Raw genomic sequence first — 80,861 nt, 5'->3', positions numbered from 1 at the left:
ATAGAATACGCACAATGCCTTCTCAATTAAACGACAAACATAATACGATTTGCATGATATTTATGAGCAGCACGACATAAATATTAATGCATTTCCAACTTCCTATATGTCTCATCAATTTTAAATGATTGTACCGTACCGGAATACCATTTCTCAAAATTGACACATTTGGCAGAGAAATGTCATGCACATAACTTAAACGAAAAATAACAATTAGCTATGGACATGTTTTAAACCTATGGGGGAAGTAAAGTGTTCGGGAGTTATCTAAAATCAATAAGAACCACATTAGGGTTAACTCAGGAGCAAGCATCAATAAGACTAAATCTATTAGGTGGTGATTTAGCAAATATAGACTGTGTTACTTTTAGCCGATGGGAAAGAGGAATCACTCAACCGAGTCTAAGCCGACGAGTCAGAGTGCTTCGTGCATTTGAAAACAACCTGCTGCCATACCTTTGTAATTTAGGGTTAGATACGCCCTTAAAAGACGAGGTTGAACAGTTTGAATTGTCTTTGAAACAAAGATACCAAGACGCAATGTCTATCATCTCAGGGATTGACTACAAAAATGCTTACCCTGTTGTGTATGATCATATTGAAGAGGAAGAACTGAGCCAAAATAATGAGCAAGAATTCATTAATAGTCTGAACAACTTTCATAATCAGCTTAAGTCTTTAAATATTAAACATAGTCTTGCGACTATTGATTTGGTTGAATATCAGAAAGACAATCGAGCAATTGCTTATAAATACCTTTCCAAAGGTGAGCTAGTCGGTCATAACATTGGTATGTTTTTTACTGTGCCCACATTGGAAAATGAGCTAGATAGAACTAAAAAGCAACGCTTACCTATCGACACGATTGACCTTAGATTAACCAAGCCATTGAGAGAGAAAGGAGTATATTCTTACTACGCCATCAGTCAGCACTCCAAAAATGAACGCGTATTTCGTAAACAGCTGCATACAGAGTTCACTTTCTTGGCTCAAAACGCGCATATTCATCATTATTACGCAAGTGTCACTTTAAAGAGCTCGGTCGATGTGATGTTTAAAATGGGCTTTAGTGTTGCGGCTTACGAAGGAGAAAGCCCGGTAGGTGCAATCAAAGTTGGCGCTAAACGCTATACTCGCGCAATCATGTATATTGAAACCAGTGAGCTGTTTATTCAGCCAGAATTTCTCTATTTATTGACGTGTTGTGGTGTTTGTACTCATCGCCAATGTGACAGTTGTACAGAACACCCTAATTGCATTTGTTAAACAAATACCGGCTTTTACGCTTTGCTGTCGATTGTTAGTTTAGATTCACTGTGCCTTCAATCGCTATCTTTGACTTCTGATAACGGTTCACAGCTCTATAGCGGCATTCAAATGATTGCCGCTATATTACTTAGCAATCGAGATGCTCATCAATTCTCAAATGCTATCCTGCTCAACATCTAAGTCGTTAAGATCTATACCCAAGTGCTTTAATTTATTAGCAGGTGAAACGCATGAAAAAGATTCGCTATCCATTTGATTTGCACGGGACACTCTCAATTCAATATCGGGATAAAGTTAATCCAATATTTCTAGACACTAATGAAGAAAACCAATCCATCATTGATATTGATGACTTTGCAGTAAGAGCATTCAGCTATGAAGCGGAAGATCGTCTATTAAAAATCTCACTACAAAAAGCGGTAAATTTATCTGAAATAGCTGACTGTGATTCAGTATTGACGGGCATCGAACTTAAACAAAATAATATCAAACTTGATATCGTCTATTGCCTATATAATGCAGGCATTGTCAGCTCTAGTATCTCCTATCCTCTCGATGATGACTCGCCGATTGAATCCATTGCTATCGCGAAACCTCTGACTCTGCACCTTAACTAACCTAACGTTTAAAACCGGATACGAAAAAGCCCTTAATTCGGCAAGAACAAGGGCTTTTCTGTCTGCGATTACTCGTTATTACTTCTGATAGAAGGCGCGTTTTTTCTCATACATAGCTTCATCCGCGATCGAAAACAGATTTTCAATCGACACAGATTCACTTGAAGCCCCTCCAACAGAAAACTGAACTGGGTAGCGGTTATGCTCAGATAGCTCAACCCACTTATTCTGTTGAGATACCTCAAGACGTGTAATCAACTCGTTTAGAGCGTCAATACTCAAGTCTTTTGCAATGACGGCAAATTCATCACCACCAATTCTGTACAACAAGGATTTTCCGTTGAGAACCGACTTGATGAGTTGCGTTGACTTAGCAATCAAAACATCACCACGGTCGTGCCCATAATTGTCATTGAGGTTTTTTAAGCCGTTTATATCAATCACAATAATAGCCATAGATTGCCAATGTCCTTGAATGACTGATTGGCAAGCAAACTCATAGTCTTCGTCAAACGCCTTACGATTAAAGCACTTTGAGAGTTTGTCTCGACGTGCGAAATCTTCTAACTCCAGCCACGAGTATAACTGCTTCTTAAATAGCTCCAATAAAATGCGATCTTCTCCTGTCATGACATAATTGCCATAACAGAAGTAACCAATTTCAGCTCCCGTAGAAGATCGCATGGTTTTCGCATTTTCGCTGCGCGGTTTTTCAAAACTAAAGCGCATGTCTGAGTCAGGAAACAAGCGGGAGAGCCCTGAATTAATCACTTCCGGAATCGCATGGAACCCTACCCCTGCATGGCTAGTGGTAAAGTTAATCAGCGTCATGAGTTTTGCTTGGTGCGCTTCTTCGCGTGTTAAGTTTGCCCGCAACTCCGCCGTTTGCTCTTCAACTCGATGCTCTAGCTTTTGGTTGAAGTTCGCAAGTTGCGCGTTAGTATCTTGAACTTGTTGGTTGGCGTTTCGCAGCGCTTTGTTTCGTACTTCCAACTCATCCATCTGACTGGTCAATTGCGCCCAAAGCGAATCCAATAGGCTCATCAACTGTCTAAACTCTTTAAATTGAAAACGCTTAGGCGATAAATCTGGTCGTTTATTCGTTTTAAATCGACGCACGACCACTTCCATCTGACGAATAGGTTCTGTAAGCCATCGGCTTGCCACAATCGCAATGCATAGAGTCACAACCAAGGTCGCAATGATGATATTTAATAGCTGTTGCTTCGATTGCGTCAGTTCTTGGTTTCGTGCTGCGTCTGACACAGTGTGAATCATAGTCACTTCTAATGGCTTCACAAAACTGTTGTTCTGGACGGTAATTTTACTCAAATGATGCGTGGTATCCCCCTTGGTATTACTCACCGCACCATAGTGGAAGTTAACGCTTTCTTGAGCATATAAGAATGGTTGCGAAATTCGGATTAAATCCTGATATGACACTAAAACAACCAAATAACCTTGCGGCTCATACTCTGAACCTGGCAGCAGCGTGTAGGGCAGTAACGGGCTGACAAAGGCGATACCACTTTGCCCCCCATTTAATACCAGCCCCTCATCAAAGTAAGTACTGTGATACATCTTACCTTGCTTATAAATGTCTTCAGCGGCTCGAATTTTGGTCAGCAGCTTACTGTTTTCTAGGTGATATACTGAGCCATTGCTTTCGTACATTGGTTGCCAGTTTTTATCGATAATGTAAGTCGTACTGACATTGACCGCCAACTCTTCAAATGTCTCTATCATTTGCCAGATAATGGATGAATACAGGACGTTATCCATGCCTTGAACGAGTAAGCGATCCTTGGAATACCAGCGAGTTAAGTTCGCCACAAAGGTCAGGTCTTCACCTATCGTTTCTTGGATACCTTGATTGGTATTTTCCAGTTTAAGTTCTTTTTGCACCAACAAATCGGTTTGGTGCTTATCGATCATACTGGTGCCCACCCAATAAGCAGGCAGTAACGACCCTACCACCACAATCAAAGTTAAGATGCTACGCAAACTTATCATAAGGATGCTTTCCTACTCTTGTGAATGTGATTTGAATGTTTATTGATGAAGTCCACCACAAATTGAGCGGCGCCGTGTGCAGGCATGCCTGCTTTGTAGCGCTTATATCCGCGAATCAACGCTTCCCAAGTCACCGCCATTTCTACGGTACTTGGCATGGCATAAGCGGGGGTCAGCTCTTTGTACAAATCGCTATAGTAGGTGTTCTCTTCGTCATACCATTTGCGGTTGATTGAGCGATTGGTAGAGATCAAGTTCTGGTTGATGATGACGTCTTCAATAAACTCCGGCTTTTGTACGATCATCGCCAGAGTACGCATTGCTTTTTTCTTCGCCGGATTGCGCATTGCTTCAGCATTAAATGCCAACACCTTACCGCCACTCAGTGAGTGCATGTGGTGATTATTGTACGTCGGTAAACTGCTGATTCTGAGTTCTGTTGAGAAGTGTTGCTTCAGCTCACCTAGCGCCCAATCACCATCAATGAGATATGGAGCTTTCCCTTCAATGAACAACGCTCGCGCTTGATCTTGGTTGTAATCATCAATCACCACACCTTCTTTAGGTAAACGACCATAAAACTTAAGAGCCGCCGCCAGTGCACCAACATCAATATCGGTGATAGGTTGCGTTCTATGATCGGAAAACATAGGCACAAACGACATCAAGAAGTACATGTTCGGATACTGCATTGTGAGCGTGCTTTTGCCCTGTTTGGCATCTTCAATAAGCTTTTCCCAAGTTGGCTGTACTTCGTTGGTCAGCTTCGTATTCACATACAAAACCAAGTGATTACCTAAACCAAGCGGTACCCCATAAATGGCGTCGTCCACGGTGACGAGTTCCAGAGCTTTTGGCTCTATGCTTTTCTCTTCTAACCAGCTTGGCGGAATTTGGGCGAGATCAAAGTAGTCATGTAGTCCCAAGAAATCAGAAGGAACCCAAATAACATCAGGCACGGTAATACCAGTTTGCTTGGCGAGTAGTAGTTCTGAACGGATATTGTTTACATCGAACTCTCTGATCGCGAGTGTGTTGCCTGTTTCGGCTTCGAAGCGCTCGTTAATTTCTGCGACGGTAGAATATTCAATGCCACTCCAAACTTGGATCTCTTGAGCGGAGACCAAGGAGGAAAACAGAAATAACAACAACAGGCTCAGGTTTCTCACTAGAATTCTCGAAAATTGATGGTATTACAAAAGTAGCGAACGACTGGTGCTTATTCAAAAGCGCCGACAGGAAATGTGCGGGTGCTTCCATTGGTGGTTCACCCTACCATAGAAAGCAAAAAGCGCCGCAATTGCGACGCTTTCAAAGATTATATCACAGTTAGTGATTAAGCGTACTCTTGCTCGAACTCACGCATAAAGTCCACGAGAGCTTGCACTCCTTCAAGCGGCATCGCGTTGTAAATTGATGCACGCATACCACCAACGGCACGGTGACCTTTTAGTGCCTTCAGTCCTTTTGCATCTGCCAACTCTAGGAATGTGCCATCAAGTTCTGGTTTTGCTAGTTGGAACGGTACGTTCATCAGAGAACGGTTCGCAGAGTGCACTCCGTTACGGTAGAAATCAGACTGATCGATGTAATCGTATAGCAGTGCTGCTTTTTCACGGTTTACTTGCTCGATCGCTTTTACGCCACCCTGCTCTTTTAACCACTTAAACACTAGACCTGATAAGTACCAAGCGAATGTAGGAGGCGTGTTGAACATCGACTCTTTTTCTGCCAACACTTTGTAGTCAAGAATACTCGGTAGCACTTCTTTCGCCAAACCAAGAAGATCGTCACGAACAATCGCAATTGCAATGCCTGATGGACCAATATTCTTTTGTGCACCAGCGTAAATGACACCGTATTGAGAAACATCAATTTCACGAGAAAGAATGGTCGAAGACATATCTGCAACAATTGGTTTATCCGTTACTGGCAGATCGTTGATTTCAATACCATCAATGGTTTCGTTCGGGCAAAAATGGACGTAAGCCGCATCTGACGAAATTTTCCATTCTGTTGCAGGTAGAACTGCCGCTTTACCGTCAATCACCGTTTTTGCGTTGAACACGTCAGGTTCACAGTACTTTTTCGCTTCTGCTACTGCGCTTTCTGCCCAGTAACCACCATCAATGTAGGTCGCAGTTTCCGCGCTACCTAATAGGTTTAGTGGAACAGCGGCAAATTGAGCACGAGCACCACCTTGGCAAAACAATACTTTATAGTTGTCTGGGATATTTAAAAGATCACGAAGGTCTTGCTCTGCTTCTTCTGCAACCTTAATGAACTCTTTGCTTCGGTGGCTGATTTCCATCACTGAAGTCCCAAGACCTTGCCAGTTGATTAGCTCCTTTTGTGCTTGCTGCATGACTGCTTTTGGCAGACCTGCAGGTCCTGCACTGAAGTTAAATACGTTGTCCGTATTTTGTTCCATGATGCTCATTGCTCCTGCTAAGTAAAGATTACGAAATTAATATCACGTTTTTGCAGGGATAAAAACAAGAAAAGAGGTCTTACGACCTCTTTTTAAACTGGAAAAGCTAAAAACTTACTTTGTAAACTTCTCTATTGCATCAATGCAGGCATAAGCAGTGCGATTAAAGGAAATTCTTGTCCATTTTCGAACTTCAATTTCCCATCAGAAATTTGTGCTTTTAGTTCATAGCCCTTGTCTTTTTTCTCAATAAGTTCCATCACCATCAACTCGTCAACGCCTTCTTGAATGAATGGGTACAGATCCACCAACTCATCAGAGAAGTAAGTATTCAGCGAGCCTTTTGTCGCTGTCATTAGCTTCATCGGGTCTTGCGTGATGTGGTCGGTACCTTCCGGCACGGATAATTGCCATTCATTACGGAATTTGCCGTCTCCAAATGCAAGAGATAGCTCGTTGACTGATAGGTTAAAGCCTTTGCTAAACAAAGTATCAATATGCGGCAACAGCTTTTGAATCTCTTGCTCATCTAGCATTGGTGAATTTTGGTAAATCGACATAATTTGATCGAACGACTGGCTGTCAATATCACCGATAGCGAAATCAAGCTTGAAGTTAGCAACGTCTGTACCATCCGTTAAACGCATTTGCTTAGCGTCTAATACCAACTGGGTGTTCAGTTTGTCGCCAGATTCATTCAGGGATGTATTGCCACTGTAGCTTGCATTCTCGATTAGGAACATAGGGGCAAGTTGCGCATCAACAATATCCAGTTTTTGTAAAGAGAAAGACTGCTCCCCTAACCAGTATCCTTTTGCTTGCTTACCTTTACCTTCACCTTTCAGCTCTGTTAGATGAATCTCTTCACCATTTTCAAAGTCGATTTGTACCGAAGGAATAGACACTTGGTAGTTTAAATCACCCAGCACAGTCACATTACCTTTAACTTGCGCAGGACTAGATGAAAGGTGCATACCTTGAGCGTCGTTTTGGTAATTCCAACTTGCTAGGTTAAGCGTGAAATCCGTGTTTCCGTTGAGCTGTGTTTTACTGTGCATCGTCAACGGTAGGAAGTCCGCGTCGACGAGTTTAGAATCTGCACTTAAGCTCGTTAAACCATGTGTTACGTCGCTGGTCACATCAAAAGCTGTCGGAAGACCATCACGCTCAAGCTGCGCTTTGATTTCTGGGTCGACAACGGTGTAACGCGTCAGAACGACCGAAGACAGGTAACCGCGGTCATATTCCACAATTTCACCTTTGACCATTTCATCGTTCATATTGGCGATGCCATCTTCAATGATAGTTTGACCAATTTGACCAACTGCTAACGGCCAACACAGCGCAAGAGAAATAGCGCCACCAATGGCACCGATTTTTTTAAGATTTTCCATAACGTCACTTATTGAGTATTTGTGCTCAGTCTAACCCAAACCCAAAGCGGATAAAACATTGAGATATATCAGACTATTGATGGTTATTTTAGTTCATTAATCGAGAACAATACTCAGCTCTCAACCATTTCTATATTTAATTGATATGTTGTTGGTGCCAAGTTTTAACCGGAGCTCAAACCACTGTGAACCGTTACGCCGTATTGTGCCTCGACAACAATCCAATCAGTGCCGAACAGTTTCGACTGGAGTTGTCTGCCTTTTCGAGCAAGTTTGATATTCTCTCTGTAGAATCGATAGAAGAAGCGCAGAGCGCTCTCGAATACCTCGAAGAAAGAGAACAAAAGGTTGCGCTGGTTATTGCGAGCCATCATGCACATTTTAATGGCGTTGACTTCCTCATCGGTCTCGACCGCAAGCCACACACTGAGCAAGCTCGCAAAATCCTTATTAGCTGCTCGTCCGATATTGAGGCCATTTTAACCGCCGTCAATGAAGGACGCCTCGATCACTGCTTAACCAAGCCTCTTCCAGATAAGGTCCTGTTCAATACGGCGCAAAAAGAACTGACCCAGTTCATTCTCCGTCATGATAGAGAAGACTTGCTCAACTACAGCCAAATCCTCGACCAGCATAAATTGCTGCGCGCTCACATCGAAAATCAGATGAGCAACTATCAAGCAGGGTTCTTGAACGACTACCACGCCCTCTCTGATGGGGAACTCGCAGAACAAGTCATCACGGCGTTGCAACACTTCTTTGAACAAAATGACGATACCAAGGCTTGCCGTACCTACTCTCCTGAACACCTACTTACGATTGAAGGCGAGCCAAACAGTTTCTTGTGGTTTATTACCAGTGGTGAGGTAGCGCTCTACAAACGTGATGAACTTGGCATGCAACGTGAAGTGGTGCGCCATTCAAAAGGGAACATTGTCGGCGGCATGTCATTTGTCACCGGAGAGAGTTCGTTTTCAACTGCACTCACCCTAACAAAAACGGAAGTCATCAAGCTTGACAGAAATGTCTTCCGTAAGGTGATGCAAGGTGATTCTAACTTGCTACCTCTGTTTACCAACTTGTTGCTACGTCATTTCAACCGACGATTGCAACGCAGTATCAACACTAAGTTGCAACTGCAAAAAACATTGGAATCATTGGAGTCCGCCCACCAGCAACTCATCGAACGCGAAAAAATGGCGATGCTGGGTCAACTTGTTGCGGGTGTCGCACACGAATTAAACAACCCCATTGCAGCTATCTTGCGAGGGGTAGAAAACCTAACTCTGACACTTGAAAACCTACTCACTCAACTACCTAGTTACGAGGTTCAAGAAAAAGGCATTGGTTTACTGACAAGAGCTCAAAGCGCCAAACCGGCTTCGACCGCAGAACTCAGAGAGCGAGTAAAACAATTGAGTTCCAGCCTTCCCGACAGAACATTAGCAAAGAAAGTCGTTAATCTAGGGCTTGAGGGCGACCAAACTTTGGTTGCACAACTTAACCGTCAAAACGCCGACTCATTGGATTCACTTGGCACGTTAGAACAATATCATCAAGTCGGCGCATCACTTCGCTCAATCAATGTTTGCGCAGCTCGCATCGCTGATATGGTAAAAAGCTTAAAAGGCTACGCGCGCTCAGACGACGAAGGTTTACACTTTGCCAACTTACATGAAGGCATAGAAGATACGTTGGTGATCTTTGAGAACAAACTCAAGATGCATAAGGTCACAACAAACTACGCAGAACTTCCTAATACACTCTGCCAACCCATTGCTTTACAACAAGTTTGGACAAATCTGATTTCCAACGCCATTGATGCCTTTCCTGATAAAGGCGAACTCACTATTCAATCTCGCTTGGTAGAAAAAAACCAACAAAAGTATGCCGTAATTTCATTTACAGATAACGGATGTGGCATCCCCGAATCGCAACAAAAAGCCATTTTTGAACTCAACTTTACAACCAAGAAAGAAGGTAATTTCGGTTTAGGTATCGGACTGTCTATCTGCCAACAGATTATGGCAAGCCATAAAGGCTGGATAGAGGTGGAATCTGAGCTCAACCATTTCACTTGCATGACCGTCTGGTTACCTATCACTCAAGAAGGAGATGAAGTATGACTAAATATCTGATTTTATGTGTGGATGATGAAAGAGAAGTCTTAGATAGTGTCCTTCAGGATTTGATGCCATTCGAAGAAAATTTCGTTGTTGAGGGTGCGGAATCTGTCACGGAAGCAAAACAGGTGATTGAAGAAATGGCGGAAGACGGTATTCAGCTTGCCTTGATTCTGTGTGACCATATCATGCCGGAGCAAACTGGCATCAGCTTTTTAATCGAACTCAGTCAAAATGGTGACACTAAATCATCGCGCAAGCTGCTCTTAACGGGTCAAGCTGGCTTAGAAGACACCGTTGAAGCAATCAATCATGCGAGCCTCGATTACTACATCGCCAAGCCTTGGAAAGGTGAAGAGCTCAGAGACGCTATTGTTTCGCAACTGACTGCTTTTATGATAGAAAATGATGACAACTTATTATCGTGGACATCCATCCTAGACGCAGAGGCCATCCTCAACGCGATGGCACAACGACGTGCAAGCTTTGGTGAATGAGTACTGGGATAGAAAAACAAGTCATATTCGTCATCAACATGGCGCGTTTTTTGCTGATAAAACGGCACAATGAGTCATTTGACAAAACATCGACACATTTTTGTTGGTCGTAGACCTTCGTTTTTATTATGATGTCGAACAAATCAGATTACGGTTCAAGTGGTTACTTGGATCCATGGAACTATAAGACAAGGTTTATCGTTAGTTATGCGTAAAACACTATTAGCCGCTGCCCTTTTGTTGGCATCAAGCCAAGCTCTAGCTGCGAACGACTACAACGCTCCAGCAACAATGAGCAACTTTAGCTACGACTACATGGAAGCTCGCATTGGTGCTAGCCCAGTAACGTTCGGTGCTGGTTTCAGCAAATCAATCCACCCAAATGCACACGTAATCGCGCGCATCGACTCTGAGTTTGATGGTGATTTCGATTCAGCAGCAGGTTTTGGTTTCCACTCACCACTAAACAACTGGGCTGACCTAACGGGTGCAATGCTAATGCGCGTTGTACAACCGTCAAACTCAAGCAGCACTGACGTTGGTATGGAACTTAACTTAGGCGTGCGCCAATGGCTTGGTCCTCAACTAGAAGTTGGTGGTAAAGCGGGTTACGTTTCTATCGACAACGATGACGATTGGATCGGTTCTGTTTACGCTCGTTTCCACTCTACAGAGCTATTCTCTCTGGGTGCTGAAGCGCGTATCAACGACTTCTACGGTGATCAAGTAATGTTCACTACTCGCTTTAAGTTCTAAACGTCTACTGAGCGTACTTTCTTAAAGTATGAACTAAAAAACCGAGGCATTTACCTCGGTTTTTTTGTATCTACAAACTGTCTTGTTGCAATGACTAACTCAAATGAAGTGGCCAAAAGCATCAACTTCCTTTTGTCGCTTTCAACACTCACCTTTTATGACTCGCTAACTTCATCCTAAACGAGTCAATCATCGTGAAACTAAAGCGATTTATTCACACATTGCCAGCAGTTGTTTCTTGCGTGGTTCTTGGAGCAGCTTCCAGTGAATACCATCAGTGGCGCCAGCAAACTTCCATAGAAGCTTCACATCAACATCACTACCGTATGTCACTCTTACTTTATTAAATACTTCTACTGGTCCTAGTTCCAAAAACGTTTCTACGTCATCAATACCTGCTTTTTTGACCATACGCTCTAGCGTCAACTGCATATTTGGTAGGTCACGCAAACGTCTACTGGCTGAAGACTTTTGGTATTTACGTTCCTTAATAGAACATTCAATCGATTTTTGTAACAACGCGTCTAGACCCGCAAAACCTGAGTCAAATAGATCGGTTACATCATAGTAGTTAACGGTTGCCGTCGTTTGTTTTTTGACGTGCTTATATTTTTCACAGTTTAGTTGAGTAAATTCTTCATCTAACCCGTTACCACCACGTAAATAACAACAGTCGTTACTTACTAGTGCGAACATTGCGTCGTTGCTGAATAAACCAATCCCGCCAAACATTGAACGTTTTTGGTACTCACTAAAATTGCTTACATAGTTAAAAAAAGCTTGGTCTGTCATGTCCATTGACCTCTGTAATTGGAATAAATTACCCCGATTAGCGATGTCACCAGATGAACAGCAGCTTATAGCGAATTATAAATTGTCGATATGTTGGCGATATTTTTGTGAATTGCGCTCACCAACTGTCTTAATCATACTTAACGTTGAAAAATAAGTTAGGATCTATGTCACAGTTGCCGAACTACAAATTCCACATACGTGATTAGTTTCACATTTACTCATCCTTAAGCGATGTTTTTTTGACACAGCAACTGCCAAAAATCAAACATCATGGTGATAAATGCGGCAATTGCGAACGTGAAATAGGTATTTAATTGATAAGCAACATAGTGTGGAGGTACACTGTACGAAAGCTCTCTAGCACAACGTCATAATGGAACATCTATCATTTTTTTGGCTACCAAATAATAAAGATAAGCTTATAAAAGCACTCGAATCTGAGTTCGCTCACCTAGTAGAACAATCAATTTCTACCGGGAAAATCTCCCTTCCTCCTATCCCTGATGTCGTACTTAAAATCCAGCAACTCTGCACAGAAGAAAACACCACGATTTCCGACGTCGCAAATGCGTTACTAGAAGATCCTAGTCTTGCTGCGGTTGTGGTTCGCGTCGCGAATTCCGTGATTTTTAATCGCCGTAATATTACCTGTAATGACCTGACAACAGCGGTATCTCGCTTAGGCATTTTACGAGTGAGGGATATCGTCACAGCTCAAGCAATTGAACAGTTAAAGCATTCGGTCAACCTTTCTAAAGACTGCAATAGTATATTGGTGAAAAGTGCCGCGGTTTCTCGTGAGCTAGGCGCAACCATGGTATTGGTTGTCCAAGAGTTCCGTAAGCATGAACCAGCGACATACGGTCACCTAGAGCAAGAAAAAGCGCTATTAGTAGGTTTGTTGGCGGATATTGGTCTGTTCTGTCTCATCAACGAATACCACTTATATCTTGATCGTGGTAATTACTTAGATGCAGATATTGCACTACAAATATTCCAAACGCGCTGTTCTGCGACAAGCAAATTAGTATTGGAGAAGTGGGGTTTTGACAATGATTTCCGTGAGGTTTCATCGAATGAAAAATATGAAGCATCGCGCCCAGAAGTCAGCTACCTGGATATTGCTCGTATCGCAAACCACTTATTAATGTTCCGTAACCAAGATGAACGCATTGAAGATCATGAAGTGGAATTCAATTTAACGGGTGCAGAAATCTTGTACGAGTTGAGCAATATGAGTGATACTGACTTCCATTGTGAAATTAAAGAAGTTCTAAGCGCAAGCGGTCTTTAATCTCTCAATACTTCATTTTAAGCCACGCTAAGCATCAGATAGTATTCTGAGCTGTTTATGCGTGGCTACGTATTTTGCTTACCTCATAAAGGAATCATTGAGTTTTATGTTCTCAGGGATGCTATTCATCTTTGCCCCATTGGTGGTGGGCTACTTAATTCCAATTTCTCAGGCGTCGGTACTTGAAAAAATCAACAAGTCGACCTCATACCTGATCTACGTCATTCTCTCCTTGATGGGTTTAAGCCTTGCTGCGCTCGACAACCTCGGCAGCAACTTGCAAACCATCTTGCTTTACGCTGGTACTTTCTTCGTCTGTTTGGGCGCTTGTAACCTACTTGCCTTGCCGCTAGTCGATAAACTGCTTCCTTTGCAAACCGACCAAAACCAGAAAAAACTCCCACTGTCTTCTATGGCATTAGAATCAATCAAGCTTGTTGTCGTCGTTGGTGGTGGTTTGATTGCCGGTTTGATCTTGCCAATTGGTCTTTCTTGGGTGGATACAGCGAGCGAATGGATTTTATTTCTTCTACTGTTCTTTATTGGCATTCAATTGCGTAATAGCGGCTTAACCCTTAAGCAGATTCTGTTGAACAAACAAGGCATGGCGATTGCGACAGTCATTATTGCAACTTGTATGCTCGGTGGTGCAATTGCCTCAGTGATCTTGGATTTACCACTCTACCAAGCGCTGGCAATGTCTTCTGGCTTTGGTTGGTATTCGTTAGCTGGCATCTTGATGGGTGATGCATTTGGTCCCATTTTTGGCGGCGCTTCCTTCTTGATTGAATTGATGCGTGAGTTGGTCGCATTAGTTGCTATTCCATTGTTTATTCGCACCTACCCTTCAACAGCCATTGGTTACGCAGGAGCAACAGCAATGGACTTTACCCTGCCAGTCATCCAGACAACTGGGGGTGTTCGATGTGTGCCTGTCGCGATCGTAAGTGGTTTTATTTTGAGCTTATTGGTGCCTGTCATGATGCTTTTCTTTGTGTCTCTTGCTAGCTAGATCTCAGGAATATTCATTAACATCCATTACAATACGGCAAAAATTCAAATACCCACGTAACCTCAAAATGCTCAATTCAAAGAGAATTTTCTGGATTACCGCTTAGTTATCGAGCCCTTTGATTTTTAAACTCTTGGATCGGTAATCAGTGACAGGCAAGGCATAGTGCCTATTGGGGTTACAAAGGGAATTCAACCAAAAAGGAATAACAATGAAACGCTTTGTCGTTGCAGCGCTCCTCGCTACAAGCTCAACTTTTACCTTTGCTGCTGACCAGCAATGTCTTGCAAACAAATACGACGGTTATATAGACGCCTCTTTACAGTGGTATCAAGACCTTGTAGACCTAACCGTTACTCAATACCCAGATTTGAAAGAAGTAAGTCAATGGTTCTTAGAAGGTCGCCAACACCACTTTGAATTAAACCGTGAAGCGGTACATTACTTCCTGAAAAATGATCCTAGCCGTGTTGCTACAGAGCAACCTGTTGAAGCGTGGCTCAAGCTAGAACAACACGATGTGAAGCAGCTTGCAACACGCAGTGATGAGCTCGGTCAAGCTGCACAAAAAACGTTTAGTGATCGTCAATCGGCGAACCATCCAAAGAACTATGACCTACGTTCTGCATTTGCTGACTTATTGAGCCACCCAAAACAGATCGATTCTGCGCTTAATAAGTACAATCAATCAATTGCTAAGATTGAAAAGCAGAAGTGTGAATAAACCTCGCCCTAGAATTTCATTTCAGCAACATGGGTTTCAATAATTAAAACGGGACTTTGCGCCCGTTTTGGTTTAGATTGTGCCGCTCGCATTACCAAAATAACTACAAAGATTCTTTGCTATGGTTAAGGAACAAAAAACCGCTGACGTTAGCTTCGAGAGCTTGTTAAAGATCTTCACAATTCCTGAAGGTCCAGATTCTACGTTGACCAAAATCGACGAGAGTCTCTCCCAGAACTTGAACAAATTTCTTCGTGAACACATCGTGGCAGAAGAAAAGCCTTTACGTGAAATTGAGAAAGACTTTTCTTCTGCTCAGATTCCTGAGCAACCAGAGTTCGTGTCAGACCATACCGAGCACCTACTAGATACCTTGGTATCTCACTCGGTTCATACCTCTGCGCCAAGCTTTATTGGTCACATGACTTCTGCCCTGCCGTATTTCTTAATGCCGCTGTCGAAGATCATGATCGCCTTGAACCAAAACTTGGTAAAGATTGAAACTTCGAAAGCATTCACACCACTTGAACGCCAAGTACTTGGTATGCTGCATCGCCTTATTTATGGTCAGGACGACAAGTTCTACCGTAAGTGGATGCACAGCGCGAAGCACTCTCTCGGTGCATTTTGTTCTGGCGGTACCATTGCGAACATTACTGCGCTTTGGGTTGCTCGCAATAAAGCACTAAGAGCAGATGGCGCATTCAAAGGGGTAGAAAAAGAAGGTCTGTTCAAAGCCATGAAACATTATGGCTATGAAGGGCTGGCAATTCTGGTTTCTGAGCGTGGGCATTACTCACTGAAGAAAGCTGCCGACGTACTTGGGCTTGGTCAAGAAGGATTAGTTGCCGTCAAAACAGACGCAAACAACCGCATTATCGTTGATGACTTGAAAGCAAAAATTGCGGAACTTGAGTCGCAAAATATCAAGCCTATTGCGGTGGTTGGTGTTGCTGGTACGACAGAAACCGGTAGCGTTGACCCGCTTCCTCAAATCGCTGAAGTGTGTGCTGAACACGATTGTCACTTCCATGTGGATGCAGCATGGGGTGGTGCGACACTGATGTCGAACAATCATCGTCACCTACTTGGTGGGGTCGAACTTGCAGATTCTGTGACGATTGACGCGCATAAACAACTCTACATCCCTATGGGTGCAGGTATGGTTCTGTTTAAAGACCCAGATGCGATGAAGTCAATCGAGCACCACGCACAATACATTTTGCGTAAGGGCTCAAAAGACCTAGGTAGCCACACCCTTGAAGGCTCTCGCTCCGGTATGGCGATGTTGGTTTACGCGGCAATGCATATCATTAGCCGACCTGGTTATGAACTGCTGATTGACCAGAGTATCGCCAAAGCGCGCTACTTCGCTGATCTTATTAACGAGCAAGAGGACTTTGAGTTAGTGTCTGAGCCTGAGCTTTGTCTGCTGACTTACCGTTATTTGCCAACCAATATGCGCGCAGCATTAGAGAAAGCACAAGGTACGCAGAAAGAGAAACTGAATGAGTTACTAAACCAACTAACTCAGTTTATCCAAAAGCGCCAGCGTGAAACAGGTAAGTCCTTTGTGTCACGCACTCGACTGAACCCAGACCAATGGCAACGCATGAACACCATTGTATTCCGTGTTGTGTTAGCGAACCCATTGACGACCAATGACATTCTAAGTGCGGTATTGGACGAGCAGCGCGAAATTGCTCAACAAGCCCCAAGCTTAATGGCAAAAATTGAAGAAACTGTCGACGACATTCTCAATTCTTAAGCGCCAATGTGAGTTACATCAAATTGAAAATTTCTTTCTTTTTGATGTAACTCAATCATCATTATTGTGCCACTAGAGCAACAAACCATCGATCCCACATCCAATTCTGTAGTTTTTACAACATTTTGTTTGAGGCTTGTCAAATTCTCACGAAATAGTAACCGTATTTGGTTTAGCCAGATTGAGGATCGGGTTTATACTGAATTTATGGCGCTGGTAGTTTTCGTTAACGCCCCTCTAGACCGAGAAGCCTTTGGGTTTCCATTCGTTAGCAGAGCCAGCGAGTTGTTCTCTATACCCTCGTGAACACTATGAATACATTAGAAAAAATTCAAAAAAATCTGGAGAATTTCAGTAAGTCAGAGCGCAAAGTTGCGGAAGTGATTATGGCGTCTCCACAAACTGCAATTCATTCAAGCATTGCAACGTTAGCTAAAATGGCTGACGTGAGTGAGCCTACTGTTAACCGTTTCTGTCGTCGTCTGGATACCAAAGGTTTCCCAGATTTTAAACTTCACCTTGCGCAAAGCCTTGCCAATGGTACGCCTTACGTTAACCGTAATGTGGAAGAAGACGATGGTCCTGATGCCTACACGCACAAGATTTTCGAATCTACAATGGCGTGTTTAGATGTCGCAAAAAACAGCCTTGATGCGATGCAAGTTAATCGTGCAGTTGATCTCCTGACTCAAGCGAAGCGCATCTCATTCTTCGGTCTAGGTGCTTCTTCTTCTGTCGCACGCGACGCTCAAAACAAGTTTATCCGCTTCAACATTCCTATTACTTGTTTTGAAGATATCGTAATGCAACGCATGAGCTGCATTAACTGTAGCGACAATGACGTTATCGTTCTGATTTCTCACACAGGTCGTACTAAGAGCCAAGTTGAGATTGCGAACCTTGCACGTGAAAACGGTGCAACCGTTATTGCAATCACAGCAAAAGACTCACCACTAGAGAAAGCGAGTTCACTGGCTATTACACTAGACGTGCCAGAAGATACCGATGTGTATATGCCAATGGCAAGTCGCGTAGTACAAATGACGGTTATCGATGTCCTAGCAACAGGCTTCACGCTGCGCCGTGGTACTGGCTTCCGTGAAAACCTAAAGCGAGTAAAAGACGCATTGAAAGACAGCCGCTACGATAAGCTAAGTCAATACTAACGAATCGACTTAGTCTGTAATAAAAAATAGAAAGGGGAGCTAAGTAGCTCCCCTTTTCGTATCTGTTCAGGTCGTATTTCTATTGATTCACATCCGATAGATCTGAGCGAGACTCCAGCACTTCTACTGAACTTACGTGATGCGAACTCTCTCCTACACACGCATCGCTACAATCACAAACTTGACGAAGAATGTACACCAACCGATCCTGCGTAAGGGGTAAGGGGTTGCCTTTGATTGCTACTGACTTCAAAGCATCATCCGCAACTTGCTCAAAAGAAGTTTGGCATACTCCAAACTTACCTAACTGAGGTAGCGCTAGCTTATCTAACACCATTTTCACCCAAAGCACGCCATCGTGCTCATTGGCATTAGTTCGGTCCGTCACTAATTGCGCTAAACGCTTATAACGACTGATCACATCACTTCGTCCTGCTTGCTTTGCCGCATTGATATTCTCTTGCATCACATGCGGAGCCAGACGTGCAGTAATCACACTATGCGGCGCATCAAGCTTGCCTCCCAATGCGGAAGCTAAACCATGCGCAGCGCCGAGCTTGGCATTTGTGATTGCCATTCCGCCTAAAAGTGCCGCAAAAGAAAGGTCTGATCTAGCTTTGTGACTGTCTTGTTTACACCCTGCAATTACTGAGCGGCTTAAGCGACGTAAACCTTCTTCACACACCATATCGGTAAGAGGATTTGGATCACCACAAACGTAGGCTTCCATAAGGTGAGTAAACGCATCCATCGCGCCACGACCAGAGGTATACTGGTCAGTACCATAGGTTAAGGTTGGATCAACAATCGCAACGTCTGCGAGCATTTCCGGGCTTCTTAAGCTTACTTTCACTTGGTCTTGCCCCGATTTAAGCACAGCATTTCTGGTTACCTCTGACCCTGTGCTTGCTGTCGTAGGAATAGCAATAAAATGAATCGGCTTGGTTTTCAAAGGAACGTTTCTTCCAACGACTTCGACGTAGTCATAGACGTCACCTTGGTTAGGTATGATCGCCGCGAGCGCTTTGCCCATATCAATGACACTACCCCCTCCAATCGCGATAACCATATCAGGTTGGAATTTGCGTCCAAGCACTGCGGTTTCTTCTACCATTGTGATATTAGGTTCACCATTGATGGCAACGTGTTGATAACGCATGTTCTGCGCTTTTAGATAATTAATGATAGGTGTAGCACGTTGCGTATCTTTACCAGTCACCAGTAAAACGCTGTAGCCAAATTGATTGATTACAGACAGCGAAGATTGGAGTGCTCCCTCGCCGAAGATAATCCGTGTCGCAGTCATAAACTGAAACATACACTTCCTCCCCAAAACAACAACTCACACTAGAGTGCTATGCTTTCCACCAAAAAAAGTTGACCAAGTGCACCTTGCCGCCATTAACCCTTCAAAAAGTGTGTTTTTATGCGTCACTTCACATACTTACGTCATGTGCTTTTGCGGTTAAGAATCATTCTAAAAAGTGACTTTTCATGGCTTTAAGCTTAGTGCGTGTTTAGTTTTTATACGATAGATTTCGCCTATCGAGACAAGAGGTAAATGCTGCTTTATTTCCGTATCTGGATCGGGCATAGTTGTCTCAAGAAACGAAAGCATGTACCGACATGAAGTCTAGTTGTGCTTTCAAAAAGAATAGATTTTAGGAGAAATAAGATTATGTTCGTAGTTATCTTTGGTCGCCCAGCTTGCCCATTCTGTGTTCGCGCGAAAGAGCACGCAGAAACACTTAAAGCAAAACGTGATGACTTCAACTACCGTTACGTAGACATCCACGCTGAAGGTATTTCTAAAGCTGACCTAGAGAAAACAGTTGGTAAGCCAGTAGAAACTGTTCCTCAAATCTTCATCGACCAAACACATATTGGTGGTTGTGATGATTTTGAAGCTTACGCAAAAGAGCACCTAGGTCTATTCGACGAGTAATTCAAATTACTGAATTTTTAAAAGCCGCTATTAGCGGCTTTTTTATTGTTTATTCAATTTGTTATTCCCTTACGTCAAGTAATAGTAAAACCTAAAAAAATTCACTTATCTTTTTGCTATATTTAGTTACAATTCGCAATTCTTAATCTTTTATTTGGCACACACTTTACCGAGCCACACAGTGAACATAGACGTCGTACACCTTCTTGAACAAAACCCTATTCTTCTAATCTTCGTCGTATTAGCAATTGGTCTTGCCATTGGTAAAATTCGCTTTGGGAACCTACAGTTAGGTAACTCCATAGGCGTCCTCATTACTTCTCTTGTTATGGGTCATCTTGGTTTCTCCTTTAACGCAGAAGCCCTAACCATCGGCTTTATGCTATTTATCTACTGTGTAGGTATTGAAGCTGGTCCAAACTTTTTCGGCATATTTTTCCGCGACGGTAAACATTATTTTATTTTGAGCATGACCGTATTAGTCTCAGCGGTAGGGTTAACCTATTTCTGTAGCCATTACATGGGACTCGATTTTGGTTTATCTGCGGGTATGATGGCCGGCGCTCTTACCGCTACGCCTGTATTGGTGGGCGCACAAGATGCGTTGAATTCTGGTCTTGCAACCATCCCACGAAACATGGATTTTTCTTTGGTATTAGAAAATCTATCGGTTGGTTATGCGATGGCTTATTTGGTGGGTTTGATCAGTATGATCATGTTCGCCAAACTGTTGCCAAAACTGCAAAAGCAGAATCTATCCGATTCAGCTCAGCAAATTGCGCAAGAACGTGGATTGGGTAACTCTAGCCAACGTAAGGTCTACTTGCCAATCATCCGCGCGTACCGCGTTGGTCCTGAGCTGATTGACTGGACAGATGGTAAGAACCTTCGTGAGTTGGGCATTTACCGCCAAACAGGCTGCTACATAGAACGTATTCGCCGTAATGGTATCCTTGCTCACCCAGACGGTGATGCAATCCTGCAAGAAGGTGACGAAATCGCATTGGTAGGCTTCCCAGATAGCCATGCACGTCTTGATCCAAGCTTTCGCAACGGTAAAGAAGTATTCGACCGTAACTTGCTGGACCTTCGAATCGTCGAAGAAGAGATCGTGGTTAAAAGTGATGCAATTGCTGGTAAGCGCCTATCTGATTTGAATCTATCGGAATTCGGCTGTTTCTTGAACCGCGTGGTGCGTGCCCAAATTGAAATGCCAATGGACTTGGACATTGTTCTAGCCAAAGGTGATGTGCTCCAAGTAAGTGGTGAGAAGAGTCGTGTTCATGGTCTAGCTGAGAAAATCGGTTTCATCTCGATCCACAGCCAGATGGCAGACTTGCTCGCATTCTGTAGCTTCTTCATTCTAGGTATTATGTTTGGTTTGGTGACCATGACGTTTGGTCAAGTGTCATTCAGCCTAGGTAACGCAGTTGGCCTGTTGCTTTCAGGCATCACGCTGGGCTTCCTACGAGCGAACCACCCTACTTTCGGTTATGTACCGCAAGGGGCATTGAATATGGTCAAAGACTTAGGTTTAATGTTCTTTATGGTTGGCATCGGCTTAAGTGCCGGTGGCAAGATGTTTGAACACTTAACTCAAGTGGGTCCACAAATCATCGGTTTGGCATTTATCGTTAGTGTTGTGCCTGTCGTGCTCGCGTACCTAGTTGGCGCTTACGTACTTAAGATGAACCGTGCTCTACTCTTTGGTGCCATCATCGGTGCTCGTACGTGTGCACCAGCAATGGACGTAGTGAACGAATACGCGAAGTCGACTATTCCAGCCCTTGGCTACGCAGGTACCTACGCGATTGCCAATATCTTAATGACTTTAGCCGGTACGATTCTGATTATTTTGAGTTAATCTCTTTGAGCGCGCTTTTCAGGTGTGTTCAAGCAGCGCTCATTATTCAGCACAGAGATTAAAGACACAAAAAAGGCGCTCAATGAGCGCCTTTTTAATACCGTTAGAAACGATTAGATTTGAGTGAAATCTGTTTCTACTGCTGGGTTAACGTCTGCTTCGTATTCCACACCGTCAACACCAAAGCCAAATAGCTTCAAGAACTCTTCTTTGTACTCAACGTAGTCAGTCAGCTCTTTTAGGTTTTCAGAGGTAATTTGTGGCCATAGATCTCGGCAGTGTTGCTGGATATCTTCACGTAGTTCCCAGTCATCCAGACGCAGACGGTTTACTTCATCTACTTCTGCTGCGCTGCCGTCTTCTTTGTAAAGACGTTGGCTGAACATACGGAAGATTTGCTCCATACAACCTTCGTGTACGCCTTCTTCACGCATTTTCTTGAACACCATCGCGATGTAAAGAGGCATGACAGGAATTGCAGAACTTGCTTGAGTCACAACAGACTTAAGTACCGCTACGTTTGCGCTACCGCCAGTTGTTGATAGTTTCTCGTTAAGTGCTGCTGCTGCGCGGTCTAGGTCCATTTTCGCTTTACCTAGAGCACCATCCCAGTAGATCGGCCAAGTAAGCTCTGTACCGATGTAGCTGTACGCCACAGTTTTGCAGCCATCTGCTAGAACGCCAGCTTCTGATAGTGCATTAATCCATAGTTCCCAGTCTTCACCGCCCATTACGGTTACTGTGTCTTGGATTTCTTGCTCAGTAGCAGGCTCTACGCTTGCTTCGATGATTACGTCTTTGTTGGTATCAACAGCAGTCGACGTGTAAGTTTCACCGATAGGCTTAAGTGCTGAACGGATCAGTTCACCCGTTTCTGGCATTTTACGTACTGGAGAAGCCAGTGAGTAAACCACCATATCCACCTGACCAAGGTCTTCTTTGATCAGATCGATTGTTTTCTGTTTTGCTTCATTTGAGAAAGCGTCGCCGTTTAGGCTTTTCGCGTACAGACCCTCTTCACGAGCTAGCTTCTCGAAAGCAGCCGCATTGTAAAAACCTGCTGTACCTGGCTTCTTCTCTGTGCCTTCTTTTTCGAAGAAAACACCAATAGTTGAAGCGCCGCCACCAAATGCCGCAGCGATACGAGAAGATAGACCGTAGCCACTTGATGCACCCACAACAAGAACGCGTTTTGGCGCGTTTTTAATTGGACCTTGCGCTTTAGTGTAAGCAATTTGTTCTTTTACGTTAGCTTCACAACCCACTGGGTGCGTAGTAGTACAGATAAATCCACGAATTCTAGGTTTGATGATCATATTCAACTTCCTTTAAAAAACGTTGCTAGGATAAAAGGTTCAGCCCTACTTCGCACCTAATTTCTGTAAAAATGCTGCGAAAATGCAAGTGGTTGGAGCACTCAACAAAAAAGCTATAGGCTCAAACACGAAAAAGCACCTCAATTGAGGTGCTTTTCTTATTTTATACGCGGTCGTATTACGCTGCCGAGTTCAAATGCGATTTTTTGCTTGGTGCATTAGTACGAACTTCTGAAAAGTCGTGGCTAAAATGGTCGACTTGAATCGCTTTATAGCGCAGTTTGTCTGCTGCCATAATTTGATCAATTTCTTGCTCAGTAAGTACGTCCGCTTCGAATGCTTGTTGTAGACGGTCATGCAATAAACCTTTACGCGCTACCTTGCCATCTTTCGCTGCTTTCATCAGTTTGCGTTCAAGAGGCTTCACGTCGTACATCGCAAGGAACGCTCGTTCCATGAGCCCTACGCTATCATCCTCTGATTGACCGATGTAGCATAAGCTCGTCATTCGGTCACGTTGAGCTCCAGGCGTCATCATTGCCTCAGCAAGGCTCACACAGAGCTCATCGCTTGGAGCTTTGAAGTGATTACCCAATGGGAACAACAGACCTTTCAGAACGCCACCGACGTATTTCACTGGGAAGTTTGAATACGCTTCATTAAGCGACTTCGATGCGTTGTACAAACAGTGCTGAACGGCATAGTGCACAAAGTTCAAATCACCTTGTTGACGACCTTCATCTTCGTACTTCTTAAGTGCAGCGGACGCCATGTACAAGTAACTCAAACCATCACCGAGGCGTGCAGAGATCATTTCTTTACGCTTCAGATCGCCACCTAGAGTTAACATTGCAAAGTCTGCGCTCACTGCAAGTGCGCGGCTTAAGCGCGTGATGTCTTTATAGTATTGCTGCGTAGGACCGCTCATGTGCGCTTTAACAAAGCGAGAACCTGTCAATGCCGCGCCAAGAGCACCAAAAGTATTACCCATCGCATGTTTAATATGTTTGAACAACAATTCGTCAAACTCTTTTGCGCCTTCTTTTACATCTGGGTTTGCTGCTGCTTCCATTTCTTTCAAAACATATGGATGACAACGTGTCGCACCTTGACCGAAGATCATCAAGTTGCGAGTCAGGATATTTGCACCTTCAACGGTAATCGCAACGGGAATACCCAAATAGTGCTTAGCTAGGTAATTCATTGGGCCATCTTGAATTGCACGTCCTGCATGAATATCGAAAGAGTCGTTCAGGATAGTACGAGCCATTTCGGTCATGTGGTATTTGGCAATTGCGGTCACGATGCCCGGCTTCTCCTTCATATCCAGAGAAGTGGTTGTCAGCGTTCGTGTCGCTTCCAACAGGTAAGTTAAACCACCAATGCGACCCATCGCTTCTGCCACACCTTCAAACTTACCAATCGACATACCAAACTGCTTACGAACATATGCATAAGCACCGGTTGTACGCGTTGTAAGGTGACCAATCGCGGTGCCAAGTGCAGGAAGAGAGATACCACGACCAGCCGATAGACATTCCACCAACATACGCCAGCCTTTACCTGCGTATTCGGAACCACCAATCAACCATTCCATTGGAATGAATACATCATTACCGCGTGTTGGACCGTTCATGAATGCAGACCCTAGTGGGTCGTGACGCTCACCGATCTCCACACCTTCATGATCTGCTGGGATAAGTGCACAAGTAATGCCCACGTCTTTTTTGTCGCCAAGTAGACCATCAGGATCTTGAAGCTTAAATGCCAACCCAAGAACTGTTGCTACTGGCGCTAGAGTGATATAACGCTTATTCCAGCTAACACGGATACCAAGAACTTCTTCACCTTCGTGAGTTCCGTAACACACTACGCCTTGATCTGGAATGCCACCGGCATCAGAGCCCGCTTCTGGACCTGTAAGGGCGAAACACGGAATGTCCGTACCATCTGCTAAACGCGGCAACCAATAATCTTTCTGTTCTTGAGTACCATAGTGAGACAGCAACTCACCAGGTCCCAGAGAGTTTGGAACCATCACTGATACCGCAGCACTGATACTACGTGTTGCGATGCGAGAAACGATGGTCGAGTTAGCCAGTGCTGAGAACTCACGACCGCCATACTCTTTTGAAATGATTAACGAGAAGAAACGCTCTTTGCGCAAGTATTCCCATACTTCAGGCGAAAGATCTCTGTCTTCCTTAACGATCTTTTGATCATCAAGCATTTCAAGCAATGTTTCGAGTTCATTGTCCATGAAAGCTTGTTCTTCAGAAGAAAGCGCAGGTTTTGGATAATGATGTAACGTCGTAAAGTTAGGTTTGCCTGAGAACAGCTCAGCATCCCACCATACGCTACCCGCTTCCATCGCTTCTTTTTCCGTGCTCGACAATGGAGGGAGTACTTTCTTAAACATTTTGAATGCTGGGTCACTAATCCATTTTCTTCGTAGAGAGCTCATAGTTCAGATCCTTTTGTTCACGTCACCGCTCGCGGCTTTAACTTATTTTATTATTGATTTAATTTTGTTTACTTGGCTGACATACCTGCCGACAAGTATGGAATCAGAAGATCAACGACAGACTTTGCATCGACCTCTTTTTCAAACTTACTTTCTGCAATCTCGGTTAACGCTTGGCTTGATGCCATAGTGAAAACACAAGTGCCTAGTGTGAAGTGCAATCGCCAGAACAACTGTTCTTCCGTCAATTCCGAATTTGCTTTCATGATGGAAAACATAAACAGCTTTAGCACTTCCTCATATCTTGTACTAATAAACCAACGTAAATGACCTTGGACATCGGTATATCCACGACCAATTAGCAACATAAATAACGCAGTACCATTCGGACGCACATCATTCAGTGCTCTTAGAGGCAAACGTAGCGATTCAAACACTTCATCCATGTTGTAATCATCGCGCGTGTTTAACTCGATCAAAGACGTCTTAATATTTGGCATTAGCGCTTCTAGGTATCGGTCTAATACTGCCCTCACCAGCGTTTTCTTATCGCCAAAGTGGTAGTTAACCGAAGCTAGGTTGACATTCGCCTTACCAGTAATGGTTCGTAGTGATGTGTCATTGAAGCCGTATTCTGCAAATAGTCCTTCTGCTACATCGAGTATTTTTTCTTTAGTTGTACTTCTCGGGGCCATTTCAATCACTCGTATTAAACAACTGTTTGAAATATACTCCCGAAACCTGAGATTAACAAATGATTAACATCACATTTTCAAGCATTGGTCTGACCAGACAAAAGAAGTGCGAACTTAACGGAATGAATTTAAAGCGAATATTGTTTTGTGAAAAAAAATTCTAAAAAAAATGGAACTGTTTGGAATTGTCTCGGTCTGAATTACTGTAACAACTAGGGCATTTAAAGTTTCACAGGCCGTCAAACTTGTTTCTATCTAGTTGCTACATTGCTGCTTTTTCTTATTAACTCCTATGTTTGTATCCGCCCAGACAATTTTTCGTCTGGGCTTTTTTTCGTCTGTCATTTGAGTTTGCCGCCTTCACTTAACCTTGTATTACGTTGAACAAACTTCACCGATCCTCGGATACAAAAAAGCCCCCCTGTCGGGAGGCTTTCGTTAAATTATTCTATCTTAGCTTACGCTTTTTTCTCGCTTGCGACTTCTTCAGCCGCTTTCTTTGGCAAGGAGAAGTGCAGTAGTGCGTAACCAATTACAGCAGCTGTCGTTGAGCCCATCAGGATACCTAGTCGAGCGTAAGTATCAAATTCTGGACTTACATTGCCAAACGCAAGTGACGAGATGAAGATCGACATGGTGAAGCCGATACCACACAACACGGACACAGCGAAAATATGTACAAAGTTCACACCTTCTGGCAGCTTAGCCACGCCCATTTTCACTGCAGCCCAGCTAAATGTGAAGATACCAAGTGGTTTACCAACCAAAAGACCCAGCGCAATACCCAGAGGCAACATTGAAGTCAGACCTGACATCGATACGCCTTCTAGTGAGATACCTGCATTTGCAAAAGCAAACAGAGGAAGAATGCCGAATGCTACGTATGGGTGAAGTGCGTGCTCCATGTGTTTCAGTGGAGAGTGCTCGCCCTTCTTGCCTTTAAGTGGGATAGCGAAGCCGATAACCACACCTGCAAGTGTTGCGTGAACACCAGATTTAAGTACGGCAAACCATAGTATCGCACCGACAATCATATAAGGTGTTAGCTTGGTGACCTCTTTTGCGTTCAGCATGAACAAGACACCCGTCATGATGAAGCCGACAATCAATGCCATCGTAGATAGGTCGCCAGTGTAGAACAGCGCAATAATCACAACCACACCAAGGTCATCAATGATCGCCAACGCAAGTAGGAAAACCTTCAAGCTGATAGGAACACGCTTACCAAGAAGCGCCATGATACCTAGAGCGAACGCAATGTCTGTTGCCGCAGGAATTGCCCAGCCAGAAATCGCTTCTGCATCACCTGCGTTGAAAGCAACGTAGATAAGTGCCGGAGCTAACATACCACCTACCGCTGCAATTGCAGGGAAGATTGCGGTTTCTTTTGATTTAAGTGCGCCTTCAAGCAGCTCACGCTTTACTTCAAGACCGATTAATAGGAAGAACACAGCCATCAGGCCATCGTTGATCCAGTGAGACACTGACATACCAAATACATAAGTATGCAGCATTGCTTGATAACTTTCGCCAAGCGGTGAGTTTGCAATGGTCATAGCGATTGCTGCTGCAATCACAAGAAGGATACCGCCTGCGGATTCCATTTTGAAAAAGTCACGAATGACATCGTTCATGGTTTCGCCCTTATATTTATTATCTTAATAAACGATTAACAAAGAATGATGAGAGTGTATAGCTGCTGAAAATTTTAGAATAATCGCTTGTTTAGAGTTTAAACTTCGATTTTTCCGATGTTTCATTTACGAAACATCGTATTTTTCAACAAGAACATAATTATTTACAAGACCTGCCTATCTCCTTATAAGCTCAATCTATTCACATAGACTACTATTAAGTTAGTATAATATCTGACTAATTTTCGTGATTAACGTGCGGTTTTACACCGAAAACTGCGTGTTTCAGTAACAAAAAAGCCACCCTTGTTGGGTGGCTTTTTCGTTGTTTCTAGTAACCGGTGAGTTGCATAAAACCCCAGGCTTCATTGGAACCCGATGCGAGTATCGGTCCTTCCCAATATGGAATCACAAAAGGAAGCCACATGTCCGATTTTATGATCCGTGTCGTTAAATTGATGTTTTGCCCGGGGACATTGATGATCCACTGAAGCGGTAGCCTTCTTCCATTAGACAAGTTAGTGACGTGCAGTGGCGTCATCGTCAGCTCTTTTTCTGTTAGGTTTATCACCTTGCCAGAACGCGTTGATAGTGTGCCGAATAAATGAGGAACCTGACCATTATGACGATAACGACTCACTGTAAGCGCTCGTCCATCATCAAGGTTAAACACAAACCAATCCCAACCTTGCTGCCCTTCGCCAATCAGACCACTTCCCCACTCCTTCTGTGTCCATCCAGAGCCTGATACCGGGATTTCACGTCCATTAAGGGTAAGGGTACCTTTGACATTGAGAAACGGCGCACTGAAGCTAAAAGACGCGATAGATTGCAGCGCATGTTTAACTTGGAACCCTTTGTCACCATTAACAACAAAAGGACCGCTCGTTGTAGTATTTAAGTCAATTGCAAACGTATCGGTCGAGACATCAAGATTTCCTGGGAATGGTGTGGAGCCAAGCGCACGCCAAGTCCAGTTGTCAATCCATAAACGGAAAGGACGATTCGTCATGCCCGCCTGCCCAATCCCTCCACGAGCGACACGCTGCTCTTTCCAAACATGCGAGCCAGAACTGACGACAATATGAGAGATAAACAATTGTGGGTTTTGCCAACCTCGAGTATCACGCTCGTCGGTAGCAACGCGGAAATAACTCCATTGAATGTTGTAAACCTTGCCGTGCTTGTCTTGCACCTTCGCAAAGTAGTTCCACCATTCATGTTGGTAATCTGGATGAAAACGGAAATCATGCGGCAGCGAAACGTGCTCATTTGGTAGAACTGGCTCGAAGATAGTCTTACTTTCGCGCTTTAATACATCGCTGATTTCACTTTGTTCAGTTGCTGTCGCTTCTGCCCAATACGTAAAATAAAGAGTCATGCCCGCGAGGGTGACAAATACGACAAACACTAATGCAGAAAGAGATAGCAGCTTTTTGAGTTTCATGTTTTTCACTACAGCGCATCCCTCAATGACTTCATTGGCGTGCTCTTAATCATCCTGATAACAGGTAAAGCTCCTGCTATCATGATCGCCAACATTGCCCAAGCGATCGTTTGAGCGTATTCCCAAGGAATCGTCTGTAACTCTAGCGACCAACCAAATGATTGTTTAATGATGATATCAACGATCAAGTGTGCCAATGCTAAACCAAGTGGGACCGCAATGATGGCTGAGATGGTACCGAAGACAAATAGCTGTAAACCACCCAACATGACTAGTTCTTTGCCTGATACACCCATACACCGCAGTAGTGAGAAGTGTCTTTGCCGAGAAAGTTCTCCCGCAAGTGTTGCAAAGAACAAACCAAATACCGCAATGATCAGAGTGATGTTGCCCAAGGTGCCTGCAATAGCAAAGGTATGGTCAAACACACGCATAGCTTGGTTGTAGATATTGTTGTTATCAAAGACTCGGTCTTGGGACAAACGGAATACGTTCTCTAATCTACGCTTCAAGCCTTCGCCATTGACATTATCTTCCAGTAAAACACCAAGTCCAACATTACCAGAGCCCGCAAACGCATACAGCCAATTACGATGAGACATCATGATTTGGTTATATGGGTTGCCATAGTCGTAGTACACGCCAACCACTTGCCAACCTCCCCCTAAGGGAGGTTGAAGGTCGATATAGTCGCCAGGGCGAATGTCGAGCTTCAAAGCCATGGATTCACTTACCATCAAACTCTTAGAATGGTGCAAGTGATACCAGTAATTTGGAACGCCTAGTTTCACCGTAAGAGAGTCCAACTCTCCTTCTGAAGAACCCGTGCTCACCACTTGTAATGCACCGCGCTCAGTAGGGACATCTTTTTCCCAACGCCACCAAACAGCATCCACTTCGGGTTGCTCTTTTAACCAAGCACTCATGCGTGCTGCTGAGTTATTAGTTGGGTAAATATAGATATCAGCCGCAAGGCGTTGGCTCAGCCACTTATCCGTTGTATCACGGAAGCTGCCCACCATGGTCTCCACGCCAATGTTCGCTGCCAATGCGAGCATAAATGCCATGGTTGCTACACCACGGTAACTCATACTTGCTGCAGCATCGGCAAAGAACCAACGTACACGAACCCAACGCAGTGAGTAAGAGAAGCTTTGGAACATATGCCACATCAAAAACGGCATAAACAACGCCACACTGATCAGCATGAGTGCGATAATCGCAAATCCCGACTCTTGAGTTTTTGGCGCTTGATAGACGGCAACTGCAGCTACACAGAACGCACACGCCGCGAAAGCCTGCCAAGAGAACTCTCGCCCAGCAAAACGCATCAGAGACAACCGAGAAGAAAGTCGAATCGGTTGTGACTTTAACAAGCGAATCAGCGGCCACAGACACGAAATCAAAGCGCCCATCGCTGACATTGCCAAACTGTACAGGCTCGACTCCCATGACCAGCCAATCGTCAAACCGACGTTTGCGTCATAAAGATCGCTCAAGCTTGAAGAGACAGCAGGGATAAGCTCATTTGCCAAAATAAGACCAAAGAAGTTACCACACGCCCAAGCAACAAGAACAAGGATGGTCAGTTCAAGCATGAGCGCTTGCGCCAATTGCATGCCATTCACCCCCGTTTGACGGAGGATACCAACCAAGCGCTGACGTTGAATAAAAGACAACGACATTGCTTGATAGAAGATGAATAAGCCAACTAAGAACGACAACATACCCATCGCCGTTAAGTTCATGTGGAATGCTTTTGTCAGTGACTCTAATTCGGAGCGGCTGTTACGCACCAGTGTCATACCGTTTGGCAGCATATTTTTTAGTGCCAACATTTTCTCTTCGGACATTTCACCACAAGCAATAGCGGACAAACCGGAGCTGCGCTTAAGCATACGAAGAAGAGAAATATCGGTAACGAGGCGAGTGCCAGAGAGTAAGTTGTCCGTATCGACTTTTAGCGGTCCAAGTCGACTGCCATCATTGAGCTCAATAAAGTCGCCATCATTCCATTGCATGTGTGCAGCCAGATCTTGGCTAGCAAGGATAGGATACGGAGGCTTCATTAAAGACAACATAGGAAGGTCTTTAAGTGATTTACCTTGGTGAAGCGGCAACAGCGCTACAGGATCAACGCCTACTAGCATCAGGCTTAAGTCGGCTTTCGTATCGAGATGAAGAATATCAAAAGGCGCACATTGGTTGAAACCAGCGCGGCGTAATTGAATATAAAAGCCCTGAGGAATTTTGTTAGCAGAATGCTTAGTACGAATACGGTAAGGCAAAGGGTTTGAAAAAAGTTTCTCACCGGTTTCGTAGCTCTGTTTAGCGTGTTGGTTAATAGAAGTCACACCGACAAGGAGGGACACCCCGAGGGTTAAACCAAGCCAAACAAGAATGATTTGAAGTGGATAGCGACGGTAATGACCGAGTAGTGCCTTAACTACGGGCCATAACATGTAGCTGTCCTCCTTGAAGACGGATTCGACCTTCCATGTGTTCTGCCACTTTTTCACTGTGCGTCACCAGCAGCAAAGTACACTCTAACTGGCGAGCAAGACTCGTTAGCAAACGCATTACCGCTTCAGCATTACGCTCATCCAAACTACCAGTTGGCTCATCGGCAAGCAGGATTTTCGGTTCCATGTACAAAGCACGAGCAATCGCTGCACGTTGTTGCTGACCACCAGAGACTTCTTCAGGGTAACGACCTAAAAGCGGCATAAGGTCTAGAGCTGAAAGAATTTGACGCCACAAGCCTTTATCTTCTGGTAAGCCTTTTAATTGGCGACAAAAACGGATGTTGTCAGCGATGTTCAAAGTAGGAAGTAGGTTAAACTGCTGGAAGATATTACCAATATTGTTGCGGCGGTATAGAGTTCTTAAGTGCTCTGGAGCGCTGTGCATGGCGAAGCTTGGGTACTGGATCTCGCCAGAATCTGCGGTATCAAGACCAGCTATCAAGTTAAGTAAGGTACTTTTACCTGAGCCACTTTCCCCCATTAATGCAACTTGTTCACCTTGTTGTAATGTTAATTCTGCCCCTTGTAGTACAGGATGAAATTCTCCCCCGTCTACATAGCCTTTACATAGGTCTGACAGTTTTAACATTGATTTTGCCGCTCAAATGGTGTTTGAAAATTGGAATCAGAATCTACACTAAAATCCTGTTGGTAGGAAGTATTTTGAATAGTTGATCACACTATCAGAGTACAAATGCAACTTGTCTCGCGACACCATTCAAGCTTCGATCAAATTTTTCATCCATTTCTTGCTCGCCATGCGGTGTAGACATGTTCCCCACTTCACCACTTCTTCGGTCAAAAACAGCAAATAAACCCACTGAGGCTCAAAACCAAGATAAATTGCACCAAAAGCAGCAAGAGGGATACTGATCACCCATTGCGCGATTAGATCTTGGTATAAACAGAACTTCACATCCCCACCAGCACGAAGTACACCAACAATAGCCATCATAGGTACAGAGCGAAGAACCACACCGATCGCAAGAATCACCATAAACTGTTCAGCTAGGTGGCGCGTTTCTGGCGTTAGAGCACTAAAGGCATCGAGAATAAGTTGGTTTGAGAGCAGAAGTAAAATCGCGACAACAACAGCTATCAACACATTGAGAATCACGGTTGCCCACGCTTGGTAGTAAACCGGACCAAAGTTCTTTGCGCCTAATTGATTACCCACCAATACCGCAGCAGCGTTAGATGAACCAATCATCATAGCAAGAGCAATCGACTCTACGGGCGTCATTACTGACAATGCCGCTAAGCCTTGCACGCCTGCTTGTCCCATAATCGCGTGATAAGCAAACAAGCCGCCCGCCCATGCTAGGAAGTTAAATGTTGTCGGAAGGGAAAGTTTTAAGAAACGGGTGATTTTATCCAACACTAAGCTGGCACGAATGTCATCCAAGCCAAAAGCAATGATGTGCTTTTTAAACCACAGATAACTGAATAAACAGGTTACTTCAATTGCGCCACTGATGACCGTCGCAATGGCAGCCCCTTTAATCCCCATCGCAGGAAAGCCAAATTGCCCAAAAATAAGCACCCAGTTAAGAGAAATATTAGACAGAATGCCGATGCCGCTAAAAAACGTACTTAACCCCGGTTGATGCATGGCGCGTAGACCCACCGCCATACTGGCAACACAAGCCACGGCAAACATGCTGACCGATGAGATCACCAGATAATCGGCACCAAGACGAATCACTTCTTCTGAATCTGTTGTCAGACGCATAATGGGCTCGGGGAACAACACAAATAACACGACAGTGAAAGCCGCGAATACCATGGAGATCATCCAAGTGAGTGAAGTACTCTGGCGCACCCCCACTTTATCGCCCGCCCCCCAATATTGCGCCGTTAACAAGGCACCACCAGTTGTTACGCCAAGCAACATAATTGTAGTAACAAAGGTCGCTCTAGCTGCAACACCCACAGCCGCAATTTCTGCCTCGCCCAGCTGACCAAGCATCAACACATCTACTAAGCCACGGCTGGAGAACATCATACTCTGTAAAGTAATGGGTAATGCGATAGCAAATAGTCGACGTAAAAACGACTTATCAGCATGAGTAACCAATTGTGAGAAAAAAGTCATGCTCGCTCCGACGACAACTTATTGATAGAACGGGAAAAGTGTCTCATGATTATACCCAGTGGTGACTAATCCACCAGCAATAAAAAGGACTCAGAATGAAAAAGGTGTTGGTACTTGGGGCTTCAGGATACATTGGTTCACAGCTTCTTCCACAACTGCTTGATAAAGGTTACATTGTCACGGCAGCGGCGCGTCATATTGACTATTTAGAATCCCGAACTCAGCCACACCCTAATCTCACACTCACTTATTTAGACCTCGCCGAAGCAGAAGCGACGCTCGAAATCGTGAATGATTTTGATTTGGTGTTCTTCCTTGTGCACGGTATGGCGCAAGGTCACGACTTTGTTGAATACGAATTAAACCTCGCAGAGAACTTCAAAAATGCCCTTGAGAAAAGTCGTGTAGAACACGTTATTTACTTAAGTGCAATTCAGCCTCAGACTGGCAACTCTCAACATTTGGCAGCACGCAAAGCGACGGGAAAGATCATTCGCCAAGCCGGTGTGCCTGTTACTGAACTTAGAGCTGGCGTCATTATCGGTCCCGGTTCTGCGGCATTCGAGATCATGCGCGACTTTGTCTATAACCTGCCGATTCTAATTGCACCTAAATGGGTAGACTCCAAAGCCAACCCAATCGCCCTACCCAACCTCAATCACTATTTGCTTGAATTGGCAGAAACCAAACCAACAGAAAGTGAAATTTATGAAGTTGGTGGTCCAGATACACTAAGTTATCGCGATCAATTTGAAGTAATCTGTAAGGTCACTAAGAAACCTTACCGACTTTGGTCAACACCCCTGCTGACACCTAAAATGGCATCGTATTGGTTAGCTATTGTGACATCTGTCCCCGCAAGTATTGGTAAAGCGCTACTTGCAGGTTTGGAACACGATTACATTGCTGATACCAAAGCCATTCATGAGCGATTCCCTCAAGAGCTGATCAGCTATGAGCAGTCCGTTACAGACACCATAGCAACTGAAGGGACTTTTGTGCGCAGTAATGTTTGGGGATTTGAGCCTGCAGCACTCAAACGTTGGCAACCAGGCTACGGGTACTATCCAAAACAAGCGGGAGCTAACATCAAGACCAAAGCCTCTGCGGAATCACTTTGGAAAGTCGCGCAAAAGATCGGAAGCCCGGAAAAAGGCTATTACTTTGCCAATCTCCTTTGGCGAACCCGCGAGTGGCTCGATATCTTCTTTGGTGGTGGGAAACCTATTCGAGTTTCACCATCAGGACCAGAGCTTAAGGTGGGTGACTTCATTGATTCATGGAAAGTCATTCGCTGTGAAGAGAACCAGTTCCTCTCACTGTTCTTTGGCATGAAAGGACCGGGACTTGGTCGTTTGGAAATTACGATTAAAGACGATGGCGAAGAGCGTGAGTTCAACATTACCGCATGGTGGCACCCACAAGGCTTTCCGGGCTTACTTTACTGGTTTGCGATGATGCCCGCGCACCTATTTATCTTTAAAGGAATGGTGAAAGCCATCGCCAAAGAAGCAGAAGTGCAGGAAAGCCAAAGCAAAGTCCAACCTGACGGTTAAGGCAATAATCGGCGGATATTTTCTAGATGAGCAAGTATTTCTTGCTTGTCATAAAGTGTATCCGCCTTTGCTGATGTGCTTTGTCGTTCAACCAAGCTGACAGGCAATACTTCTGACACAACGCCTTGCCCTTTCTCCATCTGGCTCAGCACTAACTTGACCGCCCTTCGTCCAAGTTCGTTGAAATCTTGCTTAATCGTTGTCAGAGGGGGTGAGAAAAATTGGCTATCTTGAATGCCATCAAACCCAACCACAGACACGGTTTTAGGGACATTAATACCCGCCTCCGAAAGCGCACATAACACACCAAGCGCCATCTGATCATTTGCGACTAATACGGCATCAAAAGATACACCTTTTAACACGGCGTCTTTAACTGCGTTGTAGCCACTGGCTGCTTGCCAGTCCCCCTCATAGAATGCCGTTTGCATCAGTCCACGCTGCTGAATCTGTGACTGCCACTCTTGGTAACGAATCTGAGAAGCCGTGGATGCCTTTGGTCCAGAAATGCACACAAAAGATTCGCGTTTGTGCTCAATCAAATGGGAGATCGCCAAATTTGCCCCAGATTTATGATCACAACTGAGAGAATTAACGGGCGTCCCCTCGGGTACATCGATAAAAACCAGCGTGAGCTGACTGAACTGCTCCACTAGGGTCTCTGCCATCTCTCTGGTTACTGGGGCGTTGATGATAATGGCATCAACTTGTTGGGCAATGAGCTCTCGGATTGCAACACGGAATTCCTCAATGGAGTTGTCACCTAACACTGCCAGCGCCGTCGCGTAATCCATCTCATGCGCTTGGTTGCGCACGCCATTAGCAATAAGAGCCACACCGTGCAGTGAGATATCCAAAGAGACAATACCGATGATCCGCGACTTCGCTCGGCTCAACATTTGTGCCCCTTTGTTCGGCACGTATCCAAGCTTTTTGATTGCGTCGTTAACTCGCTTTCGTGTTTCTTCTGCGACGTTATCCGCGCCGTTGGTTACGCGCGATACGGTTTGCGTCGAAACACCTGCTAACCGTGCAACATCTTTAAACGTAACTGCCACTGCGTTCTCCTATTCTGATTTGCTGTTCACTCTACCAAATTTATTCGAATATTCTCGTGAACAATGTCGTAAAAAACATGAAAAAATGTTCCCGAAAACAGCAGATCTAGCACACAAAACCGCGTTCTAAAACCTGTTCAAAGTCACATTTAAACGGCTATTTAATCGAAATAAAACCAAACAAGCGCATGATTATTTGTAGATTAAATGTTTGCGAAAACAGAGAAACAACATGCAAAAAATTGTTCACTTAAAATCCAAGAATCACAGCATGATCATTAAAGTGGATCGTGTTCCTGAAATCCTTCATTGGGGCGCAAGAATCGCTCAGATCGATCCCGATTTAATGCTCTCAACCGAACGTCCTATCTCGCAGGCTCGTCTTGATGTCGACGTACCTTTATCACTCTGCCCTGAGCTGGGTAGTGGTCACTTTAATGCGCCTGGGATTGAGGGACATCGCAATGGCGAAGACTGGGCTCCCGTGTTCACAACCACATCCATAGAGCACGATGACAACAGCGCGACATTTACCCTGCAAGATGACATTGCCGGTCTTGAATTATTGATTGAGCTACAACTGGACTTTAACAGTGATGTGGTACAAAAACGCATCACCGTAACAAACACAACTGCCGGTGAGTATTGCTTGGGTAAGCTCTCCTCTACTCTGCCACTTCCTAACCATGCAAACGAGCTGATGACGTTCCACGGGCGTTGGTGTCATGAGTTTCAGACTCAGCGTCTGAGCTTTGAGCATGGTGGCTTTATGCAAGAAAACCGCCGCGGTCGCACCTCTCACGAAAACTTCCCAGGTTTGTTCGCGGGCACCAATGGCTTTAGTGAGCAATTGGGGCAAGTTTGGGGCTTCCACCTTGGTTGGAGTGGTAACCATCAACTGCGTGCCGATGTTCGTAGCGACGGTCGCCGTTTTGTTCAAGCAGGTGAACTACTGCTGTCTGGTGAAAAGCGCTTACAAAGCGGTGAAACCTACCAATCACCATGGCTTTACGCGACATACAGTAACTCGGGTTTGAATGGAATATCAGAGCGATTCCACGAGTTCGTTCGTGCCAATATTATTCAATTTCCAAACAACAAGCCTCGTCCTGTTCATTTAAACACGTGGGAAGGCATCTACTTCGATCATAAACCTGAATACATCATGCAGATGGCGACCGAAGCCGCCGAGATGGGTGTCGACCGCTTCATCATTGATGATGGTTGGTTCATTGGTCGTGATGGCGAACGCGCTGCACTCGGTGACTGGTACTTGGATGAAACAAAGTACCCAAATGGTCTTGAGCCTGTCATCGAGCACGTAAACAACAAAGGCATGGAGTTTGGTCTTTGGGTTGAGCCAGAGATGGTCAGCCAAGACTCAAATCTATATCGCCAACACCCAGATTGGGTATTGAGTCTGCAAGGCTACCACCAGCCCTCCGGTCGCTGGCAATACGTCTTGGATTTGCAAAACCAAGATTGCTTCAACTACCTGTTTGAACGTTTGAATGACTTACTGACTCGTTACAACATCGGCTACCTGAAATGGGACATGAACCGTGAATTGGTTCAACCGGGGCATCAAGGTAAACCTGCTGTGCATGGTCAAACTAAAGCGCTTTACCGCTTGCTGGACGAGCTTCAAGCAGCGCACCCTGCGGTTGAAATTGAGTCTTGCTCTTCGGGTGGTGGTCGTATTGATTTTGAAATCCTTAAACGCACTCACCGTTTCTGGGCTTCTGATTGTAACGATGCGCTGGAACGTCAAGCGATTCAACGTGGTATGAGCTACTTCTTCCCACCTGAAGTTATGGGCGCTCACATTGGTCCAGCAGAGTGTCACTCAACCAATCGTCGCCATGCGATCAACATGCGTGGCGTGACGGCGTTAAGTGGTCACATGGGTGTGGAGCTCGATCCAGTAAAAGAAAGCGCGGAAGAAAAACAAGCGTTTGCTCATTACATTCAACTGCACAAACAGTATCGCGATTTGCTGCATTCAGGACGTACTTTCCGCATCGATCCTGCCGATCAAAACCAGAACATCTATGGCGTTGAGAACGGGCAAGAAATGCTGATTACGGTGTGTCAGTTGGCAATGCCAAATCATGCGCTGCCATCTCCACTTCGCGTTAGCTGTGCGGATGAAAACGCCCGTTACGAAGTCAAGATTGTTGAAATGCCAAAAACCAGCTTCCAGTTGATGAAGCAACGTCCGCAATGGTTAGACAAAACCCTGGCACTAAGTGGCGATAACTTAAAGGAAATTGGGGTGACGCTTCCGATTCTCGACCCTGAATCGGCACTGATTGTACACCTTAAGAAAATTTAAACCTCTATCTGTGCCCTCTAGCGACCGGGTTTCAACTTCGCGTTGTTCCTGATAAAACACTCCTATACGCGCTAGAGGGACACCCTACAACTAACAAGCAAAACTTAATTGCTTAACTTGTTAAGGAAACAAAATGTCTATTACAGTATTACTTTCGTTCTTGCTGTTTACAGGCTTTGTTGTGGTGTTCACTTACAGCAAAGTTAAAAACGATAAAAACACCTCTCAAGACGGCTTCTTCCTTGGTGGACGAAGCTTAACAGGCGGGCTGATTGCCAGCTCTTTGATTCTTACCAACCTGAGTGCCACCAGCTTTGTTGGCATGAGCGCGCAATCCTACACCCACAACATGAGTGTGATGGGCTGGGAAGTGGCATCTGGCGTTACACTGGTTATCATTGCGCTGCTGCTTGTTCCTCGCTACCTCAAGCAAGGCATCACTACTATTCCAGACTTCTTAGAAAGCCGGTACGACATGTCAGTGAAGAAGTTCGTTACCCTGTTGTTCTTGTGCCAATACGTCATCAACATTCTTCCTACCACTCTTTACGCTGGCGCAGTGGTGCTGGGCGAAATCTTTGATGTGCAAGGTTTACTGGGCATTTCTGAGTTCAGCTCTATCGCCCTTATTTCTGCCACTATCGGTTTGCTGGGTTTCTTCTATGCGATTTACGGCGGTCTAAAAGCCGTGGTAATTGCAGACACAATCAACGGCGTAGGCTTGATCACCGGCGGTTTGATGATCCCTGTATTTGGTCTGATGGCATTAGGCGGCGGTAACTTTATGGAAGGTTTAGACGTATTGCTGACTGCCGCACCAGAAAAGCTGCAATCCGTAGGTAAAGAGACCGACCCACTGCCGTTCTCTACCCTGTTCACAGGTCTATTGCTGGTGAACTTGTACTACTGGGGTACTGACCAATCAATTATCCAACGTGCACTTGGCGCGAAAAACCTGAAAGAAGGTCAGAAAGGTGTGATTCTCGCGGGTGCGATTAAAGTTATCTCTCCACTTTTCCTAATCATTCCGGGCATCATTGCGTTCCATATGTTTGGCGCAGATGCGGGCAACCCAGACACGATGTACACACGCTTGGTGAACGAGGTATTGCCTAAGCCGCTTGTTGGTTTCTTTGTTGCGGTCATGTTCGGCGCAATCCTAAGTACCTTTAACGGTGTACTGAACAGCTCAACAACCTTGTTTGCTTTGAACGTTTACAAGCCACTATTTGGCAAAGATAAATCGGATGAGGAGTTGGTCGGGAAAGGTCGTATCTTCGGCGTTATCATTGCGATCATTTCGGTCTGTATTGCCCCTTTCATCATGTACGCACCAGAAGGCTTGTTCCAATACCTACAAATGGTTGCGGGCTTCTTTAGTGTGCCTATCTTCACCATCGTATTTGTAGGCTACATTTCCAAACGTGTACCGGCTATTGCTGCAAAAGTCGCGCTAACCGTATTTGTAAGCTCCTACGCAGCGATGCAATTGGTCTTTGGTACACCAATCCACTTCCTACACCAATTGGCGATTCTATTCGTCGTGTGTACTGCTCTGATGTTTGCGATTGGTCACTTCATGCCACGTGAAACAGACTACACAATGCCTGTAAATGAGAATATCGATGTGACGCCGTGGTCGTTCCGCTTTGAAGCATCAGCGGTCATCATCTACATGGTATTGGGGGCTTACGTGATGTTCTCGGACGCGGGCTTTGTGTCAAGCGATCCAACCATCATGCAAGTGTACGGCTTCTGTGGTCTCGTCTTGATGTTTGGTGTGGTTTCTAACTACTTCATCAAGCGTAGAAAGCATAAGCAAGTGACTAAACTGAATGACATGTACATGCCATAAATAAGATCGATAAGTCACGGATATAAAAAATCGGAGCACAGGCTCCGATTTTTTATGATGCGATAGATGAATTAGTCTGCTTTAAATGACAGTGGAATCTCTGCCAATTGATTGCCTTCGTTCGCAGGGAAGATAAGGTACTCACCGTGGTATTTCACCATCGATTTGTAGTCAGTGATCTTGTGCACCATGTAACCTGCTTGCGATGCTTTCTCAACGAACTCTGCGTGGTTACCGCGAACAAACCAACTCATCGGTTTTACCAACAGCTCACCATCAAAACAGCTTTCACACTGGTCAGCACATAAGGCTAGTGAGTTTTGACCTTCTGTGTAGATTTGTACTTTACCGCAACCAACTAACTGCTCAGAAGTTGACACTTCCCAGCCCGCTTGCTCCATCGCATCAAGAAACGCTTCAATGTCAGAATCTTTGATCACTTTAGGCTCTTCACCTTCAGGGAAAAACTGCGCGTAAAAGCCTGAGATGCGTTTAAAGATAAATAGCAAACCAGCATCGTTGCCTTTTGAGCGACCTGCTTTTTGCCAACGCGTTAGATCATCACCTACAGTGCGACCAAAACGCTGTGACTTCAGCGCCTTGGTTACCCAACGAACCAAGTAATGATTGTTCGCTACTGGTGCATTTGCCAATTTACCAGAGCGATGCTCTTGGTCTAAATCTGCCAAAGCAGCGTTAACTAAATTTTGAATTTCTTTGGTGTAATTAGACATTACGCCTTTCTTCCTAAAGTCCAATAAAACAGTGCAGACAGCACTGAACAAGCAAACATAACAACGATCATCGGCCACGCAACGCCACCGGGCATTGCTGCAACAAGCGCACCAATCAATGAACCTGTGCCAAAGCGCAGAGTACCAGCAAGTGAAGATGCAGTGCCTGCCATCGTTGGGTAGCCACTTAACAGCAGCGCCATCGAGTTACTACCAATCGTAGACAAGGTTCCGATAAACAGCACTACAAATGGCACGATGCCCCACAAACCAAGATCAAGCATCCAACCAGCAAACAGTCCAATACCAGCAATCAACTGGATGGTTAGACCGAAGCGCAGCATAAAATGGGAACCGACCTTTTTCACCATGCGACCATTGAGACTGGTCATGATGATCATTGCCACAATGTTCAAGCCAAATAGGTAACCAAATTGGTCTGGCCGAACACCGTATAAATCGATATATATAAATGAACCCGCAGTCAGGAATGCAAACATGCCTGAAAACGAGAACGCACCTGAGAGCATTAACCCTAACGCTTCAGGGTTAGAACACAGACGTGCATAGTTACGAATCGTGGTTCTGAATCTTAATGGCTGACGGTTTTCTGGTTTCAATGTCTCTGGAATCATCCATAGAACAAGCAAGATCACCACAACCGCGAAGATAGCGAGCACCCAAAAGATTGAACGCCAACCGAACCAGATCGCGAGGTGACCACCAATCATCGGTGCAACCAAAGGTGCAATCGTGATCACCAACGTCACGAATGACATTGCACGCGCAAAATCTTCACGGTCAAACATGTCTCGTACAACCGCTTGGATAATCACAGCCGCTGCCGCACCCGCAAAACCTTGTGCCGTACGCACATAAGTAAGCGCATCAATACCGTTAGTCGTTGCACTGACTACCGCTGCCAAACCAAAAAAGAGCACACCTAAAATGAGTACAGGTCGGCGACCATAGCTGTCGGCTAACGGACCATGAATCAGCTGACCTATTGCGAAGCCTGCTGTATAAGCCGTTAACGTAATCTGTACAGCACCTGCGGTTACACCAAGATCTTTAGCGATGGTTGGCATAGCCGGCAAATACATATCGATAGCAAGTGGCGTCAACGCACCAATTGCACCGAGTACAAGGAACAATAAAAAACTGATTTGTGACTGGGGAGCACTTTGGGCTTTTTCTGTCATTGCCTTACCTCTTGTTGTGTCCTCCCATCAACATTCCACATTGATTGAGATAGATGATTGACGCTTCCCTTACCCCGAATCCGTAACAATCACGGAGACAGTGCATAGTATCCTTACTATTGAGAAGATCATAAAAGACGAAAGTATACCAAGGCGGTCTTGCCTAACTCGACGCTAAAACCTGCATGATGAGTATGCAGAACGAAAAAGTAACCGAGCTAAAACGAAGAGGCGATGACGTTAACACCGTCTGTACTTATCGTCAGTAAGGACCAACAAGAGAAAAGACTTTTCTCAGATTAAATACAGTTCTGCCTGCGTTTATGAGCGGCGAATGCGCGTCTTGTTCAGACACTAAGACTTATTTGGTAGGAATCCCCATTCTGAGCGATTTCCTACCAAAACACTAGTTCCTATCAGGAATTAAACAATTTCCCAGAACAGCAATTACTTCCAACCAGAGTGAATCATTTCACTACTGATTCGACTTCTTCTTCTGTTAAGAATCGGTAATCACCCGGCTCAAGCGCTTCATCAAGCACAATTGAACCAATACGCTCACGGTGAAGGTGTTCAACCTTGTTGCCGAGCGCAGCAAACATACGCTTCACTTGGTGGTATTTACCTTCCACAATCGTTAACAGCACTTCGTTTTCAGCTTCGTTTACAATTTCAAGGTGGGCAGGCAATGTTGGTTCGCGTTCATTACGTAACTCAATACCTTCGGCAAACTTTTCAACGTAATCAGGTTGAATCGCATCCACAAGCCATACGCGGTACGTCTTTTCACATTTGTGTTTTGGCGACGTAATACGGTGGGACCATTGACCATCGTCAGTGATCAACACAAGACCAGTAGTGTCCACATCCAAGCGACCAGCAAAGTGTAGGTTTTCTACCTTTGGCTCATCAAGCAACACGAATGCGGTTGGGTTATGCCCGTCTTCATGTGAACACACAAAGTCCGCAGGCTTGTACAACATAATGTAACGGGGACCAGGTGCACCAACTTTACGCCCTTCCCACTCAACCACACCACCTTCTGGCACTTTGAAAGCACCACTCTTTTGTACTTCGCCATCAACGGTCACTTCGCCACTTTTGATGATCTTCGTTGCCTGCTTGCGAGTCGCACCCAGCCCATCACACAAATATTTATCTAAACGCATGAATACCTCTAATGTTTAAGGTCGGGTATTATAGCGATCCTAATTCGAATAGTTGAGCAATTTCACAGATTTTCATGTACACCCTTCGACCATACCAAGCCGACTCTGTTAAAGCGGTGATTCACTATTTTCGTAAACACACCACACCAGCAGTCATTGTGCTGCCTACAGGTGCAGGTAAAAGCTTGGTCATTGCAGAGCTAGCAAGACTTGCCAAAGGGCGCGTCCTAGTACTTGCTCATGTAAAAGAGCTGGTGGAACAGAACCACGCTAAGTACGAAGGCTATGGACTGAAAGGCTCAATATTCTCAGCGGGTCTTGGACGTAAAGAAACCGATCAGCAAGTGGTGTTTGCTTCTGTACAATCAGTAGTGCGCAATCTGGACTCTTTCAAGAATCAATTTTCCTTGTTAGTGATTGATGAATGCCATCGCGTGCCAGACGAAAAAACCAGTAGCTACCAAAAAGTAATCACGCACCTAAGAGAACTCAACCCAGGCATTAAAGTTTTGGGGTTAACCGCAACCCCATACCGCTTAGGCATGGGCTGGATCTATCAGTATCACACCCGTGGACAAGTTCGCACGGAAGAGTCACGCTTTTTCCGTGACTGTATCTTCGAACTCCCTATCCGTTACTTACTGGATGAAAACTTCTTAACACCAGCTCGCATGATGGACGCGCCAGTCCTATCTTATGACTTCTCACAACTCAAACCAGCAAACACAGGTCGATACAAAGAAGCTGAGATGGACATGGTGATCGACAAAGCTAAGCGAGCGACACCACAGATCGTTGAACAAATCATTCAATACGCCAAAGAACGCAAAGGCGTAATGGTATTTGCAGCTACAGTTCGCCATGCACAAGAAATCCATGGTTTATTGCCTGAAGGCGAAACCGCGATTGTGATTGGTGACACGCCAACACCAGAGCGCGATGCCATTATTCAGTCGTTCAAGAATCGTGAGATAAAGTACTTGGTTAACGTGTCCGTTTTAACCACGGGCTTCGATGCACCACATGTGGATTTAATCGCGATTCTGCGCCCAACCGAGTCGGTCAGCTTGTATCAGCAAATTGTTGGTCGTGGTTTGCGTCTGTCGGAAGGCAAATCAGAATGTCTCGTACTGGATTACGCTGGCAACAGCTATGATTTATATCAGCCTGAAGTGGGCGATCCGAAGCCAGATTCCACTAGCGAAATCATCACCATCCCTTGCCCCGCTTGCGGCTTTAATAACAACTTCTGGGGAAAACTGGATAGCAATGGCTTTTTGCTGGAGCACTTTGGTCGTCGTTGCCAAGGATATTTTGAGGACGATGAGACCGGAGAACGTGAGCATTGCGGTTATCGATTTAGAGCTAAATATTGCGGCGAATGTGGCGCTGATAACGACATTGCAGCGCGTATTTGTCATGAGTGTGATGCCACGCTGGTTGATCCAGACAAAAAGCTCAAGGAAGCATTGAACCTAAAAGATGCGCTGATCTTTGAATGTACCGAGATGGACTTGTCAGTATTTAAGTCCAGTGATGGCAAATCACAGTTGAAAGTGACGTATTCCGGTGAAACCTATCAAGGAGAAGGAAATGCATTGGTTCACGAATTCTGGTCACTGAATACCAAAAAACAGAAGCAAATCTTCAAAGACCAGTTTGTACGCCCTCACCTTGCTGACAAACATCGTCCATTTGAAGAGGCGTCGCCAACCAGAGTCGTGGCAAACCAGCATCGTTTCCGTCTGCCACAATTCGTGATTGCTAGAAAGTCAGGGCGTTTTTGGAAACTGCGCGATAAGATCTTTGACGACGAACTAAGATAAGCGAATGCTCACGAATTCACTTTCTGTTCATGTACAGCACGATATAATCGTCGTAACTCATTGAAAAAGGCTTTGCTATGTCTACCTCCTTCACTCCGCGCAAACTTCCCGTGCTGCTAGGCTTAGTGCCACTTTTATTGTCAGCACCAAGTTTTGCATCTCACCATGATCATCATGATGAAAAAGACGGTCATGCCATCGTTCGTGACGTTGAGAAACCGGGAACTCGAATTGAATTCGATGAAGATCAAGATGAAGTCTATCGTGCCGTTCAAAAAGGTTACATTCGCCCATTCTCCGATATGTACGCAGCAGTGGAGAATGATTTGTATGGGCGTATTATTAAAGTAGAACTCGAAGAAGACGATGACGAATGGGTTTACGAGCTGAAAATCTTGTTCAATGACAGTGTGATAAAAGTGGAATACGACGCTGCCACACTAGAGATGCTTGAGATCAAGGGGCGTAACTTCAATAAAGCTCTTAAGCCGCAGTAATCGATATCCAAACATAATTAGAAGAAAGAATATGAAAATACTTGTTGTCGAAGATGAACCTCGCCTAGGCGAACAGATTTTAGAAACGTTGGAAAACAATGGCTGGGTGCCAGAGCTTTCTCAAGACGGTATCGACGCGCTTTACCGTGCGACCTCTGAAGAATGGGATGCGATTGTGCTCGATCTAGGTTTGCCAAAGCTCGATGGTCTGACGGTCTTGAAAGGCATTCGAGACGAGAACATTAATACACCTGTGGTGATTCTGAGTGCCCGTGACACATTATCTCAACGTGTTGAGGGTTTGAATGCCGGAGCCGACGATTATCTAACCAAGCCATTTGAAATGGTTGAGCTAACGGCTCGCCTTCGCGCTCAATTACGCCGAGCTTCAGGTAACGCCTCACCTGTCATGCAGATTGGTGATTTAAGTTTAGATACGCGCTCATCAAAAGTGCTGTGGCAAGGGCAAGCAGTAAGCTTAACCGCGTTAGAATATAAAGTGGTCGCGTACTTCATGCACAACCCAGAAAAAGTCATTTCTCGTACCGAGTTGGTAGAACACATCTACAAGCAAGACTTCGACCGTGACTCAAACACCATCGAAGTGTTTATCGGTCGTATTCGCAAGAAGATCGCCCCAAAAATCATCAAAACCGTCCGCGGTTTAGGGTATCAATTGAATGCGGAATAGAAGCAAACTTCCCATGCACATTCTTAAGCGGCTGAGCATCAAAAGCCGCTTAGTGCTAGCGGCGGTCGTTTGGCTCACAGCGATGATCCTCGCGGCGGGCGTCACGATCCCAACCCAAGTTTACAGCTATATGGTGGACGACACTCGCTCCCAATTGAATGTCTACATGGACGAGATTGCCGCCCAGCTCGAAGTCGACAGTAAAGGTCAACTCACCCTTCCTACTCAACTTTCCGACCCAAGATTTAATCGTCCATACAGTGGTCTTTACTGGAGCGCATCAACGGACACGAGTCTAGAACGTTCGCGTTCACTATGGGATAAGAAAATTGAGTACAAAGGATTGGATAAAGACGCCTTTGGCGCACGTGATGAAAAACTTATCACGTTGAAAAAGACCCTTTATCTACCGGACTACGATGGTCCTATTGATGTCATCATTGGCATTGACGAAGATCCAATTGAAGGCACGATTCAGTCTTTAACCGGGCAGCTTTGGATCATTTTAGGATTGCTCTTTGCTGGTGTTCTTGCGGTTATCTTGCTGCAAATCGCCTGGTCATTGAGTCCGCTAACCAAGCTGCAAAGAGAGTTAGCCGAACTGAAGTCAGGCAACAAGAAAGGCTTGGAAGAAGAGTACCCGAAAGAAATCTCACCTTTGATTTCTGACCTTAATGCCCTGCTCTTTCACTATCAAGAGTTACTTGAACGTGCACGCAATCATGCAGGAAACTTATCTCACGCGCTGAAAACACCACTTTCGGTTTTAAAAAACGAAGTACAAAACTTCACGCCTGAAGAACAAGAGCGCTTGAACGCGCCAATCGCACAGATCCAACAACACATCGATTACCACTTAGGTCGCGCTCGTATGGCTGGTTCAATGAACATTCTTTCGGTGAAATCGAACCCTTCAGAGCGCGTTGATGCCATATCCATGGCGTTTGACAAGGTCTACGCACATCGTGACGTCACACTGATTAACGAGCTTGATTCTGAATTGAACGTCGCCGTAGAGAAAACCGATCTGGATGAAATGGCGGGAAACTTACTGGAAAATGGCTACAAATGGGCGAACAGCATCATTCGTGTTCATTCAACGTTAGATAAAGACAACATTCATATCATTGTTGAAGACGATGGTCCGGGTATTCCTCCTGAGCAATTATGCCAAGTAATAAAGCGTGGCTACCGTCTGGATGAAACAACGCCAGGATCCGGTTTAGGTTTAAACATTGTCAGTGAAATGGCGCACAGTTACCGCGGTCAACTTGAATTATCAGAGAGTAAAATGGGAGGGTTAAAAGCCACCTTGATTCTGCAAAAGAGCCGCGCTTAAGTCAGCTTACATCAGTCACTCACAGTATTACTTTAAAATGGCACTTATCGATTTATTCGCTAGGTGCCATTTTTATATACCCAAGTAACCTCAAGATGCTTGGGTATATCTAAATAGCGCTTTGATTGGGTAAGTTTAATGCTAGCGATGGTTCACTAATCAACAGCACATTCCCATCCGAATAATAGTCGTGCTTACTATCCATTGCGACAGGTTGCGCTAACGAATGTAACTCTCCGACTAGCGCTAAATGACTGACTTCAATTTGATTCGCTAGACGGTCTCTTTCGCTGTCCACATTAGGATCTATTCGATGCAACACCGTCACAATACCCGAGTAATGCGCCAACTTGAGACCGTCATCGTAACTAATCGCTCCGACCCAAATCGGTTGACCAGACTTTGATTCTAACCCTGCTTGCCACCAGCGAACATGAGAGCGTTTTAACAAACTTCCGGGCTCTTGGAATGCCATCGACTGTGGCTTGCCATTCCAAAACAAATCAGAAACGGGCGGCAGCTTCTGCTTCAATAAGCTCACATAGTCTGCCAATTCAATGTCGTTTCTTGAAAAGGTTTGATTCTCTAGCCAGCCGAGCTCTTGCATTAGGCTTCGCGGGGATTCTCCGACGTACACCAAGTTGACTGCCTGAGCGTCAAACACATTCGAGCGCCCCGGATAAACCTTAAAGCCGATATCATTAAGGACTATCGATTGATTTTCAGTAACGCCGGGTTGTTCAATATTGTCATCTGCTAGATAGAAAAAGTGTCCATAATTCGCAGCAACTAAACATAACACTAAAGCCGTTAGGGATTTTGTCCATTTACGTGACCAGTTTTTCTTCCAAGCCACAAGAGCGAATACAGAAGCGATGAGTACTGAGGCAATAAGAAGCTTATGCTCAACAAGGATGAACTTTATGGAATCAAGTGGAATCCATGTGTTAAGACCCGCAGCAAGCAAATACCCAGCAACGACAAATTGCCCAACACCAAGTATCAATCCAATTGATGAACAGACAGTAAAACGCTTCCAACTCACATTCGCAGTACCCGCCATAAATGGCACGACCCAAGCAACAGGTCCGAGTAAGCGTGCAAAGATCAAAATGGCATTGCCGCGTTTTTTCATCAACAAACGACAACGAGCGATTGGACGCCTTGTCTTGGCTTGCCAACGAATCAGCTTCTTCTGTGCTTTAGAGCCAGAACGCTTACCAATAAAGTAACTGAGTTGATCGCCAACCCAACCGCCCAACAAAACGGCGACAACGCCCCAAATCACACCTTGGTGCAATTGATAGCCCGCAGCGAGCAAAAACGGCTCGCCCGGGACAAAGAGATTAGGTCCAATCGTCGCATCCAGAAATGCTCCGAAAAACAGACTGATTGCTTCCAGCATGCAGCCTCCGACGATTACGAATGTTGATCTTTGTAGTGACCGAATTTGTATTCCATTTCGTTGTTACGCATCTCGCCAAAGAAGAATCGACGTACATTGGCTTTGAAATAGGTCATGCCCATCTTAAAGAAGCCGTCTTGTTCAAGGCGGCGCGGATCGAATTCAAACGTCATCGGTAAGAAGCGGAAACGCCATGTTTTAGAAGCGCGTTTTACGTAATCACAATCTTCGCAAAGTGTAATAGACTCATCAAAGCCGTTGATCTCTTTGTGTGCGCGTTTGGTAGAGAAAATACAAGCACCTACCGCCGTTGGGAATGTGTACTGAGTAATAAACAATCCCGCGTTAAACATGCCATAACCCAACTTATGTGCCATTGGCAGATTTTTTGAGCCCATGTAAACACCAGCAACTTCCAACTTCGCATCCTCAAGCTTACTCATTGCACGGCTCAGAAAATCACTTGGTAAGCGCACGTCCGCATCTAAGAAAAGAATACGTTCATACTTCGCCAGTTCTGCACCTGTATTACGACCTAAGCTGACACCACGCGTATCCATGCGGTGCACTGTCAGTTCTGGCAATGAGCTTTCGTAAGCTTGTGCAACTTCACGTGTCGAATCTTCGCTGTTCGAATCCACCACGATCACTTCAAAGTTCTGGTGAGTTTGTTTGGTTAAGTCTTCAAGTAGTCGACTAATACGTTTTTCTTCATTGAGGGTAATAATCACGATACTGATAGGATTCATAATGTGCTCCATTGAGGTTGTCCGTTTATGTACGATGGAGAATAGAACCGACTGACTTAACGGTTACTGAGGTCAACATTCATTTTGCGTTCATTTTGTGAATAACAGATGTCGTTAATGAATGAATTAACTTGGAAAGAGGATTGAGTCCTAGGCAAATAAAAACGTACTGACAAAAAGCCAAATAGGTTAAAATCAGCGCAATGCGGACAAAGTTTTGCCGACACCACAAAACAGACACTCTTCTTGACGAAGAATTACTGGCTTTTTGGTGATTTAGGTACAATTTTGGTTGCTGAATGTAGAGCAGGATGATAGTATCCGCGCTCGCTTGAACAGTTCCTGTTTCAAGCTTTACTACGAACACAAGGTCGCATTGTGTTTGTAAAGTTTTATTTTTTACTAATTTGAGAGTAAATACTATGAAATTCGAAGCAGTAGTACGTACTGAACTAGGTAAAGGTGCGAGCCGCCGCCTACGTCACGCTGGCAAATTCCCTGCAGTTGTATACGGCGGTGAAGAAGCAGCAGTTGCTATCGTTCTTAACCACGACGACATCGTTAACCAAATGGACAAGCCTGAGTTCTACGAAGGTATCGTTCTAGTGATCGACGGCGCTGAAGTTAAAGTTAAGCCACAAGACGTTCAACGTCACGCTTACAAGCCAAAAGTTGAGCACATGGACTTCATCCGTATCTAATTCCCTACCAAGGAATTAACGGATAAAATCCAAACCTTTTGCATAAAGATTATCGGACTTACCAACCGAGACATCTAAAAAATTTCAAAACCCCGGAGACTTACCACCTCCGGGGTTTTACTATTTAGGACAGAAGTAAATCTCCCCTACTCTTTTCTCAATTCTCTTTTCACTACCGATAGTGCCTCTCTACAAACACCGCATTGAACACTCTCACCAGTAAGTTATGTTCGTGCTATGTACTTCACCAGCGTCACGTCGTTGAGCGTCATATCATCGATAACCTCCGACTCTTCCTCTCCAGATCGCACAAAGCCACACTTCTTATAGAAATTAAGCCCTTGTTTATTGGTGTCTAACGCCTTAAGGCTAATTTGCATCACTGGTGTCGAGAGTAAACGAGTTTCTAATTCATCAATCAGAGTACTGCCAGCGCCCTGCCCGAAGTATAAAGGCGAAACATAGCAACAAGTAACCGTTGCCGTCTTGTCTTCGCTGGTGTGATCAGGCAGTTCATAACTTAGAAAGCCAACGATCTCTTTCTGTTTCTCAACAACAATGAGATTGGCCAGTTGCTCCGTCATTACTCGCGTCCACATGCGCTCTCGACGTTCTCGAGTAAATTGGTCAATGTAACTCTGCGGCATTAATCCTCGGTAAGCGACTTGCCATGAATCAACGTGTATTTTGGCGATCTGATCCGCTTCATCTCTCACTGCATTTCTAACTGTATATCCCATTGCTTGCCTTTCTCATTACTCCGGAGTAAACACTCTTTGACGACTGTACGCTTCAAACCCCAAAGACTGGCAGAGCCTTATTGAAGGCGTATTTTCACTATTTACTCGATACCTAATTTTGCGCTGCCTCGACTTCACTTCATTGATTAAATGACTGAGCAGGCGTTTTCCATACCCTTTTCCTCTTACTTCAGGAGAAACCAATATGGATAAAGACTCAAACGGCTCTTTCCCTTTATAACAATAAGAAGCAAGCACAGCGACCAGCTCATTTTTGTCAAATATGCCGTAAAAAAAATGGCTATCGAGGTCAAAGTCCGCTTTAAGGATATCTTCTTCGCTCATTCGGCTGACAAAAGATTCAAGTAATTCGAGGTCAGATTCGATCGAGAGAGGAATTATCCCATCGTCTTTGTTGACGTTGTCGTCATTAAATAAATAGTAGTCGACATCATCATATTCACAGAACATTTGTTTATTATTGAGTTTTCTCTCCAGCTCACTTGGCTGAAAATGTTTAATTCGTTCCCATAATTTAGGGGGACAAGATATAAACGTAACGGCGTCTGATTGATATAAAAATACAGCGCAAAGATCGGAGAACTTTTGCCAATAGTGAGGGTCATAAGAATAGCCATTGTACAAATTACAGCTCACACTGAACTGCTTTTGCCATGAGCAATCGATTTCCGCGGCAAGTGCGGTTGTTTTTTTGAGCATCCTTACTCCTCAACACAGCGTACAGAAAAATCTTAACTATTTGTTTCGTAGAGAGTAAGAAGACATTAATCTGGCAAAATAATCACCAAAGTTTGCTCCATATCTCACCAAAATGCGTATTGATTCACATTAGAAAATTGAAATCAATTAAGCGACTCACAAATTTAATTAGTAAAAACATTAAATCCTTTCTAAATACGGTTTCTGTTTATTTGTCGACGCGGTTTGCAGCCCTGTTATTTCCTGTATTCAACAAAACTGTAAATAAGATATAGATCACTAAAGTTTCACATTATTTCCGTATATTTCACGCCGTAATAAAATCAAAATCACAAAGAAAGGATCCCTTATGAAGTTTTACAAATCCCTTTTGGTACTTTCAGTCGGCGCTGCGCTAGCAGGATGTGGCTCAGACAGCGACAACTCTCCAATCACTTGTGACACTGCAGATTCATGTACTAAGTTCACTGTTCTTCACACAAACGATAACCACGGTCGTTTCTGGGAAAACAGCAAAGGTGAGTACGGCATGGCTGCACGTAAAACACTGATTGAGTCTATTCGTGCTGAAGTAGCAGCAAATGGTGGCGAGTCTATCCTACTGTCTGGTGGTGACATCAACACAGGTGTACCAGAGTCAGACATGCAGAACGCTGTGCCAGACTTCGTAGGTATGAACCTTCTGGGTTACGACGCAATGGCTGTGGGTAACCACGAATTTGATAACGCTCTAGATGTTCTAGATATGCAAGCTGAGCTAGCTGATTTCCCAATGCTAGCAGCAAACATCTACAAAAAAGATGCGGACGGAAAAGTAACTGATGAACGTTACTTCGCTCCTTATAAAGTCTTCACGATTAACGGTCTGAAAATTGCGGTTATCGGTCTTACTACTGAAGATACAGCAAAACTTGTAAACCCAGACAACGTAAAAGACATCTACTTCCAGGATCCTCAAGTTGAGATCCAAAAAGTGCTGGGCGAGATCGAAGCTAATGAGAAAGTCGACCTAGTATTCGCAACAACACATATGGGTCACTACCAAAATGGTCAAAGTGGTAGCGAAGCGCCTGGTGATGTTCAACTAGCACGTTCTCTAAAAGAAGGTGAACTAGACGCTATCATCGGCGGTCACTCGCAAAACCCAGTATGTATGGAGCCAGGTACGAACAACTACGCGGACTTCAAACCAGGTGATGAGTGTACACCAGATCAGCAAAATGGCACTTACATCATGCAAGCGCATGAGTGGGGTAAATACGTAGGTCGTGCAGATTTCGAATACTACGATGGCAAGCTTCACCTAGCGAACTACGCACTGATTCCAGTAAACCTAAAAGCGAAAGATGAAAATGGTGATTACCAATTCATTCAAAACCAAATTAAACCTGATGCAACAGTAAAAGCGCTGCTTCTACCATACCAACAACAAGGTCAAGATTTGCTGGACGAAGTAATCTCAAACACAGACGGCAAGCTTGAAGGCGACCGTAATGTTGTCCGTTCACAACAAACTAACCTTGGTCACCTACTGGGTAAAGCATACCGCACGAACAAGCTAGTGAATGCTGACTTTGGTGTAATGAACTCAGGCGGTGTACGTGATTCTATCCAGAAAGGTGATGTCACTTACCGCGATGTTCTAACAGTTCAACCTTTTGGTAACTTTGTAACAAAAGCAACCATGACTGGTGAAGAGGTTAAAGCTTACCTAGACGTTGTAGCAACAAAATCTGCTGGCTCTGGTGCATACGCTCAACTAGACAACATCACGCTATCAGTTAACTGTGATGCGAAAGACGTAACGATTACAGACATCAACGGTAAAGGCTTTGATCCAAAAGCTGAGTACACTTTCTCTGTAATTAGCTTTAGTGCAGCGGGTGGCGATAATTACCCAATCATCGATGTTAAATCAACCCAGCAAACAGATGCAGCTATACTGCGTGAGTTCTTCGTTAATAACCCTCAGATTTCTGCGGCAGATTTCGATAAGAACTTGGGTAACATTGAGTACTTGAGCAACGGCCAATCAGTGAAAGGCTGTCCTGCTTCAGGTAGCTAATTTACTTCATTCTTGTCTACACTTAGACATTGAAATCCATTCGGTTGCATAACAACTGAGATAAGGCGTGTCAGACTGACTCTAAGACCAACCGGAGCCCAAGTGGCTCCGTTTTTTTATTTGCGCTAAATCTCTGATAAAACGCCACCTTCACAAATCGTTCAAAAAATGTTCATTTACGTTGTTGACGACCATGTGTAGGGCTTCTATGTTTGATAAGGTCTTTCGAATATGAAGATTCATCAACTGTGTTTGAGCAATTAACTTTTATTCACACAGTCAATGATTCTGAGAAAGATGCGAATGGCGTTACAAACACTGCTCTCAAACAATTTGTCTCTCAGACTTCAAACGAAGGCGATGGGCTTCTACGCTCCCGCCAATGAGCAGCGATCTGAACGCCAATGTGTTCAAACTGCTGCCATCGAGTTCTGGAGGTCAAAAATGAAACGAGCCAGCAACAGCTATAGACTGCAGATAATTAAAGAAGTGGTCACTCGCAGAGAGCGTGAAGCATGTACTGATCCAATGGCAAGATACATTCATCAAATGATGGATGAATTACCCACCAGTAAATTAGACGTGGAACAAAATCACCGCTTTGCCGGTAGTCACTTCGACGAACAAGCAGGAGGCTGGGTAAGCGACCAATGGTCTTTAAAGTAACGCCAAGTGCTCATCACTTTGAGCACGAAAATGGATAGGAGCTTCCCGGCTCTTATGGATAAGTAGTTCAGACTGGGCCGGGAATAGTTAGTCATAAGTAATAAAGCATAAACAACACTAAAACAAATCCTGTTGCGGGGATAAGTCATCTTGAGGCAGTTCTGCTTTCCCCTTCCCTGCTAGCACCTTTCTTCTGTACCTCTGACGACACAGCTTAATCACGTGCAACTGTTGTGCAGGAGTAAAACTCAGCCAATTAAACCGCTCTTCTCGTTTACGCATGCATCCCTTGCAATAGCCCTTTTCGTCAGAAGTGCACACTCCGACACAAGGACTTGGGACGGTAAAAAACTCCAGTTGCTCCATGCTCAACCCGTTCTTTGGTTATCTCATCAAGACCCGATTCACTTATAGTCGAATAACTGTAAGAAATTTCGAAGTTTTCGCTGAATTTTAGTACCTGGAATGGGATCTCTGTTATAAAATACGCCGTGTTTAAAAACATACGAAACCATAACCGTATGCTGACAAAAACACTGTTTTATTACCTATACTTACCACGTTTTCTAAAAACGGAGTCAATAAAATGAAGCTTAGCCTAAAAACGTTAGTAGCAGCAATCTCACTTCCAGTTCTAATGACTGCATGCGCTAGCAACGGTGACAATGTGAAAGAAATTACGGCTCAAGATCTACAGCACCACAACTGGCAGCTGGTTCAAATCGATGGCAAAAACATCGCAGCAGAAGAACGCCAAGCACCTCGCTTAGAAATTGGTGAAAACCTAACAGCGAACGGTAATGCAGGTTGTAACAACTTCTTCGGTCAAGCTGAACTAAAAGATAACCAACTACGCATCGAGAAAATGGGCATGACCATGAAGATGTGTATGGAAGACCAAATGAAGATTGAAAAAGTAATGTCTGAAACGCTTTCTGATTGGAGCGACATTACTCTGACTAACGATGGTCTAGTACTGAAAAACGCAGATCACGAACTAACGTTCACACTGCGTGACTGGGTAAACTAATCCCACATTTGTTTCTGGGACAATAAGTCTCTGAAAGAATCTCTAAAAAAGCAGCCCTTTGGCTGCTTTTTTTGTTTCTAATGCCCCATACCTTGCTTAGCCAGCTTTTCAGGATCATCATAAACCGCGTGGCGATCTATCATATCCAAGGTTGCTTCATTCATTCCGGTTACAGCAACAATAGAGCCGCCTTTACGAAACTTAATGATGGCTTTATCCAAAGCTGATATTGCTGTGATATCCCAAAAATGCGCATCGGATAAATCAATTGTGATGTATCGCGTCGCATTATCAAAATCAAACATATCAGTGAAACTATAGGCGGAAGCGAAAAAGATTTGCCCATGAACTTTGTGAATCGTATGGTCGTTATCAACAATGACTTCATCCGAAACCTTCATTAAAGTCCGGCTCTGATTCACATAAAAGACACACGCTAATAAAACGCCCACCAGCACACCAATAGCAAGATTGTGGGTGGCAACAACCGCAATCACCGTCGATAGCATGATAAGGTTTGTCGATAAACTGTGTTTACGCATTTCTGCAATGGAGTGCCACGAGAAAGTACTTATCGCAACCATGATCATCACAGCAACGAGCGCCGCCATTGGGATTTGCTTGAGGTAATCCCCCAAGAACACCACCATGATCAGCAAAAACACACCGGAGCAAAGCGTCGATAAACGTGTTCGACCGCCAGACTGGATATTGATCATCGACTGACCAATCATTGCGCATCCTGCCATACCGCCAAACAGCGATGCGACCATATTCGCAATCCCCTGTCCTTTGCACTCGTCGTTTTTCTCACTCTCTGTATCCGTCAACTCATCGACGATAGATGCGGTCATCAGTGATTCAAGGACACCGACAATGGCGAGAGCTAATGAATAAGGGAAAATGATTTGGAGTGTTTCAATGTTGAAGGGAATATCGGGAATCATGAATACGGGAAGCGAATCGGGTAGCTGCCCCATATCGCCAACAGTACGAATATCGATATCAAACATCAACGCAACCACTGTCACCGTGATAATGCATACCAAAGGGGACGGTAGCATTTTTCCGATTTTCGGCACATATGGAAACAAATAGATGATGGCTAGTCCTAAAACGGTCAATGCATAAACGGACCAAGAAACGTTCGTCAGTTCAGGCAGTTGCGCCAAAAAGATTAAAATTGCCAACGCATTTACAAATCCAGTCATAATGGATTTAGACACAAAACGCATTAAATCCCCTAGCCTTAAGTAGCCAATCAATAACTGCAGTACACCAGCGAAAAACGACGCGGCGAGCAAATATTGCAGACCATAATCTTTAACTAAGGTGGTCATCAATAACGCCATCGCTCCGGTTGCCGCGGAAATCATTCCGGACCTTGAGCCAGTAAACGCAATCACGACACAGATGGAAAACGAGGCATACAAACCCACTTTGGGGTCGAGTCCTGCGATGATAGAGAATGCAATAGCTTCTGGAATAAGTGCCAGTGCTACAACAACTCCTGATAAACAATCTCCTTTAACGTTGTTAAACCAAGTATCTTTTGTAAATTTAAACATAAATCTCTCATAAACGTATTGCCTTAGTTGGTGCATTGCGCACGGTGAAGGGAGTGATGCAAACGCATCTGAGAGATCGTTCTAGGGCGGACTAATGAGCAAAAAGCACCTTCCTTATTCGTCAATTGAAACGTCACGGTTTTTTTTGATAAGAGCCAGTCAAAAACAAAACCAGCCTCATCGAAGGTGTGCTTTATATCACTTTAAAAATGTAATTTGTAATAAATTCTTACAAAACCAAGTAAATTTGCCTACAAGTAACCATAAAAAAGCGCCTCTAAAAGGAGGGGCTTCTTCATTCATAACATCTACTTAAGTGACTTCAAAATGACTGCTGAGAATAAGATTGTCCATCAAAACCACTTAATTGCTCGTACGCTTTAGACAAAATAGCAATACCGATGATGGTCACTAGGAAGCTTAATAAACTCATTAGGATTGGCAGTTGTAAATACGCCAGAGGTGATATTGCGATACCACACAGAAGCGGTACCAAGATCACCACACCCATCATGTACCACGTGTACCCTTTGGTTAAGTTCCATGCATAAGGGAATGACACACCTTTACCAATAGCAATGGCGGGAAACACCAACACCAATCGGCAACAGATCACACCAAGTGCGAACAGTACAATTGCGGCAAGCGCAACGTTAATCATCGCAAAGATGGCGGCAACGGCGACTACTGCAACTGTCATCACCAAGTAATGACCGATGAACCACATTTCGATCTTACCAAGGGTGAAACGCCCCCACTGAGGGACAGATTGAGGACCTTTAAGGATAATACTGTGCACATTAATCGCGACGATCGCAGACAATAGCGCCATCAAGATTTGTACGAAGATAGCAGCACCATCGCCTTCACTTGCACCTAAAAAGAGATCAAGAATAACAGAAAAGAGAATCGGTAAAGCGGTCGCTTTCGCAATCGCTTGTTTATGCGTGTTTAGTGAAGCAAAGGCACTTTTAACGGTATCGACAAACATAGTTAGGTTCTAGCCAAGATTAAGATTCATTTCATTTTGGGTACTGATGTTATCTTCCTGATACCGGTTGAGCAAACCTTTCCCAAAATATCATTAGGTTACAGTGATTAATTCGACCTAAATAGCTCAGTTCGTTGCCCCAAAACATAAATCAATTAGATCAAATGCCCGACTTTGCGAATCAATACTGCAAGGCTTTCTGCTTCAAGTTTTTTCATCACATTAGAGCGATGTACCTCAATTGTTCTTAGAGAAACACACAACGAATCGGCCATCTCTTGGTTTTTCATCCCCTTGACTACCAATCCAAGTACTTCTTTCTCGCGCTTGGTGAGATTCTGTAATACCTGTTTCGCACTCAACTTTTCACCGTTTTTTAATGACTGTGCCATAGCATTATCCACTGCAACCACAAGCGCGTTTCCATCAACAGGCTTTTGAAAGAAATCTAATGCGCCATCTTTTAGTGCATCGACAGCCATAGGTATGTCGCCATGACCAGTTAGGTAAATCACGCTGATAGGGCTGAATTTCTCATTCATTACATGATGGACATCTTGTCCCCGCATCTCGGGCATACGGCTATCAAGCAAAACACAACCCGGAGCCGACAATTCAGCGTTGTTGAGAAAATCTATCCCACTAGAAAAAGCTTCAACCTCGTAACCATAACTTTCCAACATAAACGCCATGGATTCTAATACTGGCTCTTCATCATCAACGATGTAGAGTGGACAAAGGTTACGACTCATAACAAGCCTCCTGATACGGTAAAACAATGGTCACCTGACACCCAGTGGGCTCTATGGACCTAAATTGCATGCTGCCTTGGTGCGCATCGAGTACATCACGACATATTGCCAGACCTAGCCCTAATCCATTTTCCTTCGTGGTGTAGAAAGCTTGGTCCAATGGCGTACTTTCTTCTTCAATTCCAATGCCGTTGTCCGTCACGTCAATGATGACCATCTCATCACAGAAGCTCACGTGCAGATCCACGTACAAATCTCTACGTTTCGGCGAATGGCTCAAACACGCATCTTTGGCGTTATTTAAAACATTGAGAATGACCTGCTGCAAACCTGTCACATCTGCAAAGACTTTTTGCGGCTCACCAGAGTAAAGCACACCAAGTTGGATTCGATGACGTTGGAATTCGTAATCCACCAGCTTCATCGCTTCTTCAATCAAACAAGGTAGATCCACCCAGTTTTTTTCAATCGGTGTTTTGTTTATCAAGCTACGAAGGCGCTGAATGATGTCGCTTGCAGAAGTCACCTGTTGTTGGATTTTATCGAGGATTGGCGCCATTTCTTCGGCAGTCGCGCCATGTTCCATGCGCATTTTCGCCCCTTGACTGTAGTTTTTGATTGCTGCCAATGGTTGATTAATTTCATGCGCAATACTGCTACCAAGTTCACCGACAATGGTGATACGTTGGGCATGCTCCAACATTGAGCTCTTACGGCGTAAGTCGTTCATGGTGGTTTTTAACGTTTCACGACTACGTTGAAACTTCCATTCCAACCAGAAGTGATATCCCGTCAATAGCAGCAAAGTCAGTAACGACGCCATTGCGATCGCTTGGTTCTTATGCAGCCATTCTTGTGCTTTTTGTCCCCAAGACTTTTGCAACGGATGCATGTCTAAGTGCTTGTAGACTTTATCAACGTTGATGCTCGGCGCAGGCAACATCCAGCCAACGTTGTTCGCCGCAACGGCTGCTGGATGATCTTCTGGCATTGCGAAAAGGGTTTGCGCCACCATTTGCCCCACATCCGTCGGCGCTCGCTCTGTCATAGCCATGGTCCAGTTTGGATACAGTGGTGTGCTCACCGCACAAACAGAATCAGCAGGACGCTTCTCATTCAATACACGTAAGCTGTGCAGTTGGATACGCCCCTCCTTCGCCATGTTCTCCAGAGTACATGCAGGGACGATCGCGACATCGAGATCGTTCTTGATCACGTCCAAAATCAACTGGTCAGTTGGTGGACCAGTAAAATGAATTTTTTCGAAGAAAGAGGAATTGAAATAGCCGAGCTTATCGAGCTCATAACGCAGCGCGAGAAAGCCGCCAAAGGCTTTTTCCGATACCGCCGCGACATTAGCTTTATTGATGTCACGCAGCGTTTTATAAGGCGACTCTTCACGCACCACTACCACCGAAGCAATCGACTTATTTGGTAAGTTGCTATAGGCAGTTTTTTGCGTTGCTAACCAGTTGATTGGGTATTCACGTGCCAACTTAGTCGCCTGCCCTGGACTAGTCAGAATGAAGTCAAGCCAACCGTGCAAAAATGCATCTTCAAGTTGGTCGAAATCGTAAGTATGTAGGTTGAATTGATAGCCAGGATTCTGAGTCTCCAACCAATCCAAAGTTGGTTGCCACGCTTCACGAGCATGTGCGTGTCCACGCAGCGCTAAAACGCCAACATCGTAGTCTTTTCTCGGTACTTTTTGATCATTAGCAGAGGCAAAAGAGGTAAAGAAAAAGGAGAGAGCAAAAATGAAAAGAATTAACTTTTGAGAATAATTATCAATCACTTACGAAATACTACCAAAACTCGGTTGTGGCACATTTTAGCACCACTTCCCCCTTCTACTTTGTTGCTTTAGATCAATCCCACATCATTATTGTGGGAAACCACAATATCGTCATTTAAACGATTTCCTCAGAATGCCTTACCCATAAAGGGGTAGAGCGCATTTCCGCTTTTTTTAAGCCATGAACACCAAAAATGATTAAGAAACGTTCATGTCAGCACTGCCCCATCAAAAGCATTCTATCTGTCGAAACATCAAGGATTCGGCAGCAAAACTTTAAATTAAAATATGGAAGCAACTCATGAAAAAAACGACGATTGCGTTGGGTGTGTTAGCAGCTGTCACAGCGGTTGGCTACTCAGCTTACAATACGATGTTCTCAGCTGAGGCTGTGATTGTGGATGCCGCTGCTCAAGAGCAAAAATTCGCAGAATATGCTCATCCTGAGCACTTCATTTCGGCACAACAACTTAAGTCGCTGATGGACGGCGACAAAGATGTGGTTGTGATCGGTGCGCTAAACCCTATCAAACCAGATAGTCCTATTTCTGGCTCTTACACTATGTGGCGTAACGATTACTCGGCGGCTGATGGTCAATACGACTTCGGTGGTATGAGCAATAACACCGAAGAAATGGAGACCATTCTGGGCAGCTTCGGCGCAACAGCTGACAGCACAATCGTGGTTTACGCAGCAGGCTCTCACCACGATGCCGCTCGCCTTTACTGGCAAATCCATAACCTTGGTCATCAAGACGTTCGTTACCTAGACGGTGGCTTGAACGCTTGGATGGGCTCTGGTTACCCAACTGGCTCTGCAAACCCAAGCGTTGCCGCAGTTGAATACAAAGCACCGAACACAAAACAAGACAACAACACGCTAGCGACACTGGATATGGTTATCGCAGCGCAAAACAACCCTGATTGGGTGATCCTAGATACTCGCGGCAACGACGAGTTCAACGGCGACGTTGCGGTTTCTGGTGCGTACGGTCCGGGTACTATCCCAAGCAGTGTTCACATTAACTGGACCAAAGCGTTAAACGAAGACACAACGCTGAAATCTGCACAAGAACTGCAAGCTCTTTATGGCGGCATCATCAAAGGCAAAAAAGTGATCGCTTATTGCCAATCCGGTGTTCGTTCTGCCCACACCACCATGATTCTTACTGAAGTACTTGGCGCAGAAGGCGTCTACAACTATGACGGTTCATGGATCGAGTACAGCCATGCTCACTATGAGCAGAAAAACCCTGAAGTGAACGTTATCAACGGCAAGAGCTAATCAACACGGAAATAGCAGTTAATGAACAATGTAATTTTTAGTCAAAAGCTATTCGACACCGCTCAAATGATTGTCGATGGCTGTATGGGTGATGCCGATCCGGCATGTCAAACCGCGTGCCCAATGCACACAGACGTAAAGCAATACGTTCGCATGGCGGGTGAAGGTGATTTTCAAGGTGCTCTGGATCTGATCCGTAGCAAACTATTCCTTCCTCAAACACTAGGTCGCATCTGTGCACATCCGTGTGAAGCGTCTTGTCGCCGTAATTCTGAGTTTGGTCAGCCAATCAGCGTAGCTGGGATTAAACGTTTCGTCGCAGAGAAAATGGATAACCAAGATCACTGGGATCTAAACATTGCGCCCCTAACTAACAAGCACATCGCGATCGTAGGTGCAGGTCCTGCTGGCGCTCAAGCGGCAATCGAACTGCGTCGTCAGGGTCATGAAGTCACCATCTATGAAAAGCTGGACGTTTACGGCGGCATGATGCGTGTTGGTATCCCTGAATACCGCCTGCCACGCGATGTTATCGATTTCGAATACAGCTACTTAGCGATGCTGGGAATCAAAACTCAGTTTGGCGTTGAGATCGGCAAAGACATCAGTTTCGAAACACTACGCAACGAGCATGATGCGGTGGTACTTGCACATGGTGCGCACGTAGGTTCGATCATCCCTCTGCCGGGTCATGACAATGATGGCGTGTTCTCTGCGGTTGAATACCTAAAAGAGATTTCTGAAACTCGCCAATTCCCACGAGCAGGTAAGCGCGTAATGGTTATCGGCGGTGGTGACGTAGCGATGGACTGCGCACGCTCTTCATGGCGTATCGGCGCAAGTGAAGTTTACCAATGTTCACTTGAGAGCCTTGAGAACCTGCCTGCAAGCCAAATCGAAATCGATGAGTCACTAGAAGAAGGCGTTGAATTCCATGCGGGTTGGGGACCTGTCGCTATCGAGCACGAGAGCGGCAAAGTAACAGGCATTACTATCAAGAAAGTGCTGTCGATCTTTGATGAGCAAGGCAACTTTGCACCTCAGTACAGCGAAGAAAGCAAAACTATCTCTGTGGATACCGTTGTTTTCGCTACGGGTCAAATCGTGGCAGATATTACTGACGGTGCACTAGAGCAAACTCGCGGTGGCCGTTACGTTGTCGATAAACAAACACTAGCATCTAGTCTAGAAGACGTATTCGTAGCTGGTGATGCGTGTGGCGGGAACATCGTAATTGAAGCGATGGCATTAGGTCGTAAAGCAGCAATGAGCGTTGAACGCTTCCTGACGACTCGTCCACTAACTGAAGACCGCGACTTCGAGCAAGAATACAGTTACTCATCTCGTCTAGACGTACCACTACCAAAAGGTACGGTAGATACCCCTCGCCTACACGGTGAATTGCGTGACGCTGAAGAGCGTAAGCAGGATTTTGCACAAGTGGATTTAGGCTTTACTGAAGCGCAAATCAAACTAGAAGCTTCTCGCTGCCTGCAATGCAGCTGCAAGCTATGTATGACCGAGTGCATCATGATGAATGACTTCAGCGACTGTCCGAAAACCATTTTCTCCGACTTTGTGAACAACAAGTCGATGGATCCACTGATGGCTTACTCATGCAACGCGTGTGACCAATGCACCATCGTGTGTCCGAAAGACTTCCCAATGAAAGAGATGTTCCTAGGGGCACGTGCTGACTTTGTTAAAGCAAACAACGGTGAATCTCCAATGCCGGGTCATAAAGCGATCAACATGCACCAGAAGCTTGGCTTCTCAAAAATCTTCACTATGGCAAAACGAGCGGTATCGACAAAATGAGTAATAAAGTATTTATGCCAGGATGCAGCTTGCCATCCTATTCACCTGAAGGTGTAGCTGCCATTGCTAGCTACCTAAAGCAAGTATTTCCAGACATGGGCGCAGTTCAAAAATGCTGTGGCAAACCGACTGCAGCTATCGGTCAAACGGAGAAGTTTAAAGAGCGTTACGGTCAGCTACAGGCTGATTTTGACAAGCTAGACGCACAAGAAGTGATTGTGGCGTGTCAAAGCTGCTACGGCATGATCAAAAAATCTGGTGGCACACAAAAACCAGTGTCTTTGTGGAAGCTACTTCCTGAAATTGGTTTACCGGAAGAACTGCGCGGCAAAGCCATAAACAGCGACGTGGTGTTTACCATTCACGACTCTTGTTCAACTCGCTACGAGAAAGAGCTGCAAGACGGTATCCGTTGGATATTAAACGAACTTGGTTACAAAACCTCTGAGCCAGAACACACACGAGAAAACACCCGCTGCTGTGGCTTCGGCGGCATGGTTGTACCTGCAAACCCAGATGTGGCAACGCGCGTAATTAAGCGCCGTGTTGAAGAGTTTGAAACCGACTACGTAGTGGTTTATTGCTCGGCATGTCGTGCATCCATGATGGGTGTTGGTACAAAGTCTTGGCACATTCTGGATCTAATGTTCGGTCCTGTGATCATGCAAGGTGATGAGCCGCCAGTAAACGTACTTGCAAGCCCTGTAAAAGCTTGGTTCAACCGCTACAAGTCAAAAGCGGGCCTGATCAAGTGTATGTCAGTGTAACTGTCTCTGTGTCGCTATCTCTTTTTAATTATTAGGTTTAAGTGAAGTTGAACTTATGAAACTCGTAAAAATCGCTCTTATCGTCGCTGTTGTAGCTCTCGCTCTGTTCGCGGCAAAACAAACTGGCATTCTTGAAATCATCACTGACATCAAGAGCCTACAAGATTGGATCGCAAGCTTTGGTGTGTGGGGTTACGCCGTATTCGTAGCAGCATTCGTATTTGCGTGTGTTTTCCTACTACCGGGCAGCGCATTTACCATTGTGGCAGGTATCGTATTTGGTCCTATCAAAGGTGGCGTATTGGCGCTCTTTTCTGCAACGCTTGGTGCAGTAGCAGCCTTTATCGTGGCGCGCTTCCTACTGCGTAACACCATCATGAAGAAGTTTGGCGACAACCCAATATTCAAGAAAATCGATGACGGTGTAGCAGCAAACGGCACCAGCTTCTTGATTCTGACTCGTCTTGTGCCTGTATTCCCATTCAGCCTACAAAACTACGCTTACGGTCTAACCAGCCTAAACCTTGGCACTTACGCTCTGGTTTCTCTGTTGACCATGGCGCCAGGTGCTTTCATTTTTGCTTACATGGCTGGTGACATCGCAACAAACGGTGTGTCTGCAATGTTGTTGGTAAAATTTGCGGTTGCGGGTCTTGTGCTGTTTGGCATGTCTTTGATTCCAAAATACATCGCAAAGAAAAAAGGCATCAACATGGAAGAATTAGCGAAGTAATCCGGTCTATCCATTATTGAAGCCAAAATAGTGCGACTTATCGAGAGTCGCACTATTTTCATTGCTACTGATTTGCTCACACTTTGTCCTTAAATTGGTGACTTTTAAGACCAAAAACTGACGTGGATTGGTATCACCTCACAAGGCGAGTAATTCTCTGAATCTATTATCAAATTCGCGTTGATAATAGAGCAAGATAGATTACTATCCATCTAGAGGGAACGGAGCTTCCAGCGTGGTTTATCCCCAATTCAGAGTACCAAAACAGCCGTTTGTACCTCATGGGAATATAAAGCTCCAAAATGAAAACAAAGATAAAGAAACACGGATTACGTATGAAAAAGCTACTTAGCACCATTGGCATTTTAGCCACCACATTCGCGACCTCCTCTTTTGCATCTTCGACCGCTGAAGAATGGCAAAAAATAGAACAGCAAGCCGACGGTCAGACCGTTTATTTTCATGCTTGGGGTGGTAGCCAAGAAATTAACCGCTACATCCAATGGGCAGGCAAAGAGCTTAAATCTCGCTACAACGTGACACTTAACCACGTCAAGGTCACCGATATTTCTGAAACCACCACTCGTCTTATTGCTGAAAAAGCCGCAGGGAAAAACAGCGGTGGCAGTGTTGATATGGTTTGGATTAATGGCGAAAACTTTAAATCGATGAAAGACAACCAACTATTGTTTGGTCCTTTCGTTGAAGGTTTACCAAGCTGGCAGTATGTCGATAAAACCCTGCCTGTTGATGTCGATTTCTCTGAACCAACAGATGGTCTAGAAGCGCCTTGGGGCGTAGGTCAATTGGTGTTTATCTACGATGAAGAAACCCTGCACAACCCGCCAAGCTCATATGCTGAAATGCTGAGCTACGCAAAAGCGTTTCCAAATCGTCTGACATACCCTCGCCCACCGGAGTTTCATGGCACCAGTTTCATCAAATCTCTACTGATCGAACTGAGCAATAACGATCCTGCACTGCAAAAGCCAGTGACAGACGAATCATTCAAAACCGTCACGCAACCTCTATGGGCTTACCTAGATGAATTTCACAAAGTCGCATGGCGTGGCGGTAAGCAGTTTCCGGGTGGCACAGCAGAAACGGTACAACTACTAGATGATGGTCAGATTGACTTAGCCGTCACTTTTAACCCAAATGCGGTTTATTCAGCACAATCTAGCGGCAACCTTGCAGATAGCACCAAAGCGTATGCGATGGATGCGGGTGCACTTTCTAACATTCACTTCTTAGCTATCCCTTGGAACGCAAACGCCAGTGCAGGGGCTCAAGTTGCTATAAACTTTTTATTAAGTCCTGAAGCGCAATCTCGTAAAGGTGATATCAACATCTGGGGTGATCCTTCAGTGCTAAGCAGCCAATACCTGACTGGTACGGCTAAAAATACTCAACAATTCAAGTCTATTGCAGAGCCACATCCAAGCTGGCAAGCCGCACTAGAAAAAGAATGGTTGAAACGCTACGGGAATTAATAATCACCCATGTTAAGAGCGCTGTATCTAGTTATTATCGCAGTTTGTATATTACCAACCATCCCGGGTCTACTCGGGGTGGTGGTCTCTGCGCTCGGCTATGTTCCCCCTATCGGCTTACATCATTTTTCACTTGATGGCTTTGATGCTGTGTTTGACTGGGAAGGCGTGTGGACATCTATTGGTCTAACGTTCTACTCTGCCATTTTCAGTAGCTACCTTGCTTGTTTGATGACGTTTGCGATTCTGCAAGCTTCTTGGGGAAGTAAATTCTGGCGTAAAATCGAAGTCAGTCTTTCTCCGCTTCTTGCCATGCCACACGTGGCATTCGCCATTGGTTTTGCTTTCCTATTTGCACCAACAGGTATGGGCGTTCGCGTACTCAACCAAATGTTTGGTTACGATCCAAATGCGCAAACGGTGAATGACTTAGCGTTGCTGATCAAAGACCCACACGCACTAGGTTTGATCATCATGCTTGCCATCAAAGAAGTCCCGTTCCTTTTGTTGATGAGTATTCCGATTCTTCAACAATTGAAGGTCGAGAAGATAGAAAAAGTCAGTCATTCGATGGGGTATAGCTCAGCTCAAGCTTGGTGGAAATGCGTTTTCCCACAATGGTTAGCAAAACTGCGCTTCCCAATGCTAGCCGTGCTGGCTTACAGCTTATCCGTTGTCGATGTCGCGCTAATTATCGGTCCAACCAACCCTCCTACCTTTGCAGTATTGGTATGGCAGTGGTTTAACGATCCTGATTTATCCCTCCTACCAAGGGCGGCGGCGGGTGCGGTGGTGCTGTTTGCTATTGCAAGCCTTTTGATTGGTTTTGCACGACTCGTCGAGTGGAGCATCACCAAAGGCTTCAAGCGCTGGCAATACTCCGGTCGTAGCGGTTTCCGCTTACCAGGAAAGACCTTGTTCTCTATGATTGCTCTACTCGCACTGTTAATGGTGCCGTTGATGGTGGTGTGGAGCTTTGCACAGCGTTGGCGTTTCCCTGACTTATTGCCAAGCCGTTACAGCTTACGTTTTTGGGAATACGAGTGGCAAAGCATTCTTGGCACGCTAGAGCAAAGCATGTTGATTGCGGTGATCAGCGCATCAATTGCTCTGGTACTTGCTCTGATTGCTCACGAATACCGACTGCGTTACCGCTGGCAAGTCCCAGGGTACATCATTGCCGTGCCAATGTTGATTCCGCAGCTTTCCGTTTTGTTTGGAATGCAAGTCGTCACGCTGTACCTCGACAGCAGCGCGTACTTGTTCTGGGTATGTTGGGCACACGTCTTCTTTGCTTTCCCGTTTGTTTACCTATCACTCGACGGTCCATGGCGCAGCTTCGACAATGGTTTGACTCGTGTCGCCTTAAGCCTTGGTAAATCACCGATGCAGGCTTGGTTAAAAGTCAAACTGCCCATTCTTTTGCCTGCGATTGCTTTTGCTTGGGCAGTTGGCATTAGTGTCAGCTTAGCGCAGTACCTACCAACACTCGTGCTGGGGGCTGGTCGCATCAGCACAATAACAACAGAAGCGGTCGCCCTATCAAGTGGCTTTGACCGTCGTGTCACTGCGATTTACGCAATTTGGCAAGCTCTCTTGCCGTTAATGTTCTTCTCTTTTGCGATTTTACTTAGCCGCTTACACGTTAAGTATCGCCGGTTGTCTATTAAAGGTTTACTACCGAATGAGTCTCTGTCTCGAAAACCTCGCCATCCATAAAACCAATGGCGACACGCTTTTCTCTGCCTTCAACATGACGGTAGAGAAAGGTGAAATTGTTACCCTGATGGGTCCAAGCGGCTGTGGCAAATCCACTTTATTGGATGCCATTGCTGGTCACCTATCTTCCGAGTTCGACTATTCAGGCTCAATCACTCTCGATAATGAAAAGTTGGATGCTTTGCCTGCACATAAGCGTCAGGTAGGTATTTTGTTCCAAGACGATTTGCTCTTTCCGCACCTCACCGTATGGGAAAACCTTGCCTTCGCTCTGCCTGATTCAATCAAAGGGGCTGAGCGTAAAGAACGTGCGATGCAAGCATTGAAACACATCTCGTTAACCAAGCTCGCGGAATCTTTCCCAGATCAAATATCAGGTGGTCAGCGCGCCCGTATCGCTCTGACTCGTATGTTGTTGGCGAAACCAAAAGTTGCCCTACTCGACGAACCATACAGCAAACTCGATAAAGATTTGCGCGTGCAGTTTCGTAACTGGGTCGTGGAACAGCTTCAACTCGCTAATATTCCCGCGTTGATGGTGACGCACGATGAAGACGATATCCCTGCAGGCAGTCGTTGCCTAAACTGGCCGTGGGAGACAAGTCATGCTTGATAGCCTAAGCATCAAAATCATTAAGTGGCCACTGGCACAAAGCGCAAAGCTGATCGACAAATGTGGCGTGACGGCTAACCAAACCACACTGTTCGGTTTTGCCCTTGGTTGCTTTGCTCTACCAGCATTGATGGCAGAGCAATACACACTCGCATTAGCGTTTATCCTGCTGAACCGAATTTGTGATGGATTAGATGGTGCGTTGGCAAGAATCCAAGGCATTACCGATGCCGGAGGCTTTCTCGATATTAGCTTGGACTTCTTGTTCTATTCTTTGATTCCATTTGGTTTTGTGTTGGCAAATCCAGAACAAAACGCCGTCGCGGGCGCATTCTTGATCTTCTCGTTTATTGGCACGGGGAGCAGCTTCTTAGCTTTCGCGATCATGGCAGGTAAACGCGGTATCGATAACCCTGTCTACAAACACAAATCTCTGTACTACATGAGCGGTCTAACAGAAGGCACCGAGACCATTGGTTGTTTCGTGTTGTTCTGTTTGTTCCCACAACATTTTGCCGTGATTGCGTATATCTTTGGTGCGGCGTGTTGGTTTACCACATTTACACGTATTTACTCTGGGTTTCATACGCTGAAACCGTAAACAAAACTTAAAGGGAGATTCCTGATTGCTACGAAGGAATGCAGCCGGGAATCTCTTTTCAATCTTCCCTCAATAAAGCATCCCACTCACCACCAGCGTCACCACAATCCCAGAGACAAAACTCGGCACATGCCACTTCTGCTGCTTAGCTCGAAAATACTCTTTTTGTCGCTCTTCTTGATAGCTCTTCACCGCTAGTTCTTTAATGTAATCGTTTTGCATAATCTACCCTCCTGACGTTTTTCAAATCGAGGATAGAAGCTCAAGTTAACTTGAGGTCAATGCTGAAGTTCCAATTTAGGATATATTCCTTAGAAGTGGAGCGATCCTTGTTTTCAATTCATTAAACTCAACCAGTTGCATTTATCTATATCACAGTTCTGGCGTGTCACTTGATCGTCGTCAATGGAACATCAATCTATTTCACCTTTCGATGTTCAAATGACATCAAGTTGCTAGCATGAGCCCATTCAAGATAACTCTGGGCTTGTTATGACTCCTACTGTTGACCATGTACTCCTCAATATCGCACTCAATTTGAGCTCAAATCGCTCTCATGAGCAGCAATACCAAAACCTGATTGATGGGGTCGCACAAGTCTTCCCTTGTGATGCGAGTTGCTTGTTCATATTCGATGAGGATGGCTTTCTAACGCCGGTTGCAGTAAAAGGCTTGTCGAACTCAGTACTCGGTCGCCGTTATTTTCCTAAAGCCCATCCGCGCTTAGACGCTATTATCCACAGCCGTGAGCCTGTTCGCTTCGATGCCGACTGTGCCCTGCCCGACCCATTTGACGGGACATTATTGACCGAAGACCAATGCATTGATGTCCATGACTGCATGGGTTTTAGCTTATATGTTGAAGGGCAACTTGTCGGGGCATTAACCATGGATGCACTTGCGGTTGGCGCGTTTGATCATATCGACCCAGTAGCTATCGAAACCTTCGCGGCACTAACGGCGGCAACACTGCGCAACATTGCACAATTAAAAGCCCTCAAAGCACAAAACCAAAAGCAAAAAAGCGTTACACAAACCCTGATTCAACAAGCGCGATCACAACATGGTGACATGGTTGGCTTAAGTCCACAGATCAATCAGTTACGAAATAATATAGCAACCGTTGCACAATCGGATTACGCAGTATTGGTATCTGGAGAAACCGGTACAGGTAAAGAACTTGTCGCTCATTCAGTTCACGCTCAATCTCATCGCAACGATAAGCCGATGATCTACGTGAACTGTGCCGCTCTGCCCGAGGGTCTGGCGGAGAGCGAACTGTTTGGCCATGTGAAGGGAGCTTTCACCGGAGCTAATAGTCACCGTGCAGGTAAGTTCGAGCTAGCTGATGGCGGCACAATCTTCCTAGATGAAGTGGGTGAATTGCCTTTGGTTTTACAAGCAAAACTACTGCGCGTTATTCAGCAAGGCGAGCTGCAACGTGTGGGCAGCGATCAGCATTTGATGGTGAACGTACGTATCATCGCAGCCACTAACCGACAGTTAGAAAAAGAAGTGGAAACTGGCACATTCCGCGCTGATTTGTTCCATCGATTGAACGTGTTTCCCATCAAAGTACCACCACTGCGCGCGCGTGACGGCGACATTCCAGTTCTTGCGGGATACTTACTGGAAAAAGTGCGCCAGCAATTTAACGCACCAAACCTTCATGTTCACCCTAAGGTACTGACTCAATTAGAGTCTCTGCCTTGGTACGGTAATGTTCGAGAGCTTGAGCATACCTTAACGCGAGCGGCATTACATGCCATTCAGCAAGGCGATAGCACCATCATGCTCAATCACTTTGACACTTCACTCGCGTTAGATGATGTAAAAAGCACATCACATTACTTGCCTAGAGAGAGCCAGCCGATGCGCGAGTTGGTGGAGCGTTATCAACATGACTTGATTGAGCACGCATTGAGCCAATCTGGCGGTGTTTGGGCAAAAGCAGCGGAGTTTTTACAAATGGATCGAGGCAACTTATATCGCATGGGTAAAAAGCTCGGCATAAATAAATAGAGGCTCCCGCTTCGCCCTTGTGAAACAACGATTTACTTTTATCGATAGCAAACAAAGAGATTCCGGATGACTCACTCTGGCTCGTCCGGAATGACACGCAACACCAATGTACATGGGCTAACTGTCCCATCTGGTTTCTCGTATTTCACTTACTCTTCCTCATTCGTAATAATTAAACCGCTCAAGTCTCAGCTTTCTTGTAACTCTTTAAACTCATCAAGTTTTCAGTTGCCTTATTGCGTCATTCCCGACAGCGACGAAGGAGCGCAATCGGGAATCTCTTGCCTCCACAAAACCGCAATAACTTATCTCCTGTTTAACAAGCACTTCTACTATCGCCCGTTAAAACGTTTCTCGCGCGTCGCTTTTATCACCAATTCAAATACACCGTTGTTATTTACACATCAGTTACGTTGTGAAAATCACATCAGTGGCATACTCAAAAAAACATAAAGCCGTTAAAAATCAAAGAGATAATTATTGGCACGCATTCTGCTCTATTGGAGAAAACAAAACGACTATTACTACAATCACTGGAGAACCCAATATGTTCTGTATTCAATGTGAACAGACAATCCAAACCCCGGCTGTAAAAGGCTGTTCTTTCGCACAAGGTATGTGTGGCAAAACTTCAGAGGTATCCGATCTACAAGACGTGTTGGTTTACACTTTGCAAGGGGTTTCTTTTTGGGCAGCACGCGCGCTTGAATTCAATATCATCAATGATGAAATCAACCAGTGGGCTCCAAGAGCATTCTTCTCTACGTTGACCAACGTAAACTTTGACCCAGAACGTATCCTTGAACTGACTTCTCAAGCAGCCACTTACAAAGCGCTGCTAAAAGACCAAGCGATGACAGCAGCAGCTCTTACAGATGAAGTGCTAGTGAACATTCCTGATGTAGCGAACTTCGAGTTGCCAAACAGCGCAGAGGAAATTTTGGCGTTTGCTCCTCAAGTTGCGGTAAACCGCGGTAAAGACCAAGTACACGAAGACGTTATCGGTCTACGTCTGCTTTGCTTATACGGTCTAAAAGGTGCAGCTGCGTACATGGAACACGCACGCGTACTTGAGCAAACCAACAATGACATCTTCGCCGAATACCACGAAATCATGGCTTGGTTGGGTACTGACCCTGAAGATCTAGGCGAACTGTTAGATTGCTCAATGCGTATTGGTCTTATGAACTACAAAGTGATGGAAATGCTGGATCACGGTGAAACAGCAACGTTCGGTCACCCAGAGCCAACAACCGTTAACGTTAAGCCAGTCAAAGGCAAATGTATTCTTGTTTCTGGTCATGACCTTCACGACCTAGAAAAAATCTTGCAACAGACCGAAGGCAAAGGCATTAACGTATACACTAACGGTGAGATGCTGCCTGCACACGGCTACCCAGAGCTGAAGAAATACCCTCATCTAGTAGGTAACTACGGCAGCGCGTGGCAGAACCAACAGAAAGAATTCGCCAACTTCCCTGGCGCGATTGTGATGACCTCAAACTGCCTATTGAACCCGAACGTGGGTCAGTACGCAGACCGTCTATTCACTCGTAGCATTGTCGGTTGGCCAGGTGTCGCTCACCTAGAAGGTGATGATTTTAGCCAAGTAGTCGAGTGTGCATTGGCACAAGAAGGCTTCCAACACGACGAAATCGAGCACAACATCACGGTTGGTTTTGGACGTAACGCACTGATGAACGCGGCTCCTGCGGTTATCGACCAAGTGAAGCAAGGCAACATCAAACACTTCTTCCTAGTAGGTGGTTGTGATGGCGACAAAGCAGAGCGTAGCTACTACACAGACTTCACTGCAGAAGCACCAGAAGATACGCTAATCCTAACGCTGGCTTGTGGTAAATACCGCTTCAACAAGAATAAATTTGGCGACATTAATGGCATCCCTCGCCTATTGGATGTGGGTCAATGTAACGATGCATACTCAGCAATTCAGTTGGCATTAGCCCTTGCGAAAGAATTCGACTGCGACATCAACGAGCTACCTCTTACGCTTGTTCTTTCTTGGTTCGAGCAAAAAGCGATTGTGATCCTACTTACGCTATTCGCACTAGGCGTGAAAGGCATCTACACAGGTCCAACAGCGCCTGCATTCTTGACGCCAAACCTGATTGCAATTATCCAAGAGAAGTTCGATATGCGCAGCATTGGTAATGTTCAAGATGACCTTAAAACTATCCTAGCGGCGTAATCACCTTGCTTATCACGCGCCTCCTTAATTGGGGGCGCTTTTATCTATTGAGTACTCGACAACCAAAGAGATTGTTATGTTTTTTGAATGGCAAGGCAGTCAACCTGTCACCTTACGCTGTGTAGATAAATATCACGAGACTGCCGATGCAGTGAGCCTCAAGCTGGCAGACTTATCTGAATCGCTTTTGTTTGAATTTAAAGCGGGTCAGTTCATAAATCTTGGCATTGAAATCGATGGCAAGATGGAATTCCGTGCCTATTCACTCAGTTCCCTTTCCGGCGATGATTGCTTACAACTGACCATTAAACGCGTCGACGGCGGGAAGGTATCAAACTACATCATCGATAAACTGTTGATTGGAGATACAGTTCAAGCTCTTCCACCAACGGGTGATTTCAACTGTGTTGACCATCCACCAATCACGCTAGAAGGTAAAAAGAAAGCCCTGCTGATCAGTGCTGGATGCGGCATCACTCCCGTATTCGCGATGACAAAACAATGGCTGAGCAATGATCAAGAAGTGGATATCGAATTTCTGCATATCGCTCGCTCTCAACCAGAAACGATTTACTTTGATTTGCTAGAGACTTACCACTCGGTTTACCCAGATTTTAACTTGAAGCTGTTACTAAAAAATCGCGGTGAGACACAGTACCCTGAAGGTCGACTCAGTAAGGAATGGCTTCAGGATTTGGTCCCAGATTTTAATCAGCGCACGGTTTATCTATGTGGTCCAAACCAGTTCATGCTCGATGTTCAAGGTTATTTGACCGAGCTTGGCTTTGATATGGCTAACTTCTTCCAAGAAAGCTTTACACCAGCAGCAAGTGAAGAAGCTGAAGTGTCAGATGAAACGGCAAGTGTGTCAGTCCCCGACTTTGCTCAAACGATTGATGCACAAAAAGGTCAAGTCCTTGCTGATGTGTTGGAAGGCGCAGGGTTACCGTTGATCGTCGCTTGTCGAAGTGGCATTTGTGGCTCTTGTAAGTGTAAGGTTCGCAAAGGCAGTGTTTCTTCAACCAGCCTTGAAACATTAACACCGGAAGAAATTGAACAAGGTTATGTACTCGCCTGTTCTTCGACGATTGAATCCGACCTCGAAGTTCAGATTGGTTAAAGCGGTTGATACAAACATTAAAAAAGCGCCGTACTCGGCGCTTTTTGTTTATCGAAGACTGTAATTCTACCAAGACGCGAAGCATTTGATAGAGATTCTCTATAAGGAGAAACGACTGAGCTGGGAACCTCGCTTTAAACTCAGCTAAACAGCAGAACCTTCAGTGCGGCTTCGCTATCTACATCCATAAACTCTGGTGGGTTGTCCAAACGCTCACGGAATGTCAGCTCAGGCGCTTCTTCCTTCATGCTTTCAATCAAGAAATCGCTGGTCACCGATGGCGAGTTTACACACGCGAGAACTTGTCCACCTTCTGCTAGCAAATCTGGCAAACGGCGTAGAATCTTTTTGTAGTCTTTCGTTAACGCGAAGCTGCCTTTTTGGAATGATGGTGGATCAATGATGATCATATCGTACTGACCTGACTTCTTGATCTTCCCCCACGACTTAAAGATGTCGTGCCCCATAAAGCTCACTTGGTTGATGTTATGGCCATTCAGTTTATGGTTCTCACGACCTTTCGAAAGCGACGCTTTTGCCATATCCACGTTTACGACTTTATCGGCACCACCAGCAATAGCCGCCACAGAAAAGCCGCAAGTATAAGCGAACAGGTTAAGTACATTTTTGTACTTGGCATTTTCACGAACCCAATCACGACCGTAGCGCATATCAAGGAACAAACCGAAGTTCTGGTTACGACCGATATCTAGCTGGTACTTCAAGCCACTTTCTTCAACCACAGGTCGAGCATCTAGCTCACCCAACAGAATTTCTGAAGGTGCGCCGTCAGCATAACGGTGTTGAATCACGATAGTGCGCCCCTGTTTCTCTGCCCACAGAGCAGATTCAGAAAGCGTATTTAAACCAGCTTTTAATTCAGAAACAAACGTCTCATCGACTTCTTTAAATAGGTTAATGATCAACTGACCTTGTAACCAATCACATGTGATTTGCTCTAAACCTTCGAAGCGGCGACCGCGACCGTGGAACAGTCGGCGAATTTCATTGGGAGCTTGTGTTAGCTCCGCTTCTAGATGCTGGAAAAACAGCGGAAGTTGTGATGCTTGCATCGAATTCTCTTATTCGTTTTCTTTGTAATGGTTATTTGATCGTAGGCCAGTTCAGTTCCCACGGAGAAAGCCAAGTGTCGATACCTTGGGATACAATTTCATTGTGCCATTTACTGCCAAGCGCTTTATGCTCGCGTGGATCGCAAACAAAGCAGTGTGTTTCATCTCGATACGGGAAACACAATGAAAATGCATGCAAGTAACCACGGTCAGCGTCATTACCTGCATTGTAAATAGGATCACCAACAATACCCGAACCAACGGATTTTAATGCCACACGAATTTGGTGTGTTTTGCCAGTATGCGGCTTGCATAAAAACAGGCGCTCTCCCGGCTCTGCAGCGAGAGAAAAGAATTGGGTAATCGCTGGATTCGTTTTGCTGTTGACCAGTTTCCATGAAGAACGACGAGAGCGTTCCATGTCCCCCACTACCAGCCCTTGCTTCTTCTTAGGCTTTTTCGAACCAATCGCAAGATAGAACTTCTCGACTTGACGATCTGCAAATGCTTGCGACAACGCGCTTGCTGCTTTTGCGTTGCGACCCAAAAGCAAAATTCCAGACGTCATTTTGTCGAGGCGGTGAATAAGATACAACTGCTCATCACCACTTTGTTTCGCTACTTCTTGCAGCAACATAGTTTCACCATCGTCCTTATGTACTGAGACGTTGGGATGTTTATTGATGATCAGAAAATCTGGATGGGTGTGTAGAATGTCGAACATAAAAAACTGGCTCCACGTTTGGAGCCAGAAGTATACCGATTCTAAGCAATTAGGCGAGCTTAAACTTACCCACCAGCGCTTCCAGTTCTTGAACTTTACGGTTCAGACCTTCTACGCTTTGCGAGCTGTCATTCGCTAATTGTAATGAACGGTTTGAGATGTCGCTGATCGATGTAATGTCAGCCGCAATTTCTTTCGTCACTGCGGTTTGCTCTTCCGCTGCCGTCGCGATTGAGTTCACCATGCTTTGAACATGCGCCGCACCAGAAACGATTTCTTCCAGTGAGTTCACTGCACCCGAGCTTTGACTCACACCAATTTCAACCAAACGACAGCCATCTTCCGTGTAAGTCACTGCCTCTTGAGTGCCGACTTGAATCGCTTGGATGATCTCACCGACCTCTTGTGTTGCCTTCGTTGTGCGTTCAGCCAGAGCGCGTACTTCATCTGCCACCACAGCAAAGCCACGACCAAACTCACCTGCACGTGCCGCTTCGATTGCCGCGTTCAATGCCAGCAGGTTCGTCTGCTCGGCAATGTCTTCAATCACTTTGATAACCGCGCCGATTTTCTCACCATGAGAACCTAGGCTGTTCATCTGCACCGACATATCCGACATTTGCTGTGATACCTGTTGAATACTCTCCACCATCTCAACAATCACGGTGCGACCTTGTTCAGCGGTTGATTCCGACTTGCGTGCTTCTTCAAACGTCGCAGCACCTTGCTCTGCAACTTGAGAAATGGTCAAGCTCAACTCTTCTGCCGCAGTCGCAATCAAGTTTGCTTTATCAGATTGGCTACTTGCACCCGACACAATATCTTGGCTCACAACTGACAGCTCGCCGGTAACCGATTTCACTTCTTCCGATACGAGCGAAATCGAACCAATAAGGCTAGTCAATGATGCTTGCATCTTATTTAGAGAAGTCGCTAGGTTAGCCAGCTCGTCACCCGATTTATCTTCAATCGGTTCTACCGTTAAATCGCCTTCCGCGACACGTTGCGCTAACTCATCGAGCTTACTCAAACGGTGAGTAATTGAATTGGACAATAAGTACGCAATAACGGCTGTTGCAATCAGCGCAATCGAACCAAGCACATAAATCGTCAGTTCAATGCTATTAAACGAATCCGAAAGGTCCAGTAGCGCTTCACTGGTACTTTGGCGACCATCCGTTGATGCCGCATCAAGGATAGATTCAATCGGCGCTAGGTTAGCGTCATAAAGAGAGCGAAGGCGCGCCACGTTCTCTTCAACGTTTTCTAGACCAAGATTAGTCAAAATTTGCGACTCAAAGTCACGAGTGAAATTACTCATGTAACGTTCAACTTTTTCAACATTACGGTAATCTTCGCCACCAACCGTTTCCAAAAGTTTGACTTCAGCAATCGCTGCTGCAAATTCTTGTTTATTTACTTGGTACTCCGCCTGAGCACCCGATACACCTACGATGCTACCTAATGCATCACGATAAACATCACCAGCTTCATCGATCAAAATTAAGTACTGAACAGTTTCAGGAACATCGTCCGTTCTTACCTCGTCAGCCACTTCGTGCGAGTTCAATACTTCTAATGTGATAATTCCAATCATCACCAGCATGATTGCTAAGATTGCACCAAAACTCGCGTACAGTTTTTTACGAACAGACATTGTCACTAATAACCTACCTTACCCTTGTCTTCTATTTTCTAACTTAGTTCATCCACATATTTACACATGCTTTGTAAGGCTTATCGGAACGTTCAACTGCAACTTTAACACTTATTTTTGTGATCCAGCTCTCTTTGCGAGTCGTCTCACAATTAATACCCATTATTAATATGAATTCACTCAATCCTATAAATAATGAATATAAAAAACGGGAGCCTGTGAAGACTCCCGTTTATTAGTTTTTGAATTTAGCTGAATACTTCTCGCTTATAGCTTCTTAGAAAAGATACCTGCGAGGGCAATGATACCAATACCAAGTAGCATGATTTCGCCTTTACCGCTGTCGAAACCAGACTTGATGCCCATGAAAGCTACGATTGCGATAGCGACTGGGATTACGTATTTAACTAGGTTGTACCAAAGACCAAATAGAGGGAAAGAAACTTTACCGTCGTTAGTGATCTCTTTTTCAAGGTCAGCACGGTTTAGACGCCAACCTGCAAAGATACATACCAACATACCGCCGACCGCTAGGAAGATCTTATCTGTTAGTAGGTCGAAGATATCAAATGCGCCCGTACCGAATAGAGTTGGACCAACACCACCAAGTGACAGCGACGCGAACACACATAGTGTTGCCATTACGACGCTCGCAGACAGTACTGCTGTTGAACGCTTCAGACCTTTCTCATCGATTAGGTAAGAAACCACAACCTCTAGTAGAGATACAGAAGACGTCAGTGCCGCAACAGTAAGACCAATGAAGAACATCAGAGCAAATAGAAGACCAATTACGCCGCCCATTTCAGCAAACAGTTGAGGTACAACTACGAAGACTAGACCTGGACCTGCTGCTGGCTCCATACCAAATGCGAACATTGCAGGGAACATTGCTACACCCGCTAGGATTGCAACACCTGTGTCCATTGCCGTAACCATACCGGTTGTTTGAACTAGGTTCTCTTTCTTCTTCAGGTAAGAACCGTAAGTCATCATACAACCCATACCCAGACTTAGAGAGAAGAATGCCTGACCTAGCGCAGCTAGAACGACATTGCTGTCTACTTTTGAGAAGTCTGGCATGAACAGGAACTCAAGACCTGCCATTGCGCCCGGTAGCATCAGACCTTTCACTGATACAACGATCAGGATAAGGAATAGAAGAGGCATTAGGATTTTACCCGCTTTCTCGATACCGCCAGAAATACCTTTCATTACGATAACGATGTTTAGGAACAGGTAAACACCCATCCACATTAGCGGTTGAACTGGATCAGAAATGAAGCCGCCGAAGCTGTCACCAATTGCTTCAGGAGCACTTAGTAGACCACCGCCTACTTTAAAGATGTACGCTAACGCCCAGCCACCTACTACAGGGTAGAAACCCATGATCAATAGACCACTCAGTACGCCGATAACACCCGTAAATGTCCAACGACGATCAGTCGATTTGAAAGCACCTACTGCTGAAAGACCTGTCTTGCGACCAATAGCGAACTCAGTAAGCATGACGCTAAAGCCGATAAAAATAACAAACAAAAGGTAAATTGCAACGAACGCACCGCCGCCGCTCTCACCAGCTGTGTAAGGGAATTTCCATATATTGCCTAAACCGACAGCGGAACCCGCTGCTGCCATTACGAAGCCTAGTTTAGACCCCCACGTATCACGTGGTGCTGCTGTATTTGTAGCCACGCTTTTTCTCCAAAATGTTTTGTTGTGTTTGCATAGAGATAGGC

66 protein-coding genes are annotated in these 80,861 nt (G+C 45.0%); 34 read left to right on the top strand and 32 right to left on the bottom strand.

The annotated features are described in order from the left end of the window. Window positions 1-252: 252 nt before the first annotated feature. Together OH459_RS03880 and OH459_RS03875 are read left to right on the top strand one after the other, a co-directional pair. Window positions 253-1,266 (top strand): helix-turn-helix domain-containing protein, encoded by a 1,014-nt coding sequence (locus tag OH459_RS03880; RefSeq protein ID WP_017188162.1) that lies wholly within the window; start codon window positions 253-255, stop codon window positions 1,264-1,266. A gap of 233 nt (window positions 1,267-1,499) precedes the next feature. Continuing rightward, on the top strand, window positions 1,500-1,886 hold the full coding sequence (locus OH459_RS03875) for a hypothetical protein (protein ID WP_005444511.1): 387 nt from the start codon (window positions 1,500-1,502) through the stop codon (window positions 1,884-1,886). Between the two features lie 78 nt (window positions 1,887-1,964). On the opposite strand, the gene OH459_RS03870 is transcribed toward OH459_RS03875, so the two are convergent. The 4 genes from OH459_RS03870 to OH459_RS03855 all read right to left on the bottom strand — a co-directional run bounded on the left by OH459_RS03870 (window position 1,965) and on the right by OH459_RS03855 (window position 7,724). Next, window positions 1,965-3,899, bottom strand: coding sequence for a diguanylate cyclase domain-containing protein (locus tag OH459_RS03870; protein WP_029789428.1), 1,935 nt, complete (start codon window positions 3,897-3,899; stop codon window positions 1,965-1,967). Continuing rightward, a complete protein-coding gene (locus tag OH459_RS03865) occupies window positions 3,896-5,068 on the bottom strand; it encodes a sugar ABC transporter substrate-binding protein (RefSeq protein WP_152163505.1) in 1,173 nt (390 codons plus the stop codon). The genes OH459_RS03870 and OH459_RS03865 overlap by 4 nt, the downstream gene beginning before the upstream one ends. A gap of 167 nt (window positions 5,069-5,235) precedes the next feature. Next, window positions 5,236-6,330: a 3-phosphoserine/phosphohydroxythreonine transaminase gene (serC, locus tag OH459_RS03860; RefSeq protein ID WP_026000106.1), complete on the bottom strand. Its 1,095-nt coding sequence runs from the start codon at window positions 6,328-6,330 to the stop codon at window positions 5,236-5,238. Between the two features lie 131 nt (window positions 6,331-6,461). Next, on the bottom strand, window positions 6,462-7,724 hold the full coding sequence (locus OH459_RS03855; protein WP_269985754.1) for a DUF945 family protein: 1,263 nt from the start codon (window positions 7,722-7,724) through the stop codon (window positions 6,462-6,464). Between the two features lie 185 nt (window positions 7,725-7,909). Here OH459_RS03855 and OH459_RS03850 point away from each other — a divergent pair, with 185 nt between their 5' ends. From OH459_RS03850 to OH459_RS03840, 3 genes are all read left to right on the top strand, one after another. Next, the gene (locus OH459_RS03850; RefSeq protein WP_009698121.1) at window positions 7,910-9,850 is read left to right on the top strand and encodes an ATP-binding protein; all 1,941 of its coding nucleotides are present in this window, start codon (window positions 7,910-7,912) and stop codon (window positions 9,848-9,850) included. Further along, entirely contained in the window at window positions 9,847-10,344 is a 498-nt protein-coding gene (locus OH459_RS03845; RefSeq protein WP_009698122.1) for a response regulator, read from the top strand. Before OH459_RS03850 ends, OH459_RS03845 begins: the two co-directional genes overlap by 4 nt. A 207-nt stretch (window positions 10,345-10,551) precedes the next feature. Next, window positions 10,552-11,100, top strand: coding sequence for a hypothetical protein (locus tag OH459_RS03840; RefSeq protein ID WP_005442235.1), 549 nt, complete (start codon window positions 10,552-10,554; stop codon window positions 11,098-11,100). 210 nt (window positions 11,101-11,310) lie between these two features. Here the strand turns inward: OH459_RS03840 and OH459_RS03835 are convergent, their stop codons facing one another. Further along, window positions 11,311-11,898 carry a TfoX/Sxy family DNA transformation protein gene (locus tag OH459_RS03835; RefSeq protein WP_005444533.1) on the bottom strand — a complete coding sequence of 196 codons (588 nt, stop codon included), beginning with the start codon at window positions 11,896-11,898 and terminating at the stop codon, window positions 11,311-11,313. Between the two features lie 370 nt (window positions 11,899-12,268). Between OH459_RS03835 and OH459_RS03830 the strand changes: the two genes are divergently transcribed. The 5 genes from OH459_RS03830 (at window position 12,269) to OH459_RS03810 (ending at window position 17,859) form a co-directional block, all read left to right on the top strand. Next, on the top strand, window positions 12,269-13,189 hold the full coding sequence (locus OH459_RS03830; RefSeq protein ID WP_005444535.1) for an HDOD domain-containing protein: 921 nt from the start codon (window positions 12,269-12,271) through the stop codon (window positions 13,187-13,189). 106 nt (window positions 13,190-13,295) lie between these two features. Continuing rightward, window positions 13,296-14,201, top strand: coding sequence for a lysine exporter LysO family protein (locus tag OH459_RS03825; protein ID WP_005444536.1), 906 nt, complete (start codon window positions 13,296-13,298; stop codon window positions 14,199-14,201). A 211-nt stretch (window positions 14,202-14,412) separates the two neighbouring features. Then, complete coding sequence (locus OH459_RS03820) at window positions 14,413-14,925, top strand: hypothetical protein (protein ID WP_005444538.1); 513 nt, start codon at window positions 14,413-14,415, stop codon at window positions 14,923-14,925. A gap of 121 nt (window positions 14,926-15,046) precedes the next feature. Further along, window positions 15,047-16,693, top strand: coding sequence for a pyridoxal-dependent aspartate 1-decarboxylase PanP (gene panP / locus OH459_RS03815; RefSeq protein ID WP_050903952.1), 1,647 nt, complete (start codon window positions 15,047-15,049; stop codon window positions 16,691-16,693). Between the two features lie 311 nt (window positions 16,694-17,004). Continuing rightward, the gene (locus OH459_RS03810) at window positions 17,005-17,859 is read left to right on the top strand and encodes a MurR/RpiR family transcriptional regulator (protein ID WP_005444542.1); all 855 of its coding nucleotides are present in this window, start codon (window positions 17,005-17,007) and stop codon (window positions 17,857-17,859) included. Window positions 17,860-17,938: 79 nt separating this feature from the next. On the opposite strand, the gene OH459_RS03805 is transcribed toward OH459_RS03810, so the two are convergent. After that, on the bottom strand, window positions 17,939-19,177 hold the full coding sequence (locus tag OH459_RS03805) for an iron-containing alcohol dehydrogenase (protein WP_009702965.1): 1,239 nt from the start codon (window positions 19,175-19,177) through the stop codon (window positions 17,939-17,941). A gap of 360 nt (window positions 19,178-19,537) precedes the next feature. On the opposite strand from OH459_RS03805, the gene OH459_RS03800 reads away from it, so the two are divergent. Next, a complete protein-coding gene (locus tag OH459_RS03800; RefSeq protein WP_005428550.1) occupies window positions 19,538-19,804 on the top strand; it encodes a GrxA family glutaredoxin in 267 nt (88 codons plus the stop codon). A 181-nt stretch (window positions 19,805-19,985) separates the two neighbouring features. Next, window positions 19,986-21,668 (top strand): aspartate:alanine antiporter, encoded by a 1,683-nt coding sequence (locus tag OH459_RS03795; protein ID WP_005444545.1) that lies wholly within the window; start codon window positions 19,986-19,988, stop codon window positions 21,666-21,668. A gap of 113 nt (window positions 21,669-21,781) precedes the next feature. On the opposite strand, the gene fabV is transcribed toward OH459_RS03795, so the two are convergent. The 8 genes from fabV to OH459_RS03755 all read right to left on the bottom strand — a co-directional run bounded on the left by fabV (window position 21,782) and on the right by OH459_RS03755 (window position 33,844). Further along, window positions 21,782-22,984, bottom strand: coding sequence for an enoyl-ACP reductase FabV (fabV, locus tag OH459_RS03790; protein WP_269985737.1), 1,203 nt, complete (start codon window positions 22,982-22,984; stop codon window positions 21,782-21,784). Between the two features lie 178 nt (window positions 22,985-23,162). After that, window positions 23,163-25,448 (bottom strand): acyl-CoA dehydrogenase, encoded by a 2,286-nt coding sequence (locus OH459_RS03785; protein ID WP_009698128.1) that lies wholly within the window; start codon window positions 25,446-25,448, stop codon window positions 23,163-23,165. Between the two features lie 68 nt (window positions 25,449-25,516). Then, entirely contained in the window at window positions 25,517-26,143 is a 627-nt protein-coding gene (locus tag OH459_RS03780; protein WP_005444555.1) for a TetR/AcrR family transcriptional regulator, read from the bottom strand. A gap of 458 nt (window positions 26,144-26,601) precedes the next feature. Continuing rightward, entirely contained in the window at window positions 26,602-27,777 is a 1,176-nt protein-coding gene (nhaA, locus tag OH459_RS03775; RefSeq protein WP_005444559.1) for a Na+/H+ antiporter NhaA, read from the bottom strand. 331 nt (window positions 27,778-28,108) lie between these two features. Continuing rightward, window positions 28,109-29,233 carry a lipocalin-like domain-containing protein gene (locus OH459_RS03770; RefSeq protein WP_005450604.1) on the bottom strand — a complete coding sequence of 375 codons (1,125 nt, stop codon included), beginning with the start codon at window positions 29,231-29,233 and terminating at the stop codon, window positions 28,109-28,111. Continuing rightward, window positions 29,233-31,686, bottom strand: a complete 2,454-nt coding sequence (locus tag OH459_RS03765; protein WP_009698130.1) for an ABC transporter permease — start codon at window positions 31,684-31,686, stop codon at window positions 29,233-29,235. Before OH459_RS03765 ends, OH459_RS03770 begins: the two co-directional genes overlap by 1 nt. Beyond that, on the bottom strand, window positions 31,667-32,338 hold the full coding sequence (locus OH459_RS03760; RefSeq protein WP_005428554.1) for an ABC transporter ATP-binding protein: 672 nt from the start codon (window positions 32,336-32,338) through the stop codon (window positions 31,667-31,669). Before OH459_RS03760 ends, OH459_RS03765 begins: the two co-directional genes overlap by 20 nt. Window positions 32,339-32,467: 129 nt before the next feature. Continuing rightward, entirely contained in the window at window positions 32,468-33,844 is a 1,377-nt protein-coding gene (locus OH459_RS03755) for an MATE family efflux transporter (RefSeq protein WP_269985729.1), read from the bottom strand. Window positions 33,845-33,939: 95 nt separating this feature from the next. Here OH459_RS03755 and OH459_RS03750 point away from each other — a divergent pair, with 95 nt between their 5' ends. Next, a complete protein-coding gene (locus tag OH459_RS03750) occupies window positions 33,940-35,400 on the top strand; it encodes a DUF2867 domain-containing protein (protein ID WP_269985727.1) in 1,461 nt (486 codons plus the stop codon). On the opposite strand, the gene OH459_RS03745 is transcribed toward OH459_RS03750, so the two are convergent. After that, complete coding sequence (locus tag OH459_RS03745) at window positions 35,397-36,458, bottom strand: LacI family DNA-binding transcriptional regulator (RefSeq protein WP_269985725.1); 1,062 nt, start codon at window positions 36,456-36,458, stop codon at window positions 35,397-35,399. The genes OH459_RS03750 and OH459_RS03745 overlap by 4 nt on opposite strands. Before the next feature lie 232 nt (window positions 36,459-36,690). Between OH459_RS03745 and OH459_RS03740 the strand changes: the two genes are divergently transcribed. Both OH459_RS03740 and OH459_RS03735 read left to right on the top strand, forming a co-directional pair. Further along, window positions 36,691-38,793 carry an alpha-galactosidase gene (locus tag OH459_RS03740; RefSeq protein WP_269985723.1) on the top strand — a complete coding sequence of 701 codons (2,103 nt, stop codon included), beginning with the start codon at window positions 36,691-36,693 and terminating at the stop codon, window positions 38,791-38,793. Window positions 38,794-38,926: 133 nt separating this feature from the next. Continuing rightward, window positions 38,927-40,648 (top strand): solute:sodium symporter family transporter, encoded by a 1,722-nt coding sequence (locus OH459_RS03735; RefSeq protein ID WP_269985721.1) that lies wholly within the window; start codon window positions 38,927-38,929, stop codon window positions 40,646-40,648. 71 nt (window positions 40,649-40,719) lie between these two features. On the opposite strand, the gene OH459_RS03730 is transcribed toward OH459_RS03735, so the two are convergent. From OH459_RS03730 to rsuA, 3 genes are all read right to left on the bottom strand, one after another. Beyond that, complete coding sequence (locus OH459_RS03730; protein WP_269985719.1) at window positions 40,720-41,382, bottom strand: DUF2913 family protein; 663 nt, start codon at window positions 41,380-41,382, stop codon at window positions 40,720-40,722. Further along, on the bottom strand, window positions 41,382-42,584 hold the full coding sequence (locus tag OH459_RS03725; protein ID WP_005450614.1) for a Bcr/CflA family multidrug efflux MFS transporter: 1,203 nt from the start codon (window positions 42,582-42,584) through the stop codon (window positions 41,382-41,384). The genes OH459_RS03730 and OH459_RS03725 overlap by 1 nt, the downstream gene beginning before the upstream one ends. A 467-nt stretch (window positions 42,585-43,051) precedes the next feature. Beyond that, complete coding sequence (gene rsuA, locus OH459_RS03720; protein ID WP_050936948.1) at window positions 43,052-43,753, bottom strand: 16S rRNA pseudouridine(516) synthase RsuA; 702 nt, start codon at window positions 43,751-43,753, stop codon at window positions 43,052-43,054. Between the two features lie 74 nt (window positions 43,754-43,827). Between rsuA and OH459_RS03715 the strand changes: the two genes are divergently transcribed. From OH459_RS03715 to OH459_RS03700, 4 genes are all read left to right on the top strand, one after another. Further along, window positions 43,828-45,579: a DEAD/DEAH box helicase gene (locus OH459_RS03715; protein WP_009698138.1), complete on the top strand. Its 1,752-nt coding sequence runs from the start codon at window positions 43,828-43,830 to the stop codon at window positions 45,577-45,579. A 77-nt stretch (window positions 45,580-45,656) separates the two neighbouring features. Next, window positions 45,657-46,076 (top strand): PepSY domain-containing protein, encoded by a 420-nt coding sequence (locus tag OH459_RS03710; RefSeq protein ID WP_005450617.1) that lies wholly within the window; start codon window positions 45,657-45,659, stop codon window positions 46,074-46,076. 31 nt (window positions 46,077-46,107) lie between these two features. Continuing rightward, a complete protein-coding gene (locus OH459_RS03705) occupies window positions 46,108-46,767 on the top strand; it encodes a response regulator transcription factor (RefSeq protein WP_005442273.1) in 660 nt (219 codons plus the stop codon). After that, window positions 46,757-48,106, top strand: coding sequence for an ATP-binding protein (locus OH459_RS03700; RefSeq protein WP_017819499.1), 1,350 nt, complete (start codon window positions 46,757-46,759; stop codon window positions 48,104-48,106). Before OH459_RS03705 ends, OH459_RS03700 begins: the two co-directional genes overlap by 11 nt. A gap of 109 nt (window positions 48,107-48,215) precedes the next feature. Here OH459_RS03700 and OH459_RS03695 read toward each other — a convergent pair whose 3' ends face one another. Both OH459_RS03695 and OH459_RS03690 read right to left on the bottom strand, forming a co-directional pair. Further along, window positions 48,216-49,511, bottom strand: coding sequence for an LssY C-terminal domain-containing protein (locus tag OH459_RS03695; RefSeq protein WP_009698140.1), 1,296 nt, complete (start codon window positions 49,509-49,511; stop codon window positions 48,216-48,218). 14 nt (window positions 49,512-49,525) lie between these two features. Further along, window positions 49,526-50,260: a glycosyltransferase family 2 protein gene (locus tag OH459_RS03690; protein WP_172580537.1), complete on the bottom strand. Its 735-nt coding sequence runs from the start codon at window positions 50,258-50,260 to the stop codon at window positions 49,526-49,528. Window positions 50,261-50,682: 422 nt separating this feature from the next. On the opposite strand from OH459_RS03690, the gene rplY reads away from it, so the two are divergent. Continuing rightward, window positions 50,683-50,961: a 50S ribosomal protein L25 gene (gene rplY / locus OH459_RS03685; protein WP_005450622.1), complete on the top strand. Its 279-nt coding sequence runs from the start codon at window positions 50,683-50,685 to the stop codon at window positions 50,959-50,961. 224 nt (window positions 50,962-51,185) lie between these two features. Here the strand turns inward: rplY and OH459_RS03680 are convergent, their stop codons facing one another. Continuing rightward, on the bottom strand, window positions 51,186-51,701 hold the full coding sequence (locus OH459_RS03680; protein WP_269985702.1) for a GNAT family N-acetyltransferase: 516 nt from the start codon (window positions 51,699-51,701) through the stop codon (window positions 51,186-51,188). A 15-nt stretch (window positions 51,702-51,716) separates the two neighbouring features. Next, window positions 51,717-52,421, bottom strand: coding sequence for a GNAT family N-acetyltransferase (locus OH459_RS03675; RefSeq protein ID WP_047513592.1), 705 nt, complete (start codon window positions 52,419-52,421; stop codon window positions 51,717-51,719). A 349-nt stretch (window positions 52,422-52,770) separates the two neighbouring features. Here OH459_RS03675 and ushA point away from each other — a divergent pair, with 349 nt between their 5' ends. Both ushA and OH459_RS03665 read left to right on the top strand, forming a co-directional pair. Continuing rightward, window positions 52,771-54,486, top strand: coding sequence for a bifunctional UDP-sugar hydrolase/5'-nucleotidase UshA (gene ushA, locus OH459_RS03670; RefSeq protein WP_009698144.1), 1,716 nt, complete (start codon window positions 52,771-52,773; stop codon window positions 54,484-54,486). A gap of 444 nt (window positions 54,487-54,930) precedes the next feature. Beyond that, the gene (locus tag OH459_RS03665; RefSeq protein ID WP_005450627.1) at window positions 54,931-55,152 is read left to right on the top strand and encodes a hypothetical protein; all 222 of its coding nucleotides are present in this window, start codon (window positions 54,931-54,933) and stop codon (window positions 55,150-55,152) included. 117 nt (window positions 55,153-55,269) lie between these two features. Here OH459_RS03665 and OH459_RS03660 read toward each other — a convergent pair whose 3' ends face one another. After that, a complete protein-coding gene (locus tag OH459_RS03660; protein ID WP_017188178.1) occupies window positions 55,270-55,518 on the bottom strand; it encodes a DUF1289 domain-containing protein in 249 nt (82 codons plus the stop codon). Between the two features lie 220 nt (window positions 55,519-55,738). Between OH459_RS03660 and OH459_RS03655 the strand changes: the two genes are divergently transcribed. Further along, window positions 55,739-56,182, top strand: a complete 444-nt coding sequence (locus OH459_RS03655) for an META domain-containing protein (protein ID WP_005450631.1) — start codon at window positions 55,739-55,741, stop codon at window positions 56,180-56,182. 77 nt (window positions 56,183-56,259) lie between these two features. On the opposite strand, the gene OH459_RS03650 is transcribed toward OH459_RS03655, so the two are convergent. The 4 genes from OH459_RS03650 to OH459_RS03635 all read right to left on the bottom strand — a co-directional run bounded on the left by OH459_RS03650 (window position 56,260) and on the right by OH459_RS03635 (window position 61,288). Then, window positions 56,260-57,750, bottom strand: coding sequence for a SulP family inorganic anion transporter (locus OH459_RS03650; protein WP_005450633.1), 1,491 nt, complete (start codon window positions 57,748-57,750; stop codon window positions 56,260-56,262). A 322-nt stretch (window positions 57,751-58,072) separates the two neighbouring features. Then, a complete protein-coding gene (locus OH459_RS03645) occupies window positions 58,073-58,741 on the bottom strand; it encodes a hypothetical protein (protein WP_269985694.1) in 669 nt (222 codons plus the stop codon). Between the two features lie 155 nt (window positions 58,742-58,896). Next, the gene (locus tag OH459_RS03640) at window positions 58,897-59,493 is read right to left on the bottom strand and encodes a response regulator transcription factor (RefSeq protein ID WP_009698147.1); all 597 of its coding nucleotides are present in this window, start codon (window positions 59,491-59,493) and stop codon (window positions 58,897-58,899) included. Beyond that, complete coding sequence (locus OH459_RS03635) at window positions 59,483-61,288, bottom strand: sensor histidine kinase (RefSeq protein WP_005450639.1); 1,806 nt, start codon at window positions 61,286-61,288, stop codon at window positions 59,483-59,485. The genes OH459_RS03640 and OH459_RS03635 overlap by 11 nt, the downstream gene beginning before the upstream one ends. 301 nt (window positions 61,289-61,589) lie before the next feature. Between OH459_RS03635 and OH459_RS03630 the strand changes: the two genes are divergently transcribed. The 8 genes from OH459_RS03630 to OH459_RS03595 all read left to right on the top strand — a co-directional run bounded on the left by OH459_RS03630 (window position 61,590) and on the right by OH459_RS03595 (window position 70,317). Next, window positions 61,590-62,573, top strand: a complete 984-nt coding sequence (locus tag OH459_RS03630; protein ID WP_269985689.1) for a sulfurtransferase — start codon at window positions 61,590-61,592, stop codon at window positions 62,571-62,573. Window positions 62,574-62,594: 21 nt separating this feature from the next. Further along, window positions 62,595-64,391, top strand: coding sequence for an FAD-dependent oxidoreductase (locus OH459_RS03625; protein WP_005450642.1), 1,797 nt, complete (start codon window positions 62,595-62,597; stop codon window positions 64,389-64,391). Continuing rightward, window positions 64,388-65,158, top strand: a complete 771-nt coding sequence (locus tag OH459_RS03620; RefSeq protein WP_269985686.1) for a (Fe-S)-binding protein — start codon at window positions 64,388-64,390, stop codon at window positions 65,156-65,158. The genes OH459_RS03625 and OH459_RS03620 overlap by 4 nt, the downstream gene beginning before the upstream one ends. A gap of 55 nt (window positions 65,159-65,213) precedes the next feature. After that, on the top strand, window positions 65,214-65,891 hold the full coding sequence (locus OH459_RS03615; protein WP_005450645.1) for a TVP38/TMEM64 family protein: 678 nt from the start codon (window positions 65,214-65,216) through the stop codon (window positions 65,889-65,891). A gap of 335 nt (window positions 65,892-66,226) precedes the next feature. Continuing rightward, the gene (locus OH459_RS03610; RefSeq protein ID WP_009701860.1) at window positions 66,227-67,384 is read left to right on the top strand and encodes an ABC transporter substrate-binding protein; all 1,158 of its coding nucleotides are present in this window, start codon (window positions 66,227-66,229) and stop codon (window positions 67,382-67,384) included. Window positions 67,385-67,393: 9 nt separating this feature from the next. Then, complete coding sequence (locus tag OH459_RS03605; protein ID WP_017819507.1) at window positions 67,394-69,103, top strand: ABC transporter permease; 1,710 nt, start codon at window positions 67,394-67,396, stop codon at window positions 69,101-69,103. Then, window positions 69,069-69,716: an ATP-binding cassette domain-containing protein gene (locus tag OH459_RS03600; protein ID WP_005450651.1), complete on the top strand. Its 648-nt coding sequence runs from the start codon at window positions 69,069-69,071 to the stop codon at window positions 69,714-69,716. The genes OH459_RS03605 and OH459_RS03600 overlap by 35 nt, the downstream gene beginning before the upstream one ends. Further along, a complete protein-coding gene (locus OH459_RS03595; RefSeq protein WP_005450653.1) occupies window positions 69,709-70,317 on the top strand; it encodes a CDP-alcohol phosphatidyltransferase family protein in 609 nt (202 codons plus the stop codon). The genes OH459_RS03600 and OH459_RS03595 overlap by 8 nt, the downstream gene beginning before the upstream one ends. Window positions 70,318-70,386: 69 nt before the next feature. Here OH459_RS03595 and OH459_RS03590 read toward each other — a convergent pair whose 3' ends face one another. Then, window positions 70,387-70,539: a hypothetical protein gene (locus OH459_RS03590; protein WP_017188183.1), complete on the bottom strand. Its 153-nt coding sequence runs from the start codon at window positions 70,537-70,539 to the stop codon at window positions 70,387-70,389. Window positions 70,540-70,809: 270 nt separating this feature from the next. On the opposite strand from OH459_RS03590, the gene norR reads away from it, so the two are divergent. The 3 genes from norR (at window position 70,810) to OH459_RS03575 (ending at window position 75,668) form a co-directional block, all read left to right on the top strand. Next, window positions 70,810-72,339: a nitric oxide reductase transcriptional regulator NorR gene (gene norR, locus OH459_RS03585; RefSeq protein WP_005450661.1), complete on the top strand. Its 1,530-nt coding sequence runs from the start codon at window positions 70,810-70,812 to the stop codon at window positions 72,337-72,339. A 547-nt stretch (window positions 72,340-72,886) separates the two neighbouring features. Next, entirely contained in the window at window positions 72,887-74,548 is a 1,662-nt protein-coding gene (hcp, locus tag OH459_RS03580; protein ID WP_269985677.1) for a hydroxylamine reductase, read from the top strand. Window positions 74,549-74,624: 76 nt separating this feature from the next. Next, entirely contained in the window at window positions 74,625-75,668 is a 1,044-nt protein-coding gene (locus tag OH459_RS03575) for a hybrid-cluster NAD(P)-dependent oxidoreductase (protein ID WP_017188185.1), read from the top strand. A gap of 140 nt (window positions 75,669-75,808) precedes the next feature. Here OH459_RS03575 and OH459_RS03570 read toward each other — a convergent pair whose 3' ends face one another. The 4 genes from OH459_RS03570 to OH459_RS03555 form a co-directional block, all read right to left on the bottom strand. Next, the gene (locus OH459_RS03570; protein ID WP_005450667.1) at window positions 75,809-76,741 is read right to left on the bottom strand and encodes a class I SAM-dependent methyltransferase; all 933 of its coding nucleotides are present in this window, start codon (window positions 76,739-76,741) and stop codon (window positions 75,809-75,811) included. 31 nt (window positions 76,742-76,772) lie between these two features. Next, window positions 76,773-77,465 carry a TIGR01621 family pseudouridine synthase gene (locus OH459_RS03565; protein WP_269985674.1) on the bottom strand — a complete coding sequence of 231 codons (693 nt, stop codon included), beginning with the start codon at window positions 77,463-77,465 and terminating at the stop codon, window positions 76,773-76,775. Window positions 77,466-77,514: 49 nt separating this feature from the next. Continuing rightward, window positions 77,515-79,128, bottom strand: a complete 1,614-nt coding sequence (locus OH459_RS03560) for a methyl-accepting chemotaxis protein (protein ID WP_026000108.1) — start codon at window positions 79,126-79,128, stop codon at window positions 77,515-77,517. 261 nt (window positions 79,129-79,389) lie between these two features. Then, window positions 79,390-80,817 (bottom strand): sodium-dependent transporter, encoded by a 1,428-nt coding sequence (locus OH459_RS03555; RefSeq protein WP_005450673.1) that lies wholly within the window; start codon window positions 80,815-80,817, stop codon window positions 79,390-79,392. Window positions 80,818-80,861: the final 44 nt, after the last annotated feature.

This window comes from Vibrio sp. MM46 (assembly GCF_027587135.1).
GTDB lineage: Bacteria > Pseudomonadota > Gammaproteobacteria > Enterobacterales > Vibrionaceae > Vibrio > Vibrio harveyi.
Note: the sequence above shows the minus strand (reverse complement) of the source record. Positions and strands in the feature narration are given on the sequence as shown.

What these genes read in the sequence shown, in the direction of transcription:
- OH459_RS03765 (WP_009698130.1), bottom strand. Translation starts at nt 31,686, where the DNA reads ATGTTATGGCCCGTAGTTAAGGCACTACTCGGTCATTACCGTCGCTAT.
- nhaA (WP_005444559.1), bottom strand. Translation starts at nt 27,777, where the DNA reads ATGAACGATGTCATTCGTGACTTTTTCAAAATGGAATCCGCAGGCGGT.
- OH459_RS03600 (WP_005450651.1), top strand. Translation starts at nt 69,069, where the DNA reads ATGAGTCTCTGTCTCGAAAACCTCGCCATCCATAAAACCAATGGCGAC.
- rplY (WP_005450622.1), top strand. Translation starts at nt 50,683, where the DNA reads ATGAAATTCGAAGCAGTAGTACGTACTGAACTAGGTAAAGGTGCGAGC.
- OH459_RS03640 (WP_009698147.1), bottom strand. Translation starts at nt 59,493, where the DNA reads ATGAGTCGTAACCTTTGTCCACTCTACATCGTTGATGATGAAGAGCCA.
- OH459_RS03660 (WP_017188178.1), bottom strand. Translation starts at nt 55,518, where the DNA reads ATGGAGCAACTGGAGTTTTTTACCGTCCCAAGTCCTTGTGTCGGAGTG.
- OH459_RS03570 (WP_005450667.1), bottom strand. Translation starts at nt 76,741, where the DNA reads ATGCAAGCATCACAACTTCCGCTGTTTTTCCAGCATCTAGAAGCGGAG.
- OH459_RS03565 (WP_269985674.1), bottom strand. Translation starts at nt 77,465, where the DNA reads ATGTTCGACATTCTACACACCCATCCAGATTTTCTGATCATCAATAAA.
- OH459_RS03800 (WP_005428550.1), top strand. Translation starts at nt 19,538, where the DNA reads ATGTTCGTAGTTATCTTTGGTCGCCCAGCTTGCCCATTCTGTGTTCGC.
- OH459_RS03695 (WP_009698140.1), bottom strand. Translation starts at nt 49,511, where the DNA reads ATGCTGGAAGCAATCAGTCTGTTTTTCGGAGCATTTCTGGATGCGACG.
- OH459_RS03645 (WP_269985694.1), bottom strand. Translation starts at nt 58,741, where the DNA reads ATGTTTGTCGATACCGTTAAAAGTGCCTTTGCTTCACTAAACACGCAT.
- OH459_RS03650 (WP_005450633.1), bottom strand. Translation starts at nt 57,750, where the DNA reads ATGTTTAAATTTACAAAAGATACTTGGTTTAACAACGTTAAAGGAGAT.
- OH459_RS03750 (WP_269985727.1), top strand. Translation starts at nt 33,940, where the DNA reads ATGAAAAAGGTGTTGGTACTTGGGGCTTCAGGATACATTGGTTCACAG.
- OH459_RS03820 (WP_005444538.1), top strand. Translation starts at nt 14,413, where the DNA reads ATGAAACGCTTTGTCGTTGCAGCGCTCCTCGCTACAAGCTCAACTTTT.
- OH459_RS03630 (WP_269985689.1), top strand. Translation starts at nt 61,590, where the DNA reads ATGAAAAAAACGACGATTGCGTTGGGTGTGTTAGCAGCTGTCACAGCG.
- OH459_RS03605 (WP_017819507.1), top strand. Translation starts at nt 67,394, where the DNA reads ATGTTAAGAGCGCTGTATCTAGTTATTATCGCAGTTTGTATATTACCA.
- OH459_RS03705 (WP_005442273.1), top strand. Translation starts at nt 46,108, where the DNA reads ATGAAAATACTTGTTGTCGAAGATGAACCTCGCCTAGGCGAACAGATT.
- OH459_RS03840 (WP_005442235.1), top strand. Translation starts at nt 10,552, where the DNA reads ATGCGTAAAACACTATTAGCCGCTGCCCTTTTGTTGGCATCAAGCCAA.
- OH459_RS03655 (WP_005450631.1), top strand. Translation starts at nt 55,739, where the DNA reads ATGAAGCTTAGCCTAAAAACGTTAGTAGCAGCAATCTCACTTCCAGTT.
- fabV (WP_269985737.1), bottom strand. Translation starts at nt 22,984, where the DNA reads ATGATCATCAAACCTAGAATTCGTGGATTTATCTGTACTACTACGCAC.
- OH459_RS03620 (WP_269985686.1), top strand. Translation starts at nt 64,388, where the DNA reads ATGAGTAATAAAGTATTTATGCCAGGATGCAGCTTGCCATCCTATTCA.
- OH459_RS03845 (WP_009698122.1), top strand. Translation starts at nt 9,847, where the DNA reads ATGACTAAATATCTGATTTTATGTGTGGATGATGAAAGAGAAGTCTTA.
- OH459_RS03625 (WP_005450642.1), top strand. Translation starts at nt 62,595, where the DNA reads ATGAACAATGTAATTTTTAGTCAAAAGCTATTCGACACCGCTCAAATG.
- ushA (WP_009698144.1), top strand. Translation starts at nt 52,771, where the DNA reads ATGAAGTTTTACAAATCCCTTTTGGTACTTTCAGTCGGCGCTGCGCTA.
- rsuA (WP_050936948.1), bottom strand. Translation starts at nt 43,753, where the DNA reads ATGCGTTTAGATAAATATTTGTGTGATGGGCTGGGTGCGACTCGCAAG.
- OH459_RS03855 (WP_269985754.1), bottom strand. Translation starts at nt 7,724, where the DNA reads ATGGAAAATCTTAAAAAAATCGGTGCCATTGGTGGCGCTATTTCTCTT.
- OH459_RS03725 (WP_005450614.1), bottom strand. Translation starts at nt 42,584, where the DNA reads ATGACAGAAAAAGCCCAAAGTGCTCCCCAGTCACAAATCAGTTTTTTA.
- OH459_RS03760 (WP_005428554.1), bottom strand. Translation starts at nt 32,338, where the DNA reads ATGTTAAAACTGTCAGACCTATGTAAAGGCTATGTAGACGGGGGAGAA.
- hcp (WP_269985677.1), top strand. Translation starts at nt 72,887, where the DNA reads ATGTTCTGTATTCAATGTGAACAGACAATCCAAACCCCGGCTGTAAAA.
- serC (WP_026000106.1), bottom strand. Translation starts at nt 6,330, where the DNA reads ATGGAACAAAATACGGACAACGTATTTAACTTCAGTGCAGGACCTGCA.
- OH459_RS03730 (WP_269985719.1), bottom strand. Translation starts at nt 41,382, where the DNA reads ATGTCTAATTACACCAAAGAAATTCAAAATTTAGTTAACGCTGCTTTG.
- OH459_RS03870 (WP_029789428.1), bottom strand. Translation starts at nt 3,899, where the DNA reads ATGATAAGTTTGCGTAGCATCTTAACTTTGATTGTGGTGGTAGGGTCG.
- OH459_RS03715 (WP_009698138.1), top strand. Translation starts at nt 43,828, where the DNA reads ATGTACACCCTTCGACCATACCAAGCCGACTCTGTTAAAGCGGTGATT.
- OH459_RS03740 (WP_269985723.1), top strand. Translation starts at nt 36,691, where the DNA reads ATGCAAAAAATTGTTCACTTAAAATCCAAGAATCACAGCATGATCATT.
- OH459_RS03590 (WP_017188183.1), bottom strand. Translation starts at nt 70,539, where the DNA reads ATGCAAAACGATTACATTAAAGAACTAGCGGTGAAGAGCTATCAAGAA.
- norR (WP_005450661.1), top strand. Translation starts at nt 70,810, where the DNA reads ATGACTCCTACTGTTGACCATGTACTCCTCAATATCGCACTCAATTTG.
- OH459_RS03710 (WP_005450617.1), top strand. Translation starts at nt 45,657, where the DNA reads ATGTCTACCTCCTTCACTCCGCGCAAACTTCCCGTGCTGCTAGGCTTA.
- OH459_RS03690 (WP_172580537.1), bottom strand. Translation starts at nt 50,260, where the DNA reads ATGAATCCTATCAGTATCGTGATTATTACCCTCAATGAAGAAAAACGT.
- OH459_RS03735 (WP_269985721.1), top strand. Translation starts at nt 38,927, where the DNA reads ATGTCTATTACAGTATTACTTTCGTTCTTGCTGTTTACAGGCTTTGTT.
- OH459_RS03700 (WP_017819499.1), top strand. Translation starts at nt 46,757, where the DNA reads ATGCGGAATAGAAGCAAACTTCCCATGCACATTCTTAAGCGGCTGAGC.
- OH459_RS03780 (WP_005444555.1), bottom strand. Translation starts at nt 26,143, where the DNA reads ATGGCCCCGAGAAGTACAACTAAAGAAAAAATACTCGATGTAGCAGAA.
- OH459_RS03830 (WP_005444535.1), top strand. Translation starts at nt 12,269, where the DNA reads ATGGAACATCTATCATTTTTTTGGCTACCAAATAATAAAGATAAGCTT.
- OH459_RS03875 (WP_005444511.1), top strand. Translation starts at nt 1,500, where the DNA reads ATGAAAAAGATTCGCTATCCATTTGATTTGCACGGGACACTCTCAATT.
- OH459_RS03805 (WP_009702965.1), bottom strand. Translation starts at nt 19,177, where the DNA reads ATGTTTCAGTTTATGACTGCGACACGGATTATCTTCGGCGAGGGAGCA.
- OH459_RS03610 (WP_009701860.1), top strand. Translation starts at nt 66,227, where the DNA reads ATGAAAAAGCTACTTAGCACCATTGGCATTTTAGCCACCACATTCGCG.
- panP (WP_050903952.1), top strand. Translation starts at nt 15,047, where the DNA reads ATGGTTAAGGAACAAAAAACCGCTGACGTTAGCTTCGAGAGCTTGTTA.
- OH459_RS03755 (WP_269985729.1), bottom strand. Translation starts at nt 33,844, where the DNA reads ATGACTTTTTTCTCACAATTGGTTACTCATGCTGATAAGTCGTTTTTA.
- OH459_RS03665 (WP_005450627.1), top strand. Translation starts at nt 54,931, where the DNA reads ATGAAACGAGCCAGCAACAGCTATAGACTGCAGATAATTAAAGAAGTG.
- OH459_RS03595 (WP_005450653.1), top strand. Translation starts at nt 69,709, where the DNA reads ATGCTTGATAGCCTAAGCATCAAAATCATTAAGTGGCCACTGGCACAA.
- OH459_RS03675 (WP_047513592.1), bottom strand. Translation starts at nt 52,421, where the DNA reads ATGCTCAAAAAAACAACCGCACTTGCCGCGGAAATCGATTGCTCATGG.
- OH459_RS03835 (WP_005444533.1), bottom strand. Translation starts at nt 11,898, where the DNA reads ATGGACATGACAGACCAAGCTTTTTTTAACTATGTAAGCAATTTTAGT.
- OH459_RS03680 (WP_269985702.1), bottom strand. Translation starts at nt 51,701, where the DNA reads ATGGGATATACAGTTAGAAATGCAGTGAGAGATGAAGCGGATCAGATC.
- OH459_RS03825 (WP_005444536.1), top strand. Translation starts at nt 13,296, where the DNA reads ATGTTCTCAGGGATGCTATTCATCTTTGCCCCATTGGTGGTGGGCTAC.
- OH459_RS03575 (WP_017188185.1), top strand. Translation starts at nt 74,625, where the DNA reads ATGTTTTTTGAATGGCAAGGCAGTCAACCTGTCACCTTACGCTGTGTA.
- OH459_RS03615 (WP_005450645.1), top strand. Translation starts at nt 65,214, where the DNA reads ATGAAACTCGTAAAAATCGCTCTTATCGTCGCTGTTGTAGCTCTCGCT.
- OH459_RS03810 (WP_005444542.1), top strand. Translation starts at nt 17,005, where the DNA reads ATGAATACATTAGAAAAAATTCAAAAAAATCTGGAGAATTTCAGTAAG.
- OH459_RS03785 (WP_009698128.1), bottom strand. Translation starts at nt 25,448, where the DNA reads ATGAGCTCTCTACGAAGAAAATGGATTAGTGACCCAGCATTCAAAATG.